Origin of the sequence: Pseudomonas sp. Marseille-Q5117 (assembly GCF_946901175.1) — a bacterium.
GTDB lineage: Bacteria > Pseudomonadota > Gammaproteobacteria > Pseudomonadales > Pseudomonadaceae > Aquipseudomonas > Aquipseudomonas iranensis.
In genome coordinates this window covers 57,672-173,014 of sequence record NZ_CAMPPP010000006.1, presented here as the reverse complement: position 1 = coordinate 173,014, position 115,343 = coordinate 57,672, and the positions used below count along the sequence as shown (strand labels likewise).

97 protein-coding genes, 1 tRNA gene, 1 other RNA gene and 4 pseudogenes (2 of these 103 cut by a window edge) are annotated in these 115,343 nt (G+C 59.8%); 51 read left to right on the top strand and 52 right to left on the bottom strand.

Annotated elements, in window-relative coordinates; all coding sequences use genetic code 11:
• Positions 1–557: the 3' end of a 3-hydroxyacyl-CoA dehydrogenase NAD-binding domain-containing protein gene (locus OC605_RS12335; protein ID WP_262137400.1), read on the top strand. The gene continues 1,588 nt to the left of window position 1, outside the view; the window shows 557 of its 2,145 coding nt (coding positions 1,589–2,145); its start codon lies off the left edge, out of view; its stop codon occupies positions 555–557.
• A gap of 92 nt (positions 558–649) precedes the next feature.
• Positions 650–1,378 (top strand): amidotransferase, encoded by a 729-nt coding sequence (locus OC605_RS12330; protein ID WP_125918573.1) that lies wholly within the window; start codon positions 650–652, stop codon positions 1,376–1,378.
• Between the two features lie 69 nt (positions 1,379–1,447).
• On the opposite strand, the gene OC605_RS12325 is transcribed toward OC605_RS12330, so the two are convergent.
• The 3 genes from OC605_RS12325 to OC605_RS12315 form a co-directional block, all read right to left on the bottom strand.
• Complete coding sequence (locus tag OC605_RS12325) at positions 1,448–2,419, bottom strand: magnesium and cobalt transport protein CorA (protein ID WP_016773794.1); 972 nt, start codon at positions 2,417–2,419, stop codon at positions 1,448–1,450.
• A 132-nt stretch (positions 2,420–2,551) separates the two neighbouring features.
• Positions 2,552–3,274: a 1-acylglycerol-3-phosphate O-acyltransferase gene (locus OC605_RS12320; RefSeq protein ID WP_262137397.1), complete on the bottom strand. Its 723-nt coding sequence runs from the start codon at positions 3,272–3,274 to the stop codon at positions 2,552–2,554.
• Positions 3,275–3,495: 221 nt separating this feature from the next.
• The gene (locus OC605_RS12315) at positions 3,496–4,185 is read right to left on the bottom strand and encodes a crotonase/enoyl-CoA hydratase family protein (RefSeq protein ID WP_262137395.1); all 690 of its coding nucleotides are present in this window, start codon (positions 4,183–4,185) and stop codon (positions 3,496–3,498) included.
• A gap of 64 nt (positions 4,186–4,249) precedes the next feature.
• On the opposite strand from OC605_RS12315, the gene OC605_RS12310 reads away from it, so the two are divergent.
• From OC605_RS12310 to OC605_RS12295, 4 genes are all read left to right on the top strand, one after another.
• Positions 4,250–4,486: a hypothetical protein gene (locus OC605_RS12310; RefSeq protein ID WP_217879592.1), complete on the top strand. Its 237-nt coding sequence runs from the start codon at positions 4,250–4,252 to the stop codon at positions 4,484–4,486.
• Positions 4,482–4,571: transfer RNA gene (locus OC605_RS12305), tRNA-Ser, on the top strand. The genes OC605_RS12310 and OC605_RS12305 overlap by 5 nt, the downstream gene beginning before the upstream one ends.
• Positions 4,572–4,774: 203 nt before the next feature.
• On the top strand, positions 4,775–4,990 hold the full coding sequence (locus tag OC605_RS12300; protein ID WP_262137393.1) for a hypothetical protein: 216 nt from the start codon (positions 4,775–4,777) through the stop codon (positions 4,988–4,990).
• Between the two features lie 114 nt (positions 4,991–5,104).
• Positions 5,105–5,674 (top strand): hypothetical protein, encoded by a 570-nt coding sequence (locus tag OC605_RS12295; protein WP_262137391.1) that lies wholly within the window; start codon positions 5,105–5,107, stop codon positions 5,672–5,674.
• 202 nt (positions 5,675–5,876) lie between these two features.
• Here the strand turns inward: OC605_RS12295 and OC605_RS12290 are convergent, their stop codons facing one another.
• The 3 genes and pseudogenes from OC605_RS12290 to OC605_RS12280 all read right to left on the bottom strand — a co-directional run.
• Complete coding sequence (locus OC605_RS12290) at positions 5,877–6,974, bottom strand: hypothetical protein (RefSeq protein WP_262137389.1); 1,098 nt, start codon at positions 6,972–6,974, stop codon at positions 5,877–5,879.
• Positions 6,975–7,053: 79 nt separating this feature from the next.
• Complete coding sequence (locus OC605_RS12285) at positions 7,054–7,638, bottom strand: hypothetical protein (protein ID WP_262137387.1); 585 nt, start codon at positions 7,636–7,638, stop codon at positions 7,054–7,056.
• 129 nt (positions 7,639–7,767) lie between these two features.
• A pseudogene (locus tag OC605_RS12280) lies at positions 7,768–8,109 on the bottom strand (site-specific integrase); the annotation flags it as partial.
• A 1-nt stretch (position 8,110) separates the two neighbouring features.
• On the opposite strand from OC605_RS12280, the pseudogene OC605_RS12275 reads away from it, so the two are divergent.
• The 4 genes and pseudogenes from OC605_RS12275 to OC605_RS12260 all read left to right on the top strand — a co-directional run.
• Positions 8,111–8,329: pseudogene (locus tag OC605_RS12275) on the top strand (type II toxin-antitoxin system HicB family antitoxin); the annotation flags it as partial.
• 137 nt (positions 8,330–8,466) lie between these two features.
• On the top strand, positions 8,467–8,898 hold the full coding sequence (locus tag OC605_RS12270) for a LexA family protein (RefSeq protein ID WP_133340087.1): 432 nt from the start codon (positions 8,467–8,469) through the stop codon (positions 8,896–8,898).
• Positions 8,885–10,165, top strand: a complete 1,281-nt coding sequence (locus tag OC605_RS12265) for a Y-family DNA polymerase (RefSeq protein WP_262137385.1) — start codon at positions 8,885–8,887, stop codon at positions 10,163–10,165. The genes OC605_RS12270 and OC605_RS12265 overlap by 14 nt, the downstream gene beginning before the upstream one ends.
• Positions 10,166–10,235: 70 nt before the next feature.
• Positions 10,236–10,556 (top strand): YbjQ family protein, encoded by a 321-nt coding sequence (locus OC605_RS12260; protein ID WP_016773801.1) that lies wholly within the window; start codon positions 10,236–10,238, stop codon positions 10,554–10,556.
• 56 nt (positions 10,557–10,612) lie between these two features.
• Here the strand turns inward: OC605_RS12260 and OC605_RS12255 are convergent, their stop codons facing one another.
• Positions 10,613–10,891, bottom strand: a complete 279-nt coding sequence (locus OC605_RS12255; protein WP_056784095.1) for a hypothetical protein — start codon at positions 10,889–10,891, stop codon at positions 10,613–10,615.
• 221 nt (positions 10,892–11,112) lie between these two features.
• Between OC605_RS12255 and OC605_RS12250 the strand changes: the two genes are divergently transcribed.
• The 3 genes from OC605_RS12250 (at position 11,113) to OC605_RS12240 (ending at position 12,525) form a co-directional block, all read left to right on the top strand.
• Positions 11,113–11,301: a hypothetical protein gene (locus tag OC605_RS12250; RefSeq protein WP_024012286.1), complete on the top strand. Its 189-nt coding sequence runs from the start codon at positions 11,113–11,115 to the stop codon at positions 11,299–11,301.
• Positions 11,302–11,601: 300 nt separating this feature from the next.
• A complete protein-coding gene (locus OC605_RS12245) occupies positions 11,602–11,973 on the top strand; it encodes a bacteriocin (protein WP_262137383.1) in 372 nt (123 codons plus the stop codon).
• Between the two features lie 135 nt (positions 11,974–12,108).
• Positions 12,109–12,525: a YMGG-like glycine zipper-containing protein gene (locus OC605_RS12240; protein WP_262137381.1), complete on the top strand. Its 417-nt coding sequence runs from the start codon at positions 12,109–12,111 to the stop codon at positions 12,523–12,525.
• A gap of 122 nt (positions 12,526–12,647) precedes the next feature.
• On the opposite strand, the gene OC605_RS12235 is transcribed toward OC605_RS12240, so the two are convergent.
• Positions 12,648–14,072 carry an IS1182 family transposase gene (locus OC605_RS12235; protein WP_177434347.1) on the bottom strand — a complete coding sequence of 475 codons (1,425 nt, stop codon included), beginning with the start codon at positions 14,070–14,072 and terminating at the stop codon, positions 12,648–12,650.
• 176 nt (positions 14,073–14,248) lie between these two features.
• Between OC605_RS12235 and OC605_RS12230 the strand changes: the two genes are divergently transcribed.
• Positions 14,249–14,416 carry a hypothetical protein gene (locus OC605_RS12230; RefSeq protein ID WP_016773805.1) on the top strand — a complete coding sequence of 56 codons (168 nt, stop codon included), beginning with the start codon at positions 14,249–14,251 and terminating at the stop codon, positions 14,414–14,416.
• 74 nt (positions 14,417–14,490) lie between these two features.
• Here OC605_RS12230 and OC605_RS12225 read toward each other — a convergent pair whose 3' ends face one another.
• The 5 genes from OC605_RS12225 to OC605_RS12210 form a co-directional block, all read right to left on the bottom strand.
• Entirely contained in the window at positions 14,491–14,919 is a 429-nt protein-coding gene (locus OC605_RS12225) for a DUF6896 domain-containing protein (RefSeq protein WP_262137379.1), read from the bottom strand.
• 190 nt (positions 14,920–15,109) lie between these two features.
• Positions 15,110–15,517, bottom strand: a complete 408-nt coding sequence (locus OC605_RS12220; protein WP_262137377.1) for a DUF6896 domain-containing protein — start codon at positions 15,515–15,517, stop codon at positions 15,110–15,112.
• A gap of 169 nt (positions 15,518–15,686) precedes the next feature.
• Positions 15,687–16,040, bottom strand: coding sequence for an Imm50 family immunity protein (locus OC605_RS28165; protein ID WP_410055994.1), 354 nt, complete (start codon positions 16,038–16,040; stop codon positions 15,687–15,689).
• A gap of 178 nt (positions 16,041–16,218) precedes the next feature.
• Positions 16,219–16,605: a hypothetical protein gene (locus OC605_RS12215; RefSeq protein WP_262137374.1), complete on the bottom strand. Its 387-nt coding sequence runs from the start codon at positions 16,603–16,605 to the stop codon at positions 16,219–16,221.
• Positions 16,602–21,458 carry an RHS repeat-associated core domain-containing protein gene (locus OC605_RS12210; RefSeq protein WP_262137372.1) on the bottom strand — a complete coding sequence of 1,619 codons (4,857 nt, stop codon included), beginning with the start codon at positions 21,456–21,458 and terminating at the stop codon, positions 16,602–16,604. The genes OC605_RS12215 and OC605_RS12210 overlap by 4 nt, the downstream gene beginning before the upstream one ends.
• A gap of 239 nt (positions 21,459–21,697) precedes the next feature.
• Between OC605_RS12210 and OC605_RS12205 the strand changes: the two genes are divergently transcribed.
• Positions 21,698–22,393 (top strand): HAD-IA family hydrolase, encoded by a 696-nt coding sequence (locus OC605_RS12205; protein WP_262137370.1) that lies wholly within the window; start codon positions 21,698–21,700, stop codon positions 22,391–22,393.
• 61 nt (positions 22,394–22,454) lie between these two features.
• Here the strand turns inward: OC605_RS12205 and OC605_RS12200 are convergent, their stop codons facing one another.
• The gene (locus OC605_RS12200; protein ID WP_262137368.1) at positions 22,455–23,201 is read right to left on the bottom strand and encodes a 3-oxoacyl-ACP reductase family protein; all 747 of its coding nucleotides are present in this window, start codon (positions 23,199–23,201) and stop codon (positions 22,455–22,457) included.
• Positions 23,202–23,326: 125 nt separating this feature from the next.
• Here OC605_RS12200 and OC605_RS12195 point away from each other — a divergent pair, with 125 nt between their 5' ends.
• Positions 23,327–24,250 carry a LysR family transcriptional regulator gene (locus OC605_RS12195; protein WP_262137366.1) on the top strand — a complete coding sequence of 308 codons (924 nt, stop codon included), beginning with the start codon at positions 23,327–23,329 and terminating at the stop codon, positions 24,248–24,250.
• A gap of 120 nt (positions 24,251–24,370) precedes the next feature.
• Here OC605_RS12195 and OC605_RS12190 read toward each other — a convergent pair whose 3' ends face one another.
• From OC605_RS12190 to OC605_RS12180, 3 genes are all read right to left on the bottom strand, one after another.
• The gene (locus OC605_RS12190; RefSeq protein WP_262137364.1) at positions 24,371–25,099 is read right to left on the bottom strand and encodes an aspartate/glutamate racemase family protein; all 729 of its coding nucleotides are present in this window, start codon (positions 25,097–25,099) and stop codon (positions 24,371–24,373) included.
• 54 nt (positions 25,100–25,153) lie between these two features.
• Positions 25,154–26,692 (bottom strand): NCS1 family nucleobase:cation symporter-1, encoded by a 1,539-nt coding sequence (locus OC605_RS12185; RefSeq protein ID WP_076566868.1) that lies wholly within the window; start codon positions 26,690–26,692, stop codon positions 25,154–25,156.
• A gap of 574 nt (positions 26,693–27,266) precedes the next feature.
• Positions 27,267–28,007: a phosphoadenylyl-sulfate reductase gene (locus OC605_RS12180; RefSeq protein ID WP_073473953.1), complete on the bottom strand. Its 741-nt coding sequence runs from the start codon at positions 28,005–28,007 to the stop codon at positions 27,267–27,269.
• A 164-nt stretch (positions 28,008–28,171) separates the two neighbouring features.
• Between OC605_RS12180 and thrH the strand changes: the two genes are divergently transcribed.
• A complete protein-coding gene (gene thrH / locus OC605_RS12175) occupies positions 28,172–28,789 on the top strand; it encodes a bifunctional phosphoserine phosphatase/homoserine phosphotransferase ThrH (protein WP_186565794.1) in 618 nt (205 codons plus the stop codon).
• Between the two features lie 179 nt (positions 28,790–28,968).
• Here the strand turns inward: thrH and pabB are convergent.
• The 4 genes and pseudogenes from pabB to OC605_RS12155 all read right to left on the bottom strand — a co-directional run bounded on the left by pabB (position 28,969) and on the right by OC605_RS12155 (position 33,623).
• A pseudogene (gene pabB / locus OC605_RS12170) lies at positions 28,969–30,311 on the bottom strand (aminodeoxychorismate synthase component I).
• Positions 30,312–30,559: 248 nt separating this feature from the next.
• A complete protein-coding gene (locus OC605_RS12165; protein WP_016773817.1) occupies positions 30,560–31,546 on the bottom strand; it encodes an alpha-L-glutamate ligase-like protein in 987 nt (328 codons plus the stop codon).
• Positions 31,546–33,081, bottom strand: coding sequence for an inactive transglutaminase family protein (locus OC605_RS12160; RefSeq protein WP_024012295.1), 1,536 nt, complete (start codon positions 33,079–33,081; stop codon positions 31,546–31,548). The genes OC605_RS12165 and OC605_RS12160 overlap by 1 nt, the downstream gene beginning before the upstream one ends.
• 5 nt (positions 33,082–33,086) lie before the next feature.
• Positions 33,087–33,623: an ATP-dependent zinc protease gene (locus OC605_RS12155; protein ID WP_016773819.1), complete on the bottom strand. Its 537-nt coding sequence runs from the start codon at positions 33,621–33,623 to the stop codon at positions 33,087–33,089.
• Between the two features lie 404 nt (positions 33,624–34,027).
• Between OC605_RS12155 and OC605_RS12150 the strand changes: the two genes are divergently transcribed.
• From OC605_RS12150 to prpD, 6 genes are all read left to right on the top strand, one after another.
• Positions 34,028–34,750, top strand: a complete 723-nt coding sequence (locus OC605_RS12150; protein ID WP_185757875.1) for a GntR family transcriptional regulator — start codon at positions 34,028–34,030, stop codon at positions 34,748–34,750.
• Entirely contained in the window at positions 34,747–35,640 is an 894-nt protein-coding gene (gene prpB / locus OC605_RS12145; RefSeq protein ID WP_024012298.1) for a methylisocitrate lyase, read from the top strand. Before OC605_RS12150 ends, prpB begins: the two co-directional genes overlap by 4 nt.
• A gap of 137 nt (positions 35,641–35,777) precedes the next feature.
• A complete protein-coding gene (prpC, locus tag OC605_RS12140) occupies positions 35,778–36,905 on the top strand; it encodes a 2-methylcitrate synthase (RefSeq protein WP_024012299.1) in 1,128 nt (375 codons plus the stop codon).
• A 199-nt stretch (positions 36,906–37,104) separates the two neighbouring features.
• Positions 37,105–39,699, top strand: coding sequence for a Fe/S-dependent 2-methylisocitrate dehydratase AcnD (gene acnD, locus OC605_RS12135; RefSeq protein WP_262137360.1), 2,595 nt, complete (start codon positions 37,105–37,107; stop codon positions 39,697–39,699).
• A gap of 52 nt (positions 39,700–39,751) precedes the next feature.
• Positions 39,752–40,942: a 2-methylaconitate cis-trans isomerase PrpF gene (prpF, locus tag OC605_RS12130; RefSeq protein WP_262137358.1), complete on the top strand. Its 1,191-nt coding sequence runs from the start codon at positions 39,752–39,754 to the stop codon at positions 40,940–40,942.
• 292 nt (positions 40,943–41,234) lie between these two features.
• Positions 41,235–42,719, top strand: coding sequence for a 2-methylcitrate dehydratase (prpD, locus tag OC605_RS12125; RefSeq protein WP_262137357.1), 1,485 nt, complete (start codon positions 41,235–41,237; stop codon positions 42,717–42,719).
• A gap of 133 nt (positions 42,720–42,852) precedes the next feature.
• Here the strand turns inward: prpD and OC605_RS12120 are convergent, their stop codons facing one another.
• Positions 42,853–43,671 (bottom strand): pyruvate, water dikinase regulatory protein, encoded by an 819-nt coding sequence (locus OC605_RS12120; protein ID WP_016773826.1) that lies wholly within the window; start codon positions 43,669–43,671, stop codon positions 42,853–42,855.
• Between the two features lie 174 nt (positions 43,672–43,845).
• Between OC605_RS12120 and ppsA the strand changes: the two genes are divergently transcribed.
• The 8 genes from ppsA (at position 43,846) to OC605_RS12080 (ending at position 51,984) form a co-directional block, all read left to right on the top strand.
• Entirely contained in the window at positions 43,846–46,215 is a 2,370-nt protein-coding gene (ppsA, locus tag OC605_RS12115; RefSeq protein WP_039762994.1) for a phosphoenolpyruvate synthase, read from the top strand.
• A gap of 98 nt (positions 46,216–46,313) precedes the next feature.
• Complete coding sequence (locus OC605_RS12110) at positions 46,314–47,303, top strand: alpha/beta fold hydrolase (protein WP_123443117.1); 990 nt, start codon at positions 46,314–46,316, stop codon at positions 47,301–47,303.
• A gap of 210 nt (positions 47,304–47,513) precedes the next feature.
• Positions 47,514–48,005, top strand: coding sequence for a ribonuclease E activity regulator RraA (rraA, locus tag OC605_RS12105; protein ID WP_016773829.1), 492 nt, complete (start codon positions 47,514–47,516; stop codon positions 48,003–48,005).
• 21 nt (positions 48,006–48,026) lie between these two features.
• Positions 48,027–49,022, top strand: a complete 996-nt coding sequence (locus tag OC605_RS12100) for a zinc transporter ZntB (RefSeq protein WP_186565779.1) — start codon at positions 48,027–48,029, stop codon at positions 49,020–49,022.
• Positions 49,023–49,085: 63 nt separating this feature from the next.
• Positions 49,086–49,334 carry a hypothetical protein gene (locus tag OC605_RS12095; RefSeq protein WP_003223293.1) on the top strand — a complete coding sequence of 83 codons (249 nt, stop codon included), beginning with the start codon at positions 49,086–49,088 and terminating at the stop codon, positions 49,332–49,334.
• A 2-nt stretch (positions 49,335–49,336) separates the two neighbouring features.
• Complete coding sequence (locus OC605_RS12090) at positions 49,337–50,161, top strand: mechanosensitive ion channel family protein (protein WP_016773831.1); 825 nt, start codon at positions 49,337–49,339, stop codon at positions 50,159–50,161.
• A 90-nt stretch (positions 50,162–50,251) separates the two neighbouring features.
• On the top strand, positions 50,252–50,842 hold the full coding sequence (sigX, locus tag OC605_RS12085; protein WP_016773832.1) for an RNA polymerase sigma factor SigX: 591 nt from the start codon (positions 50,252–50,254) through the stop codon (positions 50,840–50,842).
• Between the two features lie 107 nt (positions 50,843–50,949).
• Complete coding sequence (locus OC605_RS12080) at positions 50,950–51,984, top strand: OmpA family protein (protein ID WP_016773833.1); 1,035 nt, start codon at positions 50,950–50,952, stop codon at positions 51,982–51,984.
• Positions 51,985–52,053: 69 nt separating this feature from the next.
• On the opposite strand, the gene cobA is transcribed toward OC605_RS12080, so the two are convergent.
• The 8 genes from cobA to OC605_RS12040 all read right to left on the bottom strand — a co-directional run bounded on the left by cobA (position 52,054) and on the right by OC605_RS12040 (position 63,857).
• A complete protein-coding gene (cobA, locus tag OC605_RS12075; protein ID WP_262137348.1) occupies positions 52,054–52,824 on the bottom strand; it encodes a uroporphyrinogen-III C-methyltransferase in 771 nt (256 codons plus the stop codon).
• A gap of 13 nt (positions 52,825–52,837) precedes the next feature.
• The gene (locus tag OC605_RS12070; RefSeq protein WP_262137347.1) at positions 52,838–55,549 is read right to left on the bottom strand and encodes a nitrate reductase; all 2,712 of its coding nucleotides are present in this window, start codon (positions 55,547–55,549) and stop codon (positions 52,838–52,840) included.
• Positions 55,549–55,866, bottom strand: coding sequence for a nitrite reductase small subunit NirD (gene nirD, locus OC605_RS12065; protein ID WP_016773836.1), 318 nt, complete (start codon positions 55,864–55,866; stop codon positions 55,549–55,551). Before nirD ends, OC605_RS12070 begins: the two co-directional genes overlap by 1 nt.
• Complete coding sequence (nirB, locus tag OC605_RS12060) at positions 55,863–58,316, bottom strand: nitrite reductase large subunit NirB (RefSeq protein WP_262137345.1); 2,454 nt, start codon at positions 58,314–58,316, stop codon at positions 55,863–55,865. The genes nirD and nirB overlap by 4 nt, the downstream gene beginning before the upstream one ends.
• Before the next feature lie 416 nt (positions 58,317–58,732).
• Positions 58,733–60,403 (bottom strand): bifunctional protein-serine/threonine kinase/phosphatase, encoded by a 1,671-nt coding sequence (locus OC605_RS12055; RefSeq protein WP_262137343.1) that lies wholly within the window; start codon positions 60,401–60,403, stop codon positions 58,733–58,735.
• 7 nt (positions 60,404–60,410) lie between these two features.
• Positions 60,411–61,622, bottom strand: a complete 1,212-nt coding sequence (locus OC605_RS12050; RefSeq protein ID WP_016773839.1) for a nitrate/nitrite transporter — start codon at positions 61,620–61,622, stop codon at positions 60,411–60,413.
• 432 nt (positions 61,623–62,054) lie between these two features.
• Positions 62,055–62,630: an ANTAR domain-containing response regulator gene (locus tag OC605_RS12045; protein ID WP_007916390.1), complete on the bottom strand. Its 576-nt coding sequence runs from the start codon at positions 62,628–62,630 to the stop codon at positions 62,055–62,057.
• A 15-nt stretch (positions 62,631–62,645) separates the two neighbouring features.
• On the bottom strand, positions 62,646–63,857 hold the full coding sequence (locus OC605_RS12040; protein WP_262137341.1) for a CmpA/NrtA family ABC transporter substrate-binding protein: 1,212 nt from the start codon (positions 63,855–63,857) through the stop codon (positions 62,646–62,648).
• A 218-nt stretch (positions 63,858–64,075) separates the two neighbouring features.
• Here OC605_RS12040 and OC605_RS12035 point away from each other — a divergent pair, with 218 nt between their 5' ends.
• Positions 64,076–65,095, top strand: a complete 1,020-nt coding sequence (locus OC605_RS12035) for a quinone-dependent dihydroorotate dehydrogenase (protein ID WP_071171588.1) — start codon at positions 64,076–64,078, stop codon at positions 65,093–65,095.
• A 297-nt stretch (positions 65,096–65,392) separates the two neighbouring features.
• Here the strand turns inward: OC605_RS12035 and rmf are convergent, their stop codons facing one another.
• Complete coding sequence (gene rmf / locus OC605_RS12030) at positions 65,393–65,608, bottom strand: ribosome modulation factor (protein WP_003223300.1); 216 nt, start codon at positions 65,606–65,608, stop codon at positions 65,393–65,395.
• A gap of 530 nt (positions 65,609–66,138) precedes the next feature.
• Here rmf and rlmKL point away from each other — a divergent pair.
• Together rlmKL and OC605_RS12020 are read left to right on the top strand one after the other, a co-directional pair.
• Positions 66,139–68,409, top strand: a complete 2,271-nt coding sequence (gene rlmKL, locus OC605_RS12025) for a bifunctional 23S rRNA (guanine(2069)-N(7))-methyltransferase RlmK/23S rRNA (guanine(2445)-N(2))-methyltransferase RlmL (protein ID WP_262137339.1) — start codon at positions 66,139–66,141, stop codon at positions 68,407–68,409.
• A 144-nt stretch (positions 68,410–68,553) separates the two neighbouring features.
• The gene (locus tag OC605_RS12020) at positions 68,554–70,938 is read left to right on the top strand and encodes a diguanylate cyclase (RefSeq protein WP_262137337.1); all 2,385 of its coding nucleotides are present in this window, start codon (positions 68,554–68,556) and stop codon (positions 70,936–70,938) included.
• 145 nt (positions 70,939–71,083) lie between these two features.
• Here OC605_RS12020 and dacB read toward each other — a convergent pair whose 3' ends face one another.
• On the bottom strand, positions 71,084–72,544 hold the full coding sequence (dacB, locus tag OC605_RS12015) for a D-alanyl-D-alanine carboxypeptidase/D-alanyl-D-alanine-endopeptidase (RefSeq protein ID WP_073473982.1): 1,461 nt from the start codon (positions 72,542–72,544) through the stop codon (positions 71,084–71,086).
• 234 nt (positions 72,545–72,778) lie between these two features.
• Between dacB and OC605_RS12010 the strand changes: the two genes are divergently transcribed.
• Positions 72,779–73,123 carry a YggL family protein gene (locus OC605_RS12010; RefSeq protein ID WP_016773843.1) on the top strand — a complete coding sequence of 115 codons (345 nt, stop codon included), beginning with the start codon at positions 72,779–72,781 and terminating at the stop codon, positions 73,121–73,123.
• Between the two features lie 242 nt (positions 73,124–73,365).
• Here OC605_RS12010 and OC605_RS12005 read toward each other — a convergent pair whose 3' ends face one another.
• A complete protein-coding gene (locus OC605_RS12005; protein WP_262137335.1) occupies positions 73,366–74,556 on the bottom strand; it encodes a benzoate/H(+) symporter BenE family transporter in 1,191 nt (396 codons plus the stop codon).
• 358 nt (positions 74,557–74,914) lie between these two features.
• Between OC605_RS12005 and OC605_RS12000 the strand changes: the two genes are divergently transcribed.
• Positions 74,915–75,679: a GntR family transcriptional regulator gene (locus OC605_RS12000; RefSeq protein WP_039763010.1), complete on the top strand. Its 765-nt coding sequence runs from the start codon at positions 74,915–74,917 to the stop codon at positions 75,677–75,679.
• Positions 75,680–75,928: 249 nt separating this feature from the next.
• Here the strand turns inward: OC605_RS12000 and guaD are convergent, their stop codons facing one another.
• From guaD to xdhA, 4 genes are all read right to left on the bottom strand, one after another.
• Positions 75,929–77,233 carry a guanine deaminase gene (gene guaD, locus OC605_RS11995; RefSeq protein ID WP_197892681.1) on the bottom strand — a complete coding sequence of 435 codons (1,305 nt, stop codon included), beginning with the start codon at positions 77,231–77,233 and terminating at the stop codon, positions 75,929–75,931.
• A gap of 13 nt (positions 77,234–77,246) precedes the next feature.
• Positions 77,247–78,104, bottom strand: coding sequence for a xanthine dehydrogenase accessory protein XdhC (gene xdhC, locus OC605_RS11990; protein WP_110601347.1), 858 nt, complete (start codon positions 78,102–78,104; stop codon positions 77,247–77,249).
• 126 nt (positions 78,105–78,230) lie between these two features.
• Positions 78,231–80,624: a xanthine dehydrogenase molybdopterin binding subunit gene (gene xdhB / locus OC605_RS11985; RefSeq protein WP_262137330.1), complete on the bottom strand. Its 2,394-nt coding sequence runs from the start codon at positions 80,622–80,624 to the stop codon at positions 78,231–78,233.
• Positions 80,617–82,071: a xanthine dehydrogenase small subunit gene (gene xdhA / locus OC605_RS11980; protein WP_262137328.1), complete on the bottom strand. Its 1,455-nt coding sequence runs from the start codon at positions 82,069–82,071 to the stop codon at positions 80,617–80,619. The genes xdhB and xdhA overlap by 8 nt, the downstream gene beginning before the upstream one ends.
• Positions 82,072–82,339: 268 nt before the next feature.
• Between xdhA and OC605_RS11975 the strand changes: the two genes are divergently transcribed.
• The 8 genes from OC605_RS11975 to OC605_RS11940 all read left to right on the top strand — a co-directional run bounded on the left by OC605_RS11975 (position 82,340) and on the right by OC605_RS11940 (position 94,535).
• A complete protein-coding gene (locus tag OC605_RS11975) occupies positions 82,340–82,999 on the top strand; it encodes a GntR family transcriptional regulator (protein ID WP_016773849.1) in 660 nt (219 codons plus the stop codon).
• Positions 83,000–83,001: 2 nt separating this feature from the next.
• Positions 83,002–86,490, top strand: coding sequence for a chromosome segregation protein SMC (gene smc, locus OC605_RS11970; RefSeq protein ID WP_262137325.1), 3,489 nt, complete (start codon positions 83,002–83,004; stop codon positions 86,488–86,490).
• Between the two features lie 259 nt (positions 86,491–86,749).
• Positions 86,750–87,613, top strand: coding sequence for a cell division protein ZipA (gene zipA, locus OC605_RS11965; RefSeq protein WP_016773851.1), 864 nt, complete (start codon positions 86,750–86,752; stop codon positions 87,611–87,613).
• 162 nt (positions 87,614–87,775) lie between these two features.
• Complete coding sequence (ligA, locus tag OC605_RS11960) at positions 87,776–90,133, top strand: NAD-dependent DNA ligase LigA (protein WP_262137322.1); 2,358 nt, start codon at positions 87,776–87,778, stop codon at positions 90,131–90,133.
• Between the two features lie 312 nt (positions 90,134–90,445).
• Positions 90,446–91,609, top strand: a complete 1,164-nt coding sequence (locus tag OC605_RS11955) for a putative zinc-binding metallopeptidase (protein WP_262137321.1) — start codon at positions 90,446–90,448, stop codon at positions 91,607–91,609.
• A gap of 131 nt (positions 91,610–91,740) precedes the next feature.
• Positions 91,741–91,837: signal recognition particle sRNA small type (ffs, locus tag OC605_RS11950), an RNA gene on the top strand.
• Between the two features lie 205 nt (positions 91,838–92,042).
• Entirely contained in the window at positions 92,043–92,531 is a 489-nt protein-coding gene (locus OC605_RS11945; RefSeq protein WP_262137319.1) for a hypothetical protein, read from the top strand.
• 36 nt (positions 92,532–92,567) lie between these two features.
• Complete coding sequence (locus tag OC605_RS11940; protein WP_262137317.1) at positions 92,568–94,535, top strand: hypothetical protein; 1,968 nt, start codon at positions 92,568–92,570, stop codon at positions 94,533–94,535.
• Positions 94,536–94,551: 16 nt separating this feature from the next.
• On the opposite strand, the gene OC605_RS11935 is transcribed toward OC605_RS11940, so the two are convergent.
• Positions 94,552–95,301, bottom strand: a complete 750-nt coding sequence (locus OC605_RS11935; protein WP_262137314.1) for a substrate-binding periplasmic protein — start codon at positions 95,299–95,301, stop codon at positions 94,552–94,554.
• Between the two features lie 145 nt (positions 95,302–95,446).
• On the opposite strand from OC605_RS11935, the pseudogene dnaX reads away from it, so the two are divergent.
• The 5 genes and pseudogenes from dnaX to OC605_RS11905 all read left to right on the top strand — a co-directional run bounded on the left by dnaX (position 95,447) and on the right by OC605_RS11905 (position 101,235).
• Positions 95,447–97,524, top strand: a pseudogene (gene dnaX / locus OC605_RS11930) (DNA polymerase III subunit gamma/tau).
• 66 nt (positions 97,525–97,590) lie between these two features.
• Positions 97,591–97,929 carry a YbaB/EbfC family nucleoid-associated protein gene (locus tag OC605_RS11920; RefSeq protein WP_003223337.1) on the top strand — a complete coding sequence of 113 codons (339 nt, stop codon included), beginning with the start codon at positions 97,591–97,593 and terminating at the stop codon, positions 97,927–97,929.
• A gap of 261 nt (positions 97,930–98,190) precedes the next feature.
• A complete protein-coding gene (locus OC605_RS11915; protein WP_262137312.1) occupies positions 98,191–99,225 on the top strand; it encodes an NADP-dependent oxidoreductase in 1,035 nt (344 codons plus the stop codon).
• A gap of 66 nt (positions 99,226–99,291) precedes the next feature.
• On the top strand, positions 99,292–99,894 hold the full coding sequence (gene recR / locus OC605_RS11910) for a recombination mediator RecR (protein ID WP_122747111.1): 603 nt from the start codon (positions 99,292–99,294) through the stop codon (positions 99,892–99,894).
• A gap of 192 nt (positions 99,895–100,086) precedes the next feature.
• A complete protein-coding gene (locus OC605_RS11905; RefSeq protein ID WP_262137308.1) occupies positions 100,087–101,235 on the top strand; it encodes an acyl-CoA dehydrogenase family protein in 1,149 nt (382 codons plus the stop codon).
• A gap of 110 nt (positions 101,236–101,345) precedes the next feature.
• On the opposite strand, the gene OC605_RS11900 is transcribed toward OC605_RS11905, so the two are convergent.
• A complete protein-coding gene (locus OC605_RS11900; protein ID WP_024012326.1) occupies positions 101,346–101,894 on the bottom strand; it encodes an adenine phosphoribosyltransferase in 549 nt (182 codons plus the stop codon).
• 75 nt (positions 101,895–101,969) lie between these two features.
• The gene (gene fnr / locus OC605_RS11895) at positions 101,970–102,704 is read right to left on the bottom strand and encodes a fumarate/nitrate reduction transcriptional regulator Fnr (RefSeq protein ID WP_016773865.1); all 735 of its coding nucleotides are present in this window, start codon (positions 102,702–102,704) and stop codon (positions 101,970–101,972) included.
• 154 nt (positions 102,705–102,858) lie between these two features.
• Between fnr and OC605_RS11890 the strand changes: the two genes are divergently transcribed.
• Positions 102,859–103,341 (top strand): hypothetical protein, encoded by a 483-nt coding sequence (locus OC605_RS11890; RefSeq protein WP_262137306.1) that lies wholly within the window; start codon positions 102,859–102,861, stop codon positions 103,339–103,341.
• Here the strand turns inward: OC605_RS11890 and hemN are convergent.
• The 8 genes from hemN to OC605_RS11850 all read right to left on the bottom strand — a co-directional run bounded on the left by hemN (position 103,338) and on the right by OC605_RS11850 (position 111,352).
• Positions 103,338–104,720 carry an oxygen-independent coproporphyrinogen III oxidase gene (hemN, locus tag OC605_RS11885; protein ID WP_262137304.1) on the bottom strand — a complete coding sequence of 461 codons (1,383 nt, stop codon included), beginning with the start codon at positions 104,718–104,720 and terminating at the stop codon, positions 103,338–103,340. The genes OC605_RS11890 and hemN overlap by 4 nt on opposite strands.
• A 197-nt stretch (positions 104,721–104,917) precedes the next feature.
• A complete protein-coding gene (locus OC605_RS11880) occupies positions 104,918–105,601 on the bottom strand; it encodes a sulfite exporter TauE/SafE family protein (RefSeq protein WP_262137302.1) in 684 nt (227 codons plus the stop codon).
• Positions 105,594–105,806 carry a cbb3-type cytochrome oxidase assembly protein CcoS gene (ccoS, locus tag OC605_RS11875; protein WP_039763029.1) on the bottom strand — a complete coding sequence of 71 codons (213 nt, stop codon included), beginning with the start codon at positions 105,804–105,806 and terminating at the stop codon, positions 105,594–105,596. Before ccoS ends, OC605_RS11880 begins: the two co-directional genes overlap by 8 nt.
• Before the next feature lie 23 nt (positions 105,807–105,829).
• Positions 105,830–108,280, bottom strand: coding sequence for a heavy metal translocating P-type ATPase (locus OC605_RS11870; RefSeq protein WP_262137300.1), 2,451 nt, complete (start codon positions 108,278–108,280; stop codon positions 105,830–105,832).
• A 213-nt stretch (positions 108,281–108,493) separates the two neighbouring features.
• Positions 108,494–109,033, bottom strand: a complete 540-nt coding sequence (locus OC605_RS11865) for a FixH family protein (protein ID WP_186565732.1) — start codon at positions 109,031–109,033, stop codon at positions 108,494–108,496.
• A 13-nt stretch (positions 109,034–109,046) separates the two neighbouring features.
• Positions 109,047–110,462, bottom strand: coding sequence for a cytochrome c oxidase accessory protein CcoG (gene ccoG / locus OC605_RS11860; RefSeq protein WP_073474016.1), 1,416 nt, complete (start codon positions 110,460–110,462; stop codon positions 109,047–109,049).
• A gap of 222 nt (positions 110,463–110,684) precedes the next feature.
• Positions 110,685–111,095 (bottom strand): type II toxin-antitoxin system VapC family toxin, encoded by a 411-nt coding sequence (locus tag OC605_RS11855; RefSeq protein ID WP_133338914.1) that lies wholly within the window; start codon positions 111,093–111,095, stop codon positions 110,685–110,687.
• Entirely contained in the window at positions 111,095–111,352 is a 258-nt protein-coding gene (locus OC605_RS11850) for a type II toxin-antitoxin system Phd/YefM family antitoxin (protein WP_186565728.1), read from the bottom strand. Before OC605_RS11850 ends, OC605_RS11855 begins: the two co-directional genes overlap by 1 nt.
• Positions 111,353–111,609: 257 nt before the next feature.
• Here OC605_RS11850 and OC605_RS11845 point away from each other — a divergent pair, with 257 nt between their 5' ends.
• Entirely contained in the window at positions 111,610–112,614 is a 1,005-nt protein-coding gene (locus OC605_RS11845) for a metallophosphoesterase family protein (RefSeq protein WP_133338910.1), read from the top strand.
• A 55-nt stretch (positions 112,615–112,669) separates the two neighbouring features.
• On the opposite strand, the gene ccoP is transcribed toward OC605_RS11845, so the two are convergent.
• The 4 genes in view from ccoP to ccoN are tightly spaced (at most 5 nt apart) and all read right to left on the bottom strand, a layout consistent with a single transcriptional unit that may run on beyond the window.
• Positions 112,670–113,653: a cytochrome-c oxidase, cbb3-type subunit III gene (gene ccoP / locus OC605_RS11840; RefSeq protein WP_186565726.1), complete on the bottom strand. Its 984-nt coding sequence runs from the start codon at positions 113,651–113,653 to the stop codon at positions 112,670–112,672.
• Positions 113,650–113,835: a CcoQ/FixQ family Cbb3-type cytochrome c oxidase assembly chaperone gene (locus OC605_RS11835; protein WP_016775513.1), complete on the bottom strand. Its 186-nt coding sequence runs from the start codon at positions 113,833–113,835 to the stop codon at positions 113,650–113,652. The genes ccoP and OC605_RS11835 overlap by 4 nt, the downstream gene beginning before the upstream one ends.
• 5 nt (positions 113,836–113,840) lie before the next feature.
• Positions 113,841–114,449, bottom strand: coding sequence for a cytochrome-c oxidase, cbb3-type subunit II (ccoO, locus tag OC605_RS11830; RefSeq protein WP_007917161.1), 609 nt, complete (start codon positions 114,447–114,449; stop codon positions 113,841–113,843).
• A protein-coding gene (gene ccoN / locus OC605_RS11825; RefSeq protein ID WP_024012334.1) for a cytochrome-c oxidase, cbb3-type subunit I crosses the window boundary here: on the bottom strand, positions 114,449–115,343 show its 3' portion. Its footprint extends 548 nt past the window's final position; the window shows 895 of its 1,443 coding nt (coding positions 549–1,443); the start codon falls outside the window, past its right edge — the gene reads right to left on this strand; it ends in the stop codon at positions 114,449–114,451. Before ccoN ends, ccoO begins: the two co-directional genes overlap by 1 nt.

Here is a 115,343-nt window from a genome sequence, read left to right as displayed (position 1 = left end):
CGCGCAAGGCCGGGATGCCGGTCGGGCCTCTGGCAATCTCCGACGAAGTTTCCCTCAGCCTGATGAGCCATATCCGTCAACAGACGGCCAAGGACCTACAGGCTGAAGGGAAACCGCTGATTGAGCACCCGGCCTTTGCCGTGATTGACTTGATGCTCAATGAATTCAAGCGACCGGGTAAAGCTGCCGGAGGCGGTTTTTATGAGTATCCAGCCGGTGCCCAGAAGCATTTATGGCCGGAGCTGAAAACGCGCTTCGAGAAGGCCGACGGACAGATCTCTGCGAAGGATGTGCGTGATCGGCTGTTGTTTGTGCAGGCCATCGAAACCGTGCGCTGTGTGGAGGAGGGCGTGCTGACCTCGACGGCGGATGCCAACGTCGGCTCGATCTTCGGCATCGGTTTCGCCGCGTGGACCGGCGGGGCGCTGCAGTTCATCAACCAGTATGGCCTGAAGGACTTCATCGCCCGCGCGCAGTATCTGGCGGAACAATACGGCGAGCGCTTTACCCCGCCAGCGCTGTTGCTGGACAAAGCGGCGAAAGGTGAAATGTTCTAGGGCCAGCGAGCATTTCGGGGCTTGCCTTGGCCACGTGTTTCAAGGCAGGCTCTGGGGTGTTCATTATTCCCATCACGTGTCAGGTATTTTTTATGTCGCTGCGCATCTGCATTCTCGAAACCGACATCCTGCGGCCCGAATTGATTGACCAATATCAGGGCTATGGGCAGATGTTCCAGCGCCTGTTCTCGCAGCAACCGATTGCCGCTGAGTTCACTGTCTATAACGTGGTGAAGGGTGAGTATCCAAGTGACGATGAGACTTTCGATGCGTACCTGGTCACTGGCAGCAAGGCCGATTCGTTCGGCACGGATCCGTGGATCCAGACTCTCAAGACTTATCTTCTGACTCGCTACGAACGCGGCGACAAATTGCTCGGCGTGTGCTTCGGCCATCAATTGCTGGCGCTATTGCTTGGTGGCAAGAGTGAGCGTGCGTCCCAAGGCTGGGGCGTCGGCACTCACAGCTACCAGCTGGCAGCCAAGGCGCCGTGGATGAGCCCGGTGCGCGAAGAGCTGACACTGCTGATCAGTCATCAGGATCAGGTAACCGAGCTACCGGAAAACGCCACGGTCATCGCGTCCAGCGATTTCTGCCCGTTCGCGGCTTATCACATCAACGATCAAGTGCTGTGCTTCCAGGGCCACCCGGAATTCATTCACGATTATTCGCGCGCGCTGCTCGATCTGCGCCAGGAAGCGCTGGGCTCGCAGATCTACAGCAAGGGGGTCGCGAGCCTTGAGCAGGAGCATCATGGCGCTACCGTTGCAGAGTGGATGATGCGCTTCGTGGCGTACAAACCAGAAACGGCTCAACGCTAAAAGGGCCTGCTCCCACAATCCCTGTGGGAGCGAGCCTGCTCGCGAATATCCGGGGAAACGCGGTCCCGGCTACAGCCACCCCGACCGCTTGAAACTCGCCCACAAACTCACACACCCCACCGCAATAAACCCCAGCACCGCAAAATAACCGTAATGCCAGGTCAATTCCGGCATGTTCTGGAAATTCATCCCGTAAATTCCCGCCACCGCTGTCGGGAACGCCAGAATCGCCGCCCACGCCGCAAACTTGCGCTGCACCACGCTCTGCCGGGATGCCTCGAGCAACACGCCGATCTCGATGGTCTGGCTGGCAATGTCCGCCAGCGTACTGAGGTCTTCCATCTGCCGCGTTACGTGAATCTGCACATCGCGAAAGTACGGGCGCATGTTCTTGTCGATGAACGGGAAACTGAGCTTTTGCAGCTCTTCGCCGATTTCCACCATCGGCGCCGCATATCGACGCAAGCGCACCACGTCACGGCGCAAACCGTGCAGCTTCTGGATGTCTCGCTCGTTGAGGGCGCTGCACAGCACGTTGCGCTCCAACTCATCGATCTCGGCGTGGATCGCTTCGCCCACCGGCTGATAGTTCTCGATGACGAAATCGAGCAGCGCATACAGGACGAAATCCTCCCCGTGCTCGAGCAACAAAGGGCGCGCTTCACAGCGTTGCCGCACATAGGCGTACGACGCGGAATGGCCGTTTCGTGCAGTGATGATGTAACCCCTGCCGGCGAAGATATGCGTTTCGATAAATTGCAAGACGCCGTTTTCGCGAACCGGTGAGTAGGTGACGATAAACAGAGCGTCACCAAAGGTTTCCAGTTTCGGTCGGCTGTGTTTTTCCAGCGCGTCTTCGATGGCCAGTTCATGCAAGTTGAACTGACGTTGCAGGTTGGATAATTCCTGTGCGTCCGGTTCTTCCAGGCCGATCCACACGAAGTGGCCGGGTTTGGCCGCCCAGGCAGCACCTTCGTCCAGCGCAATATTGGTGACTTTCTTACCCTCGCTGTACACCGCAGCAGCAACAACTCGACCCATGGTGGTGATTCACTTCTTCTTGGCAGATGGCAGGGAAACTAGGCTTCAGCTTAGCCGTGTCGCTGCTTGAGAGTCAGTGAAACTTCTACAGTTCACCCGGCAAAAGAAAACCCGCACAGGGCGGGTCTTGTTTCACGCGGCTTGCAGTTGCCGATCCATCGATTCGATGCACTCGCGCATCTGCTCGCGGCATCGCTCGATCAGCATAGGCATGTCGTCCATGGTCAATTCGACTGTAGGAATCGCCGGCAAGGAACGTATGAGAACGTTGCCACTGCGCCAGCGATTCAGGCGCATGTGCTTTATATAGCTGCTCACGCACACCGGAACGATCGGCACGCCGGCGGCAATTGCCATCTGGAACGCGCCTTTCTTGAACGGCAACAAATCTTCACCGAGGTTGCGGGTGCCTTCCGGAAACACCCAGATCGAGGTGTCTTCGTTCTGCAAGGTGTGGGTGGTCGTCAGCATCGACTGCCGCGCTTTGTGCGCATTGCCACGGTCGATCAACACATTGCCGGCCAGCCAGAACAACTGGCCGAACAACGGCACCCACTTCAGGCTTTTCTTGCCGATACACACGGTGCGGCGCGGGACGACATTGCCGAACACGAACAGATCGTAGTTGGACTGATGGTTGGCAATGATCACGCAACTGTCGGGCTTGTTCATCAAGCCGTTGACCTCGGACCTGACCCGCAAACGCAAGATACACATCGCCGGCAAAGCGTAGAGGCGGGCGCAGAGTCGACTGTTGTCCGGGTTGAACGGGCGGCACAATCCAAGGATCACGCCGAGCACACCGGCCAGAATAAAGTGCAGGCCCATCAACAACATACGAAACACAAACAGCATTTTTGCAGGCCCACCGGGACAAAAGGTGGCGCAGTGTACGGATGTGCACTGTTTTCGGCAATTGCCGCTATAGAGTCCGGAGATGGCCGATGTTTAAGCGCATGTTTCAGTCTTGCCTGTCAGGCGCGTCCTAGAGCTTTCCGCGAATCTTCGACGTGTGACGTAAGAAAAAGCCCGACGCGAGGGTCGGGCTATTCACTTACCGGCAGATCTTGGACGAGTCAGCCCAGATGTTGCTGATCCTGCAGGATGGCGGCGTCAAGAGTTTCCAGCAGTTGCTTGCGCACTTTCAGCTTGGTGTTCTTGTGCGCGAGCATGTTGATCTTCCTCAACTGCCGCGCGGCAGCCAGCGCGGCGCCCTGCAATTCTTCGGCAGTGACGACTTTGTCGAGGAAGCCTGCATCAACGGCACTTTGCGGATCGAACATCTCGCCATTGATCACCGAACGATGGAAAGCCGAACGCCGCAAGCGATCGCGCGCCAGCTCGATACCGGCGTGGTGCATGGTCATGCCGATCTGCACTTCGTTCAGGCCGATGCTGAACGGGCCGTCGACACCGATGCGGTAATCGGCGGACAACAGTAGGAAAGCACCCTTGGCCACGGCGTGCCCCGGGCAAGCAACGATCACCGGGAACGGGTGAGAGAGCAGGCGGCGGGCCAGGGTCGAACCGGCCGTCACCAGCGCAACGGCTTCTTTCGGGCCGGCGGTCATCACCTTCAGGTCATAACCACCGGAGAGAATCCCCGGCTGCCCGGTAATGATCACCACCGCGCGATCCGCCACCGCCTGATCCAGCGCCGCGTTAAACGCTGCAATCACATCCGGAGAAATCGCGTTGACCTTGCCATTGTTCAGGGTCAGGGTCGCGATACCGTCTTCGAGGTGGTAGGCAATCAACTCGCTCATGACGCTATTCCTTATTAGAAAGATGGGCAGACGTTACCCACCGCCGCAAGCCAGGTAAAGCGTCGTGACTGACCTGCCAGTCACCGTTTTGCGCTACGGCCAGCGCTGCGCGCGTGTTGCCTTCTATAAAGGAAGCGCAAGGCTTACCCGAGATTGGCGGGTTTGCCATCGCCCGCTTTGGCAGAATGAAGCGCGCTCTCTTAAGCGCATGAAAATTCTGAAAAAAAGTTTGCCATCGGAAAAGCTTTCGACTACATTAGCGCGCCTCGACAGACAGAACATGTCTGCAGAGATACGGTGAAGTGTCCGAGTGGCTTAAGGAGCACGCCTGGAAAGTGTGTATACAGGAAACTGTATCGAGAGTTCGAATCTCTCCTTCACCGCCACATTCAGTAAACACAAACCCCTGATTTTCCTAGAGAAAGTCGGGGGTTTGTGGTTTTTGGTGTCTGGAAAAGGGCCATATGGGACTGAGATGGGACTGGGGCGCTATTTGGGTGCGCAAAATAGAGGCCAGTGAATGGTTGACTGGCCTTCGCTTGCGATGCGATGAGCTAAGCTTTTCGAACTCACACCAAGGACGAGTCCCATGCCATCTGATTCTCAAACCAACGTTGTCGCAGCAGATGCTCTGACATTGCTTCTGCACAACCAGCATGCCCTGGGGGCAATTGAGGAGATAGCGAAATGGCTTTCGGAAAATGGAGTAGAGAGCGTCGCAGATAACGCCGTCGCCGCTATGGCAACCCTCGATACAAATGCAAAGGCGATTACAGACGCGATCATGCGACTACGGCAATACTAGGAAAGCGCTCACGCAGGCTGTATTCCGCCAAAGCAGTCTGTCGGCTTCAACAAAAGCTAGGTAGCGAGCATCATGTAAGGCTTGAATACTCTCGTGCACTTAAAGGGATAAAAAATGACTGTAAAAGCATTTGCCACCCAGCTTTTGGCTTCTGTCAAAGAAGTAAAAGTTAGCAGTGAATCGATTAATTGCGACAATCTTATTACATACCTCGAAAAAGTTATAGCCACTGAACCCGGCGAACTCAGCCCAGATCAGATAGAAAATCTTAAAGCGCAGCTTCAACTTATGGTTGAAAGAGAAAAAAGCAATCATGCTTCTGATCTTGAAATGTTTCGTACAGTTATTCAGTCTGGACAGAACGCTGTTAAAACAGCCCTTTTAATGAATGGTGGCGCTTCAGTTGCCCTGCTTGCATTTGTCGGAAAACTCACAGAGGAACAGCATTCCCGAATTCCCGCATTTACTGATGCATTGGCAATTTTTGTGTGCGGCGTATTTGCTATAGTTGTCTCATCAGGTGTCACCTATCTGAGTCAGTGGTTTTATGCAGAGACAGAAAACTGGAAACAGCGGACCGGTCTTTTTTTTAACATCCTTGCGATATCGTTAGGACTGATTTCTTACGGTTTTTTCGTATGGGGAATGCGCAGTGCTTACTCCGCATTCTTAGCGTTTGCGTAGTTTAAAATTAAACTACCTGATTTTCTAAAGGTTACTGATTGACCACTTCTGGTCAATGCCTTTCCTTACCACCGATACCATGAGCGCCGTTTACGTTTGAAAAGCCCCCGTTACGAATGCGGTCCCATTAGCCAGGCTCTTGCAACTGATCGAGTATGAGCACATTTAAGTAGGAGCGACCACATATCTAGGTTCGATACTCCTACAGACAGTTTGGTGTTCCCCAATCTCCCAAATCTGGTGAGCGCCTCAGGGGATTTCCTCGAGTAGCATAGATTTCGTCTTGGGCCAGGTTGAGTACACGAGACATAACGTATTCTCGGGTAAGCGGTTTAAGTGACTCGTACCATTCAGGAGAAACTGCAATGTTTTCGCTGAGGTCGAGTGCTGTGTGTATTATGGCCGTCGTTGGGGCTTTCGATAAGGCTATTGAGTCAAAGAAACGGGACGGGGCGCTATTAGCACTATCCAGCCACGAGAAAATAGCGGCACTCCCGGTGTTTAGAGGGATTATAGAAACCATCATATGTGATAGTTCGCTAGTGCTGTCCCACATGTTTTGAAGTCGTTTTCCGTTCATGTCGACCGATGGTTGTACCGCGAAAGACGCAACTACCACCGGCGGCTTTGGGAATATCAATGCTCGTGTAACTAGACGTCCCCAATCTTTAGCTATCAATAAGTCATCTAGCTTTTTCTTTAGGTTTTCAATTTCTGCTGCACCTTCTAAAATAGCTGATAGGTATTTCTCAGCAAGCTCTGTGAGTTGTATCTCCTCTTTTATCCCCTGCATGGCTGCTATTTGTTCGAGCGATGGAAATGACTCGTGCTGTTTACGTTTGAAATAGCTTTCCCGAACTACAGCTCTATAAGCGAGCATAAATAGCTGTTCTTGATTGAATTCAAACGGACGTGTTTCTATACATGAAAATAGTTCGCGATCATGCGTTCGACAAAAACCATTGAATACGGAAACGTCCCTTAGACCTTGCAACTCAAGAGTCAATGGGAATTTTTGGGGATCATTGGTTAAGTTCTTTTGAATTGCGTAGACTCGACCCTCTCTTGAAATAGGCCTCAAAAATGCTTCCAAAGATAAAGTGTGAGCCGATACTATCGGCCCTTCATGATCCTCGTGGGGAGCGAGACAAACTTTGGTTTGATATAGCTTGTTGAACTCTGAAATTTTTTGCCCGGCGGCTCGTCGTCGAGCCGCTATATCTTGGTCGTTCTCTTTTTTACGATTTAATGATTGTTCAATTCGATCGTTCTTTGTGCCTCTTGATTTCGCTTGGCCCATTGTTTGCCCTTAATTCTGATTATTTTAGTGCGGGATCTATAACGGTCCTATGTCGTTTTTTAAACTGATGGAGACCTAATTAAAGTGCTCCTATGATTGCTGTCGCCAACGAGCTGATACTCGCGATGTGTGGAAGTGCACCGAGTAGAACTGAAATAACTGTTTTGCTGGGTTTTGGTTGTGCTAATTGCAATTCGACACTGTCAACTATCTCGGAAGCGCTCTTCTTCTCCTTCGTATCTATAATGGTTTCAATTATTTGTCGTAGCGCGGTGAGATATTCCTGAACGTCACTTCCTATGTTTACGGAATTGGTTGAGTTGTCAACAGAGTCGTTGTTGATACGAGCGTTATGGCCTGTAATGTTATAGGTGATCGACTGGGTGCGTTGCTTTGCTTCTGGTAATCCAAGTTTTTTCACTTTCATCTGATAATGAGCTTCAATGCCGTGGAAGGCTTCATTAAAACCGGGATCAATAACATCAAATGTTTCTATACCTCCATTGGACATTCTTCGCTCTATCAAGTCTCTCGGTTCGATAAGTATATCTGATCGATCTAGAAAGATTTGATTGGACTGAACGCTGGCTTTAACATTTTCGATCACTTCGCCATTACTTTTTCTCACAGTAATAGTGTCCGTCATAAAGTCTGAGAATGGCATCCGCTGCTCCTAGCATATTGTTTTAAGAATGATGTCACATTGCCCGACAATAGACATGCTTGCAAGATGCCGTTGTGCGCCCTTGGTTTAATTAGATTTTTCAAGTCTTCCAGTTGGTTTGCGGTGATTTCAAAGCTTCAGAGCTAGCTGCAACATCCCGACGACATCTGGGCCGTCCTCGTTTATCCAAGTCCCGTAATGTTGGCGGATCATGTTGCCGTTGGTGTGGCCCATCTGTTCAGCGATCCAGTCGATCGACGCAACCCCAGTGGTCAGCAACTGACTGGCGTAGGTGTGCCGGCACTGCCCGGGGCCTCGATAGCGAACGCCGGCCGCGAGCAAGTGCGCCTTGAAGAAACGATCGCGCACCACGAAATCATTAGCGTGCGGCAGGCCGCTTTTGGTGTTCAGGAACACAAAGTGCAGTTTGTGTTTTCGCACCGTCTTGTTGTCCCGCTCGACCACCTCCACGTCGGTCGCAGAGCTGCGGAACGCGTTCTAGGAGGCCGTGACTGATTATCTCGATACCTGCGCCAGGCTCGGTCGCGCACCTCAGAAACTCTATTCGGGGGATCTCAGCCTGCGCTTGGCGCCAGCGCTGCATGCGACGGTCGCTGTAAAGGCGCAGCTAGCCCATAAGAGCATCAATCAATGGGTTGCAGACGTGCTCGATCGTGAGGTCCACGCGTAGTGGCGAAATCTGACTTTCAGTAGAAGTTTTATAAAACCCTGTCACCCGTCGAAATCTCCTACACGCCTCATTGACCCTCCGAACTGTCCCGGGTTTACTGTATGCGCATACAGTAAATTCACTATCAGGTTCGTATCATGAGCGTCACCATCCTCGGCCCGTTGTCAGGCGCGGGCGAAAAGCTTGCGTTGTATTCGTTTCGGATTCCCGCCGGTTTTCCTTCGCCGGCGGCTGATCACATTGAAAAGCACATTTCGCTTGATGAGATCTTCGATATTCGTGCGCCGCACGTTTATCTGGCGAAGATCGAAGGCGAGAGCATGCAGGACGCGGGGATATTTTGCGGCGATCTGGTGATCGTCGACCGCAGCCTGAATGCCGAGCACGGCGATATCGTCATCGCCGGTCTCAACTCCGAACCTGTTTGCAAGCGCCTGCACATGCGCGATAACACGATCATTCTTCTTTCGGCCAACAGCAAATACCCGCCTCGCTACGTGATGGAAGGGGATGAGTTGGTGATCTGGGGCGTGGTCACTTACAGCGTGCGCGACCATGGCAAATCGTGAGCAGGTTTTCGCGCTGATCGATTGCAACAGCTTCTATGCCAGCTGCGAGCGAGTGTTCCGGCCCGATCTGGCGAAGACGCCGATTGTCGTGCTGAGCAATAACGATGGCTGCGTGATTGCGCGCAGTTATGACGCCAAGCCCTTTGTGAAAATGGGCGCGCCGTATTTCCAGATTCGCGATGATTTGCGCCGCCATGGCATTCAGGTGTTCAGCAGTAATTACGCCTTGTACGGGGACATGAGCGAGCGAGTGATGACGATCATCGAATCCATGGTGCCGGCCGTCGAGGTGTACAGCATTGATGAGGCGTTCGCCGATCTCAGCGGCATCCCTGGGGACCTGACCGCGTTTGGCCGCACCATCCGCTCTGCTGTTTATAAGCGCACCGGCATCCCGGTCGGCGTCGGCATCGCCCCCACGAAAACGCTGGCCAAGCTCGCCAACCACACCGCGAAACGCCTGCAAGCGCATACCGGCGGCGTGGTCGACATCTGCGATCCGTCCAAACGCGACTGGGTGCTGCGCAATACCGATGTCGGTGACGTGTGGGGCGTCGGGCGGCGGATGAAAGCTCATCTGGAAAGCATGCAGATCAGAAGTGCGATGGACCTGGCGAAGGCCGATCCGTGGACGCTGCGGCGCAAGTTCAGCGTGGTGATCGAGAAGACCGCGCGCGAACTGGGTGGCACATCCTGTCTGGAACTGTCCGAGACGGAACCGCCGAAGCAGGAAATTTGCAGCAGCCGCATGTTTGGCAACCGTTTGACTACCATCGAGCCGATCAAGGAAGCCGTGGCGACTTATGTGCATCGAGCGGCGGAAAAGCTGCGTGCGCAGAATTCGCTGTGCAAAAAGATCCGCGTGAGTATCCGCACCGGCATGTTCAATCCGGAGGAGGCCAAGTACGCCAATGGCGCGCTGATCGAGTTGCCTTATCCGACCAATGATGTGCGGTTGCTGAGCAAGGTGGCGAGCGAAGCGGTTGATCGATTGTTCCGGCCGGGCTTCAAGTACAGCAAGGCTGAAGTGTTATTGATGGATCTGCGGCAGCCCGGAGAATTTACCGAAGACCTGTTTGCACAGTCCCAACCCCAAGCGGCGGAGAGGGTGATGGGCGTGCTGGACCAGATCAATCAGCGCTGGGGGCATGGAACGTTGCGAGCGGGGAGTGTGCCGGCGGATCCTGCCTGGGGCATGCGGCGGGAGGTGATGAGTTCGAGTTTTACGACGAAGCTGGATGAATTGTGGGTCGTTAAATCCAATTGAGCCACGGGTGCCAGGCCTGTTGCCGCGCTACAATCGCCGCCTTCACTTTTGCAGTAAAAGGACGACTTTCATGATCATTTCCACCACTCATTCCGTCGAGGGGCGGCAGATCACGGCCTATCTGGACATCGTCAGCGCCGAGTCTGTGCAGGGCGTCAACGTGATCCGCGATATGTTTGCGGGCATGCGCGACTTCTTTGGCGGGCGGTCGCAGACGTTGGAGCGGGCTCTTAAAGAAGCACGCATTCAGGCCACCGACGAACTGAAGGATCGGGCGCGGGCATTGCAGGCTGACGCGGTGGTCGGCGTGGACTTCGAGATCAGTATGCCGGCAGGCAAGGGTGGCATGGTCGTGGTGTTCGTCACCGGAACGGCGGTGAAGCTGCGTTGATCATCGCGTTGAAGGCAAAGCCCACTCGCACGAGGAATGGGCTTTTTCCGCGTCAATCAGCCCTGAGGCTTGAGCAACACAGCGCCTCTTGAGTCATAGGTCAGCGGTGTATCGATGGCGACGAGGGGCGGTGTCCCGTCAGGCTGCGCCGATGGGGCGGGCTCGCTGGGATGGTAGACGACGCCCGGCTGCAGAAGCGGTTTGTCCGGGTATTTGATGGTGATTTCACCCGAGGCGATCTTTTCCTTGAGTTTTTCCGCACCGGCCTTGCCGGCAGCGATCTGCTCGTCCGTGAGTTTTACGACTGGCATGTTCGGGAATCCATTGATCTGCATGATCTCTCCTTGAGATTCATTGGTAGGAATAAGGGCAGCGGCCGTTCGATGGAAATCTTTAGCGAGTGATCGCTCGCGACGCTTTTTTCCATTCGTCGGTGATCAGCCTTTCTGAACAGCAAGTCCAGTAGTGACCGGCTAGTCTGAAAAGCGCTGAGGGACGATATTTTCCAGGCAAAACTATTTTGCCGGTGTCGGCCCGGTTGCGTAGGGGAGAGTCTATGTCAGGTCCATTTATCGAAGATGATGGCGCTGAGTTTTCATTCAACAACTGTGTGCGCTGCGGTCAGTCGGAGTATCAGTCGGGGTTTGGCGAGGATCCGGTCAGCATCGGCAAAATCAAATCCACAGCCCCCAAAGGGCCGAAAGCGAAATTCCTGCCCAAGGTCACGGCAAGGACCAGAAAGTGATTTCATCCCGCACCCCGTCACTGAACGGGGTTTTTTATGCGCGCAAGAATGAGGGGGCGGGCGTTGACATTAATGTCGGTTTTTTTTCACAAACTTTTCACGTTGGCCAACGTAGTGTGAAGCCATCCGTTAGAAAGCAAGTCTCCAGCCCGTCTCCCCAGCGGGCTTTTTTTTGTCCGGCATAAAACCTTTTCCCTGATTGCGGTCCAATCGACGCTGCCGCCGGCGTCTGGACTTTCCTGCGCTGAGCGCATTAAATCCCGCTCCTTTTCGTCATCCCGTTTATTTGAGGTTTTCGTCATGCGTTTAACACTGCCTGCTCTGGTTCTTGGCCTTCTGGTTGCTCAAGGTGCAATGGCTGCCGGTGATGGCACCGCTGCGCTGGGCGGTGGCCTGGGTGGCGCGCTGGGTAACGTGGTCGGTCAGAAAATGGGCGGCAGCACCGGTGCCGTAATTGGCGCTGGCGTTGCGGGCGCAGCGGGCAGCGCCGTCGCGGCACGCAAGGGCAGCCGCACCAAAGCGGCGATCGGCGGCGGCGTCGGTGCGGCCGGTGGTTCGGTGATCGGCAACAACCTGGGCGGCCGCAACGGCGCCACCATCGGTGCAGGTCTGGGCGGCGCGGCCGGCGGTGCCGTCGGCAGCAACCTGGGCAAAGGTCACAAACGCCACTGAGGCTGATGGCCTGTCAGAAAAAGCCCGACTCGATGTCGGGCTTTTTCATGGCTGAACGTTTCGTGCGAAATCATCTCCAATCTGCATACGCCCCGCTTGGGCGGACTGTCCCGATTCGGGAACTGCGAGGTTCATATGCGATTGTCATTATCTGCACTGTTTTTTGGCTTGTTCGTGGCGCAGGGCGCGATGGCGGCCGGAGACGGCACCGCTGCCGTAGGCGGTGGTCTCGGCGGTGCGCTGGGTAATGTGGTTGGCGGACAACTCGGCGGCAGCACGGGCGCAGCGGTCGGCGCTGGTGTTGGCGGCGCGGCGGGCAGTGCCGTCGGCGCGAACAAACGCAACCGCACCGAAGCCGCGATCGGCGGCGGTCTTGGCGCAGCAGGCGGTTCGGTCGTCGGCAACAGCCTCGGCGGCTCCACCGGCTCCGCAATCGGCGCCGGTTTAGGCGGCGCAGCGGGCGGCGCGGTGGGTAACAATCTTGGCGACGACGGTGGATCGCATTCCGGCGGCCACAAACACAAAAACAAACACAAGAATAAACATCGCTGATTGAGCAACCGAAACCCGGCCTGGCCAGACTGTGTGAAAACGCACTGATGGTGGTTCCAGCAAACGCCCCGACTTGTTCGGGGCGTTTGCTTTTGTGCTCACAGCAAACGAAAAAAGGCGTTTCAGCCCATCAGCGCCATCATCTGGCGCACGCCCAACACGTTAATTGCTCTTTTCAGGTTGTAGGCGTTCACCGCCAAGGCCATTTCAGCTCTCGCGCCTTCAAGCTGTCGCAGCAAGAAGCGAGCGTTACCAAATAACCACTGTTTAAGGTTGCCGAAGGGATGTTCGACGATGGATCGTCGACTGACCATCATTTCGGGATGTGCCTGCATTCGCTGCTCCATTCGCTCGAAAGCCTGTTCGTGCAGATGGCGCGAGATGTATCGGCGTTTGGCGTCGGTGCACTTCGCTTTAATCGGGCAGCTTGCGCAGTCGCTGACCTTCGCTTGGTAGATCCGGCCTTTGTTGCTGATCTGCTTAAAGATCAGCCATTTTCCGGCAGGGCATTGATATCGATCTTGCGACGCATCGTAGGCAAATGCTGTTCGATCGAAAAATATCTGCTCCTTGCCGCAGGAGTTGAGTGATCGCGCCACAGGCACATAAGCCGTGATGTTCTCATCCTCACATGCCTGGAACTGCTTGCCATTGGAGTAGCCCGCATCCGCGGTGACCGTCAGTTCATCTTGTGAAAGTTGTTCCTTGGCGGCCTTGGCCATCGGTTCAAGTTGCTTGCGATCATCGCTGTCCTGAGTCACTTCATGATGCACGATCATGCAGTTTTCAGCGTCCACGGCTGTCTGCACGTTGTACCCGACCCGAGGCCCTTTGTGCGTTCGCAGCATTCGCGCATCGCTTTCGTGGGTATTGAATTGCTCAAGCTCCATGGATTTCATCAGCGCCTGGCACGTCAAGTTATTGGAATGCCTGACTTCAAGTTGCGCCAAAGTCGCCTTGATTGCATTGCGGTCAATCTTCTCGCCGGCTTCGGTTTTATCTGCCTCGTCCAGCTCTGCCAAATAGTGGGCGATGCGCTTCTCCAGCTTCTGCTCTTGATGTTGGAGCCGCTTCAAATTCATATGACGCCGTGAAGAGGCGACCGCCTGAAATTTGCTGCCATCAATGGCCACCAACTCGCCGGTTATCAGCCCCGCTGAGCGGCAAAACTGCACGAAGGCCCGGCACGTCGCGATGAAAGCGGCTTTGTTGTCTTTACGGAAATCGGCGATGGTCTTGAAATCAGGCTTGAGTCGATTGATCAGCCACATCACTTCGACGTTGCGCTGGCACTCGGCTTCGAGCCGTCGTGATGAGCGAATCCGCTGGAAATAGCCGTAGAGGTAGAGTTTGAGCTGATCCGCTGGATCGTAAGAGGGACGGCCGGTGCTTTTGGGAAGTGCTTTATCAAAGCCCAGTCGAGCCAGATCCAGCTTGGCGACGTAAAGATCGATAACGCGAACGAGGTGATCCTCGGGGATCAACTCTTCCAGCGAGACCGGAAACAGGCTGGTCTGGCTGCGGGATTGTCCCTGGATGTAGGCCATAACGAAAAATGCTCCGTATCTTTCGATACGGAGCATTTTCTTTGAGCGCTGCGCAGATTGCTAGGTTTTCACACAGTCTGTGGTGCCGGGTTTTTTGTGTCTGCCGTCAGGCAGAGGAACGATTGGCGGCAGGGCTTTTCGAAAGTGATACATCCCACACGCTCAAGAGGTGCGCTATGACTCCTGAAACCGAAGGCAAAGAAGAGAAGGGCCCGAGTGGACTGCCGTTTATCAATGATCCGGGGAATGAAGATCCGGGCTCGCTGATGGATGATGCGACGGTGCCGTTGAATGATGCGGATGAGGCGGATATGGAGTATGAGGAGGATGGGGATGAGCAGTGAGAGTGTTCGTGATGAATGAGACTTTGAATACTGATTTAAAGGGCCTGAGCTATCAGGCCCCCACGTATCTTTGTTCAGTCATTTTCGGTTGAGTCGATAAACACATAGAGGTCATCGGAGGGCGACATTTTTTCGATTCTGCCTGCATCTATATAGGTCTTGAATTCACGCTCAAGAAATTTCATGTTAGTGTATTTTTTATATCTTAAAGGCCTGTCGGTGGCGTATATGTAAAGGCGCCACTCATCAAAACCATCGATCCTGTTATTCGAACCGTAATCGAAGTCCACTGAGTCAGTGGGAAAATGAATAGCACAGCCTATGCCGTGTAGTTCATATTCAACACCATCGATGATTTCTCCGCAACGTTCTATTTTGCCGCTCCTCCAAAGTCTTAGGATGTTTCGGGTGCCAAATTTTTCTTGTAATAGCGTTGTTCCTTCTTCAACTTTGCTGAGGAAGCCTTTGATCAAGTCTTCGAGACGTATTATGTTGTTGCTCATGTTTTTCGATTATCATCCAGTCGATCGGTATCGAGTCTTTTTAGGCTGACATGTTTCATTCGCTCCTGTGTCGAAAATGGTTTTCCCAATATTTCTAATGATTTTTACATTGTGAATTTTGGTGTTTGTCTCACAAGCAGATGCGGAAGTCAGGGTGATTTTTATGTGTTTTGGTCTTTTCGGTTTCTTTTCAGTTGGTCCATATATACAAGTTGCTAATTAAGGAGATTTTCTTGATTTTTTTAGGTCTATGTATTCGGCGAATTCTTTTTTGATTATTTTTTTTGTCGCAGTATTTTCTATATTTAGATGGTCTTTCGCAAGCAAAGAAGTATAAGCGGCAAATGTCAAACCCATTGATTTCACCATTAGGCCCATAGTCAAAATCTACAGTTCCTGTCGATAGATTAATGCGGCAGCCGATGCCGTGCAATTCATATTTAACGCCTCGAGTGACTCTCCCGCGACGCTTTATCGCCTTGGTATGCCAAAGCCTTCGAATGTCTCGAGTACCAAATTTTTCTTCAAATATCAGCGTGCTTGTCTCTACCATAGCAATAAAGTCATTTATCAGGGCATCCAAGGTTTGATCACTCATCATTTTCTCCTAATTTGCAAAATATCTAGTCCGATGAATTGGCTGGCTGGATTGCATTTTTATTGTTTAAAAATTGCGGTATGCTCTTTGGGGCGGTAATAGCTTTAGCGTTGGTGATATTGCTTTTGGTCTTGCCGGCGCTGCGCGTGGAGTGTTAAGTGTGTGATGTTTAGACAGGTGACTCTGTTAAATAGACGCTAGGCTCTCTTAATCTCAATGATGACGTAATGAATTTTATCTCGGAAGTCTCTGATGCAATGCGAACCAAGTGCCCGCTCTCAAAATTTTTAATGGATAATTGAAATATTTCCCGTATGGGGAGATTGGATATCGTCAAGCTTGTAACTTCACTGCACGTTATCCCTATGCGACAAGCATTGTATTCTATGGATTTCCACTTATTCGGAGGCGTGTCTGGAATTTCTCTGATGTCAAATGCCAGAGTCAGTGTTGAAAGATTATTGTCTATGTTTAGAGTGAAGAGCTTAATCTCTCCGATAGGTACATTTCGGCTGAAGACCATGTTGAAGAGTTTGCTGCCATGTATCTCATTCCAGTGATTCATGTGTTCTTTTAGCCTGTCGATCTATCTTGAAAGCGTCTTTACGTAGTGTTGGTTGAGGCTCGGCTTGCGTCTTTCTTAAAATTTACATGGGCGCCATTTATCAATTCTGTTGTCAAAAAAGTATATCTTTCTACCCCTAGGCCCCCATCCACTGTAAGAAAAATTCTCTTTGTAGTTCTGGTGAGTTTGTTAGGTTTTCATTTTCGTAGTCAAATATCGACACCACATCTTTCAGTGATGGTTCTGCTCCATTTGTCAATTCATAAGCTTTTAATCCAAGAGACATTTGTGATGATAAGCTGGAGGGGTGAACATTTAACTTTGAGCCTTTGCAAAAGAAAGTTACTAGAGGGTTGTCCTTGCGGATTAAGCCGAAACAGTGATAAAAATTTTTGCCGGTGTATGTTTTTGGCGATAATCCGTCCAGGCTTAGAGTTATGCTTATTTCCTCGCTGTCGCAAATCAGAACTACATCTTTGGTTGCGTATTCTTTTTCTACGATAATTTTGAACTCCGAAATCATTTGTCAATTTTCCTATACGGATTCGGGATGGAGTAACCAAAGTCACGCCCATCATCAATAATTATCGTGGCGCCTAGAATGTCTTCATTTTTGATGACTTTTGGAACGGCGAATTCCTGTTCTCGGGAAAATTTGTATCGGTTTCCTAATTCTTGCTTCAAATCATAGCCCTCGACTCTCTTCAAAGTATAAAGAAACCCGGTTTTTGTAAAAAAGCTGGTAGCAAACTCTTTTCCCACGTCTCTAGAGGGGGAGGTGCTGATAAAGCCGCTTGGAGGAAAATCGCTATCAATGGAGTGGAGGAATAAGTCCTCGCTGTCTCCCTTGCTTTTGAATCCGTTCACAAAAACATCGGACGGGTCTCTTGAGTCTCCTCGGTACAGATATTCCTGTTTTTTCTTAGGCGCTGGTGCATCAGGCTCCCCCTCATCAACCTTAACCCCATCACTCGCCCCCGGCACCTCACACCCAGGCTTATTCGGCGGCGGGCAATTGGACGTCAACCCCAACGGATCCACCCACCCCGTCGGATTCGGTACGTACTGGTACTGATTCAACCCGCCCGCGAGCTTCACCGGGTCCGGCGTCAGATACCGCCCAAGCCTCGGGTCGTAATACCGATGCCGGTTGTAATGCAGCCCACTTTCAACATCGAAATACTGCCCCTGAAAGCGCAGCGGTTGGTCGAGGTAGTCTTCGCCGGCCAGGGTCACAGCGGCGACTTTGCCGTAGGCGTCGTATTGCGCGGACCAGACGATTTCGCCGCTGTAGTCGGTGAGTTCCTGCGGGGTGCCGAGGTGGTCGAGTTGGTAGTAGAAGGGGCAGGCCTTTTTCGGGCCTTTGCCGTCGAGCATCGCGAGTGGGCGGAGGGTGCCGGGTTCGTAGAGGAAGCTGCGGTATTGCGTGGCGCTGCTTTCGGCGACGAGGTGTTCGCCTTGCCAGAAAAATTCGGTGACGGCGCCGTCGACGGTTTTGCGGATACGGCGGTCGAAGGCGTCGTAGTGATAAGTGGCGGTCTGGCCGTCGGGGCGGGTCAGGCCGATGAGGCGGTGCTGGCAGTCGTAGCGGTATTCGGTGACCAGGGTCTGGCCGTGGACTCGGCGTTCGCGGATCAGGTTGCCGAAGGCGTCGTAGTCGTAATGGCGGTCGCCCTGCATCAGCAGGCGATTGCCTTTGATCTGGGCGGGACCGGGGCGGTCCTGCATCAGCAGGTTGCCGGCCGGGTCGTGGGCGAAGGATTCGGGCAGTTCGTCGCGCGAGTGGCGTACGCGGATCAACCGGTCGAGGGCGTCGTAGCCGTAGGTGCGCTGACCGTGGCGGCTGTCGGCGATGTGCTCAAGATTGCCATTGGCGCTGTAGGCATAATCGCGGCGGTACAGCGAGGCGTGGCGATGACCTACAGCATGGGCGAGCAAGCGGCCCTGATCGTCGTAGGCATATTCGCTGAGCAGCAGACCCTGCTGGCGTTGCTGCTCGCGACCGGACTGGTAGACGTGGCGCGTGAGCGGCGTGCCGTTGAGGTCGATGGCCGACAGCGCACCGCCCTTGGCGTAGTGATAATCGAGCTTGCTGTTGTCCGGCAGGCGCAGGCGTTTGAGCTGACCGCAGGCGTCATAGGCGTAGCGCAGAGTGCCCCAGCCCTGATGCTCGGTGATCAAGCGATCCTGACGGTCATACTCGAAGGCCAGCGGATGGTTCTGGCCGTCATCGACACCGATCAATCGGCCGAGGCGGTCGTAGTCGTAGCGGACTTTGATCCCATCGGCCAGGGTTTTGACTCGCAACCTTCCAGCCGCGTCGCGCTCGTACCGGGTGACCAGCGATAAACCCTGCTCGCCGAACTCGGTCTTTTCCAGCAAATGACCATTGAGGTCGTAGACGTAAGCCGTGCGCCGTCCATCAAACCCGGTTTCCTGTCGGATCAATCCGGTCGGCGTGTAATCCAGTCGGTATTTTTCGCCCGACTCGTTTTCAATCTCGGTCAGCAACAACCGCGCATGGTCATAGCGATACTGCACGCGGGTGCCGTCGGGGTTGATCCGCCGCGAGACTAGGTGCAGATCATCGTCATATTCATAGCGGGTGATGCGCCCGAGCTCGTCGCGTTCGGCGGTGATCTGGCCGTAGGCGCCGTAGCTGTAGGCGCGCGTGCTGCCCGTAGGAGAAGTCGTCAGGATCAGTCGGCCAGCCGCGTCCCACTGCTGACGGCTGACAACACCAAATTCGTCCTGAGTGGTAATCCGCCGGCCCAGCGCATCGTAGGAAAAGCGCCGCACGCCGCCATCGGGCAGGGTTTCTTCGATGAGCTGGCCGAGCTCGTTCCACACCCAGCGGTGGCGGCTGCTGTCCGGATAACGCAGCGACAGCAATTGCCCGCGCAGGTTGTAGTAGTAATGCGTGACCTGGCCGTCGGGATCGACCGCTTCGGTAACGGCGCCTTCAGCGTTGCGCCGGTAGATCCACACCGCCTCACCACGGCAACGCTTGTAGAGAAACCCGTTGCGGTACTCGTAGGACGTTGGTGCATCGTCCGGCGGAATCAGCGCGATCAGCCGTCCGACTTCGTCATAGCGGTATTCGGTAACCGCGCCCAACGCATCCTGCTCGGCGATCAAGCGCCCCTGCTGGTCATAGGCCTTGAGCTGCTCGCCGCCATCGGCCGCAACCTGGCGCACCAGCCGCGCGCGCTCGTCGTGGACGTAGACTTCTTCGGTACCGTCGACGTAATGCACGGTCACGCTGGCGTCGTCATCGTTCCAGACGTAACGGGTGTTCATCTGCGAGAACGACGCCCAGTGCCGCACGCAGCGGGCGGCTTTGCCCTCGCGCTGCCACTCCCAGAAGAAGCTCGCGCCGCCGGTCAGCTGGCGCTGGAGGATGACGTGGTGGTCGTCGTAGTCGTAGCGCTCGCTGTCGCCGACCGCGTTGGTCGCGACCAGCAGGCGTTGCCGGGCATCGAAGCTGTAGGTGGCGAGGTTTTGCTCGGTGATCCACTCGCCCTGAACAAACACCTGATAATCGACCGCCACCAGTTGCGCGCGGTCATAACGCAACAGCAGGGCGCGCCCGGCGCCGGTGTCCAGACGCTGAATGCGGTCGGAGCGATCGCGTTGCAGGGTCAGACGATTACCGAAGACATCGCTGATTGCGGTCAGCCGGCCGGCGCGAAAGTGGTAAAACCGTGCGCTGTCACCGGCCAACGCCAGAATCAGTTCTTCCGGCTCATCACCGAGAAAGATCGCCGCCCGCGACAGGCTGTTGTGAATCGCCGGACGCGCGACATTGGGCAAGGGAAAGCGGGTTCGGCGGTTCTCCTGATCGATCCAGATCACGCCATCGCCGTCGAAGGTCAGCCGATGGGCCAGCGTATGGCTCCAGCCGAAACCCAGGCCGATGTCGATCTCGACCGCGCTGCTGCGGTACAAGCGGGTGAACTCGAAGGGCAGCACGCCGTCGAGCACCGCGTCGGTCAGGGTCAGCAGTTCTTCGCCGGTGACCATCGACACCGGGCAGCCATTGGTACAGGTTTTGGGCACGCAATCGGCGGCATCGCCGTTGGGGTTCTTTGCTTGGTCGGGCGCGTCGTCGTGTGGCTCATGGCGCTCAAGGCGGGCCATGTTTTGAGATTTGTCCCGCGCGAGTGGCGCCGGATTCGGCACGCTCAACACAACTTCATCGGCTTGGCGAATGTTCAGCGGAATCGATGGCGTCGGCTTCAGCTCCACTTCGCGGGCATGGAACATCAGCGGCTTCAGCGTGCTCGCGTGCTGCTTGAGTTCCGGTGTCGAAGTCAGCTCAGCCAGACGCAAGGCTGAGGCGGCCAGCCACTCTCGCGCCCGTGGCGACTTGACTTTCGCCAGGACCTTGCTGCTCAAACGCAGCGATACGCCGGCACCCCCGGCGACGCGCATCAACAGAAAACTGATGAGCAACTCGGTGCGAACTTCGGCCACCACCTCCGCGAGGTATTGCGGCGGCAGCATCTTCAGCCAACTGGTGAACGCGGCCAGATGAATGAACAGCAACGGCTCGTCGCTGAGCATCAACAAGGCGTTGGCAATCGCCTCGCTGGAAGCCGCCAGCAGCGCCTCAAGTTCGACTTCGCTGAGGTATTCCAGGAGCTTTGCGCTGTGCTCCTGCAGATCGGCAAGTAGGGCGAACAGTTGTTGAATGTCATCCCAGACGCCATTCAAAGCTTTTTCCAGACCGCGCCAATCGGCCCGTTGCAACTGCCCGTAACGATCAAGAAAACCGGCGCTGGAAAACTCCGTCCATTGCGGTTGGAAGCCTGTCCATTCGATGCGCAGCCAACCTTCAAGACCGGCAATCACGCCTTCATATGAGGCATACAGGGTGCGGACATGGTCGGTAGAAACATCGGGAAAGAAGGTGACGCGGTAGCGCTGGCCGCGCATGCAATCGGTCACTTCGAGGATCCCGCTCGGGCCGATGGTGTGGCGCAGTGGTTCGCCGAAGGTCTGTACGCCGTCGACTTCGCTGAGCAGCGGTTCGAGGGTCACCGGGGTGTCGCCGATCGGCACGAAGCGCGCGGTTTCGAACAAATGCACCAAGGTCAACGGACCGCTGGCCGAACACATGACCACCGATGAGCTGACAGGTGCGCGCGAGGTGATCGGCGCGCTCAGTTGTACGTCATTGCCAACCTTGAACACCTGCTCGATGTCCAGCGCGGTCCCGGTCCAGAACTGCTCGGCCCAGGCGTCGTAGTTGTTCAGGCACAGGCGGAACTCATCGATCAGCGCTTCGAAATCGGGCTGCTGGGGATTCAGGGCGGCCACCACCAGCAGTCCGATGCTGTTGTTCAGGGCCAGGAGCTGATCGGGTTGAAACATTCGCAGTCGCTCGCGCATATGAAGAAACGGGAGCGCGGACTTTGCGGGGGATCAAAAAGGAAAGAAGTCGGGGAAGTAGGCAGTGTCTGTAGGAGTTTTCGCTAAATGCGAAAAGGCGTCGATGGCATTGCCCGTTGCTCAATGTCCATCGGCCTCGCTATGCTGCTGAACCCATTAATCAGATCCGCGTTGCGGCACGTTGCCTGTCGCCCGGGATGTCTTTGTTAACGGATCCGATGATGAATGCACCGCTGAAGACGTTCGGCCCGATCAAGGCCGTGATTTTCGATATGGACGGTTTGCTGCTCGACACCGAAGGCATTTACACCGAGGTCACCTCGCTGATTGCCGGGCGCTACGGGAAAACCTTCGACTGGAGCGTCAAACAAAACATCATTGGTCGCGGTGCCAATGACCTGGCCAATTACGTGGTGCAGGCGCTGGAACTACCGATCACTCCGGAAGAATTCCTGCAGATTCGCGAGCCGCTGATGCGCGAGCGTTTTCCCAAGGCGCAGGCAATGCCGGGGGCCGAAGCGCTGGTGCGTCACCTCAAGGCGCACAACATCCCGATCGCGGTGGGCACCAGTTCATCGCGCCAGTCGTTCGGGCAGAAAACCACCTTGCACCGTGAATGGTTTGCGCTGTTCGATTTCATCGTCACGGCGGACGATCCGGAAGTCGGCGCGGCCAAACCGGCGCCGGATATCTTTCTCACCGCTGCCAGGCGTCTGGGCGTCGCGCCCTCGGATTGTCTGGTGTTCGAGGATTCGCCGTTCGGCGTCACCGCCGCGAAAGCGGCCGGCATGACCGCGATCGCCATCCCCGACGCAGCGATGGCCGATGAGAAATATGCCCACGCTGACGGCATTATCCGCTCGCTGAAAGACTTCAGGCCCAGCGCCTTTGGCCTGCCGACGCTGGAACTGGCTTGACCGCCATACAAAAACGCCGCCCTTGCTATAAAGAAGGGCGGCGTTTTTTCTTGCCGGTCTGTCAGGCGCCGAAACCACCGTCGATGGTCAGGCTGGCACCGGTGATGTAGCCGGCTTCCGGCCCGGCCAGGTAGGCGACGAAGCGGGCGATTTCATCGGCGGTGCCGTAACGACCGACGGCCATCAGCGGGATCAGGCTGTCGGCGAATTCGCCGTGGGCCGGGTTCATGTCGGTGTCGACCGGGCCAGGTTGCACGTTGTTGATGGTGATACCGCGTGGGCCGAGATCGCGGGCCAGGCCTTTGGTCAGGCCGACCAGTGCCGATTTGCTCATTGCGTACACGCCGCCACCGCCGAAGGGCATGCGGTCGGCGTTGGTGCTGCCGATGTTGATGATCCGCGAGCCTTCGCCCATGTGTTTCGCCGCTTCCTGGGACGCAATGAACACGCTGCGCACGTTGATGGCCAGGGTCTGATCGAAGTCTTCCAGTTTGAAGTCTTCCAGCGGCGCGATGGCCAGCACGCCGGCGTTGTTGACCAGAATGTCCAGCCGGCCAAACGCTTCGACCGTCGCGCTGACGGCGTGGCGAATCGCGCTGGCGTCGGCGCTGTCAGCCTTGATCGCCAAGGCTTTGCCGCCGTTGCCGGTGATGCTGTTCTGTAGTTCTTCGGCTTTGGCGGCGGAGCTGACGTAAGTGAAAGCGACGGCGGCGCCTTCAGCGGCCAGACATTTGACGATGGCTGCGCCGATGCCGCGCGAACCGCCTTGAATCAGAGCGACCTTGCCGCTGAGGTGTTGAGTGGTCATGTTCGATCTCCAAGTGTTCAAGGCGGAATGCCTTGGTGTTGGTGCCGAGTATCGGCGTGGCATCGACAACCGGGTAGACCATGATTGCTATAGTCTGTGTAAACCAGAAGTTTATAGTGGCGATCATGGAAACGTTCAGCAGTATCGAATGCTTTGTGCGCAGCGCCGAAGTCGGCAGCTTTGCCGAAGCCGCGCGACGCTTGAGCCTGACCCCGGCGGCAGTGGGCAAAAGCGTGGCGAAACTGGAGGCGCGGCTTGGCGTGCGGCTGTTCCAGCGTAGTACACGCAGCCTGACCCTCACCGAAGCGGGGCAGCTGTTTTTGAGTGAAGTCAGCGCCAGCCTGACCACCATCCAGAATGCCGTGGCCAATCTGGCCAGTGCCGGCGGGCAACCGGCCGGCACGCTGAAAGTCAGCATGGGCACGGTGTTCGGCCGTCTGTATATCGTGCCGCTGCTCGGTGAGTTTCTGCGGCGCTATCCGGCGATCAACCCGGACTGGCATTTCGATAACCGCCAAGTCGATCTGATCGGGCAGGGCTTCGACGCGGCGATTGGCGGCGGCTTTGAACTGCCGCAAGGCGTGGTTGCGCGCAGGCTGACACCGGCGCATCGGGTGTTGGTGGCATCTGAGGACTATCTGCAAAAACATGCGCCGATCAGCCATCCCGATGACCTCAAGCAACACGACGGCATTCTGATTCGCTCACCGCAGACCGGGCGCGTGCGTTCCTGGCAACTGACTCACCGCGATCAGCAACACAGCCCGCTGACGTTGCGGGCCCGGATCACCATGAGTGATTCCGAGGCTGCCTGTGCAACGGCGATGCAAGGTTTGGGCATTGCGCTGGTGAGCATGCCGTTTGCGGTCGCGTATCTTCAGGCAGGGACGTTACAGCGGGTGCTGCCGGAATGGTTTGTCGATGACGGCAACATTTCGATCTATTACGCCGAGCACAAATTGTTGCCGGGGAAGACCCGGGCGTTTGTGGATTTCGTGATTGAACAGTTTGCTGAGCAGGGGCTGGGGCGGCGGTTTAGTGCCATCTAAGTAAGGCTTGGGACTGAGTCGTTTGCATTCGCGAGCAGGCTCGCTCCCACAGGGAGACGCGGTGCAAATGTGGGAGCGAGCCTGCTCGCGAAAAGGGCAACTCGGTTTCGAATGGATAACTCAGCGAGCAAACCGCCCCGGCCATCCAACAATATTCTTCGGCCGTGGCGTCGCATAAGTGCGCACCTTCGACGTCGATAACTTCAAGCGCACCAGCGATTCGGCAATCATCACCGCCGCTGTCACGCCATCCACCACCGGCACGCCGGTGCGCCGGCGAATCTGCTCGTCCAGCCCGGCCATGCCGCCGCAGCCCAGGCAAATCACCTCGGCCTTGTCCTGGGTCACCGCCAGTTCGGCCTGCTGCACGATCGCTTCCAGTGCGCGCTGCGGTTCGTGTTCCAGCTCCAGAACCGCCAGACCGCTGGCGCGCACCGAGGCACAGCGATCCCACAGGCCGGACAATTTCAGCCGATCCTCGATCAGCGGCACGGTGCGATCCAGCGTGGTCACCACCGAGTAGGCATGGCCGAGGAACATTGCGGTGCTGGCCGCCGCATCAGTGATATCTACCACTGGCACGTTGAGCAACTCCTGCAAGCCTTCGCGGCCATGTTCGCCGTAGCCGGCTTGGATCACCGCATCGAAGGGTTGGTCATAGGCCATCACTCGGTCCATCACGGCGATGGCCGCCAGGTAACTTTCGAAATTGCCTTCAATCGATTCGGCGCCGAAGTACGGCGTCAGGCCGACGATTTCGGTGCCGGGTGAAGCGACGGCCTGCGCCGAGCGGGCGATGGCGTCGGTGATGGATTCGGTGGTGTTGACGTTGACCACGAGAATACGCATGGAAAATCCTTATTGCGGGCAGTGGTGCGGCCCGAAAACCGGGCCGCGAAGGGATCAGTGGCTGACGTTATCCACAGCGATGCATTCGCCGCTGACTTCGGCGTAATGCGTCTGGCGTTTGGCGATGATCAGGTAAAGCATGCCGGCGATACCGGCACCGATCAGCCAGGAGAACGGCGAAACACTGTGGAAACCAGGTACCAGGGCCAGGACGATGGCGATCAGCGCTGCAGGAATAAACGCCGCCACCGCGCGGAAATTGATGCCACGGCTGTAGTAATAAGCGCCGTTGGGATCTTCGCTGTAGAGCTGCGGCACGTTGATCCGGCCTTTGCGGATCAGCCAGTAGTCGACCATGATCACCCCGTACAGCGGGCCGAGCAGGGCGCCGAGGCCCGACAGGAAATACACGATCACCAGCGGGCTGTTGTAGAGGTTCCACGGCAGAATCAGTACAGCGATGGTCGCGCTGATCAACCCGGCGCGGCGGAAGGTCAGGTACTTCGGCGCCAGGTTGCTGAGGACGAACGCCGGGGCGACGAAGTTGGCCATGATGTTCACCGCGACGGTGACGATCAGAAAAGCCAGGCAGCCGAGCACCAGAAAGAATGTGTTGGGGATCGAGGCGATGATTTCGGTCGGGCTTTCGATGATCCGCCCGTTGATCTGGAACTGCGCGCCACAGAGCAGCACGGTAATCGCGGCGAATACCAGAATATTCACCGGCAAACCCCAGAAATTTCCCACCTTGATGGTTTTGCGGCACGGCGAAGAACGGGCGAAATCGCAGAAGTTGAGGATCAGCGTGCCGTAGATCGCCAGCCACAACGCGCCGCCGGCGAAGATGTTGCGCCACATCTCGCCACCGGTCAGCGGCTCGCGGATCGACCAGGCAATGGTCGCGTTGGCCTGGAAGTACATCCACCCGGCGAGGGCAGCAACGGTCAGCAGAATCACCGGCCCGGCAAACGCCTCGTAACGGCGCACCATCTCCATGCCGTAGGCGAGGATCGCCAGTTGCACCAGCCAGATGGCAACGAAGCACACCCAGCCCAGAGTCGACAGGCCGAGAATCGAGTTGTGATCGTATTCGGCAAAGCCCGGATGCACGGCGGTCAGCAGGACGCGGAATACCACCGAGGCGAGGTACGTCTGAATACCGAACCAGGCGATGGCGATCACCGCCCTGATCAATGCAGGAATTTGCGCACCGTGAATGCCGAAACTGATCCGGCTGATCACCGGAAACGGCACCCCGGTTTTCTGCCCCATGTACCCGGACAGGTTCATGAAGAAGTACACCAGCGCCGCGCCAATCCCCAGCGACAACAGAATCTGCCAGCCGCCCAGGCCCAACGCATACAGGCCGATGGCGAACGAGTAGTTGGCGATGTTGTGCACATCATTCGTCCACAGGGCGAAGATGCTGTACTGGCCCCAGCGTCGCCCTTCGGCTTTGGTCGGCGCCAGATCGCTGTTGTGCAGGCGCGGGCTTAGTTGCAGCGGCTCGCTCAGCCCGTCATCGGGCAGCGGTTGATCGAGCGTGGAGGAGGGCAGATTCAGCGCGATGTTATTCGAAAGACTTGTACGCATTCCGGCAGGCTCCTGACGTTCGCCACCGCGATGACTGTGCATGAGCGCTCAGGCTCGACAAATCTTCGTCGCGGCGGTGAAAACATCACTGGTTACGGGGCATCTGCAGCCTGTACGGGATAGGGCGCTTCAGGCTTGCGGATCGAAAGTGTGCATGTTTTGCAGTTTTGTATACAAAACATGTATGCGATAAAGCCAGATTTGTGCCAGTTGCCAATCTATATGCGGCAGGGCTCATTTCGAATAGTTATCAATGCGGCATAAGTGGCTGAAAAACAGGCGATATAAATTGATCGATTGGACAGGAATTTTTTTCAGGGGAGGGAATTTGCAGAGGGGCAAGCAGATGGGGATTCTGCTGGGGAGTGTAACTTTTTAGGGCGGCAGAACTGAAAGTGCACACATAAATGGCACCGATGGTGACAACCTTGTGTACACCTTTTGAGTGCCTGGCACATATCAATGTGGGAGCGAGCCTGCTCGCGAAAGCGGCGGATCAGGCAACTGAAACGTTGACTGGAACGGCGCTTTCGCGAGCAGGCTCGCTCCCACAGGTCCTTCTATAAATGGGGGATCAAACCTTGCTCTTGCTGATGATATTCCCCGCATGCAGTCCGCATTCCTTCTGCGTCGCTTCTTCCCACCACCAGCGGCCTTCGCGTTCGTGCTGGTTCGGCAGCACCGGGCGGGTGCAGGGTTCGCAGCCAATGCTGATGAAGCCGCGCTCGTGCAGGCTGTTGTACGGTAGTTCGAGCATGCGGATGTAGCCCCAGATCTCCTCGCTGGTCATCTGCGCCAACGGGTTGAACTTGTACAGGGTTCGTTCCGGTGTCGAGAAGGCTGTGTCGATTTCCAGCACCGCCACAGCGCTGCGGGTGCCCGGGCTCTGGTCGCGGCGCTGGCCGGTGGCCCAGGCTTTGACGTCGGACAGCTTGCGCCGCAGCGGCTCGATCTTGCGGATGCCGCAGCATTCGCCGTGGCCATCTTTATAGAAGCTGAACAGGCCTTTTTCCTTCACGAACGGCTCGAGTTTCGTGTAGTCCGGCGAGACAATTTCAATATCGATCTGGTAATGCTCGCGCACCTGCTCGATGAAGCGGTAGGTCTCCGGATGCAGGCGGCCGGTGTCGAGGCTGAACACTTTGACGTTCTTGTTCAGCTTCCACGCCATGTCCACCAGCACCACGTCCTCGGCGCCGCTGAAAGATATCCACAAGTCATCGCCGAACTCGGCGAAGGCGAGCTTGAGGATGTCCTGGGCGGATTTGTTGGCATAGGTCGTGGCGAGTTCCACGACGTCGAACGTTGGGCTCATCAGGGCGGCTTCCTACAGGTCAATGGCGCTCGGGCGCTCTATAGGGGGCCGATGGTAACAAAAAGCTGCCGCGCCCGGGGCGTCCTCTGCGTTGCGCGCCTCGGGTGCAAACGCTAGAGTTCGGCCTCGCTCGACTCAATAATCACTACAAACGGGAGTGTCTTGTGGAAATTGCTTGCCTGGATCTTGAAGGGGTACTGGTACCGGAAATCTGGATCGCCTTCGCCGAAAAAACCGGAATCGACTCCCTCAAGGCCACCACCCGGGACATTCCCGATTACGACGTTTTGATGAAGCAGCGCCTGCGCATCCTCGATGAGCACGGCCTCAAGCTCTCGGACATTCAGGAAGTGATCGCCACACTGAAACCGCTGGATGGCGCGGTGGAGTTCGTCAACTGGCTGCGCGAGCGCTTTCAGGTGGTGATTCTCTCGGACACTTTTTATGAATTCTCGCAGCCGCTGATGCGCCAGCTGGGCTTCCCGACCTTGCTCTGCCATCGCTTGATCACTGACGAAAACGGTCGGGTGACGGGCTATCAACTGCGCCAGAAAGATCCCAAGCGTCAGTCGGTGCTGGCGTTCAAGAGCCTGTACTACCGGGTAATCGCGGCGGGGGATTCATACAACGACACGACCATGCTCGGCGAGGCGGACGCAGGGATTCTGTTTCATGCGCCGGACAACGTGATTCGCGAGTTTCCGCAGTTTCCGGCGGTACATACGTTTGAAGAGCTGAAGCAGGAATTTCTCAAGGCCTCTAATAGAGAGTTGAGTTTGTAGTCTGGAAGGACGTCTTCGCGAGCAGGCTCGCTCCCACATGATGATCGTTCCCACGCTCCGCGTGGGAATGCCTCAACGGACGCTCCGCGTTCGGCTTTGGATGGGACGCGGAGCGTCCCGGGCTGCATTCCCACGCAGGAGCGTGGGAACGATCGGTGTGGGAGGCTGCTCGCGATGCTTCAGAGGTTTTGCAGGGTATCGAGCAGGATCCGCACTTTGGTCATCGACTCCTGATACTCCGCCTGCCAGTCCGAATCGGCGACGATCCCGCCGCCGCCCCAGCAGCACACCTGTCCATCCTTGACCAACAGACTGCGAATGGCGATGGAGCTGTCCATCTCGCCGCGCACGTCCAGGTACAGCAACGAGCCGCAATACAGACCGCGCCGGGTCGGCTCCAGCTCGTCGATGATCTGCATCGCCCGAATCTTCGGTGCGCCGGTGATTGAGCCGCCGGGGAAACTGCCAGCGATCAGGTCGAGCGCATCACGATCCGTCGCCAGTTCACCGGTCACGCTGCTGACCAGGTGATGCACGTTCGGATAACTCTCCAGACTGAACAACTCCGGCACCCGCACCGAGCCGATGCGGCAGGTGCGCCCGAGATCGTTGCGCAGCAGGTCGACGATCATCAGGTTTTCCGCGCGGTCCTTGGGGCTCGCCAAGAGTTCGGCGGCGTTGGCCGCGTCCTCGGCTGGGGTGACGCCACGGGGGCGGGTGCCCTTGATCGGACGGGTTTCGACTTGGCGCTGGCTGACTCTGACGAAACGTTCCGGTGACAGGCTCAGCACTGCGCCGCCGTCGGGCAGGCTCTGGAACCCGGAGAACGGCGTCGGGCAGGCCTGACGCAAAGCGCAGTAAGCCAGCCACGGATCGCCCTGGCATTCAGCACGAAAGCGTTGCGCGAAGTTGACCTGATAGCAGTCGCCAGCCTGGATGTAGTCCTGAATGCGTTCGAAGGCCTGACGGTAATCGTCGGCCGAGAGATCAGCGGCCATGGGGGCGTTCAGTCTGAAGGGCGCCAGCGCGTCAATTTGAGGCTGGGTGAACAGCGCGACCAATCGCTGCCGTTCACCGTCGACAAGCGATGGATGAAAGACCAGTTGGCTGGTTTGCCCGTGGTGATCACTGATCAGCGCCCAGTCGTACAGGCCAAAACGCGCACCGGGCAGTTGCAGGTCATCCAGTGCCTGACTCGGCAGGTTTTCCAGATGCCGGCCGAAGTCGTAGCTCAAATAGCCGATCAATCCGCCGGCAAACGGCAATCCATACCCGGCAGGCAACTGCGCTTCGCCCAAGCGGCTGAGGTTGTCGCGCAGGCGCTGGAGGAAATGCGCGCCGCTTTCGTCCGGCAACACCGCCAGTTGTTCCAGCGGCCAGGCGCTGAGCAAGTCATAACGGCCGCGTTCGGCGCTCGGCCGGCCGCTGTCGAGCAGTACGGCGCCGGGGCATTGCGGATGGCCGCGAAGTAGTCGGCGGGATTGGCACGGTAGGGCAGTGGGTGTACGGAGCAGGTCAGCATGGGCGGGGCAGAGCGGCCGGTGAGGCGGGGTGGGGATTGTAGTCCTCTGCGCTGCCAGATCAAAGTCAAAAGCCTCCCCCTCACCCCAGCCCTCTCCCCCAAGGGGGCGAGGGGGAAAGGGAGCCGATCTTCATGCTTTTCAAGGCCGGAGTTAGACCGGGTATTTCAGGTCGGCGCAGCTCTCGCATCCACCACGGTCAGTCCCCTCTCCCTCCGGGAGAGGGCTAGGGTGAGGGGCTTTTCAGCTTTTAGCCCTCGACCGCAGGAATATGCCCAAACATCTCCTGGGTAAACGCCACCCGCTCTTCTACCGATTCCTTAACGCCCCGCGCCTTCAGCTCTTCCAGCCGCGCTTCAACCGCGTGAGTGCGCAAGGTCAGGCCGCAATCGTTGGCGATCTGAATGTTCAGCCCCGGCCGCGCATTCAGTTCGAGAATCAACGGACCCTTTTCCTGATCGAGCACCATGTCCACGCCGATATAACCCAGCCCGCACAGCTCATAGCAGCCGGCGGCGAGTTTCATGAAACCGTCCCAATAGGGCAGTTGCACGCCGTCCACCGCGTTGGTGGTGTCGGGGTGTTTGGTGATGATGTTGTTCAGCCAGGTGCCGCGCAGGGTCAAACCGGTGGCCAGATCCACACCAACGCCAATGGCGCCCTGGTGCAGGTTGGCCTTGCCGCCGGACTGACGGGTCGGCAGACGCAACATCGCCATCACCGGGTAGCCCATCAGCACGATGATGCGGATGTCCGGCACGCCTTCGTAGCTGATGCTTTTGAAGATCTGGTCCGGGGTCACGCGGTATTCGATCAGTGCGCGGTCGCGGTGGCCGCCCAGCGAGTACAGGCCGGTGAGGATGCTGGAGATGTGATGCTCCAGCTCTTCGTGGGCGAGGATCTTGCCCGACACCGTGCGATAACGGCCTTCGAAGCGGTCGGCGATGACGATGATGCCATCGCCACCCGCGCCCTGCGCCGGTTTGATCACGAAGTCGCTGCGCCCGCCGATGATCTCGTCGAGCTTGTCGATTTCCTTCTCGGTGGAGATCACCCCGTACAGCTCCGGCACGTGGATACCGGCGGCGATGGCGCGTTCCTTGGTGAGGATCTTGTCATCGACGATCGGGTACAGGCTGCGCTTGTTGTACTTGAGCACGTAGTCCGCGTTGCGGCGGTTGATGCCCATGATGCCGCGCGCCTCGAGGGCCTTCCAGGTCTTCCAGAAACCGAACATCAGGCGTCAGCCTTCTTCAGGAAGGCCTTGAAACGTACCAGTTCGGTCAGGCGGTAGCCGCGATAGCGACCCATCGCCAGCATGAATCCGACCAGAATCAGCAGGATCGCCGGGAAGGTAAACACGAAGTACACCAACTCCGGCACGGTCATGATCAGGTGCGCCAGGGAGGCGGCGAACAGCGTGCCGATCGCGACTTTCAGTGCATGGTTGGCGCCGCGTTCTTCCCAGGTAATCGACAGACGCTCGATGGTCATGGTCAGAATCACCATCGGGAATAGCGCCACCGACAAGCCACGCTCAAGCCCCAGCTTGTGGCTGAACAGACTGATCGCCGCAATCAACACCACCACGAACGTCAGCACCACCGACAGGCGCGGCAGCATTTGCAGCTTCAGATGTTCGAGATACGAGCGCAGCGACAGGCCCAGCGCGGTGATGACTGTGAACAGCAGAATGCCGAAGCCCAGCTGCGTTTCGCGGAAGGCGAGGGCGATCAGCACCGGGGTGAATGTGCCCAGGGTCTGTAGGCCGACGAGGTTGCGCAGGATCAGGATCACCAATACGCCGATCGGGATCATCACCATGATCATGAAGGTCTGCTGGGTCTGCAGCGGCAGGCCGTACAGCGAGTAATCGAGGAAGTTGGCGTCAGTGTTTTCGTCGGTCAGCTTGGCCAGACGAATCGCGTTCATCTCGCTGTTGTTCAGGCTGAAAGTCACGTTGGCTTTCTTGCCGCCGTCGACGGTGATCAGGTTTTCGTCACCGGTCCACCACAGCAGGCGGTCGGTTGGCAGGCCTTGCTCACCGGTTTCCGGGTTGAAGTACAGCCAGTCGTTGCCGTTGAAGCTGCGCAGCCACAGTTCGGGTGTCTGGGGCTGATCGGCGACAAGGCGGATGGTGTGGACTTTTTCTACCGGAACGTGGGCGATGGACAGCAGCAGTTCGACGATCTTGGCTTTGTGCGAGGTCGACGGATCGCCGGCCAGCAGCAACTTGACGTTGTCGTCGTTGACATTGTTGACGCGCTTGATCGCCTCGCCAATAAAGGTTTCGACGTCGGCCGAGTGTTGGCGGATCGGCGCGAGCAGGGCTTCGGCGGCGATTTTTTCCGGGCCTTCGATGACCATGCTGTCACGGAAGGTCGGGCCTTTGACCTTGGATTTTTCCGCGGTGTAGCGCTTGGTCAGCACCAGACGGTAATACAGCGTCTGGTTGCCCTTGGCGCGACGGGCCGACCAAGTCACCTTGCGGTTGCCGTCGATGCGGTTGACCGCGACGCCGTAGTTATTGGAGATGAAGCTTTCGTTGAGGCTCACATAATCGCGGCTCAGCGGCGGCACGAACATCTGGATCTTCACCGGGTCCTTGGTGCTGGCGACGAACTCGACCTTGGCGTCGATGTTCCACAGGTCGTCGGTGGCGTCTTCGGTCACCGGGATGCCGAGCACGAAAATCTGATAGGCCGTAACCGAAACGCCCAGCAGCACCAGCACGGCGATCAGGATTTTCAGGTGGAAGGTTAGAGAACGCATGGAAATTACTCGGCGGTGTGAGCGGCGATGGTGCAGGCAGGTTTGCCGGCAGCGTATTTAAGACTGGGGTCGACCAGCGCGTCGAAGCGTTTCAGCGCCTCGGAGCCGATCAAAAGCGGGTATTGGAACGCACTTCGGTCGGTGAGGTTCACTTCGATGCTGCGCATTGCCGAACCCATGCAGATATCCAGCTCGATCACCGGACGGGCGGTGTACTGCTTGCCTTCTTCCGGATCGTAGTCGCCGGCACGGCGCTTGATCTTGCTGACCCGCGCCAGCGGCCGTTCGATGGGGTGCGAATGCGCGGTGTCGATGGCCAGGTAGAAACGTACCCAGGATTCACCGTTGCGTTTGAAGCGTTTGATGTCGCGGGCGCTGAGCGAGGCGGTTTTCGCCCCGGTGTCGAGTTTGGCCGCGACTTCGAGATTGATGCCGTCAAGCGAAGCGTATTCGTTGAGGCCATACACGGTTTTTTCCCCCGCGGCGGCGAGGCCGGGCAGGCAAAACAGAGCAAAAAAGGTGGGGAAAGGCTTGAGTCTCATAAATCCTGGTGCGCAGCGTTCCGTTATCGGTTCAGGTGCCCGCACAACCGTGCGCAAGCCCCTGCGTGTGCCTGGCAGCTTTTTATGGCAAGCCGTACTAAAGACCCGCAAATGCGGGCGGCATTCTAGCACGGTGGTTTTATGGCGCCAGCGCTTGCGCCGATCCATGAGCTGCAAGGGATGCCACTCTTGTGGGAGCGAGCCTGCTCGCGAATGCGCTGTGTCATTCGATGCAGAAGCCGGCTGATGTGCCGCCTTCGCGAGCAGGCCCGCTCCCACATTAATAAATGATCGATTGGCTGCGGTTATTAGACGATTGTCGACAATACCTATTTATCCTTTGACTGATGCGGTCTTATTGGCTAGTTTTTGCCGTATTGGATTTAAAGGTGTCGACAATCATGCTGGATCAACTCGATCCCCCGGTCATCAGCGGTGACGATTCCGAGACGCTATCGGAAAACGTCTTCCGCCGCATTCAGGCGGCTATCGTCAAAGGCGAAATCGCCCCGGGCAGCAAGATCTCCGAACCGGAGCTGGCGCGCACCTATGGCATCAGTCGGGGTCCGCTGCGTGAGGCGATCCATCGTCTGGAAGGCCAGCGCCTGCTGGTGCGCGTGCCGCACGTCGGTGCGCGGGTGGTCTCGCTCAGCCATGCCGAATTGATTGAACTCTATGAAATCCGTGAATCCCTCGAAGGCATGGCCTGCCGCCTCGCCGCCGAGCGCATGAGCGTTGAGGAAATCGACGAACTGCGCCGGGTTCTGGAAACCCACGAGCGCGATGCGGCGTTTCAGGCCGGCGTCGGTTACTACCAGCAGGAAGGCGATTTCGACTTTCATTACCGGATCATCCAGGGCAGCGGCAATCGCACGCTGACGCAGATGCTCTGCGGCGAGCTGTATCAACTGGTGCGCATGTACCGCATCCAGTTTTCCACCACGCCGAACCGCCCGCACCAGGCGTTCGCCGAACACCACCGCATTCTCGATGCCATCGCCGACCGTGACGGCGAGCTCGCGGAATTGTTGATGCGCCGCCACATCGGCGCCTCTAAACGCAACATCGCCCGTCACTACGAGGACGGCGCCCACAACCAGACAGCCACTGAACGAGGTGATGCATGACTTCCAACCTGAACACGCCGGGCCAGCGCTTCCGCGATGCGGTCGCCAGCGAGCATCCTTTGCAAGTGGTCGGCGCGATCAACGCCAACCACGCGCTGCTGGCCAAGCGCGCCGGTTTCAAGGCGATTTACCTGTCCGGCGGCGGCGTGGCCGCAGGCTCGCTTGGCGTGCCGGACCTGGGCATCACCGGGCTGGATGATGTGCTGACCGACGTGCGCCGTATCACCGACGTTTGCGACCTGCCGCTGCTGGTGGATGTCGACACCGGTTTCGGCTCGTCGGCGTTCAACGTGGCGCGTACGGTCAAGTCGATGATCAAGTTCGGCGCGGCGGCGATACATATCGAGGATCAGGTCGGCGCCAAGCGCTGCGGCCATCGCCCTAATAAAGAAATCGTCAGCCAGCAGGAAATGGTCGATCGCATCAAAGCCGCCGTCGATGCCCGTACCGATGACAGCTTCGTGATCATGGCGCGTACCGACGCACTGGCAGTGGAAGGTCTGGAATCGGCACTTGATCGCGCGGCAGCGTGCATCGAAGCCGGCGCCGACATGATCTTCCCGGAAGCGATTACCGAACTGGACATGTACAAGCTGTTCGCCAATCGTGTGAAAGCACCGATCCTGGCCAACATCACCGAGTTCGGCGCAACGCCGCTGTACACCACCGAACAACTGGCCGGCGCTGACGTCTCGCTGGTGCTTTACCCGCTGTCGGCGTTCCGTGCGATGAACAAGGCAGCGGAAAACGTCTACACGGCGATCCGCCGCGATGGCACGCAACAGAATGTCATCGACACCATGCAGACTCGCATGGAGCTCTACGATCGTATCGATTACCACACGTTCGAGCAGAAGCTCGATGCGTTGTTTGCACAGAAGAAAGGCTGAACAAAACCCTGTGGGAGCGAGCCTGCTCGCGAAGACGGACTGACATCCAACATTGATGTCGACTGATCCAGCGCTTTCGCGAGCAGGCTCGCTCCCACAAGTTTCCCCATACAAATTCAAGAAGATTGGAGAACACAATGGCCGAAGCAAAAGTACTCAGTGGCGCCGGGCTCCGTGGCCAGGTTGCCGGGCAAACCGCATTGTCCACCGTGGGCCAGGCCGGAGCCGGGCTGACCTATCGCGGCTACGACGTGCGTGAACTGGCCGCCGACGCACAATTTGAAGAAGTCGCCTATCTGCTGCTGTACGGCGAACTGCCGACAACAGCGCAACTGGCCGACTATCAAAGCAAACTGAGCAAGCTGCGCGACCTGCCGCAAGCTTTGAAAGAAGTGCTCGAACGAATTCCCGCCGACGCCCACCCGATGGACGTCATGCGCACCGGTTGCTCATTCCTCGGCAACATCGAACCGGAGAAAGACTTCTCAGAACAGCGCGACAAGACCGACCGTCTGCTGGCCGCGTTCCCGGCGATCATGTGCTACTGGTATCGCTTCAGCCACGACGGCAAGCGCATCGACTGCGTCAGCGACGAGCCAACCATCGGCGGCCACTTCCTGCACCTGCTGCACGGCAAGAAGCCAAGCGAACTGCACGTCAAAGTGATGAACGTGTCGCTGATCCTCTACGCCGAACACGAATTCAATGCCTCAACCTTCACCGCACGGGTTTGCGCTTCGACGTTGTCGGATCTGTACTCGTGCGTGACGGCGGCCATCGGTTCGCTGCGTGGCCCGTTGCACGGTGGTGCCAACGAAGCGGCGATGGAAATGATCGAGCGCTTCTCGTCGCCGGAAGAGGCGATCAAAGGCACCCTCGGCATGCTCGAGCGCAAGGACAAGATCATGGGTTTCGGCCACGCGATCTATAAGGACAGCGACCCGCGCAACGAGGTGATCAAGGGCTGGGCGAAAAAACTCGCGGACGAGGTCGGCGACAAGGTGCTGTTCCCAGTCTCCGAAGCCATCGACAAGACCATGTGGGAGCAGAAGAAATTGTTCCCGAATGCCGACTTCTACCATGCCTCGGCGTACCACTTCATGGGCATCCCGACCAAGCTGTTCACGCCGATCTTCGTCTGCTCGCGCCTGACCGGCTGGGCCGCACACGTGTTCGAACAACGCGCCAACAATCGCATCATCCGCCCAAGCGCCGAATACACCGGCGTCGAACAGCGCAAGTTCGTGCCAATCGAACGTCGCTGAATGGTGAGCTGACCCGGAAACCAGAGAACCCCGCTAGACCCTGTGGGAGCGAGCCTGCTCGCGAAGACGGACTGGCATCGAACAAGGATGTCGACTGATCTACCGCTTTCGCGAGCAGGCTCGCTCCCACAGTGGACGGTGTGCAACTCAGGTGTCTGGCCTCACCCTTTGAAATTACCGTGACCCGAGTCCTGACCCGATGAACACAGAATTCCGCAAGAACCTGCCCGGCACGCCGCTGGATTACTTCGACACCCGCGCGGCGATCGAGGCGATTGCACCCGGCAGCTACGACACCCTGCCGTACACCTCCCGCGTGCTGGCGGAAAACCTCATGCGTCGCTGCGACCCGGCCACGCTCACCGATTCCCTCGAGCAACTGATCGAACGCAAACGCGATCTCGATTTCCCGTGGTTCCCGGCGCGGGTGGTCTGCCATGACATCCTCGGCCAGACCGCGCTGGTCGACCTTGCCGGCCTGCGTGATGCCATCGCTTTGCAGGGCGGAGACCCGGCGCAGGTCAATCCGGTGGTGCCGACGCAGTTGATCGTCGACCACTCTCTGGCCGTTGAGGCGGGCGGTTTCGATGCCCAGGCCTTCGAGAAGAACCGCGCCATCGAAGATCGCCGCAACGAAGACCGTTTCCACTTCATCAACTGGACCAAAAAGGCCTTTAAGAACGTCGATGTGATCCCGCCGGGCAACGGCATCATGCACCAGATCAACCTGGAGAAAATGTCGCCGGTGATTCAGGTGCGCGAAGGCGTGGCGTTCCCCGACACCTGCGTCGGCACCGACAGCCACACGCCGCACGTCGATGCGCTGGGCGTGATCGCCATCGGTGTCGGCGGCCTCGAAGCCGAGAGCGTGATGCTCGGCCGTGCGTCGTGGATGCGTCTGCCGGAAAGCGTTGGCGTCGAACTGACCGGCAAGCTGCAACCAGGCATCACCGCCACCGACATGGTCCTGGCCCTGACCGAATACCTGCGCAAGCAGAAAGTCGTTGGCGCATGGCTGGAATTCTTCGGTGAAGGGGCGGCAGCGCTGACCCTCGGTGACCGCGCGACCATCTCCAACATGGCCCCGGAATACGGCGCCACGGCGGCGATGTTCTACATCGACCAGCAGACCATCGATTACCTGAAACTGACCGGCCGTGAAGACCAGCAAGTTCAATTGGTCGAGCAATACGCCAAGTTGACCGGGCTTTGGGCTGACAGCCTCAAAGGTGCGCAATACGAGCGCGGCCTGACCTTCGATTTGTCCTCGGTGGTGCGCAACATGGCCGGCCCGAGCAACCCGCACGCCCGCGTTGCGGTGTCCGATCTGGCGGCCAAAGGCATCTCCGGCCAGTGGGATGACGTGCCGGGGCAAATGCCCGACGGCGCGGTGATCATCGCCGCCATCACCAGTTGCACCAACACCAGCAACCCGCGCAACGTCATCGCCGCCGGCCTGTTGGCGCGCAATGCCAACAAGCTCGGCCTGACGCGCAAGCCGTGGGTCAAATCCTCGCTGGCGCCCGGTTCGAAAACCGTGGCGCTGTACCTCGATGAAGCGGGGCTGACCACTGAGCTGGAGCAGCTCGGTTTCGGCGTTGTGGCGTTTGCCTGCACCACTTGCAACGGCATGTCCGGCGCCCTCGATCCGCTGATCCAGCAAGAGATCATCGACCGCGATCTGTACGCGACCGCTGTGCTTTCCGGCAACCGCAACTTCGACGGCCGCATTCACCCGTACGCCAAACAGGCATTCCTCGCCTCGCCGCCGCTGGTGGTTGCCTACGCGATCGCCGGGACCATCCGTTTCGATATCGAAAAGGATGTGCTGGGCGTGGTCGATGGTCGGGAAATTCGCCTGAAAGACATCTGGCCGAGCGATGAAGAAATCGATGCGGTGGTGAAGTCTTCGGTCAAGCCTGAGCAGTTCCGTCAGGTCTATATTCCGATGTTCGCCGTGCATGAAGACACCGGGCCGAAAGTCGCGCCGCTGTACGACTGGCGTGAGATGAGCACCTACATCCGCCGTCCGCCGTACTGGGAAGGCGCGCTGGCCGGCGCCCGTCCGCTGAAGGGCATGCGCCCGCTGGCGGTGCTGCCGGACAACATCACTACCGATCACCTGTCGCCATCGAACGCGATCATGCTCGACAGCGCCGCCGGCGAATACCTGGCAAAAATGGGCCTGCCGGAAGAGGACTTCAACTCCTACGCCACCCACCGTGGCGACCACCTGACGGCACAGCGCGCGACGTTCGCCAACCCGAAACTGTTCAACGAAATGGTCGTGGAAAACGGCAAGGTCAAGCAGGGTTCGCTGGCGCGTGTCGAGCCGGAAGGCCAGGTCATGCGCATGTGGGAAGCCATCGAAACCTACATGCAGCGCAAGCAGCCGCTGATCATCATCGCTGGCGCTGACTACGGTCAGGGTTCGTCCCGCGACTGGGCGGCGAAAGGCGTGCGCCTGGCCGGCGTCGAGGCGATTGCCGCTGAAGGGTTCGAGCGCATTCACCGCACCAACCTGGTGGGCATGGGCGTGTTGCCGCTGGAATTCAAACCCGGCACCAACCGCCACACCCTGGCCATCGATGGCAGCGAAACCTACGACGTGATCGGCGAACGCAAGCCGCGTGCGGATCTGACGCTGGTGATCAATCGCAAGAACGGCGAGCGCGTCGAAGTGCCGGTGACCTGCCGTCTCGATACCGCTGAAGAAGTGTCGATCTACGAGGCCGGCGGCGTGTTGCAGCGCTTCGCACAGGATTTCCTCGAAGGATCGGCGGTAGCCGTTTAAATCAACGTGTGGGCATGGGATTTCAAGTCCGATGCCTTCGGTAAGGAGCACCATGGCTCACGCACCACAAATCAGAATCGCTGCCACCTACATGCGCGGCGGCACCAGCAAAGGCGTGTTCTTCAGCCTCAAGGATCTGCCCGAAGCAGCGCAGGTCCCAGGACCGGCGCGCGACGCGTTGCTGCTGCGAGTGATCGGCAGCCCCGATCCCTACGACAAGCAGATCGACGGCATGGGCGGCGCGACGTCGAGTACCAGCAAAACCGTGATCCTGTCGAAAAGCACCCGCGCCGATCACGACGTCGATTACCTGTTCGGCCAGGTGTCGATCGACAAGCCGTTCGTCGACTGGAGCGGCAACTGCGGCAACCTCTCGGCGGCGGTCGGTTCGTTCGCCATCAGCAACGGTCTGGTCGACGCCAGCCGCATTCCGCACAACGGTGTGGCGGTGGGGCGCGTGTGGCAGGCCAACATCGGCAAGACCATCATCGCCCACGTGCCGATCACCAACGGCGAAGTGCAGGAAACCGGTGATTTCGAACTCGACGGCGTGACCTTTCCGGCGGCCGAAGTGCAGGTCGAATTCATGGATCCGGCGGCGGAAGAAGAGGGCGGTGGTGGCTCGATGTTCCCCACCGGCAATCTGGTCGATGAGCTTGAGGTCCCGGGTGTCGGCACGTTCAAGGCGACCATGATCAACGCCGGGATCCCGACGATATTCGTCAACGCCGAAGACATCGGTTACACCGGCACCGAACTGCAAGGCGCGATCAACGGCGATCCGCAAGCGCTGCTGATGTTCGAGACGATTCGTGCTTACGGTGCGTTGCGCATGGGCCTGATCGCCAATCTGGAAGAAGCCGCCAAGCGGCAACACACGCCGAAAGTCGCATTCGTCGCCAAGCCTGCGGATTACGTAGCGTCGAGTGGTAAAGGGATTGCCGCGGGTGACGTCGATCTGCTGGTGCGCGCGTTGTCGATGGGCAAGCTGCACCACGCCATGATGGGCACGGCGGCAGTGGCGATCGGCACGGCGGCGGCGATTTCCGGCACGTTGGTCAATCTTGCTGCTGGTGGCGTTGAACGCAATGCCGTGCGTTTCGGCCATCCGTCCGGGACTTTGCGCGTGGGCGCTGAGGCGACGCTGGAGAACGGCGAATGGGTGGTGAAGAAAGCCATCATGAGCCGCAGTGCGCGGGTGCTCATGGAAGGTTACGTCCGCGTGCCTGCTGACTCGTTCTGACTCGACATTTTACCCTCACCCCAGCCCTCTCCCTGAGGGAGAGGGGGCTGACCGAGGTGTCTTGCGAGGTACATCGACCTGAGAGATCGAGACGATTATGGATTCAGCGATGGACTTCCAGGTCGGTGAACCTCCACGGCATCCCCCAATCGGTCCCCTCTCCCTCGGGAGAGGGCTAGGGTGAGGGGCTACCCTCTGACACAACACAAAGAAACCAGACACCACGAACCATAAACCAGCCAAGCCCCTGAGGAAGACCCAACCACTCATTTCCCCGAACAGGAGAACCACCGTGAGCGCCAACGTCGACCTGAACAACCGCCCCGATTACGACGCAGTCCTGCAGGACATCGCCGACTACGTCCTCACCTTCAAGCCCGAATCCGCCGAGGCGCTGAACACCGCGCGCAATTGCCTGATCGACACGCTTGGCTGCGGTCTGCTGGCCCTGCGTTTCCCCGAATGCACGAAACACCTCGGCCCGATCGTCGAAGGCACGGTTGTACCGTTCGGTGCACGAGTGCCAGGTACCCCTTATCGTCTCGATCCGGTCAAAGCAGCGTGGGATATCGGCTGCATCGTCCGCTGGCTCGACTACAACGACACTTGGCTCGCCGCCGAATGGGGGCATCCATCGGACAACCTCGGTGCCATCCTCGCCGTTGCTGATCACCTGTCACAGAAACGCATCGCCAACGGTGAGGCGCCGCTGACGGTTCGCGATGTGCTGGAAGCAATGATCATTGCCCACGAGATTCAAGGCGTGATCGCTCTGGAAAACTCCTTTAACCGGGTAGGACTGGATCACGTCATTCTGGTGAAAGTCGCCTCGACCGCCGTCAGCGCCCGACTGATGGGCGCCAATCGCGAGCAGCTGCTGTCGGCGCTGTCCCACGCCTTCGCCGACGGTCAGGCGCTGCGCACCTATCGCCACGCACCCAATGCCGGCTCGCGCAAATCCTGGGCGGCGGGGGATGCGGCGAGTCGTGGCGTGCGTCTGGCCGACATCGCCATGCGCGGTGAGATGGGCATTCCCGGTGTGTTGAGCGCGAAGCAGTGGGGCTTCTATGACGTATCGTTCAGCCACACCAACAACGATCTGGCGCTGAAGCCCGAGGACAAACGCGCTTTCAGCTTCTCCCGGCCGTTCGGCAGTTACGTGATGGAAAACGTGCTGTTCAAGATCAGTTTCCCCGCCGAATTCCATGCGCAGACGGCGTGCGAGGCGGCGGTGACCTTGCATCCGCTGGTTCGCAATCGCCTGCATGAGATCGACCGCATCGTCATCACCACCCATGAATCGGCGATCCGCATCATTTCCAAGGTCGGCCCGCTGGCCAATGCCGCCGACCGCGACCACTGCCTGCAATACATGACCGCCGTGCCGCTGGCATTCGGCAATCTGGTCGCGGAGCACTACGAAGACGACTTCCACAAGGCGCATCCGATCATCGACGTGCTGCGCGAAAAAATGGTCATCGTTGAAGAACCGCGCTTCACCCGCGAATACCTTGAGCCTGACAAACGCTCGATTGCCAACGCCGTGCAGGTTTTTTTCAAGGACGGCAGCAGCACCGACAACGTCGTGGTGGAGTACCCGATCGGCCATCGCCGCCGCCGCGCCGAAGGCATTCCGTTGCTGGAAGACAAGTTCAAGGCCAACCTGGCCACGCGGTTTGCCGGCCAGCGTTGCGCTGAGATATTTGCGCTCTGTGAGGATCAGGCGCGGCTGGAAGCCACAGCGGTGAATCGATTCATCGACCTGTTGGTGATCTGACAGACCGCGTTATCGTTCTTCGCGGGCAAGCCCGCTCCCACAGGGAATGGTGATGAACACAGAAATTGTGAACGCCTTCAGAACCTGTGGGAGCGGGCTTGCCCGCGATAGCGTCAGATCAGGCACCACAAACCTACTTGAACCGCCGCTCAACGCCTTTTTCCACGAGAATCTTCGCCGAAATCTCTTCAACGGAGAAATGCGTGGAATTGATGTGGGGAATGTTCTCGCGGCGGAACAGGTTTTCCACTTCGCGCACTTCGAATTCGCACTGGGCGTAGCTCGAATAACGGCTGTTGGGCTTGCGCTCGTTGCGGATCGCAGTCAGGCGGTCGGGGTCGATGGTCAGGCCGAACAGCTTGTGCTGATGGGCGCGCAGAGCCGTCGGCAGGGTCAGGCGCTCCATGTCGTCTTCGGTCAGCGGATAGTTGGCCGCGCGGATACCGAACTGCATGGCCATGTACAGACACGTCGGCGTTTTGCCGCATCGCGACACGCCCACTAGTATCAGATCGGCTTTGTCGTAATAGTGGGTGCGCGCGCCGTCATCGTTGTCGAGAGCGAAGTTCACCGCCTCGATGCGCTCCATGTAATTGGAGTTGTGCCCGATGGAATGGGATTTGCCGACGGTGTAGGAAGAGTGCTCGGTGAGCTCCTGTTCGAGCGGCGCGAGGAAAGTCGAGAAAATGTCGATCATGAAACCATTGGACGTTGCGAGAATCTCACGAATGTCCTGATTGACGATGGTGTCGAAGATGATCGGGCGAAAGCCGTCGGTTTCAGCGGCTTTGTTGATTTGTTGTACCATGGCCCGCGCTTTTTCCACGCTGTCGATGTAGGGCCGCGTGAATTTGCTGAAGGTAATGTTTTCGAACTGCGCCAACAGGCTTTGACCCAGGGTTTCGGCGGTAATGCCGGTGCCATCGGAGATGAAGAAAGCAGATCGTTTCATTTGCACCTTGGGCCTTAAGCTAGTAACGAATCTTGGATATGATAGGCGCGATTTGCCGGCCGCCATTGGCCCGCATTCTCACTTATTTTCCAGGTCCAGGCCATACAACCGGCCAAGGCTCCCCCGGGCCGCCGGTTTCTGAGCTTTTCCAACACAGTTAGTGGAGAGATCACCTTGGTAGAGTACGTAGTTTCCCTCGATAAGCTCGGCAAACACGATGTTGAGCATGTGGGGGGCAAGAACGCATCCCTGGGCGAGATGATCAGTAACCTGGCAGGCGCCGGTGTTTCGGTCCCCGGCGGCTTCGCCACGACGGCTCAGGCCTATCGTGACTTCCTCGAACTGAGCGGCCTGAACGAGCAGATCCACAAGGCCCTCGACGCGCTCGACGTCGACGACGTCAATGCCCTGGCCAAGACCGGCGCGCAGATCCGCCAATGGATCATGGACGCCGAATTCCCTGAAAAGCTCAACACCGAGATCCGCACCGCGTTCGCCGCGCTGTCGGCCGGCAATCCTGATGTGGCCGTTGCCGTGCGTTCTTCCGCCACCGCCGAAGACCTGCCGGACGCGTCCTTCGCCGGCCAGCAGGAAACTTTCCTGAACATCCGTGGTGTGGAAAACGTTATCCGCGCCGCCAAAGAGGTGTTCGCTTCGCTGTTCAACGACCGTGCGATTTCCTACCGCGTGCACCAGGGCTTCGACCACAAACTGGTCGCCCTGTCGGCTGGCGTGCAGCGCATGGTGCGTTCGGAAACCGGCACCGCCGGCGTGATGTTCACCCTCGATACCGAATCCGGTTTCCGTGACGTGGTATTCATCACCGGCGCCTACGGCCTGGGTGAAACCGTCGTACAAGGCGCGGTCAACCCGGATGAGTTCTACGTACACAAAGGCACGCTGGAAGCCGGTCGTCCGGCCATCCTGCGCCGCAACCTGGGCAGCAAAGCCATCAAGATGATCTACGGCGACGAGGCCAAGGCCGGTCGTTCGGTCAAGACTGTCGATGTCGACAAGGCCGAACGCGCGCGTTTCTGCCTGACCGACGCCGAAGTCAGCGAGCTGGCCAAGCAGGCGATGATCATCGAGAAGCACTACGGCTGCCCGATGGACATCGAGTGGGCCAAGGACGGTGACGACGGCAAGCTGTACATCGTTCAGGCGCGTCCGGAAACCGTGAAAAGCCGCACCCAGGCCAACGTGATGGAACGTTACCTGCTAAAGGAAACCGGCACCGTGCTGGTGGAAGGTCGGGCGATCGGCCAGCGCATCGGCGCCGGTAAAGTACGGATCATCAAAGACGTCTCGGAAATGGACAAAGTCCAGCCGGGCGACGTTCTGGTATCCGACATGACCGATCCGGACTGGGAACCAGTGATGAAGCGCGCCAGCGCCATCGTCACCAACCGTGGCGGGCGTACCTGCCACGCGGCGATCATCGCCCGTGAGCTGGGCATCCCGGCGGTGGTAGGTTGCGGCAACGCCACCCAGCTGCTGAAGGATGGCCAGGGCGTGACCGTGTCTTGCGCCGAAGGCGACACCGGCTACATTTTCGAAGGCGAACTGGGCTTCGACATCAAGAAGAACTCCGTCGACGCCATGCCGGAGCTGCCGTTCAAGATCATGATGAACGTCGGCAACCCGGACCGTGCCTTCGACTTCGCCCAATTGCCGAACGCCGGCGTTGGTCTTGCGCGTCTGGAATTCATCATCAACCGCATGATCGGCGTGCACCCGAAAGCGCTGTTGAACTACGACGGCCTGCCGCAGGAAATCAAGGACAGCGTCGACAAGCGTATTGCCGGTTACAGCGACCCGGTCGACTTCTACGTCGACAAACTGGTGGAAGGCATCAGCACCTTGGCTGCAGCGTTCACGCCGAAAAAAGTCATCGTGCGTCTGTCGGACTTCAAGTCCAACGAATACGCCAACCTGATCGGCGGCAAGCTCTACGAGCCGGAAGAAGAAAACCCGATGCTGGGCTTCCGTGGCGCTTCGCGTTACATCAGCGAATCGTTCCGCGATTGCTTCGAACTCGAATGCCGCGCGCTGAAACGCGTGCGCAACGAGATGGGCCTGACCAACGTGGAAATCATGGTGCCGTTCGTCCGTACTTTGGGCGAAGCCAGCCAGGTGGTCGATCTGCTCGCCGAGAACGGCTTGAAGCGCGGCGAGAACGGTCTGCGCGTGATCATGATGTGCGAACTGCCATCCAACGCGATTCTGGCCGAGGAATTCCTCGAATTCTTCGACGGTTTCTCGATCGGCTCCAACGACCTGACCCAACTGACTTTGGGTCTGGACCGCGATTCGGGGATCATCGCGCACCTGTTCGACGAGCGGAATCCGGCGGTGAAGAAGCTGTTGGCCAACGCCATTCAGGCCTGCAACAAGGCCGGCAAGTACATCGGCATCTGCGGTCAGGGTCCTTCGGACCACCCGGATCTGGCCAAGTGGCTGATGGAACAGGGCATCGAAAGCGTGTCGCTGAACCCGGACACCGTGCTGGAAACCTGGTTCTTCCTCGCCGAAGGTCAGGCTTGATCAGTATGTAATTGGCCCGCGCCCCATGTGGGAGCGGGCCTTGAGATTGAAGTAGGGCGGGCTCCAGCGGATGCCGCCCTTTTTTGTGCAAGAGCATTATGCAAAGCAGCAGCAACCTGTTTCCTGTCGCGCTGATCAGCGCCGAGCGGCGCGGCGATCTGAGCGAAGACGTCTATCGATTGAAACCCGGCAACAGCCCGGACTGGTCCGTGGAGATCGCCGTCACCCGCCTGGGCATGGCCGATGACACGGCGCCACGCGGCGTGCCGGTGATTCTGTTGCACGGCAGCTTTTCCAATCGGCGCTTCTGGTTTTCCCCCAAAGGCCTCGGGCTCGGCGCGTATCTGACGCGGCTGGGCTTCGACGTGTGGATTCCGGAAATGCGCGGTCACGGCCTGTCCCAGCGCAATGAGGACTACCGGCGCAACCGCGTGGCCGACTATGCCCGCTACGATCTGCCGGCGATTGCCGCGTTCGTGCGTGAGCAGAGCGGACAGATCCCGCACTGGATCGGCCATTCGCTGGGCGGCATCACCCTGGCGGCGGCGCTCGGTGGCGAATATCTCGGCGAACCGGCCGTGGCCTCGGCGGCGTTTTTCGGCACCCAGGTCAGCCGCACCTACTGGCCGTTGAAAATCCCACCGGTGGAGTGGGGCGGGCGCTTTATTCTCAAGCGTTTCGCGCAATTGTCCGGCTCACGCCTCAAACGCGGCCCGGAAGACGAGCCGATCGGCCTGGCCATCGAAAGCATGCGCTGGTACGGCTTGTTCGGCCGCTTCGGCGACAAGGACAAGGATTGGTGGGCCGGGCTTGCCGAGGTGCAGGTGCCGGTGTTGGCTGTGACGGCAGCGGGCGATCATCAGGATCCGGCGTGGGCCTGCCGCAAGCTGTTCGAGCAGATCGGCTCCGAGCACAAGCAGTTCATCAACCTTGGCCGCGAGCAGGGCTTCTCGGACAATTTCGGTCATGTCGAAATGTTGGTGAGCAAAGCAGCGCAGGCTGAGGTATGGCCGCTGGTGGCGCGCTGGTTGAACGATCAGCAGACGCCATTGCTGGCGCAGACGACAGATCTGGCCGCAGCGGTGTGAGGGGCGTTCCGTTCAGCCTGGCTTGCGGCTAAGATATGACGCATTGTGCGGTTCTGGTCATATTTCGTGACTGTTTAGCGATAACGTTTCAGCCGCGGTTCAGGTTCGCTCAGCGACCATGGCATGGACTAAGGTAAACAGCGACCGCTGGAACTCGTCTCATCAGAATGCGGCATCCTTGATCGTCTTCCTTGTTACAGGAGTTTTTCGATGGAACATTACCTTACGCCTGATCTGTGCGACGCCTACCCGGAGCTGGTGCAGGTGCTGGAACCGATGTTCAGCAATTTCGGCGGCCGGGATTCCTTCGGCGGCGAAATCGTGACCATCAAGTGCTTCGAAGACAATTCGCTGGTCAAGGAGCAGGCCGAACTCAACGGCAAAGGCAAAGTGCTGGTGGTCGATGGCGGCGGTTCGCTGCGCCGCGCCCTGCTGGGCGACATGATCGCCGCCAAGGCTGCGCAGAACGGTTGGGAAGGGCTGGTGATCTACGGTTGCATCCGTGACGTCGACGTCATCGCCCAGACCGATCTCGGCGTGCAGGCGCTGGCCAGCCACCCGATGAAAACCGACAAGCGCGGCATCGGCGACCTCAACGTTCCGGTGACTTTCGCCGGCGTGACGTTCCACCCAGGCCAATACATTTATGCGGACAACAACGGCGTGATCGTGTCGCCGAGCCCGCTGAAAATGCCTGAATAAGCTTTTCGACAAGGGATGCGGATGTTCGAGGAAGAAAACGCGCAATGGGGGCTGGTGCATGCCCTGGTGCTGGACGGCAAGGGCGGTGCGCGTTCGATAGCCCGGACTGAGCTCGACGATTTGCAGCTGCAGGCCCATGAAAGCCTGTGGCTGCACTGGGATCGCAGCCATCCGCAGACCCAGACCTGGCTGCGTAAATCCAGCGGGCTCAATGAATTCACCTGCGATCTATTGCTGGAAGAGAACACCCGCCCGCGTCTGTTGCCATTGCCCGACTTTGAGCTGTTGCTGTTTCTGCGCGGGGTCAATCTCAATCCCGGCGCCGAGCCGGAAGACATGGTCTCGGTGCGGATTTTCGCCTCCGCTCAGCGCGTGATTTCCCTGCGTTTGCGCCCGTTGCGGGCTACGGATGAGTTGCTGGCGCTGCTGGTTGAGGGCAAAGGGCCGAGAACTTCCTCGGAATTGATGCTGTATCTGGCGCAGTTCCTCACGAATAAAGTGCAGGATCTGGTCACATGCCTGTCGGAAGTGGTCGATGAGGAAGAAGAAAAGCTCGACGCCGACGAACGGTATACGCCCGAGCATGGGGCGATTTTGCACATCCGTCGCAGAGCGGCCGGGCTGAAGCGTTTTCTCGCCCCACAGCGGGATATTTTCGGCCAGCTGACGCGGATCAAACTGCCGTGGTTCGTCGAAGACGACGCCGACTACTGGAACGAGTTGAACAACAGCCTGACCCGTTATCTGGAAGAGCTCGAATTGACCCGAGAGCGCGTGGGGCTTGTGCTGGAGGCCGAAGACCGGCGTTTGAGCGTGCACATGAACCGCACCATGTACCGCTTCGGCATCATTACCTGCATCTTTTTGCCGATGAGTTTCATCACCGGTCTGCTCGGCATCAATGTCGGCGGTATTCCGTTCGCCGAAAGCCCGTATGGGTTCCTGATCGCCTGTCTGACGGTGCTCGCCCTGGCATTCGGCCAGTGGTGGTTGTTCCGTCGATTGCGCTGGGTGTGAACATGGCGCATGTGACCCGAGTAAATCTGCCCGCGTCTTTCACAGACATCACGAGAGGTGCGTATGCACGATCCGTTTGAACAGTCTTTGCGCGACATGCTCAACGCTTCGCCGTCCAGCCGCGACGACGATGCGTGCCTTGGCCGCGTACTCAAAACCGCCAACCGCCAGGTCGGCGCCGGTGATCTGTTCAGCCTGCTGGGCCGCTGGCTGCCCGCGCTGATGATCGCCCTGAACAATGGCTCGGCGCATGTCTCGCCGGTTTCCCGTCTCCGTAAAACCACTGCTCGCACTGCTGATAAGGCTGATTGAATATGGAACTTGATCTCTGGACCCAGAGCCTCGTCACTGCAATGACTGCGTTGTGGACCAAAGTCGCTAACTTCATTCCGAACCTGTTCGGCGCACTGGTTGTGCTGCTGCTGGGTTTCGTCGTGGCCAAGCTGCTCGACACCTTGCTCTCCAAATTGCTCGCCAAACTGGGCCTCGATCGCCTGATGGGCGGCACCGGGCTGACCAAGCTGATGTCGCGCGCCGGGCTGCAAGTGCCGATCTCGACGCTGATCGGTAAAATCGTCTACTGGTTCGTTCTGCTGATTTTTCTGGTTTCCGCAGCAGAATCCCTTGGCCTTGAGCGAGTTTCAGCTACGCTGGACATGCTGGCGTTGTATCTGCCGAAAGTATTCGGCGCCGCGCTGGTATTGCTGGTCGGGGTCCTGCTGGCGCAACTGGCCAACGGGCTGGTGCGCGGCGCAGCAGAAGGCGTAGGGCTGGACTACGCTTCCGGGTTGGGACGGATCGCGCAGGGGCTGGTGATCATCATCAGCATCTCGGTTGCGATCAGCCAGCTCGAGGTCAAGACCGACCTGCTGAACCATGTAATTGTCATCGTTTTGATTACCGTTGGTCTGGCAGTTGCGCTGGCCATGGGTTTGGGAAGCCGGGAAATCGCCGGTCAGATTCTTGCGGGAATCTATGTGCGTGAGCTGTATGAGGTTGGGCAACAAGTGCGTGTTGGCGAGGTCGAAGGCCAGATCGAAGAGATCGGCACGGTTAAAACCACATTGCTGACCGATGAGGGTGAGCTAGTCTCTCTCTCCAATCGGATCCTGCTGGAACAGCATGTGAGTAGCCGCTAAACCGGCAAACCCTGCTAATGTATGCCGCCGCAAAATGCCAGCCGAGGCTGGTTGTGGCGGACATTGACCTGACTGTCGGCACGACTTGTTTTGAATAAAGCCCAACCGCTATCCACGCGCTACGACCCCCGCGAGCTCTCTGATGAGGAGTTGGTCGCGCGCTCGCATACCGAGCTGTTTCACGTAACGCGCGCCTACGAAGAGTTGATGCGGCGTTACCAGCGAACATTATTTAACGTCTGCGCGAGATATCTTGGGAACGATCGCGACGCAGACGATGTCTGTCAGGAAGTGATGCTGAAGGTGCTGTACGGCCTGAAGAACTTCGAGGGGAAATCGAAGTTCAAAACCTGGCTTTACAGCATCACTTACAACGAATGCATCACGCAGTATCGGAAGGAACGGCGTAAGCGTCGCTTGATGGACGCTCTCAGTCTGGACCCTCTTGAAGAAGCGTCTGAAGAAAAGGCGCCGAAGCCGGAGGAGAAGGGTGGGCTTGATCGCTGGCTGGTGTATGTGAATCCGATTGACCGCGAAATTCTGGTGCTACGATTTGTCGCAGAGCTGGAGTTTCAGGAGATCGCAGACATCATGCACATGGGTTTGAGTGCGACAAAAATGCGTTACAAACGCGCTCTAGATAAATTGCGTGAGAAATTTGCAGGCATTGCTGAAACTTAGTTCAGCGCAAATATCTCTTACGTGTAGGCAAGTTCTGATAGACTTGCCGCCGAGTTGTCCCCCGGTTTGCGGGACTGCTTCACAATCACCAGATGGGGATTTAACGGATGAAACTGAAAAACACCTTGGGCTTGGCCATTGGTTCTCTGATTGCCGCCACTTCGTTCGGCGCTCTGGCACAAGGCCAAGGCGCAGTTGAAATCGAAGGCTTCGCTAAGAAAGAACAATTCGACAGCGCTCGTAACTTCAAGAACAACGGCAACCTGTTCGGCGGTTCGATCGGTTACTTCCTGACCGACGACGTTGAACTGCGTCTGGGCTACGACGAAGTGCACAACGTACGTGCCGACGATGGCAAGAACGTCAAAGGCGCTAACACCGCTCTGGACGCTCTGTACCACTTCAACAACCCAGGCGACATGATTCGTCCATACGTTTCGGCCGGTTTCTCTGACCAGAGCATCGACCAGAACGGTTCGAACGGTCGTAACCGTTCCACCTTCGCCAACGTTGGCGGCGGTGCCAAGCTGTACTTCACCGAGAACTTCTACGCCCGTGCCGGCGTTGAAGCTCAGTACAACATCGACCAGGGCGACACCGAGTGGGCTCCTAGCGTCGGTATCGGTGTGAACTTCGGTGGCGGCTCCAAGCCAGCTGCTGCTCCAGTTCCAGCACCTGCTGAAGTCTGCTCCGACAGCGACAACGATGGCGTTTGCGACAACGTTGACAAGTGCCCGGACACCCCAGCCAACGTAACCGTTGACGCTGATGGCTGCCCAGCAGTTGCTGAAGTTGTTCGTGTTGAGCTGGACGTGAAATTCGACTTCGACAAGTCGGTAGTCAAGCCAAACAGCTACGGCGACATCAAGAACCTGGCTGACTTCATGAAGCAGTACCCATCCACCACCACTACTGTTGAAGGTCACACTGACTCCGTCGGTCCTGACGCTTACAACCAGAAACTGTCCGAGCGTCGTGCAAACGCCGTTAAGCAAGTTCTGACCAACCAGTACGGTGTTGAATCGTCCCGCGTTCAGTCTGTTGGCTACGGCGAATCCCGCCCAGTTGCTGACAACAAAACTGACGCTGGCCGCGCTGTAAACCGTCGCGTAGAAGCGCAGGTTGAAGCTCAAGCTAAGTAATTAGCTGCCGCTGATGGAAAAGCCCGGCTCAGGCCGGGCTTTTCTTTGTCTGCGATTTGGCTTCGCCGCTTAAAGCGCCTGCGCGTTGTACGCCGACCCGGAGCTACCGAAAGCTGCGATCTTTTGTTCTTGAGCAACGGCCGCCACCGCACCAATCACCAGAATCGCCGGGCTCTTCAATTCAAACGCCGAGGCATCCTCAGCCATCGCAGTCAAATCACTGCGACATTCACGCTGATGCGCCAAAGAGGCGTTTTCGATCATCGCCACTGGCGTATGCGCCGCCATCCCTCCGGCCAGCAGCTGATCACGAATCTCGCCCAGCTTGGCCACGCCCATGTAAACCACGAGCGTCGTCCCGCCTTGCGCCAACGCCTGCCAGTTCAACTGGCTGTCATCCTGCGTGTGCGCAGTCACCAGCGTCACCCCGCGCGCCACGCCACGCAGCGTCAGCGGAATATCGCACTGCGTCGCCCCGGCCAGCCCAGCGGTGATGCCATTGACCAATTCCACTTCAACCCCGCGCTCGCGCAACCACTGCGCTTCTTCGCCACCGCGGCCGAAAATGCACGGATCGCCGCCCTTCAGGCGCACCACGCATTTGCCCTGGCGGGCATAACGCAGCATCAGCCGATGGATAAACGCCTGCGGGGTCGAACGGCAGCCGCCGCGTTTGCCCACCGGGATCACCCGCGCAGCCGGGCAGTGCTCCAGCACCGCGTCGTTGACCAGATCATCGATCATCACCACATCGGCCTCGCGCAATGCGCGCACCGCTTTGAGCGTCAGCAACTCCGGATCGCCAGGGCCTGCGCCCACCAGCCAGACTTTCGCATTCATGGTGTTGTCCTCGTTAAATGACCGCGACCGGCCGCGCTTCGGCAGCCAGCAGACGCTTGATTTCCGGCACGCAGGAGCCGCATTGCGTACCGCATCGGAGAGTTTTTTTCAGGCCTTGCAGATCCAGGCCTTGGCGAATGCCGGCGCAGACTGCGTTGAGGCTGACGTTTTCGCAATTGCACAAGGTCTTGTCGGTGGCGATCGCTCCGACAGTGCCCGGCGGCGCGCTCATCGGCGCGAGCAGCCAGCGCCGCAGTTGTTGGTCGGCGCGGCCCTCCAGCCACAGGCTCTGCAACCAGTGTTGCGCAAGGGTTTCCCCGGCCAGGCGAATCGCAGTGATACGGCCGTTTTCGATGCGCACCCGCTTGCCAATGGCGCGACGCGGATCGTCATAGGCCAGAACCGGGCCATCCAGCAGTGACAGACACTGGTCGATCTCACCCAGCAGCTGTGGATCCGGCGCCTGGCCGTGTGCAGCGCGTATCAGCAACGCTGGCCGCTCACGCCCGACAAGGCTGAGGCTAACGTAGGAAAACGCCTCGCACAGCGGTCGTAGCGTCTCGAAATGCCGTTGAACATCACCCTCGATCAAGGCGAACAGTTGCCAAGGCAGATTGACTGCCTCCAGACGCACGCCGCTGTGCTTGAGCTCCGGTTGTTTGGACAGCGGATCAAACGCCGGCAAGGTCAGCGTGTTGACGCCGCCCTTGAGATAGCGATCGCCCCAGTGCATCGGCAGGAACGCCTGACCCGGACGCACGCTGTCGTCGCTGCCGACCGCAACAATCACCGCGCCACGGCGGCTTTTCAGATTGACCAGATCGCCGGGCTGCAAGCGATGCCGGCGCATCTCGTCCGGGTGCAGGCTCAGCACGGCTTCGCTGACGTGGCCGAACAATTGCGCGGCGGTGCCGGTGCGGCTCATGCCGTGCCACTGGTCACGCAGGCGACCGGTGATCAAAGTCAGCGGAAAGCGCGCGTCGCGTTGTTCCTTGGCGGCGCGGTACGGATCGGCAATGAACTGCGCGCGACCATTGGCTGTAGGGAAAATGCCGTCGCCGTACAAGCGTGGCGTGCCTTGGCGGGCGCCGGCAGGGAAGGGCCATTGCTGCGGACCGATCTCGTCGATCAAGGCATGACTGATCCCGGACAGATCCAGGTCTCGCCCACGGGTCAGCGCTTTGAATTCATCAAACAACTGCGAAGGTCGATCGAAAGCGAACAGACTTGGCTGCCGAGGACGCAGACGTTTCTCCAGACGCTGTGCGAAATCCACCGTGATTGCCCAGTCCGGCCGCGCTTCGCCCGGTGCGACAACCGCTTTGCGCACGTGGGAAATGCGCCGCTCGGAGTTGGTCACCGAACCTTCTTTCTCGCCCCAACTGGCGGCGGGTAACAGCAGGTCGGCAAATGCAGCGGTTTCGGTGGTGCGAAAAGCTTCCTGCAATACCACAAAAGGGCAGGCCTCAAGCGCTGCGCGGACTGCGCTCTGATCAGGCATCGATTGCGCCGGATTGGTACAGGCAATCCACAGTGCTTTGATTTTGCCGCTGCGCAGGTTTTCGAACAGTTCGATGGCGCTCAGGCCCGGCGCCTCGGGCAAGCTCTCCACGCCCCAATACGCCGCCACCTCGGCGCGATGCTCCGGGTTGGCGGCATCGCGGTGACCGGGCAGCAAATTGGACAGACTGCCGGTTTCCCGCCCGCCCATGGCGTTCGGCTGACCCGTCAGGGAGAAAGGTCCTGCACCGGGCCGGCCGATTTGCCCGGTGGCCAGGTGCAGATTGATCAGCGCGCTGTTCTTTGCGCTGCCGGCGCTGGACTGATTCAGGCCCATGCACCACAGCGACAGGAAGCTCGGCGCAGTGCCGACCCATTCTGCGCATTGCTGCAGTTGCTCGATGCTGATGCCGCACAGCTGCGAAACCATTTGCGGGGTGTAATCGCGCACCAGCGTCTTGAGTTCGGCGAGGCCTTCGGTGTGCGCCTTGATGAAATCGCGATCGATCCAGTCTTCCCACAGCAGCAGATGCAAAATCCCATGGAACAAGGCGACATCGGTGCCCGGAAGAATCGCCAAGTGGAGGTCGGCCAAATCGCAGGTATCGGTGCGACGTGGGTCGATCACGATGACTTTCATCTGCGGGCGACGGGATTTGGCTTCTTCAAGTCGACGGAAAAGTACCGGATGGGCGTAGGCCATGTTACTGCCGACGATCATCACGCAGTCGCTGAGCTCCAGATCCTCATAACTGCACGGCGGCGCGTCGGCGCCGAGGCTGCGTTTGTAGCCGACCACCGCCGAGGACATGCACAGCCGCGAATTACTGTCGATGTTGTTGGTGCCGACCAGCGCCCGCGCCAGTTTGTTGAAGGCGTAGTAGTCCTCGGTGAGCAACTGCCCGGAGATGTAGAACGCCACGCTGTCCGGGCCGTGTTCGGCGATGGTTTCGGCAAACACGTTGGTCGCGTGGTCGAGGGCGGTATCCCAGTCAGTACGGCTGCGCGCCAGGCCTTTGCCCAAGCGCAGTTCCGGGTACAAGGCGCGGGCGGCGAGGTCGCCGGTCAGGTGCAGCGTCGAGCCTTTGCTGCACAGTTTGCCGAAGTTGGCCGGGTGCGCCGGATCGCCGCTGACGCCGAGGATGCGCTCGCCGTCATGCTCGATCAGTACGCCGCAGCCGACCCCGCAGTAACAGCAGGTCGAGGCGGTCGTCTGGCGGTTCATCAGATGGCGTCCCGCAGGGCCAGTTGCACCCGGCCATTCTCGACCCGCGCCGGATGGTGATGGGCACAGCCGATGTCTGGCGCCTGAGCTTCGCCGGTTTCCAGGTCGATCTGCCAGTTGTGCAGCGGGCAGGCCACGCGCTTGCCATAGATCAGGCCCTGCGACAGCGGCCCTCCCTTGTGCGGGCAGCGGTCATCGAGGGCGAAAACCTCGTCGTCGCTTGTACGAAAAATCGCGATGTCTCCTTTCGGCCCGGCAATGATCCGCGAACCGAGGGCGTTGATCTCTTCCAGCGCACAGATATCGAGCCAGTTCATGCCGGCACCTCCAGGTTTTTCACGGGGATCACGTCGAATTCTTTCTTCAGTTGCGGCTGCGCCAGGCGTTCTTTCCATGGGTCCTGTTCGAACGACAGGGAGAATTGCAGGCGCTCGTTCAGGGCCTTGCGCCGCTCGGCGTCTTCGAGCACGTTCTTCTTGATGTGCTCCATGCCGACCCGTTGCAGGTAGTGCACGGTGCGCTCGAGGTAGAAGGCTTCTTCGCGGTAGAGCTGCAGGAACGCGCCGTTGTATTCACGGACTTCTTCGGCAGTCTTGAGCTTGACGAAGAACTCGGCGACTTCGGTCTTGATCCCGCCGTTGCCACCGATGTACATCTCCCAGCCGGAGTCGACGCCGATAATTCCTACGTCCTTGATGCCCGCTTCCGAGCAGTTGCGTGGGCAACCGGACACTGCCAGCTTCACTTTGTGCGGCGACCACATGTTGAACAGGTCGTGCTCGAGTTCGATGCCCAGTTGCGTCGAGTTCTGCGTGCCGAAGCGGCAGAACTCGCTGCCGACGCAGGTTTTCACGGTGCGGATGGATTTGCCGTAGGCGTGGCCGGACGGCATGTCGAGGTCTTTCCAGACGCCGGGCAGATCCTGTTTCTTGATCCCCAGCAAGTCGATGCGCTGACCGCCGGTGACCTTGACCATCGGCACGTTGTACTTGTCGGCCACATCGGCGATCCGCCGCAGTTCCGATGGGTTGGTCACGCCGCCCCACATGCGCGGCACCACCGAATAGGTGCCGTCCTTCTGGATGTTGGCGTGGGCGCGTTCGTTGATCAGACGCGATTGCGGGTCGTCCTTGGCCTCGCCCGGCCAGGTGGAAATCAGGTAGTAGTTGAGCGCCGGGCGACAGGTCGCGCAGCCATTGGGCGTGCGCCAGTTCAGGTAACTCATGGTCTCGGCGATGGTCAGCAGGTGTTCCTGACGGATCGCCTGACGAATCTGCCCGTGGTTGAGATCGCTGCAACCGCAGATGGCTTTTTCGCTTTTCGGTTTGACGTCGGCCGCGCCACCCACCGTATTGATCAGGATCTGTTCAACAAGGCCGGCGCAGGAACCGCAGGAGCTGGCAGCCTTGGTGTGTTTCTTCACTTCATCGACGCTGAACAGGCCGTGTTCCTGAATCGCCTTGACGATGGTGCCCTTGCACACACCGTTGCAGCCGCAGACTTCGGCGCTGTCGGCCATGACCATGGCTTTGTCCTGGCCCTGATGTCCTACGTCGCCTAAAGCGTTTTCGCCGAACATGAGGTGATCGCGGATCTCGCCGATGGCGTGATTCTCACGAATCTGCCGGAAATACCAACCGCCATCTGCCGTATCGCCGTACAGACAGGCGCCGACCAGCACGTCATCCTTGATCACCAGTTTTTTGTACACGCCGCCGATCGGGTCGGAGAGGGTGATGGTCTCGGTGCCTTCGCCGCCCATGAAATCGCCGGCGGAGAACAGGTCGATGCCGGTGACTTTCAATTTGGTCGAAGTCACCGAGCCCTGATAGCGAGCGAAACCCAGTTGCGCGAGGTGATTGGCGCAGACCTTGGCTTGTTCGAACAGCGGCGCAACGAGGCCGTAGGCAATGCCGCGATGGCTGGCGCATTCGCCGATTGCGTAGATGCGCGGGTCGTAGGTTTGCAGGGTGTCGTTGACCAGAATCCCGCGATTGCACGGAATGCCGGCCTTTTCTGCCAGTTCGGTGTTGGGGCGGATGCCGGCGGCCATCACCACCAGATCGGCAGGAATGATGTCGCCGTTCATGAACTGCACCGAACCGACCCGGCCATTGCCGGCATCGTGCAAGGCTTGGGTCTGTTCGCACAGGCGAAAATGCAGGCCACGGGATTCCAGCGCCGATTGCAGAAGCTGGCCGCTGGTCTTGTCCAGTTGCCGCTCGAGCAGCCATTCGCCGAGGTGCACCACGGTCACGTGCATGCCGCGCAGCATCAGGCCATTGGCCGCTTCGAGGCCGAGCAGGCCGCCGCCGATGACCACGGCGTGCTTGTGGGTCCTGGCGGTGTCGATCATGGCCTGGGTGTCGGCGATGTCGCGATAGCCGATCACGCCCTGCAAAGTGTTGCCGGGGATTGGCAGGATGAACGGGGTCGAGCCGGTGGCAATCAGCAGGCGATCGTACTCGGCTTCGGTGCCGTCCTCGGCAATCACTCGGCGTTTGACCCGGTCGATCTCCACCACTTTGCGGTTGAGCAGCAACTTGATGTTGTTTTCCAGGTACCAGTCGAGGTCGTTGAGGACGATCTCTTCGAACGTCTGCTCGCCGGCCAGCACCGGCGACAGCAGGATGCGGTTGTAGTTGGTGTGCGGTTCGGCGCCGAAGACGGTGATGTCGTAGAGCTCGTCGCTCAGCTTGAGCAGTTCTTCCAGGGTACGCACCCCGGCCATGCCATTGCCGATCATCACCAGTTTGAGTTTTTTCATCAGGTTCTCCGGGAGCTGCGGCTGGCCTCTGGTGGGCCGTCGGGCCTTGCTCGACAAATTTTGCGCAAACAAAAAAAGGCGTCCCGCTAGTTGCCTAGCGAGGACGCCTTTGTCCTGGTCCCGTTCTCTCGGGAAGCGCAGCCTTCGTCGTTGAAGGTTGGGCTTTATGTATGGTGAAAAGGGTTATGCAGTGGTTGTGCCAACTACGCGAAGCGCGGTTTTATTGGTTAGGCGCGGTTATAGCGTTGATTTTTTGCACCGAATCGAAGCGGGTTGCCCGTTCGTGGAGCGTTCAGGCACATAGAGTTGTGGTGATTGGGCTGACGCCTTCGCGAGCAAGCTCGCTCCCACAGGGGGCTGTGGTGTTCACAAATGCCCTGTGGGAGCGAGCTTGCTCGCGAATGGCGCGGCGCGGTTCAGCCATGAAACAACAAAACCAGCAGCACCACATTCCCCAGCAACGCCACCAACGCCATGGTCCGCCAGACCTTCAACGGCTCCCGTTCCAACAAAGGCCGGGGCCGCACACTCAAACTTTGCCGCTCACCCTGTTCCAGCACCAGCAGCCACTCTTCGGCGGTTTCAAAGCGTTGTTGCGGATCGGCGGCAACGCCACGTTCCAGACTTTGCGCCAGCCATTCCGGCAAGTCCGGGCGATAGCGACTGGCACTCACCGGCACGCCGAATCGGGGCCGCTGAAACGCTTCGATTTCGCCATAGGGAAAATGCCCGGTGAGCAGGTAATAGAGAGTGACACCGACTGAATACAAATCCTGCTGCGCACTCGGTGGTTCGCCGCGAAACGCTTCCGGGGCGATGAAACCAGGCGTTCCCGGCAGGGTCGACGGCGCGTCCTCCGACAGTCCCGAGCAATAAGCCAAGCCGAAATCCAGCAGGCGCAGCTCGCCGTCGTCACCTAGCAGCAGGTTTTCCGGTTTGATGTCGCGGTGCAGAATCTGCCGTCGATGCAGCAGCCCGACCGCGCGCAACAGCCGCTCGGCGATGTCCTGCCACTGCGCCAAAGGCAACGGGCCGTTGTGTTGAAACACGTCGGCCAGCGTCGTCCCGGCGTATTCGCGCATCACGTAGTACAAATGCTGACGCTGAGTGCAGGCATGGATTTGCGGAAAATGCCGGCCGGCCACGCGCTTGAGGAACCATTCTTCCGACAGCAGCGCCTGCCCGGCCTGCGGGTCGTCGGCGAGCCGCGCCGGCAAGGTCTTCAATAGCCAAGGCTGGCCCTGACTATCGAGCACGCGATACAGCAATGATTGCTGGCTCTGGCCGATGATGCCTTGCACCTGCCAGCCTTCAAACGCTTGCCCGGGTTTCAGCGTTGGCGGCAGTGGCCATTGCTGCAATTGCACCAGCGCATCGCCGATGCTCGCTTCGCCCAGCGCATCGACGCGCACCAGCAGGGCACTGGCGTTGTCCTGACTGCCGGCCAGATGCGCGGCGTTGACCAAGGTTTGCGCCGCGCTGGGCAGATCCGCTTGATCGCGCAGAATCGCCGCGATCGCGGTATCGCCCAGGGTCGACCAGACGCCGTCGCTGAGCAGAACGAAGCTTTCGCCCTCACGCAGTTCGCCGTCGAGGAAATCCAGCACCAGATGTTGATCGAGCCCGAGCGCACGCTTGAGCACGTGTTGCATGCCCGGTTGCTCCCAAACGTGATCCTCGCTGATGCGCTGCAAGCGCTCGGCGTGCCAGCGATAGACCCGGCAATCGCCGACGTGGGCGAGGGTGAAGCGTCGACCGCGCATCACCAGCGCGCTGACCGTGGTCAGCAGCGGTTGTCCACCGCCGTTGGCCTGCAGCCAGCGATTTTGCGCGAGCAGCAGGCGATCCAGCGCCTGGGCCACGCTCCAGGTTTCCGGCGTCGCGTAGTAGTCCATTGCCAGCGCCTGCAAGGTCGAACGCGCGGCGAGGCCGCCATCGGCGCACTGGCTGACGCCGTCGGCGATGGCGAATAGAAAGCCCTTGCTCAGCGCCAGTGCCGGCGCCGGTGTCACCGAACGCAGGGCGTCCTGATTCTCCGCGCGCGGGCCGGTGGCACTGGCTTCGGCGAAACTCAGTTGCAGGGCCATCGAGGCCTCAGACCCGCGCCGCCGTTACCGCCGCCGAACCCCAGGTGGTTCTCCAGCGACGCTTGACGCCGTGCAGGCCAAACCAAGCCAACACACCAAGGCTGGCGAACAACCACAGCGCCAGTTGATAACTGCCGGTGCTTTGCTTGATCGCGCCCATACCGGCCGCGAGGGCGAAGCCGCCGATACCGCCGGCCATGCCGATCAGCCCGGTCATCACGCCGATCTCCAGACGAAAGCGCTGCGGCACCAGTTGGAAAACCGCACCGTTGCCGGCGCCCAAGCCGAGCATGGTGCAGACGAAAAGCGCCAGCGCGGCGTAGGAACTTGGCAGATTGAAGCCCACCGCTGCGATGCAGATGGCAGCGACGGTGTACATCGCCAGCAAAGTGCGGATGCCGCCGAAACGATCGGCCAGCGCGCCACCCAGCGGCCGCATCAGGCTGCCGCCGAACACGCAGGCAGCGGTGTAGTAGCCGGCGGTCACCGGGCTCAGACCGTATTGATCGTTGAAGTAACCGGGCAGGGCGCTGGCCAGGCCGATGAAGCCGCCGAAGGTGACGCTGTAGAAAAACATGAACCACCAGCTGTCGCGATCACCGAGGGCCTTGAAGTAGTCGGCCATGGCTTTCGGTTTTGGCCGCTGCGGGGCATTTTTTGCCAACAGGGCGAACAGCACCAAGGTCAAAACCAGCGGGATCAGGGCGAAACCGAAGACATTGCTCCAGCCGAACGCGGCGGCAATCACTGGCGCCAGCAGCGCGGCGAACACGGTGCCGGAGTTGCCCGCACCGGCGATGCCCATGGCTTTGCCTTGGTGCTCTGGCGGGTACCACTGCGAGGCCAGCGGCAGCGCCACGGCGAACGACGCGCCGGCCATGCCGAGGAACAGGCCGAGGATCAGCGCCTGTTCATAACTGTGGATGCCGAGTTTCCAGGCGCCGAACAGCGCGCAGATGACGATGACCTGGCCGATCAGTCCGGCGGTCTTCGGCGACAAGCGATCAGCGAGCATGCCCATGGCGAAGCGCAACACCGCGCCGGCGAGAATCGGCGTGGCGACGACGAGGCCGCGCTGCTGGGTGGTCAGGTGCAGGTCGGCGGCAATCTGCACCGCCAGCGGGCCGAGCAGGTACCAGACCATGAAGCTCAGGTCGAAATACAGGAAGGCCGCGAACAGGGTCGGGGTATGGCCGGATTTCCAGAAGCTTGAATTCATCGCGCACCTCGGCTGAAAAGAGTCTCGAAAGGAGTCATGCACAGCAGGTGGAGCGCCTCACGGCCGCACCACCGGCCCCGCTCTGTGGGGCCAAAACGCAAAAACGCCGCTACCTGATTCGCCGAGGGGCGAACGGGGTGAGCGACGTCTTTGTCGTAGGTGGGGCAACCGCCGTTGGTTACCTGTGCGGTTTACTTAGCGAGATTTGTGCCAACAGCTGAAAAGCAAAAGCCCCTCACCCTAGCCCTCTCCCAGAGGGAGAGGGAACCGAGCGGGGGATGGCCGAGTCATTTGCCGATCTGAACGATTTCGAGTGAATCCATAATCGACTCGGTCGTTCAGGTCGGCGGACAGCGCAAGACAACGCGGTCGGTCCCCTCTCCCTCCGGGAGAGGGCTAGGGTGAGGGGGCTCTTGATTTGCAGCGAAGATTTCAGCCCAGCAACTCACTCATGGCAATGATCTGCTCCGCCACCTGAATCAGCTTCTGCTGGCGGCTCATAGCCTGGCGGCGCATCAGCGTATAGGCCTCTTCCTCGTTGCAATCCTTCATCTTCATCAATAAACCCTTGGCCAGTTCAATGCGCTTGCGCTCGGCCAGTTGCTGGTCACGGGCCTGCAACTGCGCGCGCAGGGCCTGGTCACTCTCAAAGCGCGCCATCGCCACATCGAGAATCGGCTGCAACCGTTGTGCGTGAATGCCTTCGACGATGTAGGCACTGACCCCGGACTTGATCGCCTGACGCATCACCCCCGGGTCATGTTCGTCGGTAAACATCACGATCGGCCGGGGCTGGTCGCGGCTGACCAGCACCACTTGCTCCATGACATCGCGGCTCGGTGACTCGGTATCGATCAGGATCACGTCCGGGCGCACCGTTTCGACGCGCGCGGGGAGGTCGATGGTCAGGCCGGACTCGTCGATCACTTCGAAGCCGGCCTCGGTCAGCGCCGCTTTCAGGCGTCCGACTTTTTTTGCGGTGTCGTTGATCAGCAGAATGCGCAACATGTTCGCGGTCTCCTGTCAGCGGCGGGCGAGAAGGGGTGCATCGTCGTTCAACGCGTGCAGCTTGAAACTGCGCGCATAGCCCGCCGGATCGCTGCCGTCCCAGACCTTGCCGTCGAGCAACTGGCTGCTGCGCAGGTCGGCGTGCGAAGCCGCAATACCGACAGCGCTCGCTGCCTCGCGGTACAGATCCAGACGCTGAACCTGGCGGGCGACGGCCAGATAATCCGGATCCTCGCGCAACAGACCCCAGCGACGGAACTGGGTCATGAACCACATGCCGTCGGAAAGGTAGGGCAGATTGACCTCGCCATCGCCATGAAAACGCAGCGCATGCGGATCCTGCCAGCGATTGCCGAGGCCGTCGGCGTAATCCCCCATGAAACGCGGCTCGATGCACGCGGCGGGGGTGTCGAGGTACTCCGCAGCGCTGAGCAATTGCGCGGTGCTGCGGCGGTTTTCCGGGCTTTCTTCGATGAAGCGGCTGGCCTCAAGAATGGCCATGACCAGCGCCCGCGCGGTGTTGGGATATTGCTCGACGAATTCGCGGGTGCAGCCGAGGACTTTTTCCGGGTGGTCGGGCCAGATGCTCTGGCTGGTCGCCAGGGTGAAACCGAGATTCTGCTGCACGGCGCTGGCCGCCCACGGTTCGCCGACGCAAAAGCCGTCGATGCGCCCGGCTTGCAGGTGCGCGACCATTTGCGGCGGCGGCACGACCACGCTGTCGACGTCTTGCAACGGATGAATGCCCTGGCTCGCCAGCCAGTAATAAAGCCACATCGCATGGGTGCCGGTGGGGAAGGTCTGGGCGAAGGTCAGTTTTGCGCGGCTTTGGTGCACATACCGATCGAGCGCTTCAGGACTGTTCACGCCAGCCTGTTGCAAACCATGGGACAGGTTCAGGCTCTGGCCATTCTGGTTCAGGCCCATCAGCACCGCCATGTCGGTCGGGGCGACGCCGCCGATGCCCAGGTGCACCGCATAAATCAGCCCGTACAGGCTGTGCGCGGCATCCAGTTCGCCGCTGACCAGTTTGTCGCGCAAGTTGGCCCATGACGCCTGACGCTTGAGGTTCAGGGTCAGGCCGTAGGGCTGGGCGAAGCCCTGGGTGGCGGCGACCACCACCGAGGCGCAGTCGCTCAGCGCCATGAAGCCTAGATCGATCGCGCTCTTTTCCGGCGCATCGCTGCCATTGACCCAGGCCAGAGGCCCCAAGGACGTTTCGTTCATACGCTACCTCAAAAAAAACGTCGTCCCGGATTCTGCGCAGGCAAAACCCGGGGACGACGCCATTGTCCTGGCCTGCGCGCCGTCATTGGTCGGCAGACTGATGAGCGGGGTGGTGCAAGGCATATGCCAGTCGCCTGATTCGCGCAGGCGCCTCGCGCCGGGGGACGATGCCCGGCTATAATCGCCGCCTCTTTTCGCCGCCCGAGTCATTGCCGCCCATGTACACCCTGGCCCGTCAGCTGTTGTTCAAACTTTCCCCGGAAACCTCCCACGATCTGTCGCTGGATCTGATCGGCGCGGGTGGACGTTTGGGCCTCAACGGCTTGCTGTGCAAGGCGCCAGCGAAGATGCCGGTGACCGTCATGGGGCTCGAATTCCCGAACCCGGTGGGGCTGGCGGCAGGTCTGGACAAGAACGGCGCGGCCATCGACGGCTTTGCGCAACTGGGTTTCGGTTTTGTCGAAATCGGCACCGTTACCCCGCGTCCGCAGCCGGGTAACCCGAAACCACGGATCTTCCGCCTGCCGGAAGCCGAGGCGATCATCAACCGTATGGGCTTCAACAACCTCGGTGTGGATAACCTGCTGGCGCGGGTCGCTGCGGCAAAATACCAAGGCGTGCTGGGCATCAACATCGGCAAGAACTTCGATACCCCGGTCGAGCGTGCGGTCGACGATTACCTGATCTGCCTGGACAAGGTTTACGCCCACGCCAGCTACGTCACCGTCAACGTCAGCTCGCCAAACACCCCGGGCCTGCGCAGCCTGCAGTTCGGTGACTCGCTCAAGCAATTGCTCGCTGATCTGGCCACCCGTCGCGCCGAACTGGCCCTGCGTCACGGCAAGCATGTGCCGCTGGCGATCAAGATCGCGCCGGACATGACCGACGAAGAGACTGCGCAGGTTGCCCAGGCATTGATCGAAACCGGCATGGACGCGGTCATCGCCACCAATACGACTTTGAGCCGTGTCGGCGTCGAAGGCATGGAGCACGGCGACGAGGCGGGCGGTCTGTCCGGCGCGCCGGTGCGTGAGAAGAGCACCCATACCGTGAAAGTGCTGGCGGGCGAATTGGCCGGGCGTTTGCCGATCATTGCTGCGGGCGGGATTACCGAAGGCAAGCACGCGGCGGAGAAGATCACTGCCGGTGCAAGCCTGGTGCAGATCTATTCGGGCTTCATCTACAAAGGCCCGGCGCTGATTCGTGAATCGGTAGACGCCATCGCCGCGTTGCGCTGAGGATTGCCGAGGCGTTGGGGGGCCTTTGTGGCGAGGGGATTTATCCCCGCTGGGCTGCCCAGCAGCCCCAAACCTTGCACATTGATATGCCGGGTAAATTGAAGTTCGGACTTCGCGACTTCTGCGCAGCCGAGCGGGGATAAATCCCCTCGCCACGTGGAACCGGTTAACCCTTTTTGCAGGCATTAAAAAGGGCTCCTCGAAGGAGCCCCTGGGCCGTAGCCCGCCGTCCGGGAAGGACGTGCGTGGTTAATTCATTGCAAATTCAGATTGTCGTGTCGGAATAAATGCCCTGTGTCAGCCGACGGCGTGAAGTTCGTTGAGTCTGTGGATTCCCGCAGTGCCGGTCATACCGTCCCAGTTGTCGCCGCGTCCTTCTCGCCAGCCGTTGATCCAGGCTTGACGTACCGACGGTAGAGTAAATGGGCAAAGCTCACGGGATTTGCCACCAACGCCATATTGATATCCGCGCAAAAATGCTCTTTCCAACGGATCACGCTTAAGTCTTCTCATAGGGTGTTTCCCTCACTTGTTGACTGTAGTGTCGCGTTGACCTCAATTGAGGTCTGGCAGAAAAAACCTGCCATCGTGCGGCTCGCTGCCGGCGTGGCGAGCCAAGGTGTTGACGCCGTTGCGACGTCAACCTGTGCTCAGTTCTAACCAATGAGTCACATAGAGGGAATGATCGTTTTGTCATAAGCACGTAACGTAAAGGATGCTATGGCGATAAGTAACCGCGTATTTATTCAACGTTCAATGCGCAAACCCCGGTATGATCGGCGCCCCGCTGACTCAGGGGGTTAATCCTTTAGTGAGAATGACCCACGTTTGCGCTTGGGTAATATTCGACGAAGGGTCGCTTTCAGTCTTTTTGTTGCACCAACTTTTTTATCTGTCCCGGCATCTAAGCTCTTTTAACCCGAGCAGCGGGGATGGAACGGCACACCTTCGTGCCACGCGGGCGCTCTTTCAGAAAAGCGCCTGATTGAAAACCGGGTCGGCAATGCGTTGCCGGCCCACTAGCCAAAGGCTCTGGAATTACCATGTCCGATCGTTTCGAACTCTTCCTCACTTGCCCCAAAGGCCTTGAAGGCCTGCTCATCGAGGAAGCCGTCGGGCTTGGCCTTGAAGAAGCGCGCGAGCACACCTCCGCCGTGCGTGGCATGGCGACCATGGAAACCGCCTATCGCCTGTGCCTCTGGTCGCGTCTGGCCAACCGTGTGTTGCTGGTGCTCAAGCGTTTCCCGATGAAGGACGCCGAAGACCTCTACCACGGCGTGCTCGACATCGACTGGCAGGATCACATGCTCAGCGACGGCACCCTGGCCGTTGAATTCAGCGGCCACGGCTCGGGCATCGACAACACCCATTTCGGCGCGCTGAAAGTCAAAGACGCCATCGTCGACAAACTGCGCACGCCGCAGGGCGATCGTCCATCCATCGACAAACTCAACCCGGACCTGCGCATTCACCTGCGTCTGGATCGCGGCGAAGCGATTCTGTCCCTCGACCTCTCCGGCCACAGCCTGCACCAGCGCGGCTATCGCTTGCAGCAGGGCGCGGCGCCGCTGAAGGAAAACCTCGCGGCGGCAATCCTCATTCGTTCCGGCTGGCCGCGTATTGCTGCCGAAGGCGGCGCGCTGGCTGACCCGATGTGCGGTGTCGGTACGTTCCTCGTCGAAGCCGGGATGATTGCCGCCGACATGGCGCCGAACCTGCGTCGCGAGCAGTGGGGCTTTACCGCGTGGCTCGGTCACGTGCCGGCACTGTGGAAAAAACTCCACGAAGAAGCCGTCGAGCGTGCCGCCGCCGGTCTGGGCAAACCGCCGCTGTGGATTCGCGGTTACGAAGCCGATCCACGATTGATTCAGCCGGGCCGCAACAACGTTGAGCGCGCCGGCCTCAGCGAGTGGATCAAGATCTACCAGGGCGAAGTGGCGACCTTCGAGCCGCGCCCGGATCAGAACCAGAAAGGCCTGGTGATCTGCAACCCGCCGTACGGCGAGCGTCTCGGTGACGAAGCCAGCCTGCTCTATCTCTATCAGAATCTGGGCGAGCGTCTGCGTCAGGCCTGCCTGAACTGGGAAGCGGCGGTGTTCACCGGCGCCCCGGATCTGGGCAAGCGCATGGGTATCCGCAGCCACAAACAGTATTCGTTCTGGAACGGCGCGCTGCCGTGCAAACTGCTGCTGATCAAGGTTCTGCCGGATCAGTTCGTCACTGGCGAACGTCGCACCCCGGAACAGCGTCAGGCCGAGCGCGAGCAAGCGGCTTACGATCAGACCCCGGACGAGCCGCAAGAGCGCAAGTTCAACAAGAACGGCAACCCGATCAAGCCGACGCCAGCCCCGGCGCCAGTGATCGAGCAGCCGCGCCTGAGCGAAGGCGGGCAGATGTTTGCCAATCGCTTGCAGAAAAATCTCAAGGCGATGGGCAAGTGGGTCAAGCGCGAAGGCATCGATTGCTACCGCGTCTATGATGCCGACATGCCGGAATACGCGATGGCCATCGACCTGTACCACGACTGGGTGCACGTTCAGGAATACGCCGCGCCGAAATCCATCGACCCGGAAAAAGCCTCGGCGCGCATGTTCGATGCGCTGGCGGCCATTCCGCAGGCGTTAAACGTCGACAAGAACCGCGTGGTGGTCAAGCGCCGCGAGCGGCAGAGCGGCACCAAGCAGTACGAGCGTCAGGCGGCGCAGGGCAAGTTCGTCGAGGTCAATGAGGGTGGCGTGAAGTTGCTGGTCAACCTCACCGACTACCTCGACACCGGTCTGTTCCTCGATCACCGGCCGATGCGCATGCGCATTCAGAAAGAGGCGGCCGGCAAACGCTTCCTCAATCTGTTCTGCTACACCGCGACCGCCAGCGTGCACGCGGCCAAGGGCGGCGCGCGCAGCACCACCAGCGTCGACCTGTCGAAAACCTATCTGGACTGGGCGCGGCGCAACCTGTCGTTGAACGGTTTCTCGGACAAGAACCGTCTGGAGCAGGGCGATGTGATGGCGTGGCTGGAAAGCAGCCGTGACGAATACGACCTGATCTTCATCGACCCGCCGACGTTCTCCAACTCCAAGCGCATGGAAGGCATCTTCGATGTGCAGCGCGATCAGGTGCAGTTGATCGACTTGGCGATGGCGCGGCTGGCACCGGGTGGCGTGCTGTATTTCTCCAACAACTTCCGCAAGTTCCAGTTGGAGGAAAACCTCGCCGAGCGTTATGCGGTCGAGGAAATCAGCGCGCAGACCATTGATCCGGATTTCGCCCGCAATACCAAGATCCACCGCGCCTGGAAAATCACGGCTCGTTGACGCTTTCACTGGTTGGATCCACAGAGCCTTGATTTTTAACGGCTCGGTGGATCCAGCGGTGCTGGCTAAATTAGTGGCTAATAGCTATAACTCACACACCGCCAATGGGGTTTTCCCGCAAATCTGGCGGAGTGAGTCGTGCTTATGCCGTTGCACCCCGTGCGCCCGAAAATCCTCGGTTTCATCAGTGAAGACGTCTCAGCCTGGCTGGTCGCTTTGCTGGTGTTGCTTGCCGGCGGGATTCTCACCGGGCTGCTCGCATGGGGCACCTTCAACCAGTTTCAGCAACAATCGCGTCAGCGTTTCCAACTGCTGGCCAACGAACGCTACAGCCGCATCGCCGAACGTTTTCAGGACCAGGAGCAACGTCTCGATAGTCTGCGGCGGTTCTTCGCCAATTCCGAGTCAGTGTCCCGCGCCGAATTCGACGGGTACTCCCGACCCTTATTGCTGCGCACCCAAGCCTACACTTACGCGCCGCGAGTCAGCGGTGCTGAACGGGCCGCGTTTGAACAGCAGGTGCGTGACGAAGGCCTGAGCGAGTTCACCATTCGCGAACTGGACGCCAAAGGCGAATTGCAACTGGCGCCGCCGCGCGATGAATACGTGCCGGTGCTCTACACGCAGACCCAAAGCCGACTGGCGCCACCGCTGGGCTACGACTTGCTCGCCCAACCCTTGCGCCGCGAAACCCTGCAACGCGCCGACCAGATCGGCAGCATGGCGGTGTCGCAACCTATGCATCTGGTCGGGATTGAGCCGTCGTACGCGCGTGGGGTGTTGCTGTTGGCGCCGGTCAGTCGCGCTGAAGAATCACGGCCATTCGGCTATGTGATGGCGGTGATCAGCATGCGCCAGTTGCTCGCCGACGGACTGCCCGATGCCCTGCACGATTACCTGTCGGTGCGCATTCTCGACCTGTCGACCCAAGGTCAGCACGAGGCGCTGTTCGAATCGAGCAACGAGGCGGTGCCCGGCGATCTGGCGGCGACGCGTTTGCTGCGCATGGCCGATCACGACTATCAGGTCGATATCCTGCCAAGCTACGCCTTCATGCAGGCCAACCATTCGTCGGTGGGCAGCGTGATCATTCTGGGCGGCTTGCTCAGCGCACTGCTCAGCGCCTTGCTTTACGTGCTGGTCAGCCAGCGCCAGCGCGCGGTGCGCCTGGTCGAGGTGCGCACCCAGGAATTGCACGAGCGCGAGCAGGAACTGCGCGGCACCCACGGTCAGTTGCGCGGCGTGCTGAATGCCGCCACTCAGGTCGCGATCATTGCCACCGACCTGCGCGGGGTGATCAACACCTTCAACCCCGGCGCCGAGCAAATGCTCGGCTACAGCAGCGCCGAAGTCGTTGGGCGCATGACCCTGGAGAACCTGCATTTGCCACGGGAACTGGCGGCGCGTTCGGCCGAGTTGAGTGCGCGCTACGGCAAAAGCATTCCGACTTGCCACGCGATGCTGGTCGAGGGCGGCGAAGTCGGCGGCCACGAGGCACGCGAATGGACGCTGGTGCGCAGCGATGGCAGTCACCTGCCGGTGAACATGCTCGCCACCCCGGTGCTTGACGAACAAGGCCTGTGGGTCGGTCATCTGGCGATCTGCATCGACATCACCGAACGCAAACGCGTGCACGAGGTGCTGGCAGCACGCGACACATTGCTGAAGAAGCTCAGCGCCCATGTTCCCGGTGGCATCTACCAATTCAAGATGGAATTCGACGGACGCTTCAGCGTGATCTACGCCAGCGATGGCATCCGCGAAATCTACGAGCTGGAGCCGGATGTGCTGCTGCTCGACTCCGAGGCGATCTTCAGTCGTATCCACCCGCAGGATGCGATTCGCGTGCGCAGCTCGATCCGCGAATCGGCGGAAAATCTCAGCCCCTGGCGCGAGGAGTACCGCGTGCAACTGCCCGAGCGCGGTCTGCGCTGGGTGCGCGGCGAGGCGACACCGGAAGAGCTGCCGGGCGGCGGAGTGCTGTGGCACGGTTATATATCGGATATCTCCGATCTCAAGCGCGTGGAAGAAGAATTGCGCGCGTTGTCGATCACCGACTCGCTGACCGGCATTCACAACCGCCGCTATTTCCAGGAGCGCCTGACCACCGAAATGGCCCGGGTCGAGCGTGGCGGCGGCGAGTTGTCGGTGATCATGCTCGACATCGACCACTTCAAGCGCATCAACGATCAGTTCGGCCACGCCGTCGGCGACCGCGTGCTGCAAGCAGTCTGCGAGCGGATCGGCCATCGCCTGCGCCGCACCGACGTGTTCTGCCGTTTGGGCGGTGAAGAGTTCATGGTGCTGTGCCCGGATATCGACGGCGAACACGCCTACATGCTGGCGATGGAGTTGTGGGAAGGTTTGCGTAGCGCACCGGTGGACGTGGTCGGCTTGGTCACCGCCAGTTTCGGCATCGCCAGCTGGCGCCCGGGGGAGGGCGCAGATGCATTGTTGCTGCGCGCCGACTCAGGGGTTTATGCAGCGAAGCAGAATGGCCGGGATCGGGTTGAGCGGGAGATGAGCTGAGCCGCTGATGCTCGATACACCACAAACCTGTGGGAGCTGGCTTGCCAGCGATAGGGTCATTCCAGTCAGCATATTCGGTGACTGACAGTCCGCTATCGCTGGCAAGCCAGCTCCCACAGGGTTTTGTGATGTGGCTTGGATTGCGTTAGAGCACCGAAGCGGTCTGCGGCAGTTTCGGCTGTTTGTACAGATCCAGCAGCACCTGATCGAGTACCGACGAGGCGCCGAACGGGGCCTTGTCGTTAAGGATCGCTACCACCGCCCAGGTATTGCCATTCACGTCACGGCTGAAACCGGCGATCGCGCGCACGGTGTTCAGGGTGCCGGTCTTGACGTGGGCTTCGCCGCGCATCGCCGTGGTTTTCAGACGTTTGCGCATGGTGCCGTCGGTGCCGGCAATCGGCAGCGAGCTGATGTACTCGGCGGCGTACGGGCTGTGCCAGGCGGCCTGCAGCATGTTGGCCATCTCACGTGCACTGACCCGCTCGGCCCGCGACAGACCAGAGCCATTCTCCATCACCAGATGCGGCGCGGTGATGCCTTTCTTCGCCAGCCACTGCCGCACTACGCGCTGCGCAGCCCGGGCGTCGTCACCGTCGGCATCGTTGCGGAAACGCTGGCCAAGACTGAGGAACAGCTGCTGGGCCATGGTGTTGTTACTGTATTTGTTGATGTCGCGGATGATCTCGGCCAGATCCGGCGAGTACGCGCGGGCGAGCAGTTTGGCGCCGCTCGGCGTCGGTGCCAGACGATCCTTGCCCTGGATGCTGCCACCCAGCTCCTTCCAGATCGCCCGCACGGCGCCAGCGGTGTAGGTCGCGTGGTCGAGCAGCGACAGGTAAGTCTGCGAGCTGCAGCCTTCGCCCAACTGGCCGCCGACGGTTACGGTCACGCTGCCATCGGCCTGCGGCACCGGGTTGTAGCGCACGCCGCCGGTGCATTGCTTGGACGGCAGGGCTTTGACGGTGTTTTCGATGCGGATGCTGGCAATCGGCGGTTCAACCGAAATCAGTACGCGGCCACCGTCATTGCGCGCAACAAAGCGCAGGGCCTTGAGGTTGACCAGCAATGAGTCGGGTTTGACCAGGAACGGCTTGTTGTCGTCGTTGCCGTCATCGTTGAATTCCGGCAATTGCGGCTGCACGAAGAAGTTGCGGTCGAGGATCAAATCGCCGGTGATCTGGGTCACGCCGTTGGCGCGCAAGTCACGCATCAACAGCCAGAGTTTCTCCATGTTCAGCTTCGGGTCACCGCCACCCTTGAGGTAGAGATTGCCGTTGAGAATGCCGCCGTTCAGGTCGCCGTCGGTGTAGAACTCGGTTTTCCACTGATGGTTGGGGCCGAGCATTTCCAGCGCCGCGTAAGTGGTGACCAGTTTCATTGTCGAGGCCGGATTGACCGAGACGTCGGCGTTGAACACGGTCGGCGTGCCCGGACCGTCGAGCGGCACCATCACCAGCGACAGCGCAGTGGGCTGCAACTTGCTGGCCTTGAGGGCTTTTTCGACGTTCGGGGTGAGGGAAGTGTTGATGGTGGCAGCGGAGACAGGCAGGGCCAGAGGCAGAAGAAGGCCGGCGAGAAACAGTGGACGCAACGATTTGATCATATGCAATAAAACCCTGCAAAAGAGGGGAAAAAAGACGAGGACATGGATGAAAAGGCCCTCAGTGGTCATGAAAGTGTCGGCATTATGCCCCAAGCTGTAACAGCTTGTGCCGTGTCGCGACCGGCCAATCGCTTATTTTTTTACAGGCGGTCGGCCGTGGTGGCCAGAGAGGCGGGCAATCGCCGGCTTAAACTGGTAAAGTGCCGGCCGTTATTACTTAAGAGGATTGTTCCAATGGCGACTAACCGTTCCCAGCGTCTGCGCAAAAAACTGTGCGTTGATGAATTTCAAGAGCTGGGTTTCGAACTGAACCTGGACTTCAAAGAAGACTTGTCCGAAGAAGCCATTGACGCTTTCCTCGAAGCATTCATCAAAGAAGCCATGGAAGCCAACGGTCTGGGTTATGTTGGCGGCGACGACTTCGGTCTGGTGTGCCTGCAGAAGCGTGGCTCGGTCAACGAAGAGCAGCGCGCTGCCGTTGAAGCCTGGCTGAAAAACCGCTCCGAGCTGACCAAGTACGAAGTCAGCCCGCTGCTGGACGTGTGGTATCCGGAAAAGCCGATCAACGCGGCCAAGTGATACTGAAAAAAACGGCGACCTGAGGGTCGCCGTTTTTTTTGTCTGGTGTTTGGGTGGTACGGCTTGGGTTTGGTGGTGGATTCGCCCCTCACCCCAGCCCTCTCCCGAGGGAGAGGGGGCCGATTTGTGGGCTTTTCGGGATGTGAGTTCGACTTGGTATCCCTCGTCGGCGTATATCTTCCGAGCACCTGGGTCAGTCCCCTCTCCCTTTGGGAGAGGGTTAGGGTGAGGGGCTTTTGATCTTAAGCTCTGCGCCAATTCAAAATCACCAGCGTCAAAACCCCCGCCACAATCCCCCAAAACGCCGAACCAATGGAAAACAGCGTCAACCCCGACGCCGTGACCATGAAAGTGATCAACGCCGCTTCCCGTTCCTTCACCTCGCTCATGGCAATGCTCAAGCCATTGATGATCGAGCCGAACAACGCCAGCGCAGCAATCGACAGCACCAGTTCTTTCGGCAACGCCGCAAACAATGCCGCCAACGTCGCGCCGAAGACCCCGGCAATCCCGTAGAACACCCCGCACCAAACCGCTGCGGTGTAGCGCTTGTTGCGATCTTCATGGGCATGCGGGCCGGTGCAGATCGCCGCGCTGATCGCTGCGAGGTTGATGCCGTGGGAGCCGAACGGCGCCAACAGCAGCGAGGCGATGCCGGTGGTGGTGATCAGTGGCGAGGCCGGGACGTTATAGCCATCGGCGCGCAGCACGGCGATGCCGGGCATGTTCTGCGAGGTCATCGCCACCACGAACAGCGGAATGCCGATACTGATGGTTGCGGCCAGAGAGAAGTGCGGCGTGGTCCAGACCGGGGTGGCGACTTCCAAGTGAAAGCCGCTGAAATCCAGCAGCCCCATGAAGCCCGACAGCGCAGTGCCGATCAGCAGCGCCGCGAGCACGGCATAGCGTGGCGACAGGCGCTTGACCAGCAGATAGGTGAAGAACATCCCCAGCACCAGCCCGGTACGGTGTTGCGCGGCGACGAAGATTTCGCTGCCGATCTTGAACAGAATCCCTGCCAGCAGAGCTGCCGCCAAAGAAGCCGGGATCTTTCTCACCAGCCGTTCGAAGCTGCCGGTCAGGCCGCAGATCGTCACCAGCACCGCGCACGTGATGTAGGCGCCGATCGCCTCGCCGTAACTGACGCCGCCCAGGCTGGTGATCAGCAACGCCGCGCCGGGGGTCGACCAGGCGATGGTGATCGGTGTGCGATAGCGCAGCGACAGGCCGATCGAACACACTGCCATGCCGATCGAAATCGCCCAGATCCACGAGGAAATCTGCCCGCTGCTCAGGCCGGCCGCTTGCCCGGCCTGGAACATCAGCACCAGCGAACTGGTGTAACCGGTCATCATCGCGATGAAACCGGCGACGATGGCGGAAGGCGAAGTGTCGGCCAGAGGGCGCAGGCGGGCGTGGGTGGCGTCGGTCATGACGGCGGTGTTCCTTATAGCAATGGAGATGTCCGCCACAACACAGAACCTCTGTGGGAGCGAGCCTGCTCGCGAAAGCGGTAGGTCAGTCAACATTCATAGTGAATGTGGAATGGCTTTCGCGAGCAGGCTCGCTCCCACGAGGGATTGCGGTCATGCAGCGGATTCTGCGATCAAGCCTAAACTCAAACGTAACCCAGCGTTGCAATACAGCCGCAGGCGCAAACAGCCGTACAGTCGTGTTGCCACCATTCATTGTGTACAATCGCGCTGTTTTTTACGCGATACTTGCCAGCGACCTACTGTGCCGTATTACAGTCACGGTCTATTCGCCGCAGTTTTCCCGATTCGAGTGCCCATGAACGAACAGTTGCAACCCCTCAAGAAACAACCGCGAGCAGGCAAAGCCGGCCGCAGCGGAACCCAGGACGATATTGTCTACGCGCATATCTTCGAGGCCATCCTCGAACAGCGTCTGGCGCCCGGTACCAAGTTGAGCGAAGAAGCGCTGGGGGAAATCTTCGGGGTCAGCCGCACCATCATTCGCCGCGCGCTGTCGCGTCTGGCCCATGAAGGCGTGGTGCTGTTGCGGCCAAACCGTGGCGCCGTGGTGGCCAGCCCGAGCGTTGAAGAGGCGCGTCAGGTGTTTCTCGCACGGCGTCTGGTCGAGCGGGCGATCACTGAACTGGCGGTGCAACATGCCACTGCCGAGCAGATCGCCGAACTGCGGCAGATGGTCAACGACGAGCGCGACAGCTTCTCCCGTGGCGATCGTGGTGCCGGTATTCGTCTGTCAGGCGAATTCCACCTGAAACTGGCGGAAGCGGCGATGAACGCACCGTTGATCAGCTTCCAGCGCAGCCTGGTGTCGCAGACTTCATTGATCATCGCCCAGTACGAAAGCGGTAACCGCTCGCATTGTTCGTACGACGAACACACGCAGTTGATCGACGCCATCGAAAAGCGCGACGGCGAACTGGCGGTGAACCTGATGATGCATCACATGGATCACATCGACAGCAAGCTCAACCTCGACGAGGAAGGCGCGTCGGATGATCTGCATGCGGTGTTCTCGCATTTGTTGCAGACCAAGAAGCCGGGGCGCTCGAGCGCCAAACTCTGAGCTGAAACCGAGTCGCGGCTTTCGCGAGCAGGCTCGCCCCCACAGGGGAATGCATTTCAAAGGTGGGAGCGAGCCTGCTCGCGAAGACAACCTGACCGGCAACAAAAATCCCCCGGGGTAAACACCACCGGGGATGATCGTTCCCACGCTCCGCGTGGGAATGTCTCTAGGGACGCTCCGCGTCCAGTGACGCGGAGCGTCACGGGCTGCATTCCCACGCAGAGCGTGGGAACGATCAGTGCGAAGAGGTTAGCGCTGATGCACCAGCGTCCCCGCAGCGTAAGTCTGCTGCACCGTCCGGTCATCGCCCAAGGTCATCAACACAAACAACGTCTCGGCAATGTTATTCGACTGCTTCAAGCGATAACTCAGCAGCGGCGTGGCGTTGTAATCCAGCACCAGGAAGTCGGCATCGGAGCCCGGTTGCAGGTTGCCGATCCTGTCTTCCAGGCGCAGCGCCCGCGCACCACCGAGGGTCGCCAGATACAACGATTTGAACGGACTCAGGCGCGCGCCCTGCAGTTGCATGACCTTGTAGGCTTCGTTGAGGGTTTGCAGCAGTGAGAAACTGGTACCGCCGCCGACGTCGGTGCCGAGGCCGACATTGAGCTTGTGCTTTTCCGCCATCGGCAGGTTGAACAGGCCGCTGCCGAGGAACAGGTTCGAGGTCGGGCAGAACGAGATCGCCGAGCCGGTTTCCGCCAGTCGCGCGCATTCTTCGTCACACAGGTGCACGCCGTGGGCGAATACCGAGCGTTCGCCAAGCAACTGGTAGTGATCGTAGACGTCGAGGTAACCCTTGCGCTCCGGGAACAGCTCTTTGACCCACTCGATTTCCTTGAGGTTTTCGCTGATGTGGGTCTGCATGTACAGATCCGGATATTCCGTCAGCAATTGCCCGGCGAGGGTCAGTTGTTCCGGGGTGCTGGTGGGGGCGAATCGCGGCGTCACCGCATAGTGCAAGCGACCCTTGCCGTGCCAGCGCTCGATCAGCGCCTTGCTGTCGACGTAGCTGGATTCGGCGGTATCGACCAGATAATCCGGGGCATTGCGGTCCATCATCACCTTGCCGGCGATCATGCGCAGATCTAGCTTTTCCGCCGCTTCGAAAAACGAATTGACTGACTGCGGGTGCACGCTGCCGAACACCAGCGCCGTGGTGGTGCCGTTGCGCAGCAGTTCCTTGATGAAAATATCGGCCACTTCGTCGGCGTGAGCCTTATCACCAAACTGGCTTTCGCAGGGAAAGGTGTAGGTGTTCAGCCAGTCGAGCAGTTGCTCGCCGTAGGAGCCGACCATGCCGGTCTGCGGCAGGTGAATGTGTGTGTCGATAAAGCCCGGTGTGATCAGCGCATCCTGATAATGGTTGATCTCGATATCTGCCGGCAGGGTTGGCAGCAGTTCGCTGGCGTGGCCGAGGGCACTGATCTTGCCGTCGTCGACCACCAGCAGGCCGTCCTCGAAATATTCATAGGAGGCTTCGATGCCGACTTCGGCAGGGTCGGCAATGCTGTGCAGAATGGCGGCGCGGTAGGCTTTGCGAGTCAGAGGCATGAGGGTTCTCTAATCAGTTTGAGGCTTTGAGTTTGGCGGACTGGCTGCGGCGCGAGGCGGGCAGCAATCGGGCAATCGGTTCGGCGCGGGCGCTGTGCTGGCCGAAATTGGCGTTGTAAGTGGCGATGATTTCGCCGGCGATGGAAATGGCGATTTCCACAGGCAATTTGCCTTTGACTTCGCCGATGCCCATCGGGCAGCGCATGCGCTGCACCACGCTCGGGTCGAAACCACGATCACGCAGACGGTGTTCGAACTTGGCGCGTTTGGTTTTCGAGCCGATCAGGCCGAACCAGGTGAAATCGTTGCGCTTGAGAATCGCCGCGGTCAGTTCCAGATCGAGCTGATGATTGTGGGTCATGACGATGCAGTAGCTGCCGGCGGGCAGGTCATCGACTTCATCCACCGGCTCTTCGCTGACGATTTTACGCACGCCGTGGGGGATGTGGTCGGGGAACTCGGCCTCGCGCGAATCGATCCAGCGCACCCGGCAGGGCAGGCTGGCCAGCAGCGGCACGAGGGCGCGACCGACGTGCCCGGCACCGAACACGGCAATCTGCGCCTGCACCTGGCCCATCGGTTCGAACAGCAACACCGTGGCGCCGCCGCAGCACTGGCCGAGGCTGGCACCGAGGCTGAAGCGCTCCAGATGGGTGTCCTGCTTGCCGCTGGCGAGCATCTCGCGGGCGATCTGCATGGCTTTGAATTCCAGATGCCCGCCACCAATGGTGTCGAACAGGCGGTCGGCGCTGACGACCATTTTCGAGCCGGCATTGCGTGGCGTCGAGCCAAGTTCTTCGATGATCGTCACCAGCACACAGGGTTCGCCCTGATTCTGCAGGTCGGCGAGGGCGTCGATCCAGTTGTACATACACACCTCTCAGATCGTTCCCACGCTCTGCGTGGGAATGCATCACTGGACGCTCCGCGTCCGCTGTTCAGGATGCGACGCAGAGCGTCGCGGGCTGCATTCCCACGCAGAGCGTGGGAACGATCATCAAACAACCGCGGTTTCAGCTTCGACAGCTTTCACCGCTTTGAGCTGGCGCATCTGCTCACAGCCCCACAACACCCGCTCCGGCGTGGCCGGCGCATCGATCTTCGGCTGATGCTGATAATCCCCGAGGCTCGCAACCGCGTCCTTGATTGCGCACCACGCGGCGATGCCGAGCATGAACGGCGGTTCACCGACGGCTTTGGAATGGAACACTGTGTCTTCCGGGTTCTTGCGGTTTTCCACCAGTTTCACCCGCAGATCCAGCGGCATGTCCGCCACCGCCGGGATCTTGTAGCTGGCCGGGCCGTTGGTCATCAGCTTGCCTTTGTTGTTCCAGACCAGCTCTTCCATGGTCAGCCAGCCCATGCCCTGGACGAAACCGCCCTCGACCTGACCGATGTCGATCGACGGGTTCAGCGAGGCGCCGACGTCGTGCAGGATGTCGGTGCGCAGCATCTTGTACTCGCCGGTCAGGGTGTCGACGATCACTTCGCAGCAGGCTGCGCCGAAAGCGAAGTAATAGAACGGACGCCCACGGGCCTGACTGCGGTCGTAATAGATTTTCGGGGTCTTGTAGAAGCCAGTGCTCGACAGCGAGACCTGATTGAAATACGCCTGTTGGATCAGCGCTTCGAAGGTCAGAATCTGCTCGCGCACCCGCACGTGGCCGTTGCGGAATTCGACGTCTTCTTCGCTGACTTTGTAGTGCCGCGCGGCGAATTCGACCAGGCGTTGCTTGATGGTCTGTGCTGCGTTCTGCGCGGCTTTGCCGTTCAGGTCGGCGCCGCTGGAAGCAGCGGTCGGAGAGGTGTTCGGCACTTTGTCGGTGTTGGTCGCAGTGATCTGCACACGATCGATTTCGACCTGGAACACTTCCGCCACGACCTGGGCGACTTTGGTATTCAGGCCCTGACCCATTTCCGTGCCGCCGTGGTTCAGGTGGATGCTGCCATCGGTGTAGATGTGGATCAGCGCACCGGCCTGATTGAGGAAACTGGCGGTGAAGGAAATGCCGAATTTCACCGGGGTCAGCGCCAGGCCTTTTTTCAGGATCGGGCTGTTGGCGTTGTAGCGACGGATCGCTTCGCGGCGCTCGGCGTACTGGCTGCTTTCTTCCAGTTCGGCGGTCATCTCTTCGAGCATGTTGTGCTCGACGGTCTGGTAGTAATGCGTGACGTTGCGCTCGGTCTTGCCGTAGTAGTTGGCCTTGCGCACCGCCAGCGGGTCGAGCTTCAAGTGCCGGGCAATCGCGTCCATCACTTCTTCGATGGCGACCATGCCTTGCGGGCCACCGAAGCCACGGTAAGCGGTGTTCGAGGCGGTGTTGGTCTTGCAGCGGTGACCGTTGATGGTTGCATCGCCGAGATAGTAAGAGTTGTCCGAGTGGAACATCGCGCGGTCAACGATCGAGGCGGACAAGTCCGGCGAGCAGCCGCAGTTGCCGGCCAGCTCCATGTTGATCCCGTGCAGACGGCCGCTGCTGTCGAAGCCGACGTCGTACTCGACGTAGAACGGGTGGCGCTTGCCGGTCATCAGCATGTCTTCGACCCGCGGCAGGCGCATCTTGGTCGGCTGGCCGGTGAGGTGCGCGACCACCGCGCACAGGCACGCCGGGCTCGCGGCCTGGGTTTCCTTGCCACCAAAACCACCGCCCATGCGGCGCATGTCGACGACGATCTTGTTCATCGACACGTCGAGCACTTCGGCGACCAGTTTCTGCACTTCGGTCGGGTTCTGCGTCGAGCAGTAGACGATCATGCCGCCATCTTCAGTAGGCATCACCGAGGAGATTTGTGTCTCCAGATAGAAGTGCTCCTGGCCGCCGATGTGCAGCGTGCCCTGAATGCGGTGTTCAGCCGTGGCCAGTGCCGAAGCCGAATCGCCGCGCTGATGGATGTGGCTGTCGAGCACGAAATGGCGCTTGCGCAGGGCTTCGACGACGTCGAGCACCGGTTCCAGATCTTCGTATTCGATGATCGCCGCCATCGCTGCCTTGCGCGCGGTTTCCAGGTCTTTCGCCGCTACCGCCAGCACTGGCTGGCCGACGAACTGCACGTCATCGATGGCCAGCAGCGGGTCGCCCGGCATCAGCGGGCCGATGTCTTTCAGGCCCGGCACGTCTTCGTGGGTAATGACAATGCGCACGCCTTCGAAGGCGTAGCACGGCGACGTGTCGATGCTGAGGATTTTCGCGTGGGCGCGGTCCGACAGGCGTGCATACAGGTGCAATTGGTTGGGGAATTCCAGGCGATCATCGATGTACTGCGCTTCACCGGACACATGCTTGGCGGCGCTGTCGTGCTTGACGCTGCGGCCGACACCGGTGGTCAGATCCTTGGCGAACAATTCGGCCAATTCAGCCTGGGTCTTCTCTACGGCGTGATGATTAGACATAAGCGGTCACCCGAGTCTCGATGTGCGGTGTTTGCAGTTCGATGAAGTATTTGCGCAGCAGGTTCTGCGCGCTGAGCAGGCGATATTCCTTGCTGGCGCGGAAGTCCGAGAGCGGCGTGAAGTCTTCGGCCAGCGCGGCGCAGGCGCGTTCGATCACCGCGTTGTTGAACGGTGCACCTTGCAGCACGGCTTCGCAGTGCGCAGCGCGTTTCGGAATCGCCGCCATGCCGCCGAAGGCCACGCGTGCGTCGCTGATCACGCCATTTTCCACGCGCAGATTGAAGGCAGCGCAGACGGCGGAGATGTCGTCATCCAAGCGCTTCGACACTTTATAGGCACGGAACAACTGCTCGGCGCTGGCGCGCGGGACGATGATTTTTTCGATGAATTCGCTTTCCTGGCGCGCGGTGACGCGGTAGTCGATGAAGTAATCTTCCAGGTTCAAGGTGCGGCGGGTTTCGCCTTTGCACAGCACGATCTGCGCGCCGAGGGCGATCAGCAGCGGTGGCGAGTCACCGATCGGCGAGGCGTTGCCGATGTTGCCGCCGAGGGTGCCTTGATTGCGGATCTGCAACGAGGCGAAGCGGTGCAGCAATTCGCCGAAGTCCGGATATTCGGCATTCAACGCTTCGTAACAGTCGGAGAGGGCGGTGGCGGCGCCGATTTCGATGCGGTCATCGAAGGTTTCGATGCGCTTCATTTCGGCGACGTTACCGACATAGATCATCACCGGCAGAGTGCGGTGGAACTGGGTGACTTCCAGCGCCAGATCGGTGCCGCCGGCGAGCAGCCGCGCTTGTGGATAAGCGTCGTAGAGATCGGCCAGGTCAGCGACGGTCAGCGGCACCAGGCAGCGCTTGTCGCCGCTGTTGAGTTCGCCGATATCGGTCGGCGCGATGGCCTTGAGGCGGGCAATGGTTTCGGCTTCACGGGCGTCGAACTGATCCGCTGGCTTGGCGCAGCAGGATTGTTCGGCAGCGGCGAGAATAGGGCGGTAGCCGGTGCAGCGGCAGAGGTTGCCGGCCAGCGCTTCGTGAGCCTTGGCCTGATCCGGCGCGTCGCTGTTCTTTTGCAGGGCGAACAACGACATTACGAAACCGGGGGTGCAGAAGCCGCACTGCGAACCGTGGCACTCGACCATGGCTTTCTGCACGCTGTGCAGTTCGCCCTTGTGCTTGAGGTCTTCAACGCTGATCAGTTGCTTGCCGTGCAAGGACGAGACGAAAGTCAGGCACGAATTGAGGCTGCGATAGTGAATTTGCTCACGCCCGCTGTCATCGGTCTGCAACTCGCCAACCACCACGGTGCAGGCGCCGCAGTCGCCACTGGCGCAACCTTCTTTGGTGCCGGGCTTGCCTACGTGTTCGCGCAGGTAATTGAGCACAGTCAGATTCGGGTCCAGGGCGTGCTCGCTACGGAGTTCCTGGTTAAGTAAAAACTGGATCACGGAAGGCCTCGCAGACTCATTATTGTTGTTAACCGACGTGAACCGAATTTAGCAGGTCTGACTTTTCGGTCAATGGTTTTCTGACTTAAAGGTCAGGAAAATCCGTTTCGTCGATCAACAGCGTGTCTATTCAGTATTGACCTTCATCGGTCACTGCGCTTTTTTGCGGGATTCGTGCCAAAAACCGCTGAGTGGGCACTCCGCCATGACCGCGCATTTGCGCTACACTGCGCCGCTTGTGCAGATCGATAGAGTTTGAAGGACAACCATGACGTTCAAGGCGCCGGACAGCCTCGCCGAGCAAATCGCTCACCACCTCGCCGAACGCATCATTCGTGGCGAAATGAAGCCGGGAGAGCGCATCCAGGAACAGAAGGTCACGCTGGCGCTCAACGTCAGCCGCGGTTCGGTCCGCGAAGCCTTGCTGATCCTCGAGCGCCGTCACCTGATCGCGATCCTGCCGCGTCGTGGCGCCCACGTTACCGAGCTGACGCCGCACAAGGTGCAGAGCCTGTGCACGCTGATGAGCGAGCTGTACATCCTGCTCGGCAATTCGGTGGCCAATGGCTGGCAAGTGCAGTCGGACATGGCGCCGTTCGTGCAGATCCAGCAGCGCCTGACCGCCAGTTACGAGCGCGGCGATATCCGCAGCTTCGTCGATGACAGCTTCGCGGTGATGCGCGCCGCCTATCCGTTTGCCAACAATCCGTACCTGCAAGAAACCGTCGAGAACCTCCAGCCGGCGATGAGCCGCGCGTATTTCCTCGCCCTCGAACAGCGCAAGGCGGAAATGAGCGAATTCCTCGAACTGTTCGAACGCTTGCTCGCCGCCGTCCTCGCCCGCGATTTGCCGCAGATCCGCATCGTGCTCACGGCGTATGCCCAGCGCAGCTGCGATCTGGTGGTGTCTGCGCTGACGGTTGCCTGAGCGTGCGGCTGAAGTGCATCAAACTGGCGGGGTTCAAATCCTTCGTCGACCCGACCACGGTGAACTTCCCCAGTAACATGGCGGCGGTCGTCGGGCCGAACGGTTGCGGCAAGTCGAACATCATCGACGCCGTGCGCTGGGTGATGGGCGAAAGTTCGGCGAAGAACCTGCGTGGCGAGTCGATGACCGATGTCATCTTCAACGGCTCGACCAGCCGCAAACCGGTGAGCCAGGCGAGCATCGAACTGGTGTTCGACAACTCCGACGGCACGCTGCTCGGCGAATACGCCGCCTACGCGGAGATTTCCATCCGCCGCAAAGTTACCCGCGACAGCCAGACCACTTATTACCTCAACGGCACCAAATGCCGTCGGCGCGACATCACCGATATCTTCCTCGGCACCGGCCTCGGCCCGCGCAGCTACTCGATCATCGAACAGGGGATGATCTCCAAGCTGATCGAATCCAAGCCCGAAGACCTGCGCAATTTCATCGAAGAAGCGGCGGGCATCTCCAAGTACAAGGAGCGTCGCCGTGAGACTGAAAACCGCATCCGCCGTACCCACGAGAACCTCGCCCGTCTGACCGACCTGCGCGACGAGCTGGAGCGCCAGCTCGAACGTCTGCACCGTCAGGCCGAGGCGGCGAAAAAGTATCAGGAACTCAAGGCCGAAGAGCGTCAGCTCAAGGCGCAACTTTCGGCCCTGCGCTGGCAGGATCTCAACGAGCAGGTCGGCCAGCGCGAGTCGATCATCGGCAATCAGGAAGTCAGTTTCGAAGCGCTGGTCGCTGAACAGCGTAATGCTGATGCGGCCATCGAACGCCTGCGCGACGGTCACCACGACCTGTCCGAGCGCTTCAATCTGGTGCAGGGCCGCTTCTATTCGGTCGGCGGCGACATCGCCCGGGTCGAGCAGAGCATTCAGCATGGCCAGCAGCGGTTGCGCCAGTTGCAGGACGATCTGAAAGAAGCCGAGCGCGCGCGTCTGGAAACCGAGTCGCACCTGGGCCACGACCGCACGTTGCTGCTGACCCTCGGCGAAGAACTGGACATGCTCACCCCCGAGCAGGAAGTCACCAGTGCCGCCGCCGAGGAAGCCGCTGCGGCCCTCGAAGAAGCCGAAACCACCATGCACGGCTGGCAGGAGCAGTGGGATGCTTTCAACCTGACCGCTGCCGAACCGCGCCGTCAGGCTGAAGTGCAGCAGTCGCGGATCCAGCAGCTGGAAAGCAGCATGGAGCGTCTGGCTGACCGACAGAAGCGCCTCGCTGAAGAGCGTGCGTTGCTGTCCGCCGACCCGGAAGACGCGGCGATCATGGCGCTCAACGAGCAGCTCGCCGAGTCCGAAGCGACCCTCGAAGATTTACAGACCAGCGAGGAAGCACAGGTCGAAAAGCTCGAACAACTGCGTCAGGAATTACAGCAGGCGTTGACTGCGCAGCAGCAGGCGCAGGGCGATCTGCAGCGGCTCAACGGTCGTTTGGCGTCGCTGGAAGCCTTGCAGCAAGCCGCGCTCGATCCGGGCACCGGCACCGCTGAATGGTTAAAGGAACACAACCTCGCCGAGCGTCCGCGTCTGGCCGAAGGCCTGAAGGTCGAGGCCGGTTGGGAGCTGGCGGTGGAAACCGTGCTTGGCGCCGATCTGCAAGCGGTGCTGGTCGACGATTTCAGCGGCTTCGATCTGTCCGGTTTCACCCAAGGCGATTTGCGCCTGCTCAGCCCGGCCAGCGATGGCGTGCGGGTGGCCGGCAGTCTGCTGGACAAAGTCGAGGCGCAGATCGATCTGTCGCCGTGGCTTGGTCAGGTCAAACCGGTCGACAGCCTTGAACAGGCGCTGGCCTTGCGCGGCCAGTTGAGCTCTGGGCAAAGTCTGATCAGCCGCGACGGCTATTGGGTCGGTCGGCACTTCTTGCGTGTACGTCGCGCCAGCGAAGCGGAAAGCGGCATGCTCGCCCGTGGCCAGGAAATCGAAGACCTGCAACTGGAGCGTGAAGAGCGCGAAGCCACGGTCGAGGCCATGGAAACCCGCCTGCAAACCCTGCGCGCGCAACAGCGCCAGCAGGAAAACGGCCGCGAACACCTGCGCCGCTTGCTGCAAGACGAAGCGCGCCAGCAAGGTGAGCTGAAAGCGCAGTTGTCCGCCGGCAAGGCCAAGGCCGAGCAACTGACTTTGCGCCGCACCCGTCTCGATGAAGAACTGGTCGAGCTCGCCGAACAGCGCGAGCTTGAGCACGAGCAGGTCGGCGAAGCGCGCATGAATTTGCAGGAAGCGCTGGATTCCATGGCGCTCGACACCGAGCAGCGCGAGTTGCTGCTGGCCCAGCGCGACAGCCTGCGCGAGCGCCTTGATCGCGTGCGTCAGGAAGCGCGGCAGCACAAGGATCACGCCCATCAACTGGCCGTGCGTCTCGGCTCGTTGCGCGCCCAGCACGACTCCACGCGCCAGGCGCTGGAACGTCTGGAAATGCAGGCCGAGCGCCTGACTGAAAAGCGCGAACAGTTGAGTCTGAATCTGGAGGAGGGCGAGGCGCCGCTGGAAGAGCTGCGTCTGAAACTCGAAGAGTTGCTCGACAAGCGCATGACCGTCGATGAAGAGCTCAAGACCGCGCAGATCGCCCTGGAAGACGCCGATCGTGAATTGCGCGACGCGGAAAAACGCCGCACCCAGGCCGAGCAGCAATCGCAGTTGATTCGCGGCCAGCTCGAACAGCAACGCATGGAATGGCAGGCGCTGACCGTACGGCGCAAGGCTTTGCAGGATCAATTGCTCGAAGATGGCTACGATCTCAACGGCGTGCTCGCCACATTGACCGCACAAGCCAGTGAACGCGAAGCCGAAGAAGAACTCGAACGCATCAACGCGCGGATTCAGCGCCTGGGTGCGATCAACCTCGCGGCCATCGATGAATACACGCAACAATCGGAGCGTAAACGTTATCTGGATGCGCAGGACGCCGATCTGGTCGAGGCGCTGGAGACCCTGGAAAACGTCATCCGCAAAATCGATAAAGAAACCCGCAACCGTTTCAAAGATACCTTTGATCAGATCAACGGTGGTTTGCAGGCACTTTTCCCGAAAGTTTTCGGTGGCGGGCGCGCGTATTTGGAACTGACGGGCGAAGATCTACTCGATACAGGGGTGACGATCATGGCGCAGCCGCCCGGGAAGAAGAACAGCACCATCCATTTGCTCTCCGGCGGCGAAAAAGCCCTGACTGCACTGGCCCTGGTTTTTGCCATCTTCAAGTTGAATCCGGCGCCGTTCTGCATGCTCGATGAGGTTGACGCGCCACTGGATGACGCTAACGTTGGACGCTACGCACGCCTGGTCAAAGAGATGTCGCAGACCGTGCAGTTCATTTACATCACCCACAACAAGATCGCCATGGAAATGGCCGAGCAGTTGATGGGTGTGACGATGCATGAACCGGGCTGTTCGCGACTGGTGGCGGTGGATGTCGAGGAGGCGATGGCGATGGTGGATGCCTGAGTCGGTGTGGTGTCGGAATAGTTTTGGAGGTCTGTAGGACTTTTTACTGACACCGGCTGAATGGCCAATCGACATATTCGCGCAAGCCAAATGAGACAGACGGTGTAAAGTTGTCTTTGGTCGTGCTAGTTTAATGTCAATTTTTCGTATACGTGGGCAAAACGCCTGTCAGAACATAGAGTTGGCGCCACGTTTTAAAGCGGTTTACGCAGTGTAAACCCCTTATTTTTCAGCATTTTTTATAGAGGCACGGGATTACATGGAAATCGGTCTGCGCGAGTGGCTGATCGTCATCGGCATCATTGTGATAGCCGGTATTCTTTTCGATGGCTGGCGCCGTATGCGCGGCGGCAAGGGAAAGCTGAAATTCCGTCTCGACCGGAGCCTGTCCAATCTGCCGGACGAGGACACCAGCGCCGAGCTGTTGGGCCCGGCCCGCGTCCTGGATACACACAAAGAGCCGCAACTGGACGAGCACGATCTGCCGTCGGTGAGCATGCCCAACCGCGAAGCCCGCGAGCCGCGTGAATCCGGTTCGAAACGTGGCAAACGCGGCAGCAACGGCCCGGCGCAGGGCGACTTGAACCTCGACCTCGATCTGGACGGCGGCCCGAGCTTCAGCAGCCGCGATGACGATTTCGCCGAAGACAGCAAGCCTGCAGCGGCCGTGGCGGAAAAAGATCAGCCACAAGCCGAAGAAGTCCTGGTGATCAGCGTGATCTGCCGCGACCCGGCCGGCTTCAAAGGCCCGGCGCTGCTGCAGAACATTCTCGAAAGCGGCCTGCGTTTCGGCGAGATGGACATTTTCCACCGCCACGAAAGCATGGCCGGCAACGGCGAAGTGCTGTTCTCCATGGCCAACGCGGTCAAGCCGGGCATCTTTGATCTGGACGACATCGACCACTTCAGCACTCCGGCGGTGAGCTTCTTCCTCGGTCTGCCAGGCCCGCGTCATCCGAAGCAGGCCTTCGACGTGATGGTCGCGGCAGCCCGCAAGCTGTCCCAGGAACTGAACGGCGAACTGAAAGACGACCAGCGCAGCGTACTGACTGCGCAGACGATTGAGCACTACCGTCAGCGCATCGTCGAATTCGAACGCCGCGCCCTGACCCAGAAGCGCTAAGGCCAAATCAAAAGATCGCAGCCTTCGGCAGCTCCTACAGAGGATCGCGATACTGTAGGAGCTGACGAGTGCAACGAGGCTGCGATCTTCTGGCACCGCCGCCGATGATGGAATAAAACTGGAGCAGCCTCGGCTGCTCTTTTGCTTTATGAGAGAACACCCATGACCGCCGCCAAAACCCGCATTCTAGAGCTGCGCGCTGAGCTGGATCAGCACAACTATCGCTATCACGTTCTCGACGAGCCGAGCATTCCCGATGCCGAGTACGATCGCTTGTTTCACGAGCTCAAGGCACTGGAAGCGGCCAACCCGGAACTGATCACCAGCGATTCGCCGACCCAGCGCGTCGGCAGCATGGCGTTGACCGCGTTCACTCAGGTGCGTCACGAAATTCCGATGCTCAGCCTCGGCAACGCCTTTGAAGAATCCGACATGCGCGAGTTCGATCGCCGCGTCACTGAAGGCCTCGACGTGCCGGCCGGCGATCTGTTTGGTGGCGGCGCGGCGGTGGAATACAGCTGCGAGCCGAAGCTCGATGGCCTGGCGGTCAGCTTGCTGTATCAGGATGGTCTGCTGGTGCGCGGCGCCACCCGGGGCGATGGCACCACCGGCGAAGATATCAGCGTCAACGTGCGCACCGTGCGCAATATTCCGCTGAAGCTGCACGGCGAAGGCTGGCCGGCGACGCTGGAAGTGCGCGGTGAAGTGTTCATGTCCAAGGCCGGTTTCGAGCGCCTCAATGCTTCGCAACTGGAAAACGGCGGCAAGACCTTCGCCAACCCGCGCAACGCGGCAGCAGGCAGCCTGCGCCAGCTCGATTCGAAGATCACCGCCAATCGTCCGCTGGAATTCTGCTGCTATGGCATCGGTCAGGTGTCTCACGATATCGCCGACACCCACATCGGTAACCTCAAGCAGTTGCAGAAGTGGGGCATGCCGATCAGTCACGAACTGAAGCTGGCCAAGGGCGTCGATGAGTGCCTGGAGTATTACCGCGATATCGGCGAGCGCCGTAACTCGCTGGCCTATGAAATCGATGGCGTGGTGTTCAAGGTCAACAGCATCGCCGACCAGCGTGAGCTGGGCTTCCGCGCCCGCGAGCCGCGCTGGGCGATCGCGCACAAATTCCCGGCGATGGAAGAACTTACCGAGCTGCTCGACGTGGAATTCCAGGTCGGCCGCACCGGTGCGGTGACTCCGGTGGCGCGTCTGAAACCGGTGAAAGTCGCCGGCGTCACCGTGGCCAACGCCACGTTGCACAACATGGACGAAGTCGCGCGTCTGGGCCTGATGATCGGCGACACGGTGATCATCCGCCGCGCCGGTGATGTGATTCCGCAAGTGGTGCAGGTAGTTACCGAGCGTCGCCCCGATGACGCGCGCCCGGTGGCCATTCCTGAAAGCTGCCCGGTGTGCGGCTCGCACGTCGAACGCACGCAACTGGTCAAGCGCAGCAAGGGCAAGGAAACCTTCAGCGAAGGTGCAGTGTATCGCTGCGTCGGCCGACTGGCCTGTGGTGCGCAATTGAAGCAGGCGATCATTCACTTCGTCTCGCGTCGAGCCATGGACATTGAAGGCTTGGGCGACAAGAGCGTCGAGCAACTGGTCGACGAAGGCCTGGTCAGTTCGCCGGCTGATTTGTATGCGCTGAAATTCGACGACATCGTCGATCTGGAAGGCTTCGCCGAGGTATCGAGCAACAAGCTGCTCAAAGCCATTGAAGACAGCAAGCAACCGAGCCTGGCACGTTTCATCTACGCCCTCGGCATTCCCGATGTCGGCGAAGAGACGGCCAAGGTGCTGGCGCGTTCGCTGGGTTCGCTGGAGCGCGTGCAACAGGCCTTGCCGCATGTGCTGACCTACCTGCCGGATGTCGGCCTGGAAGTGGCGCACGAGATTCACAGTTTCTTTGAGGATGCGCACAACCAGCAGGTCATCAGCGAATTGCTCGGCCATGGTTTGCAGATTCAGGATCAAGGCGAGTTGGGCGCCGAATTCGCCGCCAGTACCACCTTGGGCGGCCTGCTCGACAAACTGCACATTCCCTTCGTCGGCCCCGGTGGTGCGCAGAAACTTGCCGACCGCTTCGGTTCGCTGGAAGCGGTGATGAACGCTGACTGGCTGGACATGCGCCAGGCATTGCCGGAGAAGCAGGCCAACTCGGTGCGCGAGTTCTTCGCCTCGCCTGAGCATCGGCAACTGGCCGAGCGGGCCGAGCAGCAGCTGCGCGATTTCGGCATGCATTGGCAGAGCGAGAAAAAAGTCGTCGAAGGTCTGCCGCTGTCCGGCGAAACCTGGGTGCTGACCGGCAAGGTCGAGTTGATGAGCCGGGATGTGGCCAAGGATCATCTGGAAAGCCTGGGTGCCAAGGTCGCCGGTTCGGTGTCGGCGAAAACTCATTGCGTGGTCGCAGGGCCGGGTGCCGGCTCGAAACTGACCAAGGCCAATGAACTGGGGGTGAAGGTCATGGACGAAGAAGCGTTTATCGCCTTCCTCAAAACCCACGGCGTCCCTGTCTGACCGGATGAACCCCTGTGGTGAGGGGATTTACCCCTCTCCGGATGGACACCTGTGGCGAGGGGATTTATCCCTGTCCGGATGGACACCTGTGGCGAGGGGATTTATCCCCGCTGGGTTGCGCAGCGACCCCAAAACCCTGCGACCGATCATTTCATCTGTATCGCGTGTACGGTTTTTTGCGACTGCTGCGCAGTCGAGCGGGGATAAATCCCCTCACCACAATAGTGCTATCACCCGACTCCGCGGTTATGGGTGGGAACGATGTTGTCTTCAGGATGATCTAGTCTTGGCCAGTCCCAGGGAGAGATCGCCATGCACCGTTTTTTCGAGCAGCTCAGTTCCCGCATCATCGCGCCGTTCGTGGCCGGATCCTCGCGCAACAGCAAAGTCTGGCCGTGCCGTTGCGGCCAGTCGCTGTTCTTTCGCAACAGTCAGTGCCTGGCCTGTAACGCCTTGCTTGGCTATCAACCTGAAGAAAGTCGCCTGACCTCGCTGCAGCCGGGGCCGGAAGAGGGCACCTGGACGCTCGACGTCGATCCCGACGCCGGTCTGTTCCGCCGCTGCGCCAACCTCGACATGCCCGCCGCGTGCAACTGGCTGCTGCCGGCCAACGATCACGACACCTTGTGCATCGCTTGCAGCCTCAACCGCACCATTCCCGACCTGTCCGTCGCGGAAAATCCCGAACGCTGGCGCAAGGTCGAAATCGCCAAGCGTAGACTGGTCGCGCAACTGATCACCCTCGGCTTGCCGGTCATCCCGAAAACCACGGATGAAGAAACCGGGCTGGCGTTCGACTTCATCGGTGTCGACCTGGAAGGCAACGCGCCGATGACCGGCCACGCCAATGGTCTGATCACCCTCGACATCAAAGAGGCCGACGACGCTCACCGTGAGCAGGTCAGGGCAGCGATGCACGAACCTTACCGCACGCTGCTCGGGCATTTTCGCCATGAGGTCGGCCACTACTACTGGGATCGCCTCATCGCCAACGGCCCTTGGCTGGACGCGTTCCGCAATCTGTTCGGCGACGAACGCGCCAGTTACGCCGAGGCGCTGGACCGGCACTACCAGCAAGGCGCGCCGCTGGACTGGCCGCAGCACTACGTCAGTGCCTACGCGACCATGCACCCGTGGGAAGACTGGGCGGAAACCTGGGCGCATTACCTGCACATGATGGATGCGGTCGACACGGCGCTGGGCTTCGGCATGAGCGCGCGGGAAATGGACTTCGACTATCAGCCATTTCCCACCAGCACCCTGTACGACCCGGAGCACCCCGGCGGCACGGCATTCCTGTCGTTCGTCAATGCGTGGATCGAACTGGCCGGCATGCTCAACGAACTGTCGCGCAGCATGGGCCAGCCGGATTTCTACCCGTTCGTACTGCCGGCGGCGGCGATCGCCAAGCTGCACTTCATTCATCTGGTGATCCAGCAGGCGGGCGGCAGGGCGGATGAGGTGCTGGCCTTGTAGGTGTCGCAGGCCGTGATGTTTATGTCCTTGAAGCCGTTCAGGTTTTTTATCTGCAACCAACGGTTGTAAGTTCATCTCAGACAGGTACAATGGCGCGGCTCGCCGACAGGCAAGCGTCGTTATGGTGACCCCATCGGTCCCCCCGCAACGATTACCCGTGAACCTGGTCAGATCCGGAAGGAAGCAGCCACAGCGGGAACATTGTGTGCCGGGGTGTGGCTGGTGGGGGCACCACCTTAACGAACCTACCGAGAATTCAAAGAGAACTGCATGGGTTTCGCCCACTGCGGTTTTTTTATGCCTGCGATTTGGCTAGTGGCGTTGATCCGCCATCAGAAACGCGCGGATCAGCAGCGCAGCGTCCCGGTGCCCGTGCGGCTGCCGACCGCGAACAGTGGCATACTCCCTCGCCTGGCATTGAGAGGTAAGGCAAGTGGGTGAAATCGACGATCTGACTCGTGAAAAACTGCGCGAATGGCAGATGCGGCGTCTGGAAGTCAAAGCGCAGATGCAGGATCAGCCCGAGCGCACGCTGGAGTTGTCGCGAGTGCTCGACCTGATGGATGAGGAGCACGCCGCGATTCTGGCGGCTTCGACCGTGTTCAACGCGGCTGAAGAAACTGCGCAGCCGCTCGCGGTGCAGGACCAGCCCGTCATCGCTGAGCCGGTGCCCGGCCAGTACGACCTGCAACTGCACGCCAGCGCGCAAAGCCCTGAACACCTGCGCAAACTGCTGGAAATGGCGCTCTACGAAGTGCAGGCGCAGATCGATGCGGGGGCGATGGCCAGCGGCACTGAACGACGTGGCATGTCCGGCACGCTCGGCGGCTACTCCTTCGAACTGCGGATCAGCCCCGAGGCCAGCCGTGAGAGAAACTTGCCGCAGTCCCATGAAATGCACGACGAGAATGACCAGGACTGATCTGGTGTTGTATTAAAGCCCAGGCGGCGAGGTTGTATGCACCCGGAACATTTTGATTTGGCCACCCCGGTATTTCTGCCCATCACCCATGATGCGTGTACGGCGCTGTTGCAGCCCGAGGGTGACGCGACACTGGCCCGCCTGAGCGACCCGGAACTGGCGGCAGTGCTGGTCATTCAGAACCTCGCCCAGGCCACGGAACAGGATTTGAGCGCCAGCGCAGCGGAGAAGATCCTCGCCAGACTCATTGACTGGTCTGTCACCTCTCGGCGCACCGGATCGGCGGGACTGCTTGCAGAGGCGCGGCGTCTGTTCGATTCGCGCAAATTGTATTTCGGCCTCAATGTGCTCAAAGGCCTGAACCTGCGTTTTCTCATGGCCGATGAAGTCGCCGCGCAGGCATTTCTGTTGCCCAGCGGGCAGTGGGATCTGGACTACAAGATCCGCCATCAGCAACAGAACAACCCGTTTCGCCAGCAAATGGTCACGCCACGTGAGCGCGAGCACTGGTTAAGCGCAGCGCAGGACAAGCTGCTGCGAACCTTCCGTGCCAACCTCGACGAAGACCTGCACGTGCAGGGTTATGCGGGCATCGGCAAGAGCTACATGCTCAGCGCGCTGATCGAGTGCCTGCGCTCGAAACGCACCCTGGTACTGGCGCGCACCCCGGCGAAACTGGCGACGCTGCGCAAGCACATCGTTCAGGTCCACGACACGGAAATTGGCCAGACCTTTTTCGATTTCGCCCAGACTCAGCTGCTTGGTCCCCGGTTGCCTATGGCCAGAACGCCGGCGCGTCTGCCGAGCAAGCAGGCGCTGGCGCAGGAACTGAATATCTTCGGCTTTCGCCACCACGACGGGCCGGGCACCCTCGAAGTTTGTCTGCGCGTGCTCAAGCTGTACTGCGCCTCAAGAGATCACACGCTGTCCGCCAGGCACTTGCCGCACTTCCAGCAGCCCTTGACCGGCGCTGACTCGCAGGCGCTGCTGGAATACTCCAGTCGCCTGTGGGTGTATCTGGAAGCCAATCCGGCCTGGGCCAGCCAGAGCGGTTTTCCCACGTTGCTAATGATCAAGCGCGCCAGTCTCGCCGGTTGCCGCGTCCCGCCGCGCTACACCCATGTGATCATCGACGAAAGCCAGGATGTGCCGGCGTCTTTGCTGCAAATCATCGAGCGCGGGCAGCAGGTGCTGATCACCCTCGGCGATGAGTATCAGCAGGCCACGGGCGAGGCGCCCAAGCGCAAGCGTGAAGTTCGTCAGAGCGATATCTGCTATTCGGTGCGCTCGGGGCGCAATGTCGAGCGCCTGGTCAATCCGCTGATCTCGCGCCATACGCACAAGAGCAAAGTGCCGTTCGAAGGCGCTCGTCACGCCGACGTCGATATCGAGTACTACCCGCAAGCCTTCGTGCCGCCCGAAGGTTGCGTGGTGCTGACCGCTTCACCGTGGGACACGATGATGTGGGCCATCCATCTGCACGACTCCAGTTGCGCCTTCAGTTTCCCCGACCGGGAAGCGCAGGACGACATCAAGCATTTCATGACCACCGCCATCGAGCTGTTCCGCCGCGATTTCTACAACGCCGGATCCAGCGAGAAAGGACCACACCCGTATTTCAGCGACATGGCTCATTGGCAGCAGGTGCGTGAGGCCAACCGTTTCGACGAGGCGTTTTTGTGGATCGAAGCGCAACTGCAAAACGGCTTCATGATTGCCGACCTGACGCGACTGAGCCAAAAGATCATCGAGCCGGGCAAGGCCTGTCTGTTGATGATGGCCGAGCGGGCTGGCGGCATGGAGTTCAGGCGCGTGCTGTTGACCCGGACGTTGCTCAGTAACGAGAAATTCAAGGATGCCTACGAGTTCGATCAGCGCATCTGCGCGGTGTACATCGCCGTGTCTCGTGCCCGGCAGCAGCTCTATCTGCCTTACGACGTGGTCGAGTGGATCGATTATCACCACAGCCGTGAGCCGAAATTCCGCGAATCGCACGGTTATTGACCCGGCCCACATGGGGTTAGGGTGTGGTTGAAGAGGCGCCGGTGTACAACCGGATTATGTCGTCGATCTCGCCGGACATTTTCATCCGCAGCAACGTGCGCAGGATCCGCTGCACCGGCACGTTCGGGTCGTTCCTCACATAGCAGCCGATATTCTGTTCCTGCAGCACCGCGACCCCTTGCAGCTGCTGCTCCGGCAACAGGCGCTGATTGATCCAGTCCAGCGTCCACTGATTGCTCACCGCATAGCGGTATCGCCCGGCCAGCAGCTTTTCCAGTACCTGTTCCTGATTGCGCGCGTCTTCGCGTTGCAACTGGTCAGCGTCGAACAGCGGTTGCAGGGTAGGGTAGCTGTAACCGAGGACGGTGCCGATGGCCTGGCGCGGCAGCCGGGCGGGATCGATCTGCGCCGGTTGCTCCTTGCGGCTGATCAGCAGGTCGCGCTGAAACCACAACGGCACGCTCCAGATGTAATCGCCGGACTGATTCGGTAGCCACGACTGTGCGGCATAGCAGCGCACGTCGATGTCGCCGTGCTCCATGGCGCTCTGAACCCGCGCGCGCGGCAGGACGACGAATTGCGCTGGCGCGCCAACCTGGGTCGCCAGGCTGAGCAGGACGTCGTGCAGGATGCCCTGGGTCGGACTGCCGCCTTGCAGTTGCACCATCGGCATCGCCCAACTGTCCGGCACGGCGAAGCGCAACGGCGCTTGCGCTGCCATCGCGTTGAGGCTGATACCCAGCAATGCCGCCACGGCCCACCGCATAAACGCTCCGGTAATTCCCCATCCCGAGCTGATAAAAGCCTCTGCTGATGCAGCTTAGCCATATTAGACGAGGACACCGGATGCAATTTTGCCCTTGCTCCGCTAGCATTAGCCGCTTCTGCTTCCTTCGCTGCGACGGTTTTCGATGAGTTATCAGGTTCTTGCACGTAAATGGCGTCCACGCTCGTTCCGCGAAATGGTCGGCCAGACCCATGTGCTCAAGGCTCTGATCAATGCCTTGGACAGCCAACGGCTGCACCACGCCTACCTGTTCACCGGGACGCGCGGGGTCGGCAAGACCACCATCGCGCGGATCATTGCCAAGTGCCTGAACTGCGAGACAGGTATCACCTCCAGTCCCTGCGGCGAGTGTTCGGTGTGCCGCGAGATCGATGAGGGGCGTTTTGTCGACCTGATCGAGATCGACGCCGCCAGCCGCACCAAGGTCGAAGACACCCGCGAACTGCTCGATAACGTGCAGTACGCGCCAAGTCGTGGGCGCTTCAAGGTCTACCTGATCGACGAAGTGCACATGCTTTCCAGCCATTCCTTCAATGCGCTGTTGAAAACCCTCGAAGAGCCGCCGCCCTACGTCAAATTCATCCTGGCGACCACCGATCCGCAGAAACTTCCAGCAACGATTCTTTCGCGTTGCCTGCAGTTCTCCCTGAAAAACATGACGCCTGAGCGTGTGGTCGAGCATTTGACCCACGTGCTGACCGCAGAAAACGTACCGTTTGAAGACGATGCACTGTGGCTGCTTGGTCGCGCTGCTGACGGCTCGATGCGTGACGCCATGAGCCTGACCGATCAGGCCATCGCGTTCGGTGAAGGCAAAGTGCTCGCTACCGACGTGCGCGCGATGCTCGGCACGCTGGATCACGGTCAGGTCTATGACGTGCTGCATGCGCTGATCGAAGGCGATGCCAAGGCGCTGCTCGAGGCCGTGCGGCATCTGGCCGAGCAAGGTCCGGACTGGAACGGCGTGCTCTCGGAAATTCTCAACGTGCTGCACCGCGTGGCCATCGCTCAGGCGCTGCCGGACGGCGTCGACAATGGCCACGGCGACCGTGATCGCGTATTGGCCCTGGCCCAGGCGTTGCCGGCCGAAGATGTGCAGTTCTATTACCAAATGGGCCTGATCGGTCGCCGCGATTTGCCGCTGGCGCCGGACCCGCGCGGCGGTTTCGAAATGGTCTTGCTGCGGATGCTCGCGTTCCGCCCGGCGGATACGGCGGACGCGCCGAGGCAACCGCTAAAGCCAGTGGGGATCAGCCAGGCCACAGTTGATTCCGCAAACTCAGTGGCTGCCGCGCCGAAGCCTGCGCCGGTGGTCGCTGCGGCTGTTGCCCCGGCGCCCGCACCCGTAGCGGCGCCGGCTGCCGAGCCAGAACCCGTTGCGCCAGTTGTCGAAGCGCAACCGCAGCCTGAGCCGGTCGCTATCGAGGCCGTGGTCGATCTGCCGTGGAACGACCCGGTGGAAGCCGAGGCCGAGCCTGCGCCCGTTCAGCAACCCGCTGTCGAACCCGTGCTGGAAACCGCCGGCGAGCAGCCCGAGCTGCCGCCGATGCCGCTGCCGACCCCGGACAGCGTGGTGCCGGATGCGCCGGAGTGGGCCGCTGCGCCAATCCCGAGCCGTCCGTCGCCGACGTCGATGCCGCTACGCCGGGCATGGACATGGACGACGAACCGCCGCTGGATGAAGACTACATCGAGCCGGACATGGATTCGGCCTACAGCTACCTCGACGAACTGGCCAGCGAACACGCCGCCGATCCAGAACCTGAGCCCGAGCCGGAACCTGCCGCCGCGCCGGCCACCGGTCTGGCCCTGCAATGGCTGGAGCTGTTCCCGAAGCTGCCGATTTCCGGCATGACCGGCAGCATCGCCGCCAACTGCACGTTGATTGCGGTCGATGGCGATCACTGGCTGATGCACCTTGATCCGGCTCACAGTGCCCTGTTCAACGCCACGCAACAGCGTCGTCTCAACGACGCGTTGAACCAGTTCCACGGGCGCACGCTGACCCTGACCATCGAGCTGATCAAGCCCGAGCAGGAAACCCCGGCCCAGGCCGCCTCGCGCCGCCGCGCCAATCGCCAGCGTGAGGCGGAGGAATCGATCCACGGTGATCCGTTCATCCAGCAGATGGTTCAGCAGTTCGGCGCAGTGGTGCGAAGCGATACTATTGAACCTGTCGACGCCTTGGTCACCCAAGGCTAATAACTGAAGGTGCTCGGCCTCGATGGCCGGGCGCTGTTTTATCCAAGTACGTTTGAGGTGATTCCCATGATGAAAGGTGGCATGGCCGGCCTGATGAAGCAGGCGCAGCAGATGCAGGAAAAAATGGCCAAGATGCAGGAAGAACTGGCCAACGCCGAAGTCACCGGCAAGGCCGGCGGCGACATGGTCACCGTGGTGATGACCGGTCGTCACGACGTTAAAAGCGTGAGCATCGACCCAAGCCTGGTCGAAGGCCTGAGCGAAGACGACAAAGAGATGCTGGAAGCCGTGGTCGCTGCCGCCGTCAACGACGCCGTGCGCAAGATCGAAGCCAACAGCCAGGAAAAAATGGGCAGCATGACCGCCGGCATGAACCTGCCAGCGGGTATGAAACTGCCTTTCTGATTCGCCTTTGGGCGGCAGATGAGCTACACAAAATGCCAGGCATTGTGCCTGGCATTTTTGTTTCTGCCTGACGGGCATGTGCCGGCAGACTGACGCTTTCGCGAGCAGGCTCGCTCCCACAGGGATTGCATTTCAAAGTGTGGGAGCGAGCCTGCTCGCGAAGGCGGCGCCTCGGTCAAAACTGCAGAAACATCGAACACACCACCGTTACCAAGGTCTGCTCCCTATACACCGAATTCCCCATTCACAGGAGACGCTGACATGTCCGACCCTCTCACCCTCAATCAACGCTTCGTCCTCGCCTCGCGCCCGACCGGCGCGCCGACCCCGGAGAACTTTCGTCTCGAGCGCGAGGCGCTGCCGGATCTGCAGGACGGTCAGGTGCTGTTGAAAACCCTGTACCTGTCGCTCGACCCGTACATGCGCGGACGTATGAGCGACGCACCGTCCTACGCTGCGCCAGTGCAAATCGGCGAAGTCATGACCGGTGGTGCGGTCAGCCGGGTCGAGCAGTCCAATCATCCGAAATTCCACGCCGGTGATCTGGTGGTTGGCGCCACCGGTTGGCAGAGCCACAGCATCAGCGACGGTCGCAACATCATGCCGATCCCGGCCGGCCTGCCGAGCCCGTCGATGGCCCTCGGCGTACTGGGTATGCCCGGCATGACCGCGTACATGGGCCTGATGGACATCGGTCAGCCGAAAGAAGGCGAAACCCTGGTGGTGGCTGCGGCGTCCGGCGCCGTCGGCTCGGTGGTCGGGCAAGTGGCGAAGATCAAAGGCCTGCGCGCGGTCGGCGTGGCCGGTGGGGCCGAGAAGTGCAAATACGTCGTTGAGGAGCTGGGTTTTGATGCCTGCATCGACCATAAGGCCGAAGACTTTGCCGAGCAGCTGGCCAAAGCCTGTCCGAACGGCATCGACATCTATTACGAGAACGTCGGCGGCCATGTCTTCGACGCGGTCGTGCCGTTGCTCAATCCCAAGGCGCGCATCCCGTTGTGCGGCCTGATCGCCGGCTACAACGCCGCCGAAGCGCCGACCGGCCCGGATCGCCTGCCGATGCTGCAACGCACATTGCTCACCAAGCGTGTGCGTATTCAGGGCTTCATCGTCTTCGACGATTACGGTGATCGTCAGCCGGAATTCATCAGCCACATGGTGCCGTGGGTACGCGACGGCAAGGTGAAATTCCGCGAGGACGTGGTCGAAGGCCTGGAGCAGGCGCCCGAGGCGTTCATCGGTCTGCTGGAAGGGCGCAACTTCGGCAAACTGGTGGTCCGGGTCGCCCAGGACTGAGGATTTGACGCTGGCCAGAGGCGCGGGTATAAACCGCGTCTCGTTGTTTAGTCGGACTGTTTACCCATGAGCTTCAGCCCCTTGATTCGCCAACTGATCGACGCTCTGCGCACCTTGCCAGGCGTGGGTCAGAAAACCGCTCAGCGCATGGCGTTGCAGTTGCTCGAACGTGATCGCAGCGGCGGTACGCGTCTGGCCCAGGCCTTGAGCCAGGCCATGGAAGGCGTCGGCCATTGCCGCCAATGCCGTACGCTGACCGAAGACGATCTGTGCCCGCAATGCGCCGACCCGCGCCGCGATGACACGCTGCTGTGCGTAGTCGAAGGGCCGATGGACGTTTATGCGGTGGAGCAGACCGGCTTCCGTGGCCGCTATTTCGTGCTCAAGGGGCACCTGTCGCCGCTGGATGGCCTGGGGCCGGAAGCGATCGGCATTCCGCAACTGATAGCGCGGATAGAAGAGGCGGGGACCTTTACCGAAGTCATCCTCGCCACCAACCCGACAGTGGAAGGCGAGGCGACGGCGCACTACATCGCGCAGTTGCTCAACAACAAAGGCCTGGTCGCCTCGCGGATTGCCCATGGCGTGCCGCTGGGCGGTGAGCTGGAGCTGGTCGACGGCGGCACGCTGGCGCATTCGTTTGCCGGGCGTAAACCGATTTCCCTCTGAATTTGCGGCGTCTGAACTGACGCCTTCGCGAGCAGGCTCGCTCCCACATTGGTTTTGTGTCGTTCACAAATCCCCTGTGGGAGCGAGCCTGCTCGCGAATGGCGCGCCGCGGTCCATCTGATTCACACAATTTCATTGATAACCAAGCAAGCGCTCGGTTAACGTCGGCGAACCCTTCCGTGGAGCTCGCCCATGCCTGCCTTTCAGGAATACTTCGACCCCAGCCATCAATTGGTCCGCGACAGCGTCAGACGTTTCGTCGAACGCGAGATCCTGCCGGACATCGATCAGTGGGAAGAAGCCGAAAGCTTTCCCCGTGAGCTGTACCTCAAGGCCGGTGCGGCGGGCATTCTCGGTATCGGCTATCCCGAGGCGCTCGGCGGCAGCCATGAAGGCGATCTGTTCGCCAAGGTCGCTGCCAGTGAAGAGTTGATGCGCTGTGGCTCTGGTGGCCTGGTGGCGGGGCTGGGGTCGCTGGATATCGGCCTGCCGCCGATCGTCAAATGGGCGCGGCCGGAAGTGCGAGAGCGGGTGGTACCGCTGGTGCTCAGCGGCGAGAAAATCAGCGCGCTGGCAGTCACCGAGCCCGGCGGCGGCTCCGACGTCGCCAACTTGCAAACCCGCGCCGTGCGTGACGGTGACTTCTACCGGGTCAGTGGCAGCAAAACTTTCATCACCAGCGGTGTGCGCGCGGATTTCTACACCGTCGCGGTGCGCACCGGTGCGCCGGGGTTCGGCGGTATCAGCCTGTTGCTGATCGAGAAGGGCACGCCGGGTTTCAGTGTCGGTCGGCAATTGAAGAAAATGGGCTGGTGGGCGTCGGACACCGCTGAATTGTTCTTTGACGATTGCCGCGTGCCTGTAGGAAACCTCATTGGCGGAGAGAACATGGGCTTCGCCTGCATCATGGGCAATTTCCAGAGCGAACGGCTGGCGCTGGCGCTGATGGCCAACATGACTGCGCAATTGGCGCTGGAGGAGAGCCTGAAGTGGGCGCGCGAGCGTGAGGCGTTCGGCAAACCCATCGGCAAATTTCAAGTGATCAAACATCGCCTCGCCGAAATGGCCACGGCGCTGGAAGTGTCGCGCGAGTTCACTTATCGGCAAGCGGCGAAAATGGCGGCGGGGCAGAGCGTGATCAAGGAGATTTCCATGGCGAAGAACTTCGCCACCGACACCTCGGACCGGATCACCACCGAAGCCGTGCAGATTCTTGGCGGGCTCGGTTACATGCGTGAAGGCCTGGTGGAGCGGCTGTATCGGGATAACCGCATTCTGTCGATTGGCGGCGGGACGCGGGAAGTGATGAATGAAATCATCAGCAAGCAGATGGGGCTTTAAATCTTGCGGTGTAGCTGCCGGCCCCTTCGCGAGCAGGCTCGCTCCCACAGTTGTAATGCATTGCCCTGTGGGAGCGAGCCTGCTCGCGAAAGCGGCCTGTCAGACGCTGCTTATTTATCGGTCAAAGCAAACTGCGTCAGGCAAAACGTCGGAATGCCCATGTCCTGCAAGCGCTGCGAGCCTTGCAGCTCTGGCAGATCAATGATGGCCGCCGCTTCATGCACCCGCGCGCCCATGCGGCGAATCAGGTTGGCTGCTGCGATCAGCGTGCCGCCGGTAGCGATCAGGTCATCGAACATCACCACCGAATCGCCTTCACACAGGCTGTCGGCGTGCACTTCCAGAAACGCTTCGCCGTACTCGGTCGCATAACCTTCGGCGAGCACGTCCGCCGGCAGTTTGCCTTGCTTGCGGAACAGCACCAGCGGCTTGTTCAACTGGTAGGCCAGTACCGAACCGATCAGGAAACCACGGGCATCCATGGCGCCGATGTGAGTGAAGTCGGCTTCGACGTAGCGGTGGGCGAAGCTGTCCATCACCAGGCGCAGGGCCGTCGGCGACTGGAACAGCGGGGTGATGTCGCGAAAGATCACGCCCGGTTTCGGGAAGTCGATCACGGGGCGGATCAGGGATTTGATGTCGAAGGAGTCGAAGACCATCGGGGTGTCCTGGCAGGGCTGCAAACGGCGCAGTATACCCGCGGCTGAAACGATTCGCTCAACCGCGGGTCGTGATCAGCCTTCGATCGAACCGCCGGCCAGCGCACACAGCTGAATCGGGTCGAGGATGTGGATCTCCTTGCCCTCGGCGGCGATCAATTCGTTCTGCTGGAAACGGGTGAACACCCGCGACACGGTTTCCACCGCCAGGCCCAGGTAATTGCCGATTTCATTGCGCGACATGCTCAGGCGGAACTGGTTGGCCGAGAAGCCGCGAGCGCGGAAGCGGGCCGACAGGTTGACCAGGAAGGTAGCGATGCGCTCGTCGGCGGTCTTCTTCGACAGCAGCAGCATCATTTGCTGATCGTCGCGAATCTCGCGGCTCATCACCCGCATCAACTGGCGGCGCAATTGTGGCAATTGCAGCGCGAGTTCGTCGAGGCGTTCGAAGGGGATTTCGCAGACCGAAGTGGTTTCCAGCGCCTGGGCCGAGACCGGGTGTTTTTCGGTGTCCATGCCCGACAGGCCAACCAGTTCGCTCGGCAGGTGGAAGCCGGTCAGCTGTTCTTCGCCGGCATCGCTCAGGCTGAAGGTTTTCAGCGCGCCGGAGCGGACTGCATAAACGGAATCGAAGGTGTCGCCCTGGCGGAACAGGAACTCGCCCTTCTTCAGCGGGCGGCCGCGTTTAACGATTTCGTCGAGCGCATCCATGTCTTCCAGATTCAGAGAAAGTGGCAGGCAGAGCGGGGCCAGGCTGCAATCCTTGCAGTGGGCCTGGTTGTGAGCGCGCAGTTTGACTGGCTCGGACATTTCTTCAATCCTTGTGGGAAAACACACATAAGCCGTAAGGGTAACCCACGGAAGGACATTCAGGCCAGCACGCGGCGGCGTTGTCCTACAGACATAAAGCCGCAGCAGCTGCGGCCGATAACCCACTATCAGTACTCATCCAAGGAAGGCCCCGATGACCGCCATTGGCACGCTAAGCCCCGGTAGCAGCGGTATTGCTGCTTCGCCGGAGGTAACCGGTCCCGACGCTGCAATCGACCGCGACGACGCCTTGTCGAATACGGCAACCCCGACTTTGGTCGAGGGCGTCAAAGTGTCGCTGTCCGGCGCGGCCATCGCCAAATCCGCCGCTGTCGGCGGCGAAAACAGTGACATCGACAACAGTGGCTTGCCGGAGAACATCCAGCAGTTGCTGAAGATGATTCGCAAGATCCAAAAAGAAATCATCGAGAAAAAAGCCCGCATGGCGGCGGTCATGTCAGACAGAACCCTCTCCAACGAGGAAAAGATCAACAAGCTCGCCGCACTGCGGGGCGCCATCGCCGCCCTCAACAGTGGCCTGATCACCGCCAACCTCGCCCTGTCGAAAGTCATGAACCAGTCGGCGCTCAACCCTGACCAGAACCTCAAGGTCGGCTCGTTGCTGACCAAGCCTTAAATCACCCGCGAGAAACGCTGGCGGTTCTGCTGCTCCAGGTACGCATCGAAGACCATGCACACCGAGCGCACCAGCAATCGGCCCGCTGGCAACACCTCGATGCGCTCGCGCTCAAGCCTGATCAGGCCATCCTCGGCCATACCTTGCAACTGCGGCCACAGCGCGCCGAAGTAGCCTTGAAAATCGATGTTGAACTGCTGCTCGATCTCGGCGAACTCGAGTTTGAAATTGCAGATCAGCTGCTGAATCACTGCGCGGCGCAAGCGGTCGTCGGCGTTGCACACCAGACCGCGACTGGTCGCCAGCTGCGCGCTGGCCAGGCTGTTCTGATACGCGTTGAGGTCGCTGCTGTTCTGGCAGTACAGATCGCCGATCTGGCTGATCGCCGACACGCCCAGACCAATCAGGTCGCAATGGCCGTGGGTGGTGTAACCCTGGAAATTGCGTTGCAGGGTCTGCTCTTCCTGAGCGATGGCCAGTTCGTCATCAGGCAGGGCGAAGTGGTCCATGCCGATGTAGCGGTAGCCGGCAGCGGTCAGTTGCTCGATGGTGCGCTGGAGCATTTCCAGCTTGTGCGCCGGGCTCGGCAGTTCGCTGCTGTTGATCCGCCGTTGCGGCATGAAGCGTTCCGGCAGGTGCGCGTAGTTGAATACCGAGAGGCGATCCGGTTGCAGACTGATCACTTCCTCGACGGTGCGAGCGAAGTTGTCTGGTGTCTGCTTTGGCAGGCCGTAGATCAGATCGATGTTGATCGAGCGAAACTGCAAAGTGCGCGCCGCATCGATCACCGCGCGGGTTTCTTCCAGGCTTTGCAGGCGATTGACTGCGCGCTGCACCGCCGGGTCAAGGTCTTGCAGGCCAATGCTGACCCGGTTGAAACCCAGTTCGCGCAGCAGGCCCATGGTCGACCAGTCGGCTTCGCGCGGGTCGATTTCGATGCCGTAATCGCCCGAGTCATCGTTGAGCAGATTGAAATGCTTGCGCAGGTGCGCCATCAGCTGGCGCAATTCGTCGTGGCTGAGAAAGGTCGGTGTGCCGCCACCGAAATGCAGCTGCTCGACGGTTTGCGCCGGGTCGAGGTGGCAGGCAATCAACTGGATTTCCTGCTCGAGCCGTTGCAGATACGGTTGCGCGCGGCCGCGGTCCTTGGTGATGACCTTGTTGCAAGCGCAGTAGTAACAAATGTTGGCGCAGAACGGCACATGCACGTACAGCGACAACGGCCGCTGCGCCTTGCGGCTGTCGCGCAGGGCATGGAACAGGTCGAAAGTGCCGACCTGACCGTGAAATTGCACGGCGGTCGGGTACGAGGTGTAGCGTGGCCCCGCCAGATCGTAGCGGCGGATCAGATCAGAGTCCCAACGAATGGCGTCGAGCATGCGGGCATTCCCCCGGATAGGCTGGCAGTGTGGCAAGTCTAGGGGAGGGCGTTACAGGGCATCTTGATTTGCATCAACGGCGAGGATTTGTGTTGTTCGTGCGGGCGTCTTCGCGAGCAGGCTCGCTCCCACATTGGATTTGCAGCGTACTCAAGACCTGTGGGAGCAAGCCTGCTCGCGAAGGCCGCGCCACACATTTAATGGCCCATAAGCCAATGCTGATGCGGCCCGGGCAAGGTCCATAAGCCAAACACAATCACCAGCAAGCCCCCCGCCATGCGCACGCTGCGTTTGCGCAAGATCGCGGTGACCCGTTCAGCCGCCAGCCCGGTGGCGAGCAGCACCGGCCAGGTGCCGAGGCCGAAAGCGAGCATCAGCAACGCACTGTCCAGCGCATTGCCCTGACTCGCGCTCCACAGCAAGGTGCTGTAAACCAGCCCGCACGGCAGCCAGCCCCACAGCGCACCGAGCAGCAAGGCACGCGGCACGCTGGAAACCGGCAGCAAGCGATTCGCCACCGGTTGAATAAAGCGCCACAAACCACGCCCGAGCGCTTCGATACGCGTCAACCCGCTCCACCAACCGGCCAGGTACAAGCCCATGGCGATCAGCAGCAAACCGGCCAGCACGCGCATGAACAGCGCCGCCGGGCTGTTGGCGACGGCCCAGCCGGCCAGACCGATGAGCAATCCCGCCGTGGCATAACTGAGAATCCGCCCGAGGTTATACGCCAGTAACAGACGAAAGCGCCGGCTGCGCTGCTCCTTGGGAATCGCCAAGGTCAGCGCGCCCATCAGGCCGCCGCACATGCCCAAACAATGGCCGCCACCGAGCAGGCCGAGAATCAGCGCCGAGACCAGCAGGGGCGCCAGTTCAAGCATGGGGTGGCGCCTTGTCGTCCGGTTTGCCGGCGTTGGCTTCGTCCACGGCAGCGGTGTGATTAGGGTCCTGATCGTCAAACAGGATGCTGTGGGCCGGGCCGTCGAGGTCATCGTACTGGCCGCTGTCCACCGCCCAAAAGAAGATGTACACGGCGATGGCGACGATGAGCAAGGCAGCGGGAATCATCACGTAGAGAGCTGGCATCGGTAACTCCAGGCCCGCGCGGCTCAGGCCGGCAGCGGGCGGGTTTGGGTCGGGCTGCCGGCGGCCGGCGCGCTCGGCAGGCGAGTCAGGCGCAGGGCGTTGAGCACCACGGTCAGCGAGCTGATCGACATGCCGACCGCCGCCCACACCGGAGTGATCCAGCCGAGGGCGGCGAACGGCAACATGAGGCCATTGTACAGCGCCGCCCACAGCAGGTTTTCGATGATTACCCGGCGCGTGCGTCGCGCCAGCGCGAAGGCTTGCACCAGGGCGTCGAGGCGGTTGGACAACAGCACCGCGTCGGCGCTGGTTTTCGCCAGGTCGGTGGCCGAGCCCATGGCCACGCTGATATCGGCCGCAGCCAGCACCGGCGCGTCGTTGACGCCGTCACCGAGCATCACCACTTTGCGTCCTTCCTTGTGCAGTTGTTGCAGCACTTGCAGCTTGTCACCGGGGCGCAAGCCACCACGGGCCTCGTCGATGCCCAGTTCGGCGGCGACACTGGCGACCATCGGCGAACTGTCGCCGGACAACAGTAAAGTGCGCCAGCCCCGCGCTTTGCAAGCCGCGAGCAGAGCGGGGGCATCGTCACGCAGGCGATCATCGAGTACCAGCCACGCCAGCGGTCCGTGCGTGTCGGCGAGCAGCAACCATTGTCCGGCCTCATCAGGCATTGACGGCAGCGCCGCGCCGCTCAGGGCACAGGCAAACGACGCCTGACCGATACGCAAGCGTTGCTCACCGACCACGCCTTCCAGGCCCAGCCCCGGTGTGCTGTGTACGTCCTCGGCGGCCAGTGGCGCACGGCCGAAAGCGCGGGCAATCGGGTGTTCCGAACGGTTTTCCAGCGCAGCGGCGAGGCTCAGGCATTGCTCGCTGTCGAGCCTGCCGAGCGGGCGAATCGAGCGCAGCACCAAGCGGCCTTCAGTGAGCGTGCCGGTCTTGTCGAAGATCACCGTGTCGATCCGGTTCAAGCCTTCCAGCACATGGCCGCGGGTCAGCAGCAGGCCGAGTTTGTGCAGGGTGCCGGTGGCGGCGGTGAGGGCGGTCGGCGTCGCCAATGACAGCGCGCAGGGGCAGGTCGCCACCAACATGGCGAGGACGATCCAGAACGCCCGCGCTGAGTCCAGCTGCCACCACAGCAGGCCGATCACTGCCGCAGCAATCAGCGACAGCAGCAAAAACCATTGCGCGGCGCGGTCGGCGATTTCCGCCAGACGCGGTTTCTGCGCCTGAGCGCGATCGAGCAGGCGCACGATCGCGGAGAGACGCGTGTCCTGTCCCAGCGCCTGCACTTGCACGGTCAATGCGCCTTCGACGTTGAGCGTGCCCGCAGTGACCGCATCACCGAGCGTGCGTGGCTGTGGCAGGTATTCGCCGGTCAGCAGCGATTCGTCGATGCTCGACTGGCCGTCGATGATCTTGCCGTCAGCCGGCAGAATCGAGCCCGGCTGCACCAGAATCCGCTCGCCCACACGCAACTCGCTGAGCAGGATGCGTTCGCTCTGGCCATCGCTATCCAGGCGCAGGCACGAGGCCGGTAACAGATTGACCAGTTGCGCGGTGGCAGCAGCGGTGCGTTCGCGGGCGCGACGTTCCAGATAGCGTCCGGCCAAAAGAAACAGGGCGAACATGCCGACCGCATCGAAGTACAGCTCGCCGACGCCGGTGATCGACGTCCAGATCCCGGCGATATAAGCGCTGCCGATCGCCAGCGACACCGACACGTCCATGGTCAGGTGGCGCGTACGCAAATCGCGCATCGCGCCTTTGAAGAACGGCGCGCAGCTGTAGAACACGATGGGTGTGGTGAGAAACAGCGCGACCCAGCGCAGGATCGTGTGCAGCTCGGGGCTGAGGTCGATGTTGAATTCCGGCCAGGTGGCCATGGTCGCCATCATCGCCTGAAACCACAGCAACCCGGCGACGCCGAGCTGGCGCAGGGCCAGGCGATTCTCGCTGGCCAGTTGTTCGCTGGCGCGGTCGGACTGGTACGGGTGGGCGGCGTAACCGATGTGGCGCAGCTCGGCGAGGATCTGGCTCAGCGGCAATTGCGCGTCGGCCCAACGCACGTGCAGGCGATGGTTGGACAGGTTCAACCGCGCTTCGGCGACGGCGGGCAGGGTGCGCAGGTGTTTCTCGATCAGCCAGCCGCAAGCGGCGCAACTGATGCCTTCCATCAACAAGGTGGTTTCGGCCAGATCGCCTTCGTGGCGCACGAAGGGTTGCTGCACGTCGGCGCGGTCGTACAGCGCCAGTTCATCAGTCAGTTGCACCGGCAGCGCTTCGGGATTGGCCGACGCTTCGCTGCGATGCTGGTAATAACTTTCCAAACCACCGGCGGCGATGGCTTCGGCCACCGCCTGACAGCCCGGGCAGCAGAATTCGCGGTATTGTCCGAGGACGACAGCGGTGAAGCGGCTGCCCGATGGGACGGGCAGGGCGCAGTGGTAGCAGGGAACTGGGGTGGTCATGGCATTGATGAGGGTGTGAGCCCTTGCATTGGGGGTGTTCGCTTGCCCTCACCCCAGCCCTCTCCCGGAGGGAGAGGGAGCCGATCGGTGTGAGCCTGAAGAGCGGCTTCAGTCGCCGACATTGTCACTGTCATACGCCCCGCTTCCAGGCAACCGAAATCAGTCCCCTCTCCCTCCGGGAGAGGGCTAGGGTGAGGGGCTCTTGATTTTGATTCACTTCTTCAGATCTTCCGCACCCTGCAATGGCTCATCACCCAGCAGTAGTTCCTTGTCATGGCTGACCAGCTCTTCTTCAAACATGCGCCACACGTGCTCATCCTGGCTGCCAAGCAACTCGACAAACCGTCGCCCTTCGACCTTGTCGCTTAACTGGCCAATGTAGCGCCCGCTGTCGCTGCCACTGCGGGTCAGCATGATCTTGCGATCCTTCTCCGGCTGGGTCGGCGAGATCAGGTTCAGTTCCAGGGTTTGCGGCTGGCTGTCACCGTTCAAGCGCAGATCGACTTCACCGGTCACATCATCCAGATGCACCGCTGCACGCAGCTTCAGGGTTTGCGCCAGCAGCTCGCGATCCAGTGAACGGTTGATGCCTTTGCCCGCTTCGTAATAGTTGTCGTTGACCAGGTTGTCCGGGTTGTTCACCGCGATGGTCACCATGGACAGGGTCAAGGCCACCGAGCAGGCCAGAATCGCGATGATGATCCACGGCCAGAGGTGCTTGTACCAGGGACTTGCGGCGTTTGCAGCGGGCATGTTCAAAATTCTCTCAACGGATTTGTGGGCCGATGAATCGGCTCTTGGCTTCAACGTGGACGCTGTCGTCATCGGCGTCCTTGAGGATGAATTTCACCTCGTTGGTGCTCGATGGCAGTTGTTCCGGCGCGCTCGACAACTCGACCGGCATGCTGACGATATCGCCGGCGGCCACCTTGATCTCGCGCTTGCCTTGCAGGCGCAGGTCCGGCAGGCCTTCGGCTTGCAGCAGGTAAGTGTGGTCGCGCTGATCCTTGTTCATGATCTTCAGGCTGTAGACGTTTTCGATCCGGCCTTCAGCGTTTTCGCGGTACAGCACGCGGTCTTTGCTGACGTCGAAACCGACCAGTGAGCGCATGAAGAACGCGGCGACCAACAGGCTGATCATCGCCAGCAGCACTACGGCATAGCCGATCAGGCGCGGACGCAGTTTATGGGTTTTCTGCCCGGAGAGGTTGTGTTCGGTGGTGTAGCTGATCAGCCCGCGTGGGTAATCCATCTTGTCCATGATGCTGTCGCAGGCATCGATGCACGCAGCGCAGCCGATGCACTCGATCTGCAGGCCATCGCGGATGTCGATGCCGGTCGGGCAGACCTGCACGCACATCGTGCAGTCGATGCAATCGCCCAGCCCCAGCGCCTTGTAGTCGATGCCTTTCTTGCGCGGCCCACGGCTTTCGCCACGGCGCGGGTCGTAGGAAACGATCAGCGTGTCCTTGTCGAACATCACGCTCTGGAAGCGCGCATACGGGCACATGTAGATGCACACCTGCTCACGCAACCAGCCGGCATTGCCGTACGTGGCAAGGGTGAAAAAACCGACCCAGAAATACGACCAGCCATCAGCCTGGCCGGTGAAGAACTCGATGACCAGTTCGCGGATCGGCGAGAAGTAGCCGACAAAGGTCATGCCGGTGACAAAACCGATCAGCAGCCACAGCGAGTGCTTGGCCAGTTTGCGCAGGAATTTGTTGGCGCTCATCGGCGCCTTGTCGAGCTTGATGCGCTGGTTGCGGTCGCCTTCGGTGACCTTTTCGCACCACATGAAAATCCACGTCCACACGCTCTGCGGGCAGGTATAACCGCACCAGACGCGCCCGGCGTACACGGTGATGAAGAACAGGCCGAACGCGGCAATGATCAACAGGCCCGAGAGCAGGATGAAATCCTGTGGCCAGAAGGTCGCGCCGAAGATGAAGAACTTGCGCTCCGGCAGGTTCCACCACACTGCCTGATGACCGCCCCAGTTCAGCCACACCGTGCCGAAATACAGCAGAAACAACGCCGCACCGCCGAGCATCCGCAGATTGCGGAACAGGCCGGTGAAGGCACGGGTGTAGATTTTTTCTCGTGAGGCATAAAGGTCGACGCTGTTGTTCGCGTTCTTGCTCGGCGGCGTGACGTCGTGTACCGGAATCTGATTGCTCATCATTGCATCCCACGGCAGTGGAAAAATGCCTCGGTCGATACGTGCCAACCGAAGTCAAAAAGGGCTGTTGCAGTAGCGTGATGATACGCCTGCCGCTCTGGCTCAAGGGTGCGACCTTTGGTCGCGTTGGGTAAAAAATGCGGATGGTGTAGTGATCGCGCAAAAGCCTGACGCAGATCAATTGACTTGTTGAGTATGGACGGTTTTGGTGGGCTGGCTGACTCATGGTTCCCAAGGGTTGAGCAGTGCGACGCCGCTGGCGTGAAAGTCGCTGACGTTGCGGGTGACGACGGTGAGGCCGTGGACCAGGGCCGTTGCGGCAATCAGCGCGTCGCTCTCGTTGGCGCGATCCGGGACGTGCAGCCCGGCACAGCGAATCGCCACTGCCGCATCAACCGGCAGGATCCTCGTGTCGAATGTTGGAAGTACGTGACGATTCAACCAGCTGCGCAAAACTTTGCCCTGCGTCGCATCGTGGCGTTCGATGCGCAAAACGCCGATTTCCAGTTCATTCAAGGTGATGGCTGAAATGAACATGCGCGGGGCGATGACGCTTCTGGCCCAAGCGACCACGTTCCGGTCTGCCTGGGGTTTACGCAATTCCGATATGACATTGGTGTCGAGCAAATACATCAGGACAGATCCACAGGGCGATGAGTGATAACGGCACGCTCGGTTTCGAACTCGATATCAGCCGCTTCGGGCATGACCAGCAGGTCGACGATACTGGGGTTGGTGCCGGTGAGTTTCTGGTACTCCTCAATGCTTAGCAGTACGTGAGCAGGCCTGCCACGGTCGGTGATGATTACCGGCCCGTGAAGCGCGGCTTTTTTGGCACTACTTGTGTCCTGATTGAATTCGCGGCTGGATACAGTGGTAATGGCAATCATAACGACCTCCTGCTGGTGAAGAATGTAGGAACGTTACTACCACCCAGCGATGCTGGCAATCATTCAGTTACGCATCTGTATGACCACCCATCGCATCCCGCTGCCAAAGTTGATTTTTTCAATAAGATCTGAAGTTTTGAAATATAACTAATTGAATATTTTGTTATTGGCTTTTGAAGTTTGCCCGGTTTTCGAATAAGTTCTTTTTTCGCGAAAATCAATTCGCGCGTATAGATTGATCAAAGGGAATTAATAATATGGCTTTGAATAAAGTTGTAAGTGTCTCGCTGGGTGTTTGTCTGATGATCGCAATGGCGTCGGCGCAGGCAATAACGGGCACGCCGGTACATATGGTATTTGCCTCGGATACTCAGTATCCGTGGACTGACAAGACTGACAGCCGCACGCCGGAGTCGGATAAAGATTTCGAGGAGCGTTCCAAGTGGCTGGTTGAATCGCAACTGGCGAGCATCGCCGATTTCCGCCGCAGCAATGGCTCTAGTGTCCACGTTCCGTTGATGATCAATGGCGATATCACTGCCTTTGGGCATGGCTGGCAGCGGTCTTATATGAAAGCCACGTTGAGCAAGTATTTCGGTGATGATTATCTGTATGGGTTAGGTAATCACGATTATGAAAATAACGTCGATGATTGTTTCAGTAATAGTTGTGCTGCGGGTAGCATCGTCGAGTTCAAGGAGCATCACGAAGGTAAAGTGGATAGTTTTGATTTGAAGATTGCCAGTGGCTTTCTGAACAAGACTTATTCGGGCAGTCTCGCCTACTCGAAAAACATTGGCGAAGTGCATATGGTTCAACTCAATAATGAGCCGACCTATACCACTCGAATTGCCCATGCGCTGAACCCGACGACGTTCGAAATCAACGATGCGCTGGACTGGCTCGAGACGGATCTGCGACATGCGCGGATTCAGGGCTACGCAATCATCATCAATATGCACAAACCTTTGCGGCACCAGGGCAGCCGCGAGCAGTTGAAGCGTTTCCACGACATGGTCAACAAGTATCAAGTGACGGCCATTTTTGCCGGCCACCTGCACACCGAGGGCGGAGAGTCCTATTGGGAGGGCAGCGTCCCCATGTATCTCAGTGGCAGCACCTCTCAGCAAACCTACCTGACTGCGAGTTTCACCGAGGATCGCAGCCAATTGCAGGTCTACCTGGTGAAGAACAACCAATGGCGTGAGCGGACGCTGATCGATACCACGGCAGTGCACTCGATCTTTGCCAGGCGCCCATGAAAAAAAGGCCCCGCCAATCTCATTGGCAGGGCCTTTTGTGTTTCAGGCGTTGGCCTTACTCAGCGATCGCTTCTGGTGCTTTTTCACCATGGGACAAGCTGTAAACATACGCCGCCAGCAGGTGCACCTTGTCGTTGCCTTGCAGTTGCTCCTGCGCCGGCATCTGGCCCTGACGGCCGTAACGGATGGTCTGCTGCAGTTGCGCGAAGCTCGAGCCGTAGATGAACGCGCCCGGATGGGTCAGGTCAGGCGCGCCCATCGCTGGGGTGCCTTTGCCGGCAGGGCCGTGGCAGGCCACGCAGTTGGCAGCGAACAGTTTCTGGCCGTTGGCCGGGTCGGCCTTGGTACCTTCCGGCAGTTTGCGCCCGTCGAGGTTGGTCACGACGAATGCCGCTACGTCAGCCACGCCTTGCTCGCCGATCACTTCAGCCCACGCCGGCATCACCGCGTGGCGGCCGCCCATGATGGTGGTCTTGATGGTTTCCGGCTCACCGCCCCAGCGCCAGTCGGCGTCGGTCAGGTTGGGGAAGCCATAGGCGCCCTTGGCGTCGGAACCGTGGCACACCGAGCAGTTGGACGCGAACAGACGGCCGCCCATCTTCAGTGCTTGCGGATCCTTGGCGACTTCTTCGATCGGCATCGCCGCGAACTTGGCGAAAATCGGACCGAAGCGCGCGTCCGAACGGGCCATTTCCTTTTCCCACTCGTGGACGCCGGTCCAGCCGGTCTGGCCGTTGGCGAACGCGGTCTGCTTTTCGGTATCCAGATAGTTGTAGCCCGGCAGCAGACCTTTCCAGTTGCCCAGACCCGGGTACAGCACCAGATAACCCAGGGCAAAAATGATGGTGCCAACGAACAGCATGAACCACCATTTCGGCAGCGGGTTGTCGTACTCCTCGATCCCGTCGAAGGAGTGGCCGACCGTCTCGTCCGTCTGTTCGCTGCGCTGGCCCTTGCGGGTCGACAGCAGCAGCCAGGTCAGGGCGAAGATCGTACCGAGACTGAGGACTGTGACGTACAGACTCCAGAATGTAGTCATTCTTTGTTACTCCTAGAAGCTTGCTCGACGTGCTTGATGGCTTCGGGATCATCGGCAAAAGGCAGCATGGTCGCGTCGTCGAATTCCGACTTGCGCTTGGGGCTGAACACCCACAAGGCCAGACCGATGAAGGCCACCATCACGACCACGGTGCCCAGGCCTCGAATCATCCCGATATCCATCAGATTCACCGTTTGCTTTTGATGATGGTGCCCAGGCCTTGCAGATAGGCCACCAGCGCGTCCATTTCGGTTTTGCCCTTCACGGCATCCTGTGCACCGGCGATGTCTTCGTCGGTGTACGGCACGCCGAGGGTGCGCAAGACTTCCATTTTTTTCGCGGTTTCCTTGCCGTCGAGCTTGTTTTCCACGAGGAACGGGTAAGCCGGCATTTTCGACTCGGGGACCACGTTGCGCGGGTTGTACAAGTGCGCACGTTGCCAGTCATCGGAGTAACGACCGCCCACACGGGCCAGGTCCGGACCGGTACGTTTGGAACCCCACAGGAACGGGTGATCCCAGACGCTTTCACCGGCAACCGAATAGTGGCCATAGCGTTCGGTTTCAGCGCGGAACGGGCGGATCATCTGCGAGTGGCAGCCGACACAACCGTTGGCGATGTACACGTCGCGGCCTTCCAGTTCCAGCGCCGAGCGCGGCTTCATGCCCTCGACCGGCTTGTTGGTGACGTCCTGGAAGAACAGCGGAACGATTTGGGTCAGGCCACCGACGCTGACGGCGATGACCATGAAGAAGGCCAGCAGGCCAATATTCTTCTCGACAGCTTCATGCTTCATCAGTGAGCTCCAACGACGGCAATCTTGGCGGCGGCTTCGGCTTCAACCGGATCCGACGCACGAACGGTGCGGTACACGTTGTAAGCCATCAGCAGCATGCCGCTGGCAAAGAAAGCACCGCCCAGCGCACGGACGATGAAGCCCGGGTGGCTGGCCTGCAGCGCTTCGACGAACGAGTAGGTGAGGGTGCCGTCATCGTTGATTGCACGCCACATCAGGCCCTGGGTGATGCCGTTGACCCACATCGAGGCGATGTAGAGCACGGTGCCGATAGTGGCAAGCCAGAAGTGCGCATTGATCAGCCCGGTGCTGTGCATCTGCGCCCGGCCGAACAGTTTCGGGATCATGTGGTAGATCGCGCCGATCGAGATCATCGCTACCCAACCGAGGGCGCCGGCGTGTACGTGGCCGATGGTCCAGTCGGTGTAGTGCGAGAGCGAGTTGACGGTCTTGATCGCCATCATCGGCCCTTCGAAGGTCGACATGCCGTAGAACGCCAGCGATACCACGAGGAAGCGCAGGATCGGGTCGGTGCGCAACTTATGCCAGGCGCCCGACAGGGTCATCATGCCGTTGATCATGCCGCCCCAGCTTGGCGCCAGGAGGATGATCGACATCGCCATGCCCAGCGATTGTGCCCAGTCCGGCAGGGCGGTGTAGTGCAGGTGGTGCGGGCCGGCCCAGATATACAGGGTGATCAGCGCCCAGAAGTGCACGATCGACAGACGATAGGAGTAGATCGGGCGTTCGGCCTGTTTCGGCACGAAGTAGTACATCATCCCGAGGAAACCGGTGGTCAGGAAGAAACCCACCGCGTTGTGGCCGTACCACCACTGGATCATCGCGTCAGTGGCACCGGAGTAAGCCGAATACGACTTGAACAGGCTGACTGGC

What these genes read in the sequence shown, in the direction of transcription:
- OC605_RS12330 (WP_125918573.1), top strand. Translation starts at nt 650, where the DNA reads ATGTCGCTGCGCATCTGCATTCTCGAAACCGACATCCTGCGGCCCGAA.
- OC605_RS12325 (WP_016773794.1), bottom strand. Translation starts at nt 2,419, where the DNA reads ATGGGTCGAGTTGTTGCTGCTGCGGTGTACAGCGAGGGTAAGAAAGTC.
- OC605_RS12320 (WP_262137397.1), bottom strand. Translation starts at nt 3,274, where the DNA reads ATGCTGTTTGTGTTTCGTATGTTGTTGATGGGCCTGCACTTTATTCTG.
- OC605_RS12315 (WP_262137395.1), bottom strand. Translation starts at nt 4,185, where the DNA reads ATGAGCGAGTTGATTGCCTACCACCTCGAAGACGGTATCGCGACCCTG.
- OC605_RS12300 (WP_262137393.1), top strand. Translation starts at nt 4,775, where the DNA reads ATGCCATCTGATTCTCAAACCAACGTTGTCGCAGCAGATGCTCTGACA.
- OC605_RS12295 (WP_262137391.1), top strand. Translation starts at nt 5,105, where the DNA reads ATGACTGTAAAAGCATTTGCCACCCAGCTTTTGGCTTCTGTCAAAGAA.
- OC605_RS12290 (WP_262137389.1), bottom strand. Translation starts at nt 6,974, where the DNA reads ATGGGCCAAGCGAAATCAAGAGGCACAAAGAACGATCGAATTGAACAA.
- OC605_RS12285 (WP_262137387.1), bottom strand. Translation starts at nt 7,638, where the DNA reads ATGCCATTCTCAGACTTTATGACGGACACTATTACTGTGAGAAAAAGT.
- OC605_RS12270 (WP_133340087.1), top strand. Translation starts at nt 8,467, where the DNA reads ATGAGCGTCACCATCCTCGGCCCGTTGTCAGGCGCGGGCGAAAAGCTT.
- OC605_RS12265 (WP_262137385.1), top strand. Translation starts at nt 8,885, where the DNA reads ATGGCAAATCGTGAGCAGGTTTTCGCGCTGATCGATTGCAACAGCTTC.
- OC605_RS12260 (WP_016773801.1), top strand. Translation starts at nt 10,236, where the DNA reads ATGATCATTTCCACCACTCATTCCGTCGAGGGGCGGCAGATCACGGCC.
- OC605_RS12255 (WP_056784095.1), bottom strand. Translation starts at nt 10,891, where the DNA reads ATGCAGATCAATGGATTCCCGAACATGCCAGTCGTAAAACTCACGGAC.
- OC605_RS12250 (WP_024012286.1), top strand. Translation starts at nt 11,113, where the DNA reads ATGTCAGGTCCATTTATCGAAGATGATGGCGCTGAGTTTTCATTCAAC.
- OC605_RS12245 (WP_262137383.1), top strand. Translation starts at nt 11,602, where the DNA reads ATGCGTTTAACACTGCCTGCTCTGGTTCTTGGCCTTCTGGTTGCTCAA.
- OC605_RS12240 (WP_262137381.1), top strand. Translation starts at nt 12,109, where the DNA reads ATGCGATTGTCATTATCTGCACTGTTTTTTGGCTTGTTCGTGGCGCAG.
- OC605_RS12235 (WP_177434347.1), bottom strand. Translation starts at nt 14,072, where the DNA reads ATGGCCTACATCCAGGGACAATCCCGCAGCCAGACCAGCCTGTTTCCG.
- OC605_RS12230 (WP_016773805.1), top strand. Translation starts at nt 14,249, where the DNA reads ATGACTCCTGAAACCGAAGGCAAAGAAGAGAAGGGCCCGAGTGGACTG.
- OC605_RS12225 (WP_262137379.1), bottom strand. Translation starts at nt 14,919, where the DNA reads ATGAGCAACAACATAATACGTCTCGAAGACTTGATCAAAGGCTTCCTC.
- OC605_RS12220 (WP_262137377.1), bottom strand. Translation starts at nt 15,517, where the DNA reads ATGAGTGATCAAACCTTGGATGCCCTGATAAATGACTTTATTGCTATG.
- OC605_RS28165 (WP_410055994.1), bottom strand. Translation starts at nt 16,040, where the DNA reads ATGGTCTTCAGCCGAAATGTACCTATCGGAGAGATTAAGCTCTTCACT.
- OC605_RS12215 (WP_262137374.1), bottom strand. Translation starts at nt 16,605, where the DNA reads ATGATTTCGGAGTTCAAAATTATCGTAGAAAAAGAATACGCAACCAAA.
- OC605_RS12210 (WP_262137372.1), bottom strand. Translation starts at nt 21,458, where the DNA reads ATGTTTCAACCCGATCAGCTCCTGGCCCTGAACAACAGCATCGGACTG.
- OC605_RS12205 (WP_262137370.1), top strand. Translation starts at nt 21,698, where the DNA reads ATGAATGCACCGCTGAAGACGTTCGGCCCGATCAAGGCCGTGATTTTC.
- OC605_RS12200 (WP_262137368.1), bottom strand. Translation starts at nt 23,201, where the DNA reads ATGACCACTCAACACCTCAGCGGCAAGGTCGCTCTGATTCAAGGCGGT.
- OC605_RS12195 (WP_262137366.1), top strand. Translation starts at nt 23,327, where the DNA reads ATGGAAACGTTCAGCAGTATCGAATGCTTTGTGCGCAGCGCCGAAGTC.
- OC605_RS12190 (WP_262137364.1), bottom strand. Translation starts at nt 25,099, where the DNA reads ATGCGTATTCTCGTGGTCAACGTCAACACCACCGAATCCATCACCGAC.
- OC605_RS12185 (WP_076566868.1), bottom strand. Translation starts at nt 26,692, where the DNA reads ATGCGTACAAGTCTTTCGAATAACATCGCGCTGAATCTGCCCTCCTCC.
- OC605_RS12180 (WP_073473953.1), bottom strand. Translation starts at nt 28,007, where the DNA reads ATGAGCCCAACGTTCGACGTCGTGGAACTCGCCACGACCTATGCCAAC.
- OC605_RS12165 (WP_016773817.1), bottom strand. Translation starts at nt 31,546, where the DNA reads ATGTTCGGTTTCTGGAAGACCTGGAAGGCCCTCGAGGCGCGCGGCATC.
- OC605_RS12160 (WP_024012295.1), bottom strand. Translation starts at nt 33,081, where the DNA reads ATGCGTTCTCTAACCTTCCACCTGAAAATCCTGATCGCCGTGCTGGTG.
- OC605_RS12155 (WP_016773819.1), bottom strand. Translation starts at nt 33,623, where the DNA reads ATGAGACTCAAGCCTTTCCCCACCTTTTTTGCTCTGTTTTGCCTGCCC.
- prpB (WP_024012298.1), top strand. Translation starts at nt 34,747, where the DNA reads ATGACTTCCAACCTGAACACGCCGGGCCAGCGCTTCCGCGATGCGGTC.
- prpC (WP_024012299.1), top strand. Translation starts at nt 35,778, where the DNA reads ATGGCCGAAGCAAAAGTACTCAGTGGCGCCGGGCTCCGTGGCCAGGTT.
- acnD (WP_262137360.1), top strand. Translation starts at nt 37,105, where the DNA reads ATGAACACAGAATTCCGCAAGAACCTGCCCGGCACGCCGCTGGATTAC.
- prpF (WP_262137358.1), top strand. Translation starts at nt 39,752, where the DNA reads ATGGCTCACGCACCACAAATCAGAATCGCTGCCACCTACATGCGCGGC.
- OC605_RS12120 (WP_016773826.1), bottom strand. Translation starts at nt 43,671, where the DNA reads ATGAAACGATCTGCTTTCTTCATCTCCGATGGCACCGGCATTACCGCC.
- OC605_RS12110 (WP_123443117.1), top strand. Translation starts at nt 46,314, where the DNA reads ATGCAAAGCAGCAGCAACCTGTTTCCTGTCGCGCTGATCAGCGCCGAG.
- rraA (WP_016773829.1), top strand. Translation starts at nt 47,514, where the DNA reads ATGGAACATTACCTTACGCCTGATCTGTGCGACGCCTACCCGGAGCTG.
- OC605_RS12100 (WP_186565779.1), top strand. Translation starts at nt 48,027, where the DNA reads ATGTTCGAGGAAGAAAACGCGCAATGGGGGCTGGTGCATGCCCTGGTG.
- OC605_RS12095 (WP_003223293.1), top strand. Translation starts at nt 49,086, where the DNA reads ATGCACGATCCGTTTGAACAGTCTTTGCGCGACATGCTCAACGCTTCG.
- OC605_RS12090 (WP_016773831.1), top strand. Translation starts at nt 49,337, where the DNA reads ATGGAACTTGATCTCTGGACCCAGAGCCTCGTCACTGCAATGACTGCG.
- OC605_RS12080 (WP_016773833.1), top strand. Translation starts at nt 50,950, where the DNA reads ATGAAACTGAAAAACACCTTGGGCTTGGCCATTGGTTCTCTGATTGCC.
- cobA (WP_262137348.1), bottom strand. Translation starts at nt 52,824, where the DNA reads ATGAATGCGAAAGTCTGGCTGGTGGGCGCAGGCCCTGGCGATCCGGAG.
- OC605_RS12070 (WP_262137347.1), bottom strand. Translation starts at nt 55,549, where the DNA reads ATGAACCGCCAGACGACCGCCTCGACCTGCTGTTACTGCGGGGTCGGC.
- nirD (WP_016773836.1), bottom strand. Translation starts at nt 55,866, where the DNA reads ATGAACTGGCTCGATATCTGTGCGCTGGAAGAGATCAACGCCCTCGGT.
- nirB (WP_262137345.1), bottom strand. Translation starts at nt 58,316, where the DNA reads ATGAAAAAACTCAAACTGGTGATGATCGGCAATGGCATGGCCGGGGTG.
- OC605_RS12055 (WP_262137343.1), bottom strand. Translation starts at nt 60,403, where the DNA reads ATGGCCCTGCAACTGAGTTTCGCCGAAGCCAGTGCCACCGGCCCGCGC.
- OC605_RS12050 (WP_016773839.1), bottom strand. Translation starts at nt 61,622, where the DNA reads ATGAATTCAAGCTTCTGGAAATCCGGCCATACCCCGACCCTGTTCGCG.
- OC605_RS12045 (WP_007916390.1), bottom strand. Translation starts at nt 62,630, where the DNA reads ATGTTGCGCATTCTGCTGATCAACGACACCGCAAAAAAAGTCGGACGC.
- OC605_RS12040 (WP_262137341.1), bottom strand. Translation starts at nt 63,857, where the DNA reads ATGAACGAAACGTCCTTGGGGCCTCTGGCCTGGGTCAATGGCAGCGAT.
- OC605_RS12035 (WP_071171588.1), top strand. Translation starts at nt 64,076, where the DNA reads ATGTACACCCTGGCCCGTCAGCTGTTGTTCAAACTTTCCCCGGAAACC.
- rmf (WP_003223300.1), bottom strand. Translation starts at nt 65,608, where the DNA reads ATGAGAAGACTTAAGCGTGATCCGTTGGAAAGAGCATTTTTGCGCGGA.
- rlmKL (WP_262137339.1), top strand. Translation starts at nt 66,139, where the DNA reads ATGTCCGATCGTTTCGAACTCTTCCTCACTTGCCCCAAAGGCCTTGAA.
- OC605_RS12020 (WP_262137337.1), top strand. Translation starts at nt 68,554, where the DNA reads ATGCCGTTGCACCCCGTGCGCCCGAAAATCCTCGGTTTCATCAGTGAA.
- dacB (WP_073473982.1), bottom strand. Translation starts at nt 72,544, where the DNA reads ATGATCAAATCGTTGCGTCCACTGTTTCTCGCCGGCCTTCTTCTGCCT.
- OC605_RS12010 (WP_016773843.1), top strand. Translation starts at nt 72,779, where the DNA reads ATGGCGACTAACCGTTCCCAGCGTCTGCGCAAAAAACTGTGCGTTGAT.
- OC605_RS12005 (WP_262137335.1), bottom strand. Translation starts at nt 74,556, where the DNA reads ATGACCGACGCCACCCACGCCCGCCTGCGCCCTCTGGCCGACACTTCG.
- OC605_RS12000 (WP_039763010.1), top strand. Translation starts at nt 74,915, where the DNA reads ATGAACGAACAGTTGCAACCCCTCAAGAAACAACCGCGAGCAGGCAAA.
- guaD (WP_197892681.1), bottom strand. Translation starts at nt 77,233, where the DNA reads ATGCCTCTGACTCGCAAAGCCTACCGCGCCGCCATTCTGCACAGCATT.
- xdhC (WP_110601347.1), bottom strand. Translation starts at nt 78,104, where the DNA reads ATGTACAACTGGATCGACGCCCTCGCCGACCTGCAGAATCAGGGCGAA.
- xdhB (WP_262137330.1), bottom strand. Translation starts at nt 80,624, where the DNA reads ATGTCTAATCATCACGCCGTAGAGAAGACCCAGGCTGAATTGGCCGAA.
- OC605_RS11975 (WP_016773849.1), top strand. Translation starts at nt 82,340, where the DNA reads ATGACGTTCAAGGCGCCGGACAGCCTCGCCGAGCAAATCGCTCACCAC.
- zipA (WP_016773851.1), top strand. Translation starts at nt 86,750, where the DNA reads ATGGAAATCGGTCTGCGCGAGTGGCTGATCGTCATCGGCATCATTGTG.
- ligA (WP_262137322.1), top strand. Translation starts at nt 87,776, where the DNA reads ATGACCGCCGCCAAAACCCGCATTCTAGAGCTGCGCGCTGAGCTGGAT.
- OC605_RS11955 (WP_262137321.1), top strand. Translation starts at nt 90,446, where the DNA reads ATGCACCGTTTTTTCGAGCAGCTCAGTTCCCGCATCATCGCGCCGTTC.
- OC605_RS11940 (WP_262137317.1), top strand. Translation starts at nt 92,568, where the DNA reads ATGCACCCGGAACATTTTGATTTGGCCACCCCGGTATTTCTGCCCATC.
- OC605_RS11935 (WP_262137314.1), bottom strand. Translation starts at nt 95,301, where the DNA reads ATGCGGTGGGCCGTGGCGGCATTGCTGGGTATCAGCCTCAACGCGATG.
- OC605_RS11920 (WP_003223337.1), top strand. Translation starts at nt 97,591, where the DNA reads ATGATGAAAGGTGGCATGGCCGGCCTGATGAAGCAGGCGCAGCAGATG.
- OC605_RS11915 (WP_262137312.1), top strand. Translation starts at nt 98,191, where the DNA reads ATGTCCGACCCTCTCACCCTCAATCAACGCTTCGTCCTCGCCTCGCGC.
- recR (WP_122747111.1), top strand. Translation starts at nt 99,292, where the DNA reads ATGAGCTTCAGCCCCTTGATTCGCCAACTGATCGACGCTCTGCGCACC.
- OC605_RS11905 (WP_262137308.1), top strand. Translation starts at nt 100,087, where the DNA reads ATGCCTGCCTTTCAGGAATACTTCGACCCCAGCCATCAATTGGTCCGC.
- OC605_RS11900 (WP_024012326.1), bottom strand. Translation starts at nt 101,894, where the DNA reads ATGGTCTTCGACTCCTTCGACATCAAATCCCTGATCCGCCCCGTGATC.
- fnr (WP_016773865.1), bottom strand. Translation starts at nt 102,704, where the DNA reads ATGTCCGAGCCAGTCAAACTGCGCGCTCACAACCAGGCCCACTGCAAG.
- OC605_RS11890 (WP_262137306.1), top strand. Translation starts at nt 102,859, where the DNA reads ATGACCGCCATTGGCACGCTAAGCCCCGGTAGCAGCGGTATTGCTGCT.
- hemN (WP_262137304.1), bottom strand. Translation starts at nt 104,720, where the DNA reads ATGCTCGACGCCATTCGTTGGGACTCTGATCTGATCCGCCGCTACGAT.
- OC605_RS11880 (WP_262137302.1), bottom strand. Translation starts at nt 105,601, where the DNA reads ATGCTTGAACTGGCGCCCCTGCTGGTCTCGGCGCTGATTCTCGGCCTG.
- ccoS (WP_039763029.1), bottom strand. Translation starts at nt 105,806, where the DNA reads ATGCCAGCTCTCTACGTGATGATTCCCGCTGCCTTGCTCATCGTCGCC.
- OC605_RS11870 (WP_262137300.1), bottom strand. Translation starts at nt 108,280, where the DNA reads ATGACCACCCCAGTTCCCTGCTACCACTGCGCCCTGCCCGTCCCATCG.
- OC605_RS11865 (WP_186565732.1), bottom strand. Translation starts at nt 109,033, where the DNA reads ATGCCCGCTGCAAACGCCGCAAGTCCCTGGTACAAGCACCTCTGGCCG.
- ccoG (WP_073474016.1), bottom strand. Translation starts at nt 110,462, where the DNA reads ATGAGCAATCAGATTCCGGTACACGACGTCACGCCGCCGAGCAAGAAC.
- OC605_RS11855 (WP_133338914.1), bottom strand. Translation starts at nt 111,095, where the DNA reads ATGTATTTGCTCGACACCAATGTCATATCGGAATTGCGTAAACCCCAG.
- OC605_RS11850 (WP_186565728.1), bottom strand. Translation starts at nt 111,352, where the DNA reads ATGATTGCCATTACCACTGTATCCAGCCGCGAATTCAATCAGGACACA.
- OC605_RS11845 (WP_133338910.1), top strand. Translation starts at nt 111,610, where the DNA reads ATGGCTTTGAATAAAGTTGTAAGTGTCTCGCTGGGTGTTTGTCTGATG.
- ccoP (WP_186565726.1), bottom strand. Translation starts at nt 113,653, where the DNA reads ATGACTACATTCTGGAGTCTGTACGTCACAGTCCTCAGTCTCGGTACG.
- OC605_RS11835 (WP_016775513.1), bottom strand. Translation starts at nt 113,835, where the DNA reads ATGGATATCGGGATGATTCGAGGCCTGGGCACCGTGGTCGTGATGGTG.
- ccoO (WP_007917161.1), bottom strand. Translation starts at nt 114,449, where the DNA reads ATGAAGCATGAAGCTGTCGAGAAGAATATTGGCCTGCTGGCCTTCTTC.